The sequence below is a fragment of the Constrictibacter sp. MBR-5 genome (genome assembly GCF_040549485.1).
In the GTDB taxonomy this organism is placed as follows: Bacteria; Pseudomonadota; Alphaproteobacteria; order JAJUGE01; family JAJUGE01; genus Constrictibacter.
The window spans coordinates 1-112,463 of record NZ_JBEPTK010000003.1 but is presented as its reverse complement, the minus strand read 5'-3'; the positions used below and the strand labels follow the sequence as shown (position 1 = coordinate 112,463).

The 112,463-nt window shown below is 69.2% G+C and carries 104 protein-coding genes, 2 tRNA genes and 1 riboswitch (1 of these 107 running past the window's edge); of the genes, 45 read left to right on the top strand and 61 right to left on the bottom strand.

The features are described from left to right. Both ABIE65_RS07525 and ABIE65_RS07520 read right to left on the bottom strand, forming a co-directional pair. Positions 1-1,187, bottom strand: the 5' portion of a protein-coding gene (locus ABIE65_RS07525; protein WP_354076787.1) for a TRAP transporter permease. The gene continues 811 nt to the left of window position 1, outside the view; the window shows 1,187 of its 1,998 coding nt (coding positions 1-1,187); the start codon lies at positions 1,185-1,187; its stop codon lies off the left edge, out of view. A gap of 265 nt (positions 1,188-1,452) precedes the next feature. Next, positions 1,453-2,397, bottom strand: coding sequence for a methyltransferase domain-containing protein (locus ABIE65_RS07520; RefSeq protein ID WP_354076785.1), 945 nt, complete (start codon positions 2,395-2,397; stop codon positions 1,453-1,455). A gap of 178 nt (positions 2,398-2,575) precedes the next feature. Here ABIE65_RS07520 and ABIE65_RS07515 point away from each other — a divergent pair, with 178 nt between their 5' ends. Further along, entirely contained in the window at positions 2,576-3,142 is a 567-nt protein-coding gene (locus ABIE65_RS07515) for a peroxidase-related enzyme (RefSeq protein ID WP_354076783.1), read from the top strand. 7 nt (positions 3,143-3,149) lie between these two features. Here the strand turns inward: ABIE65_RS07515 and ABIE65_RS07510 are convergent, their stop codons facing one another. Next, positions 3,150-3,728: a TadE/TadG family type IV pilus assembly protein gene (locus ABIE65_RS07510; RefSeq protein ID WP_354076781.1), complete on the bottom strand. Its 579-nt coding sequence runs from the start codon at positions 3,726-3,728 to the stop codon at positions 3,150-3,152. A gap of 213 nt (positions 3,729-3,941) precedes the next feature. On the opposite strand from ABIE65_RS07510, the gene ABIE65_RS07505 reads away from it, so the two are divergent. From ABIE65_RS07505 to ABIE65_RS07480, 6 genes are all read left to right on the top strand, one after another. Continuing rightward, entirely contained in the window at positions 3,942-5,081 is a 1,140-nt protein-coding gene (locus ABIE65_RS07505) for a CaiB/BaiF CoA transferase family protein (protein ID WP_354076779.1), read from the top strand. 7 nt (positions 5,082-5,088) lie between these two features. Then, the gene (locus ABIE65_RS07500) at positions 5,089-6,306 is read left to right on the top strand and encodes a CoA transferase (protein WP_354076777.1); all 1,218 of its coding nucleotides are present in this window, start codon (positions 5,089-5,091) and stop codon (positions 6,304-6,306) included. Between the two features lie 123 nt (positions 6,307-6,429). Beyond that, positions 6,430-7,599, top strand: a complete 1,170-nt coding sequence (gene hflK / locus ABIE65_RS07495) for an FtsH protease activity modulator HflK (RefSeq protein WP_354076775.1) — start codon at positions 6,430-6,432, stop codon at positions 7,597-7,599. Beyond that, positions 7,596-8,552, top strand: a complete 957-nt coding sequence (gene hflC / locus ABIE65_RS07490; protein ID WP_354076773.1) for a protease modulator HflC — start codon at positions 7,596-7,598, stop codon at positions 8,550-8,552. The genes hflK and hflC overlap by 4 nt, the downstream gene beginning before the upstream one ends. A 13-nt stretch (positions 8,553-8,565) precedes the next feature. Next, positions 8,566-8,751: a DUF2065 domain-containing protein gene (locus tag ABIE65_RS07485; protein ID WP_354076772.1), complete on the top strand. Its 186-nt coding sequence runs from the start codon at positions 8,566-8,568 to the stop codon at positions 8,749-8,751. 89 nt (positions 8,752-8,840) lie between these two features. After that, positions 8,841-9,563, top strand: a complete 723-nt coding sequence (locus ABIE65_RS07480; RefSeq protein ID WP_354076771.1) for a glutamine amidotransferase-related protein — start codon at positions 8,841-8,843, stop codon at positions 9,561-9,563. Positions 9,564-9,572: 9 nt separating this feature from the next. On the opposite strand, the gene ABIE65_RS07475 is transcribed toward ABIE65_RS07480, so the two are convergent. The 3 genes from ABIE65_RS07475 to ABIE65_RS07465 form a co-directional block, all read right to left on the bottom strand. After that, on the bottom strand, positions 9,573-10,967 hold the full coding sequence (locus tag ABIE65_RS07475) for an acyclic terpene utilization AtuA family protein (protein ID WP_354076769.1): 1,395 nt from the start codon (positions 10,965-10,967) through the stop codon (positions 9,573-9,575). After that, a complete protein-coding gene (locus ABIE65_RS07470) occupies positions 10,964-11,266 on the bottom strand; it encodes a DUF4387 domain-containing protein (protein WP_354076767.1) in 303 nt (100 codons plus the stop codon). The genes ABIE65_RS07475 and ABIE65_RS07470 overlap by 4 nt, the downstream gene beginning before the upstream one ends. A 78-nt stretch (positions 11,267-11,344) precedes the next feature. Then, positions 11,345-12,364: an NAD(P)/FAD-dependent oxidoreductase gene (locus ABIE65_RS07465; RefSeq protein WP_354076765.1), complete on the bottom strand. Its 1,020-nt coding sequence runs from the start codon at positions 12,362-12,364 to the stop codon at positions 11,345-11,347. A gap of 112 nt (positions 12,365-12,476) precedes the next feature. Between ABIE65_RS07465 and tsaE the strand changes: the two genes are divergently transcribed. The 6 genes from tsaE to trxA all read left to right on the top strand — a co-directional run bounded on the left by tsaE (position 12,477) and on the right by trxA (position 21,686). Then, on the top strand, positions 12,477-12,977 hold the full coding sequence (gene tsaE, locus ABIE65_RS07460) for a tRNA (adenosine(37)-N6)-threonylcarbamoyltransferase complex ATPase subunit type 1 TsaE (RefSeq protein WP_354076763.1): 501 nt from the start codon (positions 12,477-12,479) through the stop codon (positions 12,975-12,977). Next, complete coding sequence (locus ABIE65_RS07455; protein ID WP_354076761.1) at positions 12,974-13,984, top strand: aminoglycoside phosphotransferase family protein; 1,011 nt, start codon at positions 12,974-12,976, stop codon at positions 13,982-13,984. The genes tsaE and ABIE65_RS07455 overlap by 4 nt, the downstream gene beginning before the upstream one ends. 48 nt (positions 13,985-14,032) lie before the next feature. Further along, positions 14,033-14,770 carry a nucleotidyltransferase family protein gene (locus ABIE65_RS07450; RefSeq protein WP_354076759.1) on the top strand — a complete coding sequence of 246 codons (738 nt, stop codon included), beginning with the start codon at positions 14,033-14,035 and terminating at the stop codon, positions 14,768-14,770. After that, positions 14,767-17,802, top strand: a complete 3,036-nt coding sequence (addB, locus tag ABIE65_RS07445) for a double-strand break repair protein AddB (protein WP_354077413.1) — start codon at positions 14,767-14,769, stop codon at positions 17,800-17,802. The genes ABIE65_RS07450 and addB overlap by 4 nt, the downstream gene beginning before the upstream one ends. Further along, on the top strand, positions 17,799-21,257 hold the full coding sequence (gene addA, locus ABIE65_RS07440) for a double-strand break repair helicase AddA (protein WP_354076757.1): 3,459 nt from the start codon (positions 17,799-17,801) through the stop codon (positions 21,255-21,257). Before addB ends, addA begins: the two co-directional genes overlap by 4 nt. Positions 21,258-21,368: 111 nt before the next feature. Further along, positions 21,369-21,686 (top strand): thioredoxin, encoded by a 318-nt coding sequence (gene trxA / locus ABIE65_RS07435; protein ID WP_354076755.1) that lies wholly within the window; start codon positions 21,369-21,371, stop codon positions 21,684-21,686. 54 nt (positions 21,687-21,740) lie between these two features. Here the strand turns inward: trxA and ftsH are convergent, their stop codons facing one another. Further along, a complete protein-coding gene (gene ftsH, locus ABIE65_RS07430) occupies positions 21,741-23,576 on the bottom strand; it encodes an ATP-dependent zinc metalloprotease FtsH (RefSeq protein WP_354076754.1) in 1,836 nt (611 codons plus the stop codon). Positions 23,577-23,615: 39 nt separating this feature from the next. After that, positions 23,616-24,566, bottom strand: a complete 951-nt coding sequence (locus tag ABIE65_RS07425; protein WP_354076752.1) for a VOC family protein — start codon at positions 24,564-24,566, stop codon at positions 23,616-23,618. A 113-nt stretch (positions 24,567-24,679) separates the two neighbouring features. On the opposite strand from ABIE65_RS07425, the gene ABIE65_RS07420 reads away from it, so the two are divergent. Then, entirely contained in the window at positions 24,680-25,447 is a 768-nt protein-coding gene (locus ABIE65_RS07420) for an alpha/beta hydrolase (protein WP_354076750.1), read from the top strand. 9 nt (positions 25,448-25,456) lie between these two features. Here the strand turns inward: ABIE65_RS07420 and ABIE65_RS07415 are convergent, their stop codons facing one another. The 3 genes from ABIE65_RS07415 to ABIE65_RS07405 are packed head-to-tail and all read right to left on the bottom strand — an operon-like array spanning position 25,457 to position 27,833. After that, positions 25,457-26,383, bottom strand: coding sequence for an SDR family oxidoreductase (locus ABIE65_RS07415; RefSeq protein WP_354076748.1), 927 nt, complete (start codon positions 26,381-26,383; stop codon positions 25,457-25,459). Continuing rightward, positions 26,331-27,128, bottom strand: a complete 798-nt coding sequence (locus tag ABIE65_RS07410) for an SIMPL domain-containing protein (protein WP_354076746.1) — start codon at positions 27,126-27,128, stop codon at positions 26,331-26,333. Before ABIE65_RS07410 ends, ABIE65_RS07415 begins: the two co-directional genes overlap by 53 nt. A 36-nt stretch (positions 27,129-27,164) precedes the next feature. Beyond that, positions 27,165-27,833 (bottom strand): glutathione S-transferase family protein, encoded by a 669-nt coding sequence (locus tag ABIE65_RS07405; RefSeq protein WP_354076744.1) that lies wholly within the window; start codon positions 27,831-27,833, stop codon positions 27,165-27,167. 139 nt (positions 27,834-27,972) lie between these two features. Here ABIE65_RS07405 and def point away from each other — a divergent pair, with 139 nt between their 5' ends. Genes def through truA form a run of 3 tightly spaced genes read left to right on the top strand, consistent with a single transcriptional unit; the run spans position 27,973 to position 30,198 of the window. Further along, positions 27,973-28,491 (top strand): peptide deformylase, encoded by a 519-nt coding sequence (gene def / locus ABIE65_RS07400; protein WP_354076742.1) that lies wholly within the window; start codon positions 27,973-27,975, stop codon positions 28,489-28,491. Between the two features lie 4 nt (positions 28,492-28,495). Further along, positions 28,496-29,443, top strand: coding sequence for a methionyl-tRNA formyltransferase (gene fmt / locus ABIE65_RS07395; RefSeq protein WP_354076740.1), 948 nt, complete (start codon positions 28,496-28,498; stop codon positions 29,441-29,443). Then, on the top strand, positions 29,440-30,198 hold the full coding sequence (gene truA / locus ABIE65_RS07390; RefSeq protein ID WP_354076738.1) for a tRNA pseudouridine(38-40) synthase TruA: 759 nt from the start codon (positions 29,440-29,442) through the stop codon (positions 30,196-30,198). Before fmt ends, truA begins: the two co-directional genes overlap by 4 nt. Here the strand turns inward: truA and ABIE65_RS07385 are convergent. The 5 genes from ABIE65_RS07385 to hspQ form a co-directional block, all read right to left on the bottom strand. Next, positions 30,182-30,769 (bottom strand): hypothetical protein, encoded by a 588-nt coding sequence (locus ABIE65_RS07385; RefSeq protein WP_354076737.1) that lies wholly within the window; start codon positions 30,767-30,769, stop codon positions 30,182-30,184. The genes truA and ABIE65_RS07385 overlap by 17 nt on opposite strands. A 13-nt stretch (positions 30,770-30,782) precedes the next feature. After that, complete coding sequence (dapE, locus tag ABIE65_RS07380; protein WP_354076735.1) at positions 30,783-31,952, bottom strand: succinyl-diaminopimelate desuccinylase; 1,170 nt, start codon at positions 31,950-31,952, stop codon at positions 30,783-30,785. Beyond that, the gene (dapD, locus tag ABIE65_RS07375) at positions 31,949-32,809 is read right to left on the bottom strand and encodes a 2,3,4,5-tetrahydropyridine-2,6-dicarboxylate N-succinyltransferase (protein WP_354076733.1); all 861 of its coding nucleotides are present in this window, start codon (positions 32,807-32,809) and stop codon (positions 31,949-31,951) included. Before dapD ends, dapE begins: the two co-directional genes overlap by 4 nt. Before the next feature lie 90 nt (positions 32,810-32,899). Beyond that, positions 32,900-33,628, bottom strand: coding sequence for an ATP12 family chaperone protein (locus ABIE65_RS07370; protein ID WP_354076731.1), 729 nt, complete (start codon positions 33,626-33,628; stop codon positions 32,900-32,902). Positions 33,629-33,652: 24 nt separating this feature from the next. Beyond that, positions 33,653-33,994: a heat shock protein HspQ gene (gene hspQ / locus ABIE65_RS07365; protein WP_354076729.1), complete on the bottom strand. Its 342-nt coding sequence runs from the start codon at positions 33,992-33,994 to the stop codon at positions 33,653-33,655. Between the two features lie 179 nt (positions 33,995-34,173). Between hspQ and ABIE65_RS07360 the strand changes: the two genes are divergently transcribed. Beyond that, a complete protein-coding gene (locus tag ABIE65_RS07360) occupies positions 34,174-34,578 on the top strand; it encodes a DUF3775 domain-containing protein (RefSeq protein WP_354076727.1) in 405 nt (134 codons plus the stop codon). Between the two features lie 24 nt (positions 34,579-34,602). Here the strand turns inward: ABIE65_RS07360 and ABIE65_RS07355 are convergent, their stop codons facing one another. From ABIE65_RS07355 to ABIE65_RS07345, 3 genes are all read right to left on the bottom strand, one after another. Then, positions 34,603-34,917 carry an NIPSNAP family protein gene (locus ABIE65_RS07355; RefSeq protein ID WP_354076725.1) on the bottom strand — a complete coding sequence of 105 codons (315 nt, stop codon included), beginning with the start codon at positions 34,915-34,917 and terminating at the stop codon, positions 34,603-34,605. 74 nt (positions 34,918-34,991) lie between these two features. Then, positions 34,992-36,236: a Zn-dependent hydrolase gene (locus tag ABIE65_RS07350; RefSeq protein WP_354076723.1), complete on the bottom strand. Its 1,245-nt coding sequence runs from the start codon at positions 36,234-36,236 to the stop codon at positions 34,992-34,994. Positions 36,237-36,305: 69 nt separating this feature from the next. Then, entirely contained in the window at positions 36,306-37,544 is a 1,239-nt protein-coding gene (locus ABIE65_RS07345; RefSeq protein ID WP_354076722.1) for an MFS transporter, read from the bottom strand. 93 nt (positions 37,545-37,637) lie between these two features. On the opposite strand from ABIE65_RS07345, the gene ABIE65_RS07340 reads away from it, so the two are divergent. The 3 genes from ABIE65_RS07340 (at position 37,638) to ABIE65_RS07330 (ending at position 41,206) form a co-directional block, all read left to right on the top strand. Beyond that, positions 37,638-38,219 (top strand): PRC-barrel domain-containing protein, encoded by a 582-nt coding sequence (locus ABIE65_RS07340; protein ID WP_354076720.1) that lies wholly within the window; start codon positions 37,638-37,640, stop codon positions 38,217-38,219. A 180-nt stretch (positions 38,220-38,399) separates the two neighbouring features. After that, on the top strand, positions 38,400-40,427 hold the full coding sequence (locus ABIE65_RS07335; protein ID WP_354076718.1) for an elongation factor G: 2,028 nt from the start codon (positions 38,400-38,402) through the stop codon (positions 40,425-40,427). Then, positions 40,424-41,206, top strand: a complete 783-nt coding sequence (locus ABIE65_RS07330; protein ID WP_354076717.1) for a 2-keto-4-pentenoate hydratase — start codon at positions 40,424-40,426, stop codon at positions 41,204-41,206. Before ABIE65_RS07335 ends, ABIE65_RS07330 begins: the two co-directional genes overlap by 4 nt. Before the next feature lie 6 nt (positions 41,207-41,212). On the opposite strand, the gene ABIE65_RS07325 is transcribed toward ABIE65_RS07330, so the two are convergent. Together ABIE65_RS07325 and ABIE65_RS07320 are read right to left on the bottom strand one after the other, a co-directional pair. Then, positions 41,213-41,674: an NUDIX hydrolase gene (locus ABIE65_RS07325; RefSeq protein WP_354076715.1), complete on the bottom strand. Its 462-nt coding sequence runs from the start codon at positions 41,672-41,674 to the stop codon at positions 41,213-41,215. Between the two features lie 158 nt (positions 41,675-41,832). Further along, positions 41,833-42,453 carry a class I SAM-dependent methyltransferase gene (locus ABIE65_RS07320; RefSeq protein ID WP_354076713.1) on the bottom strand — a complete coding sequence of 207 codons (621 nt, stop codon included), beginning with the start codon at positions 42,451-42,453 and terminating at the stop codon, positions 41,833-41,835. A 121-nt stretch (positions 42,454-42,574) separates the two neighbouring features. Between ABIE65_RS07320 and ABIE65_RS07315 the strand changes: the two genes are divergently transcribed. Next, positions 42,575-43,210: a peroxiredoxin gene (locus tag ABIE65_RS07315; RefSeq protein ID WP_354076711.1), complete on the top strand. Its 636-nt coding sequence runs from the start codon at positions 42,575-42,577 to the stop codon at positions 43,208-43,210. A 10-nt stretch (positions 43,211-43,220) separates the two neighbouring features. On the opposite strand, the gene ddpX is transcribed toward ABIE65_RS07315, so the two are convergent. Next, positions 43,221-43,778 (bottom strand): D-alanyl-D-alanine dipeptidase, encoded by a 558-nt coding sequence (gene ddpX / locus ABIE65_RS07310; protein ID WP_354077412.1) that lies wholly within the window; start codon positions 43,776-43,778, stop codon positions 43,221-43,223. A 31-nt stretch (positions 43,779-43,809) separates the two neighbouring features. Beyond that, positions 43,810-44,493 carry a rhomboid family intramembrane serine protease gene (locus tag ABIE65_RS07305; RefSeq protein ID WP_354076710.1) on the bottom strand — a complete coding sequence of 228 codons (684 nt, stop codon included), beginning with the start codon at positions 44,491-44,493 and terminating at the stop codon, positions 43,810-43,812. 79 nt (positions 44,494-44,572) lie between these two features. Here ABIE65_RS07305 and glgC point away from each other — a divergent pair, with 79 nt between their 5' ends. Beyond that, positions 44,573-45,844, top strand: a complete 1,272-nt coding sequence (gene glgC, locus ABIE65_RS07300) for a glucose-1-phosphate adenylyltransferase (protein WP_354076708.1) — start codon at positions 44,573-44,575, stop codon at positions 45,842-45,844. Positions 45,845-45,849: 5 nt separating this feature from the next. Beyond that, the gene (gene glgA, locus ABIE65_RS07295; RefSeq protein WP_354076706.1) at positions 45,850-47,286 is read left to right on the top strand and encodes a glycogen synthase GlgA; all 1,437 of its coding nucleotides are present in this window, start codon (positions 45,850-45,852) and stop codon (positions 47,284-47,286) included. A 9-nt stretch (positions 47,287-47,295) separates the two neighbouring features. Here glgA and ABIE65_RS07290 read toward each other — a convergent pair whose 3' ends face one another. The 4 genes from ABIE65_RS07290 to ABIE65_RS07275 form a co-directional block, all read right to left on the bottom strand. Further along, positions 47,296-47,739: a cupin domain-containing protein gene (locus ABIE65_RS07290; protein ID WP_354076704.1), complete on the bottom strand. Its 444-nt coding sequence runs from the start codon at positions 47,737-47,739 to the stop codon at positions 47,296-47,298. Between the two features lie 101 nt (positions 47,740-47,840). After that, complete coding sequence (locus ABIE65_RS07285; RefSeq protein ID WP_354076702.1) at positions 47,841-49,481, bottom strand: flavin-containing monooxygenase; 1,641 nt, start codon at positions 49,479-49,481, stop codon at positions 47,841-47,843. A gap of 72 nt (positions 49,482-49,553) precedes the next feature. Beyond that, a complete protein-coding gene (locus ABIE65_RS07280; protein WP_354076701.1) occupies positions 49,554-50,840 on the bottom strand; it encodes an NCS2 family permease in 1,287 nt (428 codons plus the stop codon). Between the two features lie 99 nt (positions 50,841-50,939). After that, positions 50,940-51,719, bottom strand: a complete 780-nt coding sequence (locus tag ABIE65_RS07275) for an SDR family NAD(P)-dependent oxidoreductase (RefSeq protein ID WP_354076699.1) — start codon at positions 51,717-51,719, stop codon at positions 50,940-50,942. A 76-nt stretch (positions 51,720-51,795) separates the two neighbouring features. On the opposite strand from ABIE65_RS07275, the gene ggt reads away from it, so the two are divergent. After that, positions 51,796-53,490 carry a gamma-glutamyltransferase gene (gene ggt, locus ABIE65_RS07270; protein WP_354076698.1) on the top strand — a complete coding sequence of 565 codons (1,695 nt, stop codon included), beginning with the start codon at positions 51,796-51,798 and terminating at the stop codon, positions 53,488-53,490. A 49-nt stretch (positions 53,491-53,539) separates the two neighbouring features. Further along, positions 53,540-54,862, top strand: a complete 1,323-nt coding sequence (locus ABIE65_RS07265) for an LLM class flavin-dependent oxidoreductase (protein ID WP_354076697.1) — start codon at positions 53,540-53,542, stop codon at positions 54,860-54,862. Between the two features lie 15 nt (positions 54,863-54,877). Here ABIE65_RS07265 and ABIE65_RS07260 read toward each other — a convergent pair whose 3' ends face one another. Together ABIE65_RS07260 and ABIE65_RS07255 are read right to left on the bottom strand one after the other, a co-directional pair. Then, positions 54,878-56,479: a hydantoinase B/oxoprolinase family protein gene (locus tag ABIE65_RS07260; RefSeq protein ID WP_354076695.1), complete on the bottom strand. Its 1,602-nt coding sequence runs from the start codon at positions 56,477-56,479 to the stop codon at positions 54,878-54,880. 23 nt (positions 56,480-56,502) lie between these two features. Further along, the gene (locus tag ABIE65_RS07255; protein ID WP_354076694.1) at positions 56,503-58,596 is read right to left on the bottom strand and encodes a hydantoinase/oxoprolinase family protein; all 2,094 of its coding nucleotides are present in this window, start codon (positions 58,594-58,596) and stop codon (positions 56,503-56,505) included. A gap of 176 nt (positions 58,597-58,772) precedes the next feature. On the opposite strand from ABIE65_RS07255, the gene ABIE65_RS07250 reads away from it, so the two are divergent. After that, positions 58,773-61,070: a penicillin acylase family protein gene (locus ABIE65_RS07250; protein WP_354076693.1), complete on the top strand. Its 2,298-nt coding sequence runs from the start codon at positions 58,773-58,775 to the stop codon at positions 61,068-61,070. Positions 61,071-61,073: 3 nt separating this feature from the next. Here ABIE65_RS07250 and ABIE65_RS07245 read toward each other — a convergent pair whose 3' ends face one another. The 9 genes from ABIE65_RS07245 to ABIE65_RS07205 form a co-directional block, all read right to left on the bottom strand. Then, on the bottom strand, positions 61,074-61,964 hold the full coding sequence (locus ABIE65_RS07245) for a DUF72 domain-containing protein (protein ID WP_354076691.1): 891 nt from the start codon (positions 61,962-61,964) through the stop codon (positions 61,074-61,076). 11 nt (positions 61,965-61,975) lie between these two features. Beyond that, the gene (locus ABIE65_RS07240; protein ID WP_354076690.1) at positions 61,976-62,140 is read right to left on the bottom strand and encodes a hypothetical protein; all 165 of its coding nucleotides are present in this window, start codon (positions 62,138-62,140) and stop codon (positions 61,976-61,978) included. 78 nt (positions 62,141-62,218) lie between these two features. Next, complete coding sequence (locus tag ABIE65_RS07235; protein WP_354076688.1) at positions 62,219-63,511, bottom strand: TRAP transporter large permease; 1,293 nt, start codon at positions 63,509-63,511, stop codon at positions 62,219-62,221. Then, a complete protein-coding gene (locus ABIE65_RS07230; RefSeq protein ID WP_354076686.1) occupies positions 63,508-64,122 on the bottom strand; it encodes a TRAP transporter small permease subunit in 615 nt (204 codons plus the stop codon). The genes ABIE65_RS07235 and ABIE65_RS07230 overlap by 4 nt, the downstream gene beginning before the upstream one ends. Positions 64,123-64,192: 70 nt before the next feature. After that, a complete protein-coding gene (locus ABIE65_RS07225; protein WP_354076685.1) occupies positions 64,193-65,245 on the bottom strand; it encodes a TRAP transporter substrate-binding protein in 1,053 nt (350 codons plus the stop codon). Positions 65,246-65,422: 177 nt separating this feature from the next. Further along, entirely contained in the window at positions 65,423-66,922 is a 1,500-nt protein-coding gene (locus ABIE65_RS07220; RefSeq protein ID WP_354076683.1) for an amidohydrolase family protein, read from the bottom strand. 41 nt (positions 66,923-66,963) lie between these two features. Next, on the bottom strand, positions 66,964-67,758 hold the full coding sequence (locus ABIE65_RS07215) for an ABC transporter permease (protein ID WP_354076681.1): 795 nt from the start codon (positions 67,756-67,758) through the stop codon (positions 66,964-66,966). A 16-nt stretch (positions 67,759-67,774) separates the two neighbouring features. Beyond that, on the bottom strand, positions 67,775-68,554 hold the full coding sequence (locus ABIE65_RS07210) for an ABC transporter ATP-binding protein (RefSeq protein WP_354076679.1): 780 nt from the start codon (positions 68,552-68,554) through the stop codon (positions 67,775-67,777). Positions 68,555-68,585: 31 nt separating this feature from the next. Beyond that, on the bottom strand, positions 68,586-69,581 hold the full coding sequence (locus ABIE65_RS07205; protein ID WP_354076677.1) for an ABC transporter substrate-binding protein: 996 nt from the start codon (positions 69,579-69,581) through the stop codon (positions 68,586-68,588). 170 nt (positions 69,582-69,751) lie between these two features. Next, positions 69,752-69,830: riboswitch (SAM riboswitch) on the top strand. A 109-nt stretch (positions 69,831-69,939) separates the two neighbouring features. On the opposite strand from ABIE65_RS07205, the gene metZ reads away from it, so the two are divergent. The 12 genes from metZ to ABIE65_RS07145 all read left to right on the top strand — a co-directional run bounded on the left by metZ (position 69,940) and on the right by ABIE65_RS07145 (position 81,233). After that, complete coding sequence (gene metZ / locus ABIE65_RS07200) at positions 69,940-71,139, top strand: O-succinylhomoserine sulfhydrylase (RefSeq protein ID WP_354076675.1); 1,200 nt, start codon at positions 69,940-69,942, stop codon at positions 71,137-71,139. Between the two features lie 86 nt (positions 71,140-71,225). Beyond that, the gene (gene apaG, locus ABIE65_RS07195; protein ID WP_354076673.1) at positions 71,226-71,618 is read left to right on the top strand and encodes a Co2+/Mg2+ efflux facilitator ApaG/CorD; all 393 of its coding nucleotides are present in this window, start codon (positions 71,226-71,228) and stop codon (positions 71,616-71,618) included. A 138-nt stretch (positions 71,619-71,756) separates the two neighbouring features. Beyond that, entirely contained in the window at positions 71,757-72,359 is a 603-nt protein-coding gene (gene folE, locus ABIE65_RS07190; protein WP_354077411.1) for a GTP cyclohydrolase I FolE, read from the top strand. Between the two features lie 128 nt (positions 72,360-72,487). Further along, positions 72,488-73,930 (top strand): MmgE/PrpD family protein, encoded by a 1,443-nt coding sequence (locus ABIE65_RS07185; RefSeq protein WP_354076672.1) that lies wholly within the window; start codon positions 72,488-72,490, stop codon positions 73,928-73,930. Positions 73,931-74,053: 123 nt separating this feature from the next. Beyond that, positions 74,054-75,211 carry an acyl-CoA dehydrogenase family protein gene (locus tag ABIE65_RS07180; RefSeq protein ID WP_354076670.1) on the top strand — a complete coding sequence of 386 codons (1,158 nt, stop codon included), beginning with the start codon at positions 74,054-74,056 and terminating at the stop codon, positions 75,209-75,211. After that, positions 75,211-76,404: a CaiB/BaiF CoA transferase family protein gene (locus ABIE65_RS07175; protein ID WP_354076668.1), complete on the top strand. Its 1,194-nt coding sequence runs from the start codon at positions 75,211-75,213 to the stop codon at positions 76,402-76,404. Before ABIE65_RS07180 ends, ABIE65_RS07175 begins: the two co-directional genes overlap by 1 nt. A 109-nt stretch (positions 76,405-76,513) precedes the next feature. After that, the gene (locus tag ABIE65_RS07170) at positions 76,514-76,792 is read left to right on the top strand and encodes a PqqD family peptide modification chaperone (RefSeq protein WP_354076666.1); all 279 of its coding nucleotides are present in this window, start codon (positions 76,514-76,516) and stop codon (positions 76,790-76,792) included. A gap of 3 nt (positions 76,793-76,795) precedes the next feature. Then, on the top strand, positions 76,796-77,254 hold the full coding sequence (locus ABIE65_RS07165; protein ID WP_354076665.1) for a lasso peptide biosynthesis B2 protein: 459 nt from the start codon (positions 76,796-76,798) through the stop codon (positions 77,252-77,254). Next, the gene (locus ABIE65_RS07160; RefSeq protein WP_354076663.1) at positions 77,251-79,182 is read left to right on the top strand and encodes an asparagine synthetase B family protein; all 1,932 of its coding nucleotides are present in this window, start codon (positions 77,251-77,253) and stop codon (positions 79,180-79,182) included. Before ABIE65_RS07165 ends, ABIE65_RS07160 begins: the two co-directional genes overlap by 4 nt. A gap of 131 nt (positions 79,183-79,313) precedes the next feature. Next, positions 79,314-80,132 (top strand): hypothetical protein, encoded by an 819-nt coding sequence (locus ABIE65_RS07155; protein ID WP_354076661.1) that lies wholly within the window; start codon positions 79,314-79,316, stop codon positions 80,130-80,132. Between the two features lie 58 nt (positions 80,133-80,190). Continuing rightward, entirely contained in the window at positions 80,191-80,562 is a 372-nt protein-coding gene (locus ABIE65_RS07150; RefSeq protein WP_354076660.1) for a histidine triad nucleotide-binding protein, read from the top strand. Next, positions 80,559-81,233: an RluA family pseudouridine synthase gene (locus tag ABIE65_RS07145; RefSeq protein ID WP_354076658.1), complete on the top strand. Its 675-nt coding sequence runs from the start codon at positions 80,559-80,561 to the stop codon at positions 81,231-81,233. Before ABIE65_RS07150 ends, ABIE65_RS07145 begins: the two co-directional genes overlap by 4 nt. Before the next feature lie 12 nt (positions 81,234-81,245). On the opposite strand, the gene ABIE65_RS07140 is transcribed toward ABIE65_RS07145, so the two are convergent. From ABIE65_RS07140 to ABIE65_RS07120, 5 genes are all read right to left on the bottom strand, one after another. After that, positions 81,246-82,565 carry a TRAP transporter large permease gene (locus ABIE65_RS07140; protein ID WP_354076656.1) on the bottom strand — a complete coding sequence of 440 codons (1,320 nt, stop codon included), beginning with the start codon at positions 82,563-82,565 and terminating at the stop codon, positions 81,246-81,248. Beyond that, positions 82,562-83,116 (bottom strand): TRAP transporter small permease subunit, encoded by a 555-nt coding sequence (locus ABIE65_RS07135; RefSeq protein ID WP_354076654.1) that lies wholly within the window; start codon positions 83,114-83,116, stop codon positions 82,562-82,564. The genes ABIE65_RS07140 and ABIE65_RS07135 overlap by 4 nt, the downstream gene beginning before the upstream one ends. An 82-nt stretch (positions 83,117-83,198) precedes the next feature. Beyond that, entirely contained in the window at positions 83,199-84,308 is a 1,110-nt protein-coding gene (locus ABIE65_RS07130) for a TRAP transporter substrate-binding protein (RefSeq protein ID WP_354076652.1), read from the bottom strand. A gap of 288 nt (positions 84,309-84,596) precedes the next feature. Further along, entirely contained in the window at positions 84,597-85,271 is a 675-nt protein-coding gene (locus ABIE65_RS07125; RefSeq protein WP_354076651.1) for an HAD family hydrolase, read from the bottom strand. A 24-nt stretch (positions 85,272-85,295) separates the two neighbouring features. Next, complete coding sequence (locus ABIE65_RS07120; protein WP_354076649.1) at positions 85,296-85,772, bottom strand: MaoC/PaaZ C-terminal domain-containing protein; 477 nt, start codon at positions 85,770-85,772, stop codon at positions 85,296-85,298. Positions 85,773-85,893: 121 nt separating this feature from the next. Between ABIE65_RS07120 and ABIE65_RS07115 the strand changes: the two genes are divergently transcribed. Continuing rightward, on the top strand, positions 85,894-86,100 hold the full coding sequence (locus ABIE65_RS07115; RefSeq protein ID WP_354076647.1) for a DUF1289 domain-containing protein: 207 nt from the start codon (positions 85,894-85,896) through the stop codon (positions 86,098-86,100). Positions 86,101-86,110: 10 nt separating this feature from the next. Here ABIE65_RS07115 and ABIE65_RS07110 read toward each other — a convergent pair whose 3' ends face one another. Further along, positions 86,111-87,007, bottom strand: a complete 897-nt coding sequence (locus ABIE65_RS07110) for an MBL fold metallo-hydrolase (RefSeq protein WP_354076646.1) — start codon at positions 87,005-87,007, stop codon at positions 86,111-86,113. A 127-nt stretch (positions 87,008-87,134) separates the two neighbouring features. After that, a complete protein-coding gene (locus ABIE65_RS07105; protein WP_354076644.1) occupies positions 87,135-88,190 on the bottom strand; it encodes an LLM class flavin-dependent oxidoreductase in 1,056 nt (351 codons plus the stop codon). 214 nt (positions 88,191-88,404) lie between these two features. On the opposite strand from ABIE65_RS07105, the gene ABIE65_RS07100 reads away from it, so the two are divergent. Next, entirely contained in the window at positions 88,405-89,586 is a 1,182-nt protein-coding gene (locus ABIE65_RS07100; RefSeq protein WP_354076642.1) for an MFS transporter, read from the top strand. 4 nt (positions 89,587-89,590) lie between these two features. On the opposite strand, the gene ABIE65_RS07095 is transcribed toward ABIE65_RS07100, so the two are convergent. The 11 genes from ABIE65_RS07095 to rapZ form a co-directional block, all read right to left on the bottom strand. Next, positions 89,591-90,487 (bottom strand): DMT family transporter, encoded by an 897-nt coding sequence (locus ABIE65_RS07095; protein ID WP_354076640.1) that lies wholly within the window; start codon positions 90,485-90,487, stop codon positions 89,591-89,593. 31 nt (positions 90,488-90,518) lie between these two features. After that, the gene (locus ABIE65_RS07090; RefSeq protein WP_354076638.1) at positions 90,519-92,489 is read right to left on the bottom strand and encodes a TRAP transporter permease; all 1,971 of its coding nucleotides are present in this window, start codon (positions 92,487-92,489) and stop codon (positions 90,519-90,521) included. Between the two features lie 119 nt (positions 92,490-92,608). Continuing rightward, complete coding sequence (locus tag ABIE65_RS07085; RefSeq protein ID WP_354076636.1) at positions 92,609-93,598, bottom strand: TAXI family TRAP transporter solute-binding subunit; 990 nt, start codon at positions 93,596-93,598, stop codon at positions 92,609-92,611. Positions 93,599-93,688: 90 nt separating this feature from the next. Then, positions 93,689-94,774: a tartrate dehydrogenase gene (locus ABIE65_RS07080; protein WP_354076634.1), complete on the bottom strand. Its 1,086-nt coding sequence runs from the start codon at positions 94,772-94,774 to the stop codon at positions 93,689-93,691. An 86-nt stretch (positions 94,775-94,860) separates the two neighbouring features. Next, positions 94,861-95,532: an isochorismatase family protein gene (locus ABIE65_RS07075; protein ID WP_354076633.1), complete on the bottom strand. Its 672-nt coding sequence runs from the start codon at positions 95,530-95,532 to the stop codon at positions 94,861-94,863. Between the two features lie 13 nt (positions 95,533-95,545). Then, positions 95,546-96,631, bottom strand: a complete 1,086-nt coding sequence (rutA, locus tag ABIE65_RS07070; RefSeq protein ID WP_354076631.1) for a pyrimidine utilization protein A — start codon at positions 96,629-96,631, stop codon at positions 95,546-95,548. Between the two features lie 100 nt (positions 96,632-96,731). Next, a complete protein-coding gene (locus ABIE65_RS07065) occupies positions 96,732-99,152 on the bottom strand; it encodes a sensor histidine kinase (RefSeq protein WP_354076629.1) in 2,421 nt (806 codons plus the stop codon). Between the two features lie 128 nt (positions 99,153-99,280). Next, positions 99,281-100,576 (bottom strand): adenosylhomocysteinase, encoded by a 1,296-nt coding sequence (gene ahcY, locus ABIE65_RS07060; protein ID WP_354076628.1) that lies wholly within the window; start codon positions 100,574-100,576, stop codon positions 99,281-99,283. 99 nt (positions 100,577-100,675) lie between these two features. Beyond that, on the bottom strand, positions 100,676-100,969 hold the full coding sequence (locus ABIE65_RS07055; protein WP_354076627.1) for an HPr family phosphocarrier protein: 294 nt from the start codon (positions 100,967-100,969) through the stop codon (positions 100,676-100,678). A 2-nt stretch (positions 100,970-100,971) separates the two neighbouring features. Continuing rightward, entirely contained in the window at positions 100,972-101,379 is a 408-nt protein-coding gene (locus ABIE65_RS07050) for a PTS sugar transporter subunit IIA (RefSeq protein WP_354076625.1), read from the bottom strand. Continuing rightward, positions 101,376-102,344 carry an RNase adapter RapZ gene (rapZ, locus tag ABIE65_RS07045; RefSeq protein ID WP_354076623.1) on the bottom strand — a complete coding sequence of 323 codons (969 nt, stop codon included), beginning with the start codon at positions 102,342-102,344 and terminating at the stop codon, positions 101,376-101,378. The genes ABIE65_RS07050 and rapZ overlap by 4 nt, the downstream gene beginning before the upstream one ends. 160 nt (positions 102,345-102,504) lie before the next feature. On the opposite strand from rapZ, the gene mnmA reads away from it, so the two are divergent. Together mnmA and ABIE65_RS07035 are read left to right on the top strand one after the other, a co-directional pair. Beyond that, on the top strand, positions 102,505-103,674 hold the full coding sequence (gene mnmA, locus ABIE65_RS07040; protein WP_354076622.1) for a tRNA 2-thiouridine(34) synthase MnmA: 1,170 nt from the start codon (positions 102,505-102,507) through the stop codon (positions 103,672-103,674). A gap of 62 nt (positions 103,675-103,736) precedes the next feature. Continuing rightward, positions 103,737-103,811, top strand: a tRNA-Met gene (locus ABIE65_RS07035). A gap of 510 nt (positions 103,812-104,321) precedes the next feature. Here the strand turns inward: ABIE65_RS07035 and ABIE65_RS07030 are convergent. Further along, positions 104,322-104,396, bottom strand: a tRNA-Thr gene (locus ABIE65_RS07030). 101 nt (positions 104,397-104,497) lie between these two features. Here ABIE65_RS07030 and ABIE65_RS07025 point away from each other — a divergent pair. Both ABIE65_RS07025 and ABIE65_RS07020 read left to right on the top strand, forming a co-directional pair. Then, on the top strand, positions 104,498-105,298 hold the full coding sequence (locus tag ABIE65_RS07025) for an HAD-IIB family hydrolase (protein ID WP_354076620.1): 801 nt from the start codon (positions 104,498-104,500) through the stop codon (positions 105,296-105,298). 134 nt (positions 105,299-105,432) lie between these two features. After that, complete coding sequence (locus tag ABIE65_RS07020) at positions 105,433-106,632, top strand: multidrug effflux MFS transporter (protein ID WP_354076619.1); 1,200 nt, start codon at positions 105,433-105,435, stop codon at positions 106,630-106,632. A gap of 71 nt (positions 106,633-106,703) precedes the next feature. Here ABIE65_RS07020 and ABIE65_RS07015 read toward each other — a convergent pair whose 3' ends face one another. The 4 genes from ABIE65_RS07015 to ABIE65_RS07000 form a co-directional block, all read right to left on the bottom strand. Next, positions 106,704-107,540: a peptidylprolyl isomerase gene (locus ABIE65_RS07015; protein WP_354076618.1), complete on the bottom strand. Its 837-nt coding sequence runs from the start codon at positions 107,538-107,540 to the stop codon at positions 106,704-106,706. Positions 107,541-107,725: 185 nt separating this feature from the next. Beyond that, a complete protein-coding gene (locus tag ABIE65_RS07010) occupies positions 107,726-108,916 on the bottom strand; it encodes a TAXI family TRAP transporter solute-binding subunit (RefSeq protein WP_354076617.1) in 1,191 nt (396 codons plus the stop codon). 191 nt (positions 108,917-109,107) lie between these two features. Next, a complete protein-coding gene (locus ABIE65_RS07005) occupies positions 109,108-110,301 on the bottom strand; it encodes a TAXI family TRAP transporter solute-binding subunit (RefSeq protein WP_354076616.1) in 1,194 nt (397 codons plus the stop codon). Between the two features lie 172 nt (positions 110,302-110,473). After that, the gene (locus tag ABIE65_RS07000) at positions 110,474-111,898 is read right to left on the bottom strand and encodes a peptidoglycan DD-metalloendopeptidase family protein (RefSeq protein ID WP_354076614.1); all 1,425 of its coding nucleotides are present in this window, start codon (positions 111,896-111,898) and stop codon (positions 110,474-110,476) included. Positions 111,899-112,463: the final 565 nt, after the last annotated feature.

Sequence of the window (112,463 nt, the reverse complement as noted above, 5' to 3'; positions counted from 1 at the left end):
TTGATGCCGAGCAGCAGCGCGGTGGCGTAGAACGGCGCCGTCGCCTCCTGCTGCAGGATCAGCAGCATGTAGATCAGGGCGAGGAAGGCGAAGATGTAGTACCAGCCTTCCTTGACGGTCTGCCACAGGCTGGGCAGCTCGGAAGCCGGCAGGCCCTTCATGCCGCGCCGCGCCGCATAGGCGTCGATCTGCATGAACAGGCCGAAATAGTAGAGCAGCGACGGGATCGTCGCGGCGATCACCACCTCGACGTAGGGCACGTTGAGGAAGGAGGCCATGACGAAGGCCGTGGCGCCCATGATCGGCGGCATCAGCACGCCGCCGGTCGAGGCGCAGGCTTCGACGCCGCCGGCATAGGCCGGCTTGAAGCCGATCTTCTTCATCGCGGGAATGGTCATGCAGCCGGTGGTCAGCACGTTGGAGACCACGCTGCCGCTCATCGAGCCGAAGAGACCGGACGAGAAGATGGCGACCTTCGCGGGGCCGCCGCGCACCTTCCCGAGCAGAGCGAAGGCGAAGTTGATGAAGAAGGCGCCCGCGCCGGTGTACTGCATGGCGACGCCGAAGATCAGGAAGCCGAAGACCAGCGTGCCGAAGGCGCGCATCGGGATGCCGAGGAAACTCTCGACGCTCATGATGTGGAAGGCGGCCGTGTCCCAGATCGACTGGTTCACGCCGGAGATCACCTCGGGCACCAGATGGGCGTAGACCGGGAAGAGCGAGAAGACGATCGTCACGACCAGGATCGACGGCCCGCCGGTGCGCCGGCCGATCTCGATGAGCAGCAGCCAGAGCAGGCAGCTGAGGGCGATCGCGATGTTGGGAGCGCTGTATTCCCACGCCTCTTCGAGGATGCGGTTGGCTTCCCAGACGAAGTAGAGGAGCACGACGAAGGTGATCAGCGCGAGGAGCGCGTCGTACCAGGGTACGAACTCCTTGCTGCCGGACTTCGTCGCCGGGAAGGCGACGAAGACGAGCGGCAGCAGCAGCGCCGTCAACAGGTAGAAGTAGCGCGGCTCTATGAGCACCAGGCCGATGCCGAAGCCGAGGTTGAACATCTGGTTGATGCCCAGGACGACGGCGATGCCGGTGAACACGGCGAAGACGGTTCCCCAAAACCCTTTGAGCTTGCGGTAGCGGGCGATCTCCTCCGCCTCTGCCCGCTCGAGCTCTTCCTTGACCAGCATGGCTGCCTCACAATCAGGACGAAACGCGCCCGTCCGACCAATCGCGCCAGGGTCAGTTGGCGCACGTCGACTGCCGCCGGCCCAGTGGCGACCGCCGATAACCCTTCAGAGGGTAGTAACCGTCATGTGGAAAGGGGCCGTCGTCCCTCTGCGCGCTGTTCTTGGTCGGTCCTCGCCGCCGGCAAAGACTTCCGGAACACGGTCTGGGCGACCATCCGGGAATATCCGGCGGCTTCGCTGTTTGCAAGCGGCAGAGTGGCCGGCCTCACGGTTTCGAGGCGATGATGCGATTGTAGCGCAGGGAGCCGCCGTCGAGGGCGGCGACGCACCGGCGCCAGCGCTCTCCTTCCTGCAGGGCGAGCATGATCAGGGGCATGGGCGGTGCCGAGGTGAGGAGGGTCGGCTGGAACGCTTTCCAGCCCTCCAGGACATGGTGGCGCAGGATGGCCGACTCGTCCTCGGTGACTCGCACGTCGAGGCCCAAGGTGCGGAGGGCGGCGAGAAGTTCGTCTTCCGACCAGGGTACAGAGTCCCCCGGCTCGCCGGCGCGCCAGGCCGCGACCAGAGGGTCGGTTTCGGCGCCGGGCCGCGACAGGACGAAATCGGTGATCAGCATCAGGCCGCGGCGGCGCAGGCCCGCGGCGGCGGCGCGCAGCAGATCCGTCTTGTCGGGCGCGACATACCCGACATCGCGCAGAATGACGCGGTCGAAGCCGTTGGCCTTGATCTCCAGCTTGTCGAGCGGCGAATGGATGACCGGAGCCTTCTTGGCGAGCCCTGCCGCCTTCGAGAGCAGGGAGGCGGCGGACGCGAGGTTTTCATCCGCCTCGAATGCCTTCGGCCACACGCCGAAGCGCTTGTGCATCATCCGGGTGGCGGCACCCAGCCCGGCGCCAATCTCGATGACGCTCATCGAGGGGTTGAGGCTGAGCGGCTTCAGCAGCGTCGCGACCTGCTCCTCGCCGCCGGGCGCCACATGCTCCGGGCCCCAAATCCGTTGAGAAAGGTCGATGCGCGCGGGAGACCACAACACCGATTGTTCGGGTGGCAGGGGGGCGTGCGGCGTGCCCTCCTCGTGCGCGGGGGCATCCACCGTGGCCGCATCGCCGCCGACCGCCGGGGCGCGGCCATCCCACCATGCCCGCACGCGTTCACGGATGTGATCCGTGGCGGGCAGAAATCGGCTCAGGCGGGTCTGGGCTTCCAGCACGGCAATGCGGGGTCCGGCTTATGATGGCGGTAGCGAAGCTGGATCGTACCGGCGGCGGGGCTAATGGTGCGTTAACGACATCGGCCACCGGTGTCCGGCATGGGTCGTCTCTTGCGCCCGGGCCGATCGTTCGGCTAGGCCGGTAGCACTGGGACAGTCAGAATGGGCGAGGCAAGAGATGGGCGAGCGCGTGGCGGCGGTCGAACTGCCGGACGAAGCGGGTCTGGACGATGGGACGCGCGGCTTCTTCGCGCGCTGCCGGGAGAAGATCGGCTTCGTGCCGAACGTCTTCCGGGCCTACACGATGCGCACCGAACGATTTCGAAAATATCAGGCGTTCCGCAACGACCTGATGGGGGCGCCCTCGGGCCTGTCGGAGCTGGAGCGCGAGATGGTGGCCGTGACGGTATCGAGCGCCAACCGCTGCCACTACTGCATCGTGGCTCACGGGGCGGTGCTGCGGCAACTGTCGGGCGATGCCCGCTTCGGCGACACGATCGCCGTCAACTACCGCGCGGCCGACCTCACGCCGCGACAGCGAGCGATGCTCGACTTCGCCTGGAAGCTGACGCTCGAGCCGAACGAGGTGGGGGAGGCCGACCGGGCCGCTCTGCGTGCCGAAGGGCTGAGCGATGCCGACATCTTCGACCTCACCGAGGTCGCGGCCTTCTACAATTTCACCAACCGGTTCGCGATCGGACTGGGAATCGCCCCCAACGCCGAGTACCAGGGCATGGGGCGTTGAGAGCGGTTCAGCCCAGGGTGGCGAGGTCGCCGGCGCGGCCGCGCTGCACGGTGGCGCGGTAGACGCTTCGCTGGCCGAGCAGCATGTTCATGGACGAGGCGTCGTTGAAGAAGACCTCGACGACGATCAGCGTCTCGCCGGCGGTGATCGTCATGCCGTCGGGCAGCGTCGCGTACGCGCCGGGCCTGCCGATGCGGCTGCCGGTCTTCAGGCTGCCGGCACCATACTCCTGCCAGGCGACCCGGCCGCGCCCCTGATCGTCGCCCGTGACGGCGGTCACCACCATCACGCCGTCGGCGCCCAGGTCGGTGCCGCCGGTCATCACCGGCGCTGCCGCGAACAGGTCCTGGAGGGTGGCCCTCGTCAGGGTCGCCTCACGGGTGACCAGCCCGCCGAGCTGTGCCGCCGAAGCGCCGATGCGCATCTGCACCAGGATGGCCCGGCCGATCTCCCATGTGCCCAGCAGCAGGACCAGCATGAGCGGCAGCATGATCGCGAACTCGATCGCCGCCACGCCGCGACGGTCGCGCCGGAACCGGGCGAGCACATTGCGGGGGAAAGCTGCGTTCAGGGTGCCGAGCATCATATCGCCTCCAGTGGCCTGCCGGCATTTGAAGCGAAACTTCGGAAAATTTTAACGATTCATCCGACCTAGGCGCATGGGCGTAAGGCCTCTGCGCGCCGTGACGCGGGCAAGGCCGGCAGCTCGTTCGGCGCTGCGCGGGAACGGGGTTTCGGGCGCGGCCGGATGGGATAGACTGCCGGCCAATTGTCCAGATAACCGCGTGAGGAAAGTGACATGGGTCCGCTGACGGGAGTGAAGGTCGTCGAACTGGCCGGGATCGGGCCGGGACCGTTCTGCTGCATGCTCCTGGCGGACATGGGCGCCGAAGTTGTCCGCGTCGACCGGACCGCCAACGTCGGCAAGGACGGCGACACGGCGAAGTGGAACCTGCTCACGCGCGGCCGCCGCAACATCGCCGTTGACCTCAAGACGCCCGAGGGCGTCGAGACGGTGTTGAAGCTGATCGAGCAGGCGGATGCGGTGATCGAGGGCTTCCGGCCCGGCGTCACCGAACGGCTGGGCCTCGGGCCCGACGTCTGCATGAAGCGGAACGAAAAGCTGGTCTACGGCCGGATGACCGGATGGGGCCAGGATGGACCGATCGCCGGGGCCGCCGGGCACGACATCAACTACATCTCGCTCTCCGGTGCCTTGCATGCCATCGGCGAACGGAACGGCCCGCCGACGCCGCCGCTGAACCTGGTCGGCGATTTCGGCGGTGGCGCGCTCTACATGGCGGTCGGCGTCCTGGCCGCGGTGATCGAGGCGCGCACCTCGGGCAAGGGGCAGGTCGTTGACTGCTCGATGGTCGAAGGCTCGGCGTCGCTGATGACCGCGATGTACGGCGCGCTCGCCGCCGGCACCTGGATCGAGGAGCGCGGTAAGAACCGGCTCGACAAGGGCGCCCACTATTACAACGTCTACGAGACGAAGGACGGCAAGCACGTCTCGATCGGCTCGATCGAGCCGCAGTTCTACAAGTTGCTGCTGCAGCTGACCGGGCTGGAGGGCCAGCCGCTGCCGCCGCAGTCCGACCGCGACAAGTGGCCGGAGATGACCGAGCGCTTCGCCGCGATCTTCAAGACGAAGACGCGCGACGAATGGTGCGCGATCATGGAGAACACCGACATCTGCTTCGCGCCGATCCTCAGCATGTCCGAGGCGATGAAGCATCCGCAGAACGTCGCGCGCGGCAGCTTCGTGACCGTCGACGGCGTGCCGCAGCCGGGCCCGGCGCCCCGCTTCAGCCGCACCGCGGGGGAGATTCAGCGGCCGCCGGCGAAGGCGGGCGAGCATACCGACGAGGCGCTCGCGGCATGGGGCTTCTCGCAGGACGAAATCGCGAAGCTGCGCGCCGCCGGCGCGGTGGCGTGAGGGCCGCATGTACGATCTTCTGAAGGGCCTTCGGGTCGTCGAAGGCTCCGCCTTCGTCGCCGCACCGCTGGGCGGGATGACCCTCGCCCAGCTGGGCGCCGACGTGATCCGCTTCGACGCGCTGAAAGGCGGGCTCGATTCCGACCGCTGGCCGGTCACCCGCGACGGCGTCAGCCTCTATTGGCAGGGGCTGAACAAGGGCAAGCGCTCGATCGCGGTCGACCTGCGTTCGCCGCGCGGCCGCGAACTGCTGACGGCGCTGATCACGGCCCCCGGCCCGGACGCGGGCATCTTCATGACGAACCTGCCGGCGCGCGGCTGGCTCGCCTACGAAGAGTTCGCCAAGCGGCGGGCCGACCTGATCATGCTGACGATTCTCGGCACCCGGACCGGCGCGCCGCAGGTGGACTACACCGTCAATGCGGGGGTGGGTTTCCCGCTGATCAGCGGCCCGGAAGGCCATCCGAGGCCGGTGAACCAGGTCATTCCCGCCTGGGACATCGCCACGGGCATGATGGCGGCGACGGGCATCCTCGCCGCCGACCGGCATCGCCGGACCACCGGCGAAGGCCGCCTGATCAAACTGCCGCTCCAGGACGTCGCACTCGCGACCGCGGGCAACCTCGGCTATCTGGCCGAGGCCGAGGTGAACAGTGACGAGCGGGCGCGCTACGGCAACCACATCTTCGGCACGTTCGGACAGGACTTCCCGACGGCGGACGGCCGCCACGTGATGATCTGCATCTTCACCACGCGGCAGTTGCACGCGCTGAAGGATTCGGCCGGCCTGGGCGAGGCCTTCGCCGCGATCGAATCCCGCATGGGCGTGAACCTGGAGGACGAGGGCGACCGTTTCCGGGCGCGCGAGGCCCTGACCGAGGCGATCGCGCCGTGGGTGGCGCGTCACACGCTGGCGGAGATCCGACCGATCTTCGACAAGGCCGGCGTGCTCTGGGGACCGTATCAGACGTTCAAGCAGCTGCTCGCCGAGGATCCGGTGTCGACAACGGACAACCCGATGTTCTCGCGGGTCGCGCATCCCGGCGCCGGGACGTATCTCACGCCGGGGACGCCGCTCGACTTCGTCGGCCTCGACCGGCGGCCGCAGGCGCCGGCGCCGGTGCTCGGCCAGCACACGGACGAGATCCTGGCGAGCGTACTCGGCCTGCCGGAGCGGGAGATCGGCGAACTGCACGACGCCAAGGTCGTCGCCGGCCCACGCTAGGCGTCGGGGCGGCCAGCCGGCGCTTGATTCGCGCGGCTTCCCTTCAAATATGCGGCCAGGACATGACAGGGCTGCGGCCGTAGAATGGCAGCCATCCGGAAGGTAAGGGAGTAGGGTTGCACCATGCCATGGCAGAACCAAGGCGGGGGCGGCGGCCCCTGGGGCGGCGGGGGCGGCGGCGGCCCTTGGGGTGGCGGCCCCTGGGGCGGCGGCGGCCAGCGTGGTCCCGGCGGCGGCGGTGGGGGCGGTCAGCAGCCCAACCTCGAGGAGATGCTGCGGCGCGGCCAGGAGAAGTTGCGCGGCATGATGCCCGGCGGACTTGGTGGAGCGGGGATCTTCATCCTGATCGCGCTGGCGCTCGTCGTCTGGGTCGCCACGGGCATCTACCGCGTCCAGAGTGACGAGCAGGGTGTCGTCCTGCGCTTCGGTGAGTGGAACCGCACGACGCCGCCTGGCCTGCATTTCGCCTGGCCCTATCCGATCGAGACGGTCGACACGCCGAAGGTCACCCGCATCAACCGCATCGAGGTCGGCTTCCGTGCCGTCGGCGACACCACGGTCGGCCGTCCCGAGATCGGCCGTCAGGTGCCGGAAGAGGCCCTGATGCTCACCGGCGACGAGAACATCGTCGACATCAATTTCGCGGTCTTCTGGCGGATCGCGGACGCGGGCCGGTTCCTCTTCAACGTGCGTGCGCCGGAGACGACGATCAAAGGCGTTTCCGAGAGCACGATGCGCGAGATCATCGGTCAGACGCCGATCGCGCTGGCGCTCGCCGAAGGCCGCGCGCGCATTCAGGCGACCGTCCAGGAGCGTATCCAGCGAACGCTGGACGATTACGGCGCGGGCGTTCAGGTCACCGAGGTCCAGCTGCTGAAGGTCGATCCCCCGGCCGAGGTCATCGACGCATTCCGCGACGTCCAGCGGGCGCGTGCCGACCAGGAGCGCCTGCGGAACGAGGCGGAAGCCTATCGCAACGACATCATCCCGCGCGCCCGCGGCGATGCCGAGCGTCTGACCCAGGAGGCCGAGGCCTACAAGCAGGAGGTGGTCGCGAGGGCGCAGGGTGACGCGGAGCGCTTCGACAGCGTCTACGCTGCGTACAGTTCCGCCCAGGACGTCACGAGGCAGCGGATCTATCTGGAGACCCTGGAGGAAGTCCTGCGCAACGCCAACAAGGTGATCATCGACAAGGACGCCGGCGGCGGCCAGGGCGTCGTGCCCTATCTGCCGCTGAACGAACTGCAGCGACGTTCGCCGCCCGCGCCGCAGCAGGGGGAGGCCCGTCGATGAGCCGGATCCTCGCCCTCGTCGCCGGCGTCGTCGTCATCGTCGCCGCCATTCTCGCCTGGAGCGCACTCTACACGGTTCACCAGACCGAGCAGGCGATCGTCTTCCAGTTCGGCGCTCCCATCGAGGAAGTCCGGGAGCCGGGCCTGCACGTGAAGATGCCGTTCATCCAGAACGTCGTCTACTACGACAACCGCGTGCTCGACTTCGCCCCGCCGGCGGAAGAGGTCATCACGTCGGACCAGAAGCGGTTCGTCGTCGACGCCTTCGCCCGGTTCCGTATCACCGAGCCCCTGCGCTTCTATCAGGCGGTACAGACGGAAGCGGCGGCGCGCGGCCAGCTGCGGAGCTATCTCAGTTCGAGCCTTCGGAGCGTCATCGGCAACCGCACGCTCTCGGCGGTGCTCTCGGAAGAGCGCACGGAGATCATGCGGCAGATCCAGGCGGATACCAACAAGGCGGCCCAGGCGCTGGGCGTCGAGATCATCGACGTGCGGATCCGGCGCGCCGACCTGCCGCAGGCGAACGCCGAGGCCATCTTCCAGCGCATGAAGTCCGAACGTGAGCGCGAGGCGCGCGAATTCCGGGCGCAGGGTGCCGAATTGGCCCAGCGCATCCGGTCGCGTGCCGACCGGGAGCGGACGGTGCTGATCGCCGAGGCCGAGCGTACGGCCCAGACGCTGCGCGGTCAGGGCGACGGAGACGCGATCAAGATATACGCCGATGCGTTCGGTCGGGATCCGTCCTTCTTCACCTTCTACCGGTCGATGCAGGCCTATCGCGAGGCGCTCGGCGCCGACGGCACCACGTTCGTGCTGAGCCCGGAGAGCGACTTCTTCCGTTACTTCGGCGATCCCGCCGGCGGGGGCCAGACCGCCCGTGCACCGACGCTGCCGGGCATCGCGTCCCCGCAGAACAGGACCCCGCCGGCGGAGGCGCCGGCGACGCCGCGTTGAGGGACTGTCGCACGTGAGGGATCTCCTCGCCGCACTCGGGCTGGCCCTCGCCGTCGAAGGAGCGCTCTACGCGCTCTTTCCCGCCGGCATGCAGCGGATGATGCTGGAGATGCTGCAGCGGGCGCCCCAGCTCCTGCGCACGGGCGGGGTGGCCGCCTGCGTGCTGGGGGTCGGCATCGTCTGGCTGGCACGCCCATGACGGGGGCGGGCATCGACGACCCGCGCATGGCAGGCATGCGGCCCGGATCTTGCTCGGTGCCGGACCGCGTGCCATATGCCGGTACCGAAATGCGCGGCAAAATCCTCTGCATCGTTCATCAGAAGGGCTCCGATCCTGGTCGGGTCGGCTGCCTGCTCATGGAAATGGGCTACGTCATCGACGTCCGGTGCCCCTGCATGGGGCATCGGCTGCCGGAGTCGATGGACGCCTATGACGCCGTCTTCGTGTTCGGCGGCCCGATGAGCGCCAACGACTGCCACATGGGCGGCATCCGGGCAGAGCTCGATTGGATCCCCAAGGTTCTGGACTCAGGGAAACCCTATGTCGGCATATGCCTCGGAGCGCAGATGCTGGCACGCGTCCTCGGCGGATCCGTGGCCGAGCATCCGGAAGGCATGGTCGAGATCGGCTATGTCGACATCGAGCCGACGGACGCCGGCCGCGCCTATTTCGACGGCCCCATGACCGTCTACCAATGGCATCGCGAGGGCTTCCTGCTGCCCGAATCCTGTACCGTCCTCGCCCGCAGCACGGTCTTCCAGCAGCAGGCCTTCCGCTACGGCGCCAACGCCTACGGGGTCCAGTTCCACCCCGAAGTCACACTGGACATGAAGAAGCGCTGGACGTCGGGCGCCCCGCATCGCTTGGTCCTGCCCGGCGCGCAGCCGGCCGAGGCGCATATCGACAACCACCCCAGATACGACCCGCCGCTGGAATCCTGGACGCGCCGCTTTCTCGGCAGGCTGCTCGGTGTCCCCGGCACGGCGTCTACCCTCAGCCTCGCGGGCTGAACGCGCGCGTCACAGGTTCACGATCTCCACCGGGAACGTGCCCTTCAGGTCGTCGCAGTCGGCGACGTGGTAGATCGAGAAGCGGTACGCCGACCCCAGCGACATCTCCGGCGGCGTGAACGGGAAGGCGACGTTGCCGGCCGTCGACAGGCGCCCGGCGAAGCCGTGGTGCAGCAGGAACTGCTTCGCCACGACGATGACCGAATGCGCCAGGTCCATGGTCGGCGCGACGGCTTCGGCGAGGAAGCAGATCTCCGGCGGCGTCGTGCCCGCCGCGATCGGAAACAGGCTGGTCCCGCCTTTGCCGTACACCTTGAAGTGCAGGTCGTACGCCGTGTCGCCCTCGGGCGGGATGATGCTCGCGAGGTTGGCGCGCACGCCCGCCACGATCGCGTCGCTGTTCTCGATGACGCGGGGATCGCACGAGCCTGCGATCAGCACCGCCCGCTCGCCGACCCAGGTGGCGCCCTCGACCTTGATGGTGATCTGCGCCGCCTCCCGCCAGATGCCGCCGCAGACGCGGGTGCGCCGCGCGTCGACCGCCTCGAACCGCGCGGCGGACACGTCCAGGATGCCGTCCGGCTCGTGCACCAGGATCGGGTCGGCCTGCTCGTACAGGCTGTGGGCGGCAACCGAGAGCGGTGTCGCGGCGCGCTCCGGGTTCATGCTCTCCAGCACGAAGCCGTCGCCGTCCATCGTGCCGAGCATGGCGTCGCGCCCGCCGGGCACGCAGCACAGCGAGGTGCACTCAATGATCTTCGCCATGTGCGTGAACAGGCCCGGATCATAGCCGAGCATCTGCGGAATAGCCGCGAAGATGGCGGTGTCGCAGGCCCGGCCGGCGAGGATGACGTCCGGCCCCTCGGCGAGCGCGCGGATGAAGGGCTCGGTCCCCATCTGCCCGACGATGTGCGCGGCGCCGTCGATCGTCGCGTCGTCGAGCGCCGGGATGCGGCCGAGCGGGCGCGTCCGCCCGGCGGCTGCCATCGCCTTCAGTGCGTCGCGTGGCATGTCGGCATGGATGACGGCCATCCGGAAGCGCAGCCCGTCCGTGCGCGCGATGTCCTCGATCAGGGCGCGCGTCGCGGCCAGATGCGGTGCCGCACCGGCCGTGCCCGCCGTGCCGATCAGCAGCGGGATCTTCGCGTCCAGGGCGGCCCGCAGCACGAGCCGCAGGTCGCGGCGGGTGATCGTCTCCGCCGTCGCCATGCGGCCGGAGCCCAGATAGTAGGGGCCGGGGTCGACCGATCCCATGTCGCAGCCGATGAAGTGCGGGTCGCGCGCGATGCCGGCGCGCAGCGCGGCTTCCGGCACGCCGTAGCCCAGTTGTCCGGAGGCCGAGAGGGCACGCAGCGGCGTGCGTGGGCCCAGCCCGCGGTCGAGCAGCCGCGCCGCGGCGCTCACAGCTCGATCTCCAGCAGCGGGCGGTGCTGCTGTGCGCCGTAGACGTCCGCATCGCCCGGCGTGCCGGCGACGACCGGCCGGTCCATGACGATCTTGATCGCCTGCGCCGCGGCGAAGGGGATCACCGTCACGGCATCGGCGTCGAGGCCGTAGAGGGGCGCCAGTGCCGCCGGCGTCAGGGAAGGCGACTGCACCGCCAGCGCGTAGGCCTGCGGCGTCGGGAACAGGATATCGAGTGTCACCTGCAGCGGGCCGGCATTCTTGCTGCGGATGACTTGGGCCGCGTCCGTCAGCTTCATCGGATGTTCCTCCCGAGAATACCGACAGTCTCGCGCCGGACGGGCGGCGGCGCCAGCCCCCGACTCGGGGAGTGGCGATCAGCTCCCCGGAACGCCCTTCGTGGTCGAATACTCCCAGTGCAGCTCCTCGTCCGGACGCACCAGGGGATGGATGGCGTGGGCCGCGGTCGCCGCCTCGGCGAAGCCCGTCAGGATCAGCTTCAGCTTGTTGCGATAGGTCGCGATGTCGCCGATCGCGAAGATGCCCGGGGCGTTCGTGGCGCAGGTGCCGTGGTCGACGTGGATGTGGTTGCGGTCCAGGTGCAGGCCCCAGTCGGCGATCGGCCCCAAGTTCATGGCGAGGCCGTAGAAGGGCAGCAGCACGTCCGCCTCCAGCCGGCGCTCCTCGCCCTTCAGCGTCTTGACGATGACGGCGTCGAGCCGGCCGTCGGCGCCGTCGAGGCCTTCCAGCTGGTAGGGGATGACCATCTCTATCTTCCCCGCGGCGGCCAGGGCCTCCATCCGCGCGACGCTCTCGGGTGCGGCGCGGAACTTCGGCCGGCGGTGCACGACCATGATCTTCTCGGCGACGTCTGCCAGCGACAGCACCCAGTCGACGGCGGAATCGCCGCCGCCGGCGATCACCACGCGCTTGCCGCGGAAGTCCTCGCGGCGGGTGACCATGTAGAAGACGCTCTTGCCCTCATACGCCTCGATGCCGGCGAGCGGCGGGCGGTTGGGCCCGAAGGCGCCGACGCCGGCGGCGACAATGACGGCGCGGCAGTCGATGCTGGTGCCGGACGACGTCTCGACCAGCCAGCGGCCGCCGTCCTGCGGCGTCAGCTTCTCGACCTGCTGGCCGAGATGGTAGACCGGATGGAACGGCTCCGCCTGCTCGCGCAGACGGTCGATCAGATCGAGGGCATCGATCTGCGGATATCCGGGTATGTCGTAGATCGGCTTCTCCGGATAGAGTGCCGCGCACTGGCCGCCGGCGACGTCGAGGGAATCCACGACGTGACAGCGCATCTTCAGCATGCCGCACTCGAACACCGCGAACAGGCCGACCGGCCCTGCACCGACGATGACGACGTCCGTGCTGATGGCGGTACTTGACATGGCGACTCCCGGACCGGAAAACCGGCATCGTGACGAGGCGCGTAAGATGGCCGCCGGGCCGATCTCTGGCAACTACCCGGTGGGGCAACCACCCTGCTGGCGGCGAGGATCGATGGAAATCCCTGACGATTCGGTGCGGCGCGACGTGGCCCTGGCGGGACCGGAGGCGACCGCTGCACTGGCGGAGACACTGGCGAAGGCGGCGCGTCCGGGCGACGTGATCGCGCTGCGCGGCGACCTGGGCGCCGGCAAGACCGCCTTCGCGCGGGCTTTCATCCGGGCCCGCGAAGTGATGTCCGGCGGCGCCGGCGCCACCGAGGTGCCGAGTCCGACCTTTACCCTGGTGCAGACCTATCAAATGCCGATCGGCGACGTCTGGCACTTCGACCTGTACCGGCTCGACCGGTCGGCCGACGCCTATGAACTCGGACTGGACGAGGCGATGGCCGAGGGCATCGTCCTGATCGAGTGGCCGGAGCGGCTCGGCAGCTTGCTGCCGGCCGACCGGCTCGACCTCGCGCTGCGCTTCGGCGCGGGCGAGGATGCGCGGGTGGCGGCGATGATCGGCTTCGGCGAACGCGGGCGCCGGCTGGTCGAGGCGGTGCCGGCATGAGCCGCGGATTGCTCATCGACCGCTTCCTCGACGACAGTGGCTGGGGCGGCTGCGGCCGCGACCCGCTGCCGGTCGACTGTTCGTTCCGGCGCTACGAGCGGCTGACCTGCGACGACGGCCGCCACGCGATGCTGATGGACGCGCCGCCGCCGATGGAGGATGTGCGGCCCTTCGTGAAGCTGGCCCGGCACCTGCGCCGCATGGGCGTCAGCGTGCCGGAGGTGATGGCCGCCGATGAGGAGGAGGGCTTCCTCGTCATCGAGGATTTCGGCGACGACACCTACACGCGGCTGCTGGCGCGCGGCGCCGACGAGACGGCGCTCTACGCGGTGGCGGTCGACGTGCTGGCCGCGCTCCAGGTGCGGCCGGCGGCCGTCGATGTGGACGTGCCGCGCTACGACACGGACAAACTTCTCGACGAGGCGGTGCTGTTCACCGACTGGTACCTGCCGTCGGTCACGGGGCATGCGGTCGATCCCATCGCGCGGATCGACTTCGTCGATGCCTGGGCGTCCGCGCTGGCCGCGGTGACGGGCGCGCCTGACGCGCCACCCGACACCCTCGTGCTGCGCGACTTCCATGTGGACAACCTGATGCTGCTGCGCGACCGGACGGGCATCGCGTCGTGCGGCCTGCTCGACTTTCAGGACGCGGTGATCGGTCATCCGGCCTACGATCTGATGTCGCTGCTGGAGGATGCGCGGCGCGACATCGCGCCCGACCTGCAGGCGGCAATGCAGCAGCGCTATTTCGCGGCGCGGCGCGACCTCGACCGCGGCGCCTTCATGACCGCCTACAGGGTGCTCGGCGCGCAGCGCCACACCAAGGTCCTGGGCATCTTCGCTCGCAAGGCGGTGCGCGACCTGATGCCTGCCTATCTCTGCCATATCCCGCGGCTATGGCGTCTGCTGGAGCAGAACCTGTCCGAGCCGGCGCTGGCGCCGGTCGCGGCCTGGCTCGCGAAGCATGTGCCGGCGGAACAGCGCCGCATTCCGGAAATCGGGTAGACTGCCGCCATGGACGAAACACCGAGCCCAGCCCCGCGCGAGGGCACGATGCCGCGTTCCGACCGGGTCCGCACCGGCATGGTCCTGGCGGCCGGCCGCGGAACCCGTCTCGCCGCCATCCCGGACCTGCCGCCGAAGCCGCTGGTCGCGGTCGGCGGCAAGCCGCTGATCGACCACGCGATCGATCTCCTGGCGTCGGCCGGCGTCGAGCGGGTGGTGGTGAACACGCATCACCGCGCGGAACTGATCGAGGCGCATCTGGCCCGGCGGTCGGCGCCGGAGATCGCGATCTCGCGCGAGGCGGACCTGCTGGACACGGGCGGCGGCGTGAAGAACGCCCTGCCGCTGCTGGGCGAGGAGCCGTTCTTCGTCACCAATTCCGATCTCATCTGGGAGGTCGGCGCCGAGCGTGCGCTGGAGCGGATGGCGGCGGTGTGGGATCCGGAGCGCATGGACGCGCTGCTCCTGCTCTATCCGACGGTGCGGACCTTCGGCTATGCCGGCCAGGGCGACTTCCTGTGCGACCCCGCCGGCCGGCTGACGCGGCGGCCGGAATGGGCGGTGGCGCCGTTCCTCTATACCGGCGTCCAGCTGATCCATCCCCGGGTTTTCGAGGGCACGCCCGGCGGCGCCTTCTCGTTCAACCGCATCTGGGACGCGGTGCAGGAGGCCGAACGCCTCTACGGTATCGTGCATGACGGCATCTGGCTCGATGCCGGGACGCCGGCGCGGCTGGAGCGCGCCCGCACCGAGATGGGGGAGGCGGGCCAGGGGAGGCTGTTCTGATCGAAGCCGCGCGAGGCGCCACGGTCTACAACATCCCGCCGGGGCGATCCTTCGTCGACTCCCTGGCGGAAGGGCTCCTGCGGCGCGGCGGCGGCGACCCATTGGCGCTGGCGCGGACGACGGTGCTGCTGCCGAACCGCCGCGCCTGCCGGGCGCTCGCCGGCGCCTTCCTGCGCGCCACCGGCGGCCGGCCGCTGGCCCTTCCGGCGATGCGCCCGCTGGGCGACCTCGACGAGGACGAACTCGAACTGCGTGCCGAGGACGAGCCGCCGGGTATCGGCGCGCTCGACCTGCCGCCGGCGATCGGCTCGCTGCGCCGACGCCTGCTGCTGACGCGCGCCATCATGCGGGTGGAGGAGACGAGTCCCGACCAGGCGGCGCGGTTGGCCGAGGAACTGGCGCGGCTGCTCGACTCGGTGCAGATCGAGCGGCTGTCGTTCGACGGGCTCGCCGGGCTGGTACCCGACCGCTATGCGAGCCACTGGCAGCTGACGCTGCGCTTTCTCCAGGTGCTGACGCGGCACTGGCCGGACATCCTCGCCGACGAACAGGCGCTCGACCCGGCCGACCGGCGCAACCGGCTGATCGCGGCACAGGCCGAACTCTGGCGGCACGATCCGCCGGGGGATGCGGTGGTCGCGGCGGGCACCACCGGCACGATGCCGGCGACGGCGGACCTGCTGGGGGTGGTGGCAAGCCTGCCGCAGGGCTGCGTCGTGCTGCCGGGGCTCGACCCGCATCTCGCCGACGACGCGTGGGAGGCGCTGGACGGGGAGCAGCCTGAAGCGGGGCATCCGCAGCACGCGATGAAGCAGCTTCTGGCCAAGCTGGGTGTCGCGCGGCGGGACGTGCTGGCCTGGGACGACGGGCGCGCGGCGGGGGCGCAGGCGCGCGCGCGCCTGCTGTCGCGGACGATGGAGCCGGCGGCGACCACGGCCGGGTGGCGCACCGCACCGATACCGCCGGACGAGGTGAGCGCGGCGCTCGACGGCGTCATGCGGATCGACGCGCCGGGCACCGAGGAGGAGGCGCGGACGATCGCGCTGCTGCTGCGGGCCGAGTTGGAGCGGCCGGAAGGCAATGCGGTGCTGGTGACGCCGGACCGCGGCCTCGCGCGTCGCGTGTCGGCCGAACTGCGGCGCTGGAACATCGAGGTCGACGATTCCGCCGGCGTCGACCTGGGCGGCACGCCGCCGGGCACCTTCCTCCGGCTGCTGGCGCGCATGGCGGCAGAGGATGCGGCACCGGTGCCGCTGCTGGCGCTGCTGAAGCATCCTCTGGCGGCGGGCGGCATGGACCCGGCGCTGTTCCGGCGCCGCACGCGGGAACTGGAGCGCGTGGTCCTGCGCGGGCCGCGGCCGGAGCCGGGCCTGCACGGCCTGCTCGCGACATTGGCGTCCGAGGCGAAGCTGGCGCGCAGCGGGGAGAGGCCCGACGAACGGCAGCGGCGCCGCCTGCTCGCCAGCGCCGGCTTCGTGCGCCGGCTGCGCGACCTGCTGCAACCCTTCATGAGCCTGGCCGGTGCACGCTACGTCCCGGTCGAGGACCTGGTCCGCGCGCATATCGGCTGTGCCGAAGCGCTCGCGCAGGCGGCGGACGCCGAGGACGGACGGGCGCTCTGGGCCGGCGAGGCGGGGGAGACGGCGGCGAACTTCGTCGCCGAACTGATGTCGGCGGCGCGCGGCTTCGACCGGATCGCCGGGCGCGACTATCCCGGCCTTTTCGAGGCGCTGCTCGCGGGCACCGCGGTGCGGCCGCGCTGGGGCCGGCACCCGCGGCTCGCCATCTGGGGCACGCTGGAGGCGCGCATCCAGCACGCCGACCACATGATCCTCGGCGGACTGAACGAAGGCACCTGGCCGCCGGAGGTGCCGGCCGACCCGTGGATGAGCCGGCCGATGCGCGCGGCGTTCGGCCTGCCGCCGGCCGAACGCAAGGCGGGCCTGTCGGCGCACGACTTCGTCCAGGCCTTCGGCGCGCCGCGCGTCACGCTGACCCGGGCGATGCGTGTCGAGGGCACGCCGACGGTGCCGTCGCGCTGGCTGATGCGGCTGGACGCGGTGCTGCGCGCGGCCGGCCGCGAGGGGCCGATCGGCGACGGCCAGCGCTGGCTCGCCTGGGCCGAGGCGCTCGACCGGCCGGTGGGTCGCCCGATGCCGATCGAACCGCCGCGGCCCTGTCCGCCGCTGCGCCTGCGTCCGCGCCGCCTGTCGGTGACCCAGATCGAGACGTGGATCCGCGATCCCTACGCGGTCTATGCGCGCCATGTCCTGGGCCTGCGGGTGCTCGATCCGCTCGATGCCGAGCCGGGGGCGCCGGAGCGCGGCGAGTTCATCCACGAGGCGCTCGACCGTTTCGTGCGCGACTGGCCGGAGCGGCTGCCGCCCGACGCCGTCGACCGGCTGATCGCCATCGGCCGGGCGGTCTTCGAGCCAGCGATGGGACGGCCCGGTATCCAGGCATTCTGGTGGCCGCGCTTCGAGCGCATCGCCGCATGGTTCGTCGAGCAGGAGCGGCTGCGCCGGCAGGTGCCGTTGAAGATCGGCACCGAGCGGCGGGGCAGCATCACCATAGCTGCCCCCGGCGGTCCGTTCGAACTGCACGGCAAGGCCGACCGTATCGACCGTTTGCCCGACGGCAGCCTGGCAATCGTCGACTACAAGACAGGCAGCCTGCCGCGGGCGGCGCTGGTCGCGGTGGGGGCTGCGCCGCAGCTGGCGCTCGAGGCGGTGATCGCCCGGCAGGGCGGCTTCCAGGACATCGCGGCGGGCGCCGTCGCCGAACTCGCCTACTGGCGCCTTAGCGGCGGCGATCCGGCCGGCGAGGTGCAGCCGGCGGGCGGCAGGAAGGCCGTGCCGGCGGAGCTGACCGATGCGGCCGAGACGGGACTGGCCGCCTATGTCGCCGCCTTCGACCGCGAGGAGACGCCCTACCTGTCGCAGCCGCGTCCGGACCTGGTGCCGCGCTTCAGCGACTATGCGCACCTGGCACGGGTCGCCGAGTGGGGCCGCGGCGGCGGGGGCGACGAATGAACACGCCGCCGATCCGGATCGACCCCAACCTGGCACAGCGCACGGCGGCCGCACCGGACCGGTCCGTCTGGGTGACGGCGTCGGCCGGGTCGGGCAAGACCAAGGTGCTGACCGACCGCGTGCTGCGCCTGCTGCTGCAGGGCACGGCCCCGGAGCGCATCCTGTGCCTGACCTTCACCAAGGCGGCAGCCGCGGAAATGGACGTGCGCCTGCGCCGCCGCCTGGGCGAGTGGGCAACCGCGTCGGAACCGGCGCTGAGCGCGGCGCTGGCCGACCTGCTGGGCGCGCCGCCCGACGAGGCCGTGACGACGCGCGCACGCCGCCTGTTCGCGGCCGTGCTGGATGCGCGCGGCGGCCCGACGATCGAAACGGTGCACGCCTTCTGCCAGAGCATGCTGCGGCGCTTCCCGATCGAGGCGGGCGTGGCGCCGCATTTCGACGTGTCGGACGACCGAACTGCGCAGGACGAGCTGCGCGCGGCGCGCGACACGGTGCTGCGCCGGGCGGGAGCCGAGCCGGAGGGGGCGCTCGCCGACCTGCTGCAGCGGGTGACCGGCCGGGTCGGCGAACTCGCTTTCGACGATCTGATGCGCGCGCTGATCGCCGAGCGCGGACGGCTGCTGCGGCTCGCCGAGACCGCGGGCGGTGTCGAGGGAATGGCTGCGGAGATCCGCGCCGCACTCGGCCTGCCGCGCGACGCGACGCTCGCCGAGATGATGGCCGAGGGCTGCTCCGACGATGCTCTGGACGGTGAAGGGCTGCGGAGCGTCTGCGCCGCCCTCGAACGCGGCGGCGAGGCGGACGCGAAGCGCGCGGAGGCGCTGCGCGCCTGGCTGGCGGCGCCCGACGGCCGCGTGGCCGGCTTCGACGCCTACCGGTCGATCTTCTTCACGGGCACGGGCGACATCCGCAAGACGCTCGCCACGAAGCCCGTCCTGAAGCACTTCCCCGACGCCGACGCCATCCTGCGGGCCGAGGCCGAGCGCCTGCAGGCGCTGTGCGGAATGTGCAATGCGGCGGCGGTGGCCGATGCGACGGTGGCGCTGGCGACGCTCGCGATGGCGCAGCTCGACGTCTACGACGAGCGCAAGCGACGACGCGGCATACTCGACTTCGACGATCTGGTGCTGCGCAGCCGCCATCTTCTGGAGAGCGGTGCCGCCGGCTGGGTGCAGTACAAGCTCGACGGCGGCGTCGACCATGTCCTGATCGACGAGGGCCAGGACACCAATCCGGACCAATGGGCCGTGGTCGAAGCGCTGGCCGGCGAGTTCTTCGCCGGTGCCGGGGCGCGCGAGGGCGAGCGCACGATCTTCGCGGTCGGCGACCCGAAACAGTCGATCTTCAGTTTCCAGCGCGCCGACCCGGCCCGGTTCGCGGCCATGCAGGCGATGTTCCGCGACCGCAGCCGGGGAGCGGAGAAGATCTGGGAGGATGTCGGACTCGACGTCTCCTTCCGCTCGGTGCCGGCCGTGCTGCAGGCGGTGGACGCGGTGTTCGCCGACGAGACGGTCGCCGCGGGCGTCGTGCCGCCCGGTGCGCCGCTGCGCCACCATCCGCATCGCGCCGGTCAGGCCGGCCTGGTCGAAGTCTGGCCGCTGGTCGGCGATCTGCCCGGCGAGCCGGCCTCTCCCTGGGAGGCGCCGATCCGCTACGTCTCCTCGCCCGCGCCGGAGTCGCGTCTCGCCGAACTGATCGCCGCCACCATCGCCGGCTGGATCGCGCGTGGCGAGACGCTGGAGGCACGGGGCCGCCCGATCCGTGCGGGCGACGTCATGGTCCTGGTGCGCCGCCGGACCGGCTTCATCGACGCCCTGGTCCGCGAGCTGAAGCGGCGCGACGTGCCGGTCGCCGGCGTCGACCGGATGCGGCTGGCGGAGCAGCTGGCCGTCGCCGACCTGATGGCGCTGGCGCGCTTTCTGCTGATGCCGGAAGACGACCTCACCCTCGCGGTCGTGCTGAAGAGCCCGCTCGGCGGCCTGGACGAGGACCAGCTCTTCGCGCTCGCCGCCGAACGGCAGGGTACGCTGTGGCGGCGGCTGGGCGAGGTCGCGGCGGCGTCGCCCGGCTCGGCTTACGAGGCGGCGCATGCGGTCCTCGCGGCGATGCTGGCGCAGGCAGACGTCCTGCGGCCCTACGAACTGTTCGCCGACCTGCTCGGGCCGCGGCGCGGCCGCGAGCGCCTGCTCGCCCGGCTCGGCGCCGAGGCGAACGACCCCATCGACGTCTTCCTCGCCCAGGCGCTCGCCTACGAGCGGCTGCACCCGCCGTCCCTGCAGGGCTTCGTCCAGTGGATGGAGGTGGGCCAGGACGAGGTGAAGCGCGACATGGAGCAGGGCGAGCGCGACCAGGTCCGCATCATCACGGTGCACGGCGCCAAGGGCCTCCAGGCGCCGATCGTGATCATGCCGGACACCGCCCGGCTGCCGGTGGCGCGCAAGCCGCCCTTCTGGGTGGCGCGCGAGGATGGCGAGGACATCGTCCTCTGGCCGCCGCGCAAGGACATGGACGACCCCGTCAGCCGCGCGGTGCGCGAGGCGGCGGCGATACGCGACCGCGAGGAGTATCGCCGCCTGCTCTACGTCGCCCTCACCCGCGCCGAGGACAGGCTCTATGTCTGCGGCTGGTGCCCAGATCCGGACAAAGTGGCCGCGGACAGCTGGTACGGCCTGGTCGCTGCCGGCCTGAGCGGGATCGCCGAGGCCGTCGACTTCGACTTTTCCGAGACGATCGAGGGCGGCTGGTCCGGCCGGGGGCTGAGGCTGCGGGGTCTCCAGGAGGCCCCGCCGCCGACCGCTGCTGCGGTTCGGGCCACGCCCGCCGCAGAGGAGCCGCTGCCGGCCTGGGCATCCGCCGCCGCCATCGTCGAACCCTCGGCGCGGCCGCTGGCCCCGTCGTACGGCGAGGACGAGGAGAGCGGGCCGCCGGCGCAGTCGCCGCTCGGCACCGACGACGGCATGCGGTTCCGTCGCGGCCTGCTGATCCACCGTCTGCTCCAGACGCTGCCCGATCTCGAACCTGCCGCTCGCCCGGCTGCGGCGGCGCGCTATCTCGCGAGGGCGGGGCGGGAGGTCTCCGACGACGGGCGCGCGGAAATCGTGGCGGAAGCGCTGGCGGTGCTGGATCATCCGGATTTCGCGCCGGTCTTCGCACCCGGTTCGCGCGCCGAGGTGGCCGTCGCCGGCACGGTCGGCACCGTCGCCTTCTCCGGCCAGATCGACCGGCTGGCGGTCGACGCCGGCAATGTGCTGATCGTCGACTACAAGAGCAACCGTCCGCCGCCGGCGACCGCCGAACGGGTATCGCCGGTCTATCTGCGCCAGATGGCCGCCTATCGCGCGCTGCTGCGCAGCATCTATCCCGGAATGCCGGTTCGTTGCGCCCTGCTCTGGACGGAGACGCCGCGGCTGATGCCGCTGCCGGACACACTGCTCGACCGGTACGAGCCGGCTTAGGGCCGGGCGGGGGCGGCTCGGCTTGACGCTGTCATGGGGCGTGCCTAGCTTTGGCTTCAACGGTGGCCTCGGTGCAGAGCGCCGCAGGCGACGACGAAGGAGAGTGCGCAGATGACGAAGCCGGTGAGCGACGCGAGCTTCGAGCAGGACGTGCTGAAGGCGACAAAGCCGGTGCTCGTCGACTTCTGGGCCGAATGGTGCGGCCCCTGCAAGGCGATCGCGCCGCATCTGGAGGAGCTGTCCTCCGAGATGGCCGCCCAGGTCGAAGTGGTGAAGCTGAACATCGACGAGAACCCGCAGACGCCGAATCGCTACGGCGTGCGCGGCATCCCGACGCTGATGCTGTTCAAGGACGGCCAAGTGGCGGCGACGAAGATCGGCAACATGCCGAAGAGCCAGCTGTTCCAGTGGGTCGAATCGGTCGTCTGACCACGGCTCGTCCGGATCGAACGAAGGCCTCGCCGGCTCCCGGCGAGGCCTTTTTCATGCCGCGCCCGGTGTGGCCTGCTCCGCCTGCAGGTCGTGGGTGAGTTCCAGCAGGTCCCGCTCCTCGAGGGTCTCCCGCTCCAGCAGCGCCGCCGCGCAGCGGTCGAGTACCGCGCGGTTGCGTGTCAGGATCGCGGCCGCGCGTTCGAACGACTCGTTCACGATCTGCCGCACCGCCTCGTCGATGCGGCGGGCCGTCTCCTCACTGTAATCATGCTCGGGAAACAGCGGCGATGCCGGCTGCCCGAGGAAGCCGTGCTCCCTGTCGTAGGCGACGGAGCCGAGGGCTTCGTCCATGCCGTAGCGGGTCGCCATGCTGCGGGCGATATCGGTGACCCGGGCCAGATCGTCGGCGGCCCCGGTGGAGAGGTGGCCGAACACCACTTTCTCCGCCGCACGGCCGCCCAGCAGCACCGCGATCTTGTTCCGGAGTTCCGCCTCGGTCATCAGGTAGCGATCCTCCGTGGGCCGCTGGATCGTATAGCCGAGGGCACCGACGCCGCGCGGAATGATCGATACCTTGTGCACGGTGTCGACACCCGGAACCGCGCGGGCGACGAGCGCGTGGCCCATCTCGTGATAGGCCACGATCCGCCGCTCGACCGGGTTCAGCAGGCGGTTCCGCTTCTCCAGCCCGGCCACGATCCGCTCCAGCGCCGCATCGAAGTCCCGCGCGCCCACCGTCTCCGCACTGCGCCGCGTCGCGAGCAGCGCCGCTTCGTTGACCAGGTTGGCGAGGTCCGCCCCGCTGAAGCCGGTGGTCATGGCTGCCACCTTTTCCAGGTCGACATCGGCGTCGAGTTTCACCTTGCCGATATGGACGCGCAGGATCTGAAGACGCCCGCCCCGATCCGGCCTGTCGACCAGGACCTGCCGGTCGAAACGTCCCGCCCGCAGCAGCGCCGGGTCGAGGATCTCCGGCCGGTTGGTCGCCGCGATCAGGACCAGCCCGACGGTCGGATCGAATCCGTCCAGTTCGGTGAGGAGCTGGTTCAGGGTCTGCTCACGCTCGTCATGTCCGCCGACGGCCCCCATCGCGCCGCGTGCCCGGCCCAGCGCGTCGAGTTCGTCGATGAAGATGATGGCCGGCGCCTTCTGCCGCGCCTGTTCGAACAGGTCGCGCACCCGGGCGGCGCCAACGCCGACGAACATCTCGACGAACTCGGAGCCGCTGATCGAGAAGAAGGGCACGCCCGCCTCGCCGGCGACCGCCCGCGCCAGGAGCGTCTTGCCGGTGCCGGGAGGACCGACGAGCAGGACGCCCTTCGGAATGTGCGCGCCCAGCCGGCCGTAGCGTTCGGGGTCCTTCAGGAAGTCGATGATCTCGTGCAGTTCCTCCTTCGCTTCGTCGACCCCGGCGACGTCGTCGAAGCTCACCTTGGTATCCGTCTCGACGTAGATCTTGGCGCGGCTCTTGCCGACCGACATGAAGCCGCCGAGCCCCTGGCGGTCGGACATCTTGCGGATGATGAACATCCAGAGGCCGAAGATCAGCAGGACGGGCATGATCCACGACAGGATGTCGCGCAGCAGGCTGCTCTCGACGGCGCCGGTGACCGTGACGCCCTTCTCCGCCAGTTCGTCGGCGATGCGTGGATCCACCCGGGTCGTGACGAAGCGGGGCTTCCCCTCCTGCGGCTCGCGGAACGCACCCTCGATATAGGTCTCGCCGACCTGCACCTCCTTGATCAGCCCTCGATCGAGATAGCTGCGGAAGGTGCTGTAGGGGATCGTTTCGACCGTCCGGCTCTGATGCAGGAAGGTGTTGACGATCATCACCGCGAACAGCGCGATCACGATGTGCCACGGGTTGAAGCGGAACTTGTCTCCCATGCGATCCCCGGCTCGTTAAGGGAAGCGGTACCGGCGGCCTCAGCGGCGCGGCAGCCTCCGCCAGACCGGCGCCACCTCCGGGCCGTGGAACAGGATATGGGCACCCATGCCGTCCGCCGGAACGACCTGCACCAGGTCGGGCGCCAGCAGGTCGGCGGCGACGCCGCGGTCCCGCAGGAGCGAGAGGGTGCGCACCGGATCGTTCACCTGCAGTGCCACCGCCGCCTCGAAGGGCAGCGCGGCCGCCTTGAAGCCCGGAAGCATGCGCGCCGCCACATCCGTGTCGCAGATCGTGAGACGCCCCCGATCGAGTGCGATCGCATACTGCCCCGGGCCTTCCGCGACAGGGGGCCGTCCGGAGAAGGTGGCGAACCGGCCGGCCGCTTCCGCCGGGTCTGCCTCGACGATCAGGAAGTCGGTGAGCGCCTCGGCGCCGTTGGGATGTTCCGCCCAGCCGGGCAGCCAGACGAGCTCCGGTGTCTCGTGGCCGCAATACTGCGCCCGGCCCTCGGGCATGACGCCAGGTTCGGTGCGCAGCACGTGGAAGCCGACCAGCGGTTTCTCGGGCATCGAATCGAGCGGCCGGCGCAGGCGCACCGCCGGCTGCGTCGGCATGCCCGCGGCGCGCAGGCGCGCTTCCTGCGCCGGTACGTCGGCATGGCCGAGTGCGACGAGGTGCAGGCCCTCGTAGCGGTCGAGGCTCCGGCGCAGCTGGGCGGCGAGCGGCGTATCGAGATTGGCGGCGAGGATCTCCAGATAGCCGATCCGCAGCGTGATCAGCCGGTTGACCGTCCCCGCCGGCACGAGTGCGCCGTCCGGTCCGGCATTGTAGTGGGTGTTCTGCGGCTGCACGGCGAAGCCGAGCCGCTCGAACCGCTGCGTGGCGCGGTCCATGTCGGCGACGAAGAAGCCGACATGGTCGAGGAAGACTTCGTCGTCCCGGGGAAGCTGCCGGTCGGCCGCGCCGGATCTCTCGGCATCTGTGCTCATGTCCGCCCTCCGCTGCCGCGCGTGTCGTTCATCCGCCTTTATTGCAGACGGCGGCCGGAATGGTCAGTCTCGAACGATGCGGCCATGCGCCGCCACCGTTGACCGAGGCCATGATGCCGCAAGACCCCGCCATCCTCGTCCGCCCCGACGGCACGCGCATCGCCCATCACCATACGCCGGCCGCCACCGGAAACGGCATGCCCGGTGTCGTCTTCCTCGGCGGCTTCAAGTCCGACATGGAGGGCGGCAAGGCGCTGCGGCTGGAGGCGTTCTGCCGTGGACGCGGTCAGCAGTTCACGCGCTTCGACTATCGCGGGCACGGCCTCTCGAGCGGCAGGTTCGAGGACGGGACCATCGGGCTGTGGCTGGCCGACGCGGTGGCCGTGCTGGACGAGGTGACGCGCGGCCCGCAGATCCTGGTCGGATCCAGCATGGGCGGCTGGATCGCTCTGCTCGCGGCGCTGCGTCGGACGGACAGGGTCGCCGGCATCGTCGGCGTCGCACCGGCGCCGGATTTCGTCGTGCGCATGGAGGGCGAGCTGTCGGCCGACCAGCGCGCGACGCTGGCGCGCGAGGGGCGCTTCGAGCGGCCATCGGCCTACTCGGACGACCCCTACGTCATCACCCGGGCGCTCATCGAGGACGGCAAGCGCCACCTGCTGATGGACGCCCCGATCCCGCTCGACCTGCCCGTGCGCATCCTGCATGGCATGCGCGACGACGCGGTGCCCTGGCAGCTCTCGCTGAAGCTCTGCGAGACGCTTACCTCGGACGATGTGCGGGTCGTGTATGTCAAGAACGGCGATCACAGGCTGTCGGAGGAGCCGGAGCTCGACCTGCTGTGCGAAACGGTCGACGAAGTCGGCCGCCGCATAGCCTGAGCCGGCTGCTCAGCCGGCGGTCTCGGCGGCCAGGATCGCCCGCAGTCCGGCACGGTAGTCCGGGTGGCGTAGCGTCACGCCGAGTTCGGTCTTGATGCGCTCGTTCCGGACGCGGCGGTTGTCGGCATAGAAGCTGCGCGCCATCGGCGACAGTTCGGCCTGCGCGAAGGGGATGAGCGGCGGCGGTTCGACGCCCAGCAGATCGCAGGCGAAGGCGGTGACTTCGTGCGATGGCGCCGGAAGATCGTCCGCCACGTTGTAGATCGCGCCGGCGCGCGGCCGCTCGATCGAAGCGCGCAACGTCGCGACGATATCGTCGACGTGGATGCGCGAGAAGACCTGCCCCGGCTTGTCGATCCGATGCGCGCGGCCGCTCCGCACGGCGTCGAGCTGGCTGCGGCCGGGGCCGTAGATGCCGGGCAGCCGGAAGATATGGACCGCGATGCCGTGCGCCCGACCGAAATCGGTCCAAGCGCGTTCGGCATCGAGGCGGCGCCGCGAACGGTCGCCGGTCGGCGCAGGCGGCGTGTCCTCGTCGACCCAGGCGCCGCCGTGGTCGCCGTAGACGCCGCTGGTCGACAGATAGCCGATCCAGCCGAGCGTCGAAGCCGCCGCCGCGATGTCGCGGCCATGCACGCCGAGGGCGGTGTCGCCCTCCGCGTCGGGCGGAATGGAGGCGAGCAGGTGCGTCGCGCCGGCCAGCGAGGAGGCCGGATCGTCGAGCGGTGCACCGCGTTCGAATCGATGCACGGTGCGGTCGGCCTCCGCACGCGCGGTCCGCCCGGTGCCGGCGACCGTCCAGCCCTCCGACGCCACCGCGTCGGCGAGCCGGCCGGCCGTGTAGCCGAGTCCGAAGCAGAAGAGACGGGAGATCGTCCTGATCCTACTTCTTGTCGCCCGGCGCCGGCTTGCGGTCGTCGTGCTTCCGGTCGCCATGCTTCCACTCGCCCGGCTCCGGGCGCGGCGCCGGTGCGGCGAGCACGACCGTGGCGTTCAGGACGAGACGCTCGGACACTTCGATGTCGCCGCCGTCGGCCGCCATCGGTGCGGCCGCCATCTGCGCCCGCTCCATCTTCATGCCGCGATCCTGATAGGCCATCGGCCGCGGGATGCCCGCATTCTCAAAGTCGACGCGCTGCACGCGGAAGCCGCGATCCGGCCAAACCTTGGCGACTTCTGCCGCTTCCTTGGCGGCGCGGCCGTAGATGTCGGCCCGCAGCTTCGCCGCCGTGTCCTCGCGCTCGGCGAGGGTTGGGCTGAAGTCGACCTGGTTCACTTCCAACTGCTGCCCCGGCTTGCTGAGCTGGCGGGCCTTGTCGTAGATGCCGCCGAGCGCGCCCTCGGGAACGCGCACCTCGGCAGTGACGCGCCAGCGCTCCAGGCCACTGGCGTCGCGCGACCGGTCGGAACTGGTAACCCGCCAGTCGCCCTTCGCCAGTTCGTCGAACACCGGCGGCACGCGGCCGGACTGCTGTGCGGCCTGCTCGCCGGACAGGACTGTCTCGACGCTGGCGACCAGCTTGGCCGTCTTGGTCTCGACCCAGCCTTCGGATGTCAGCTGGAGCACGATCTGGTCGGGCGGCGGCGCGTACGGACCCATCGGCTGGGCTGCGACGGTCGCGATCGTCGGCGGGGCGAGCATGGCGAGGCCCAGCATTGCCGCCGGGAGTGCGCGAGGCATGATGCGCATAGTCCTAATCCTTCTGACGGACGACCCCTAGAAGTCGAGGTCGGCATAGTGTCGGGGGGGACGCAGACCCGGGACCTGGTCGGCGAGGAGCGGCCGGAAGCTCGGGCGCGACTTGATGCGCTGGTACCATTGCTTCGCCCCTTCGACCGCATCCCATGGGACGTCGCCCAGAAAGTCGATCGACGAGAGATGGGCGGCCGCGACGATGTCGGCCAGCGAGAAGACCTCCCCGCCCAGCCAGTTCCGCCGTTCCGTGAGCCACGCCACATATTCGAGGTGGTAGACGATGTTGAGCTTGCCAGCCCGAATCGCGGCGGAGCTCGGCTCGCCGGTGCGCATCAGGCGTTTCAGCACCTTCTCGCCGTAGAGCTGGTCGGTCACCTCGCGCGCGAACTTGCCGTCGAACCAGGCGACCAGGCGCCGGGTTTCCGCCCGTTCGGCCGGTGTCTGCCCGATCAGGCATGGCTCCGGACGAACCTCCTCCAGATACTCGCAGATTGCGGCGGAATCACAGACGATGGTGCCGTCCTCGTCCTCGAACACCGGCACGGTGCCGGCCGGATTGATCGCGAGGAAGGTGTCGCGCCGATCCCACACCGGCTCCGTTTCGAGGTCCGCCTCGATGCCCTTCTCGCGCAAGGCGATCCTGACCTTGCGGCAATAGGGCGACAGCGGGAAGTGGATCAGTCTGGACATAGCCCGTGAGTCTACCGGATGCGCGACTGGTTAACGAGCGGACACGCGGCAGGTTGCGCCGACGGCACCGGCGGCCTTCGGCTTGACGCCGTCCTCCGCGCCACATACGTAGCGTGCCGACCCCTCAGAGCCCAGAAGCATGACGATACGCCCCATCGTGATCGCGCCGGACCGCCGGCTGAAGAGCAAGAGCGCACCGGTGGCCCAGGTCGACGATGGGGTACGGCGGCTCATGGACGATATGCTCGAGACGATGTACGACGCGCCCGGCATCGGCCTCGCGGCACCCCAAGTCGGCGTGCTCAGCCGCGTGGTGGTGATGGACCTCGGCGAGGAGGGCGAGCGCAAGCCGATCCGCATGGCGAACCCGCGCATCGTGAAGGCCTCCGACGAGGAAGCCGTCGCCAACGAGGGCTGCCTCTCCCTGCCGGAAATCTACGTGGACGTGACCCGGCCCGTCGCGGTCACGGCCCGATATCTGGACGAGAACGGACAGGAGCTGGAGATCGAGGCGGACGGCCTGCTGGCGCGCTGCATCCAGCACGAGATCGACCATCTCGACGGGGTCCTGCACGTGGACTACCTGTCGGCGCTGCGCCGCAAGATGATCCTCCGCAGGCTCGACAAGCAGCGCAAGGTCGAAGCGGAGGCCGGCTGAGCCGATGCAGCGGCTGCGGCTGATCTTCATGGGAACGCCCGACTTCGCCGTGCCCGCGCTGGCGGCGTTGCGCGATGCCGGGCACGAGATCGTCGCGGTCTACTCCCAGCCGCCCCGCCCGGCGGGCCGCGGTCACGCCGAACGGCCATCGCCGGTCCAGACGTTTGCCGAAGCCCACGGTCTCCCGGTGCGGACGCCCAGGACGCTACGCGACCCGGCAGCGCAGGCCGATTTCGCGGCCTTCGGCGCCGATGCCGCGGTCGTCGCCGCCTACGGGCTGATCCTGCCGCAGGCGGTGCTCGACGCGCCGCGCCTCGGCTGTATCAACATCCACGGCTCGCTGCTGCCGCGCTGGCGCGGTGCGGCGCCGATCCAGCGGGCCATCCTCGCCGGGGACGACGAGACCGGCATCACGATCATGCAGATGGACGCGGGCCTCGACACCGGGCCCATGCTCCTGCGCGAGAGCGTGCCGATCGGCCCGCGGACGACCGCTGGCGATCTGCACGACACGCTGGCGGAGATCGGTGCGCGGCTGATCGTCGAGGCCATGCAGGGTGTGGCGGCCGGCTCGCTGAAGGCTGAACCGCAGCCGGCCGAGGGTGCCACCTACGCCGCCAAGCTCGGCCGCGACGAGGGCCGGCTGGACTGGACGCGGCCGGCGCTGGAACTCGATCGCCGGGTGCGTGCGCTCAACCCCTGGCCGGGCACCTGGTTCGTGCACGACGGCGCCAAGATCAAGGTCCTGGACGCCGTCGCCGATCCTGCGGCGGGTGGCGACCCGGGGACCGTGCTGCCTGGGGGCCTGACGATCGCCTGCGGCGAGGGCGGCCTGCGGCTCCTGCGCCTGCAGCGGGCCGGGCGCGCCCCCGTCGATGCGGAGGCCTTCCTGCGCGGCTACGCGCTGGCGCCGGGGACACGGCTTCCGCGCGGGGACGAGCCGGCGCCGTGACGCGCTGGAAGATCACCATCGAGTATGACGGCTCCGGCTTCGTCGGCTGGCAGCGCCAGGCGAACGGACTGTCGGTGCAGCAGGCGATCGAGGAGGCGATCGAAGCCTTCTGCGGTGAGCGGCCGGCCGTCATGGGCGCCGGCCGCACCGATTCCGGCGTCCATGCACTGGCGCAGGTGGCGCATTTCGATCTCGCGCGCCAGACGAACCCGGTCACCGTGCGGGAAGCGCTCAACCATCACCTGAAGCCGGTGCCGGCTGCGATCCTCATGGCCGAGGCGGTGGACGACGCGTTCGACGCGCGGCGCTCTGCGGTCGGGCGGGCCTATCTCTACCGGATCTTCAACCGAAGGGTGCGGCCGGTGATCGATCGCGGCAAGGTCTGGCACGTCCCTGCGCCGCTCGACGTCGACGCGATGCACGCGGCGGCGCAGTGCCTCGTCGGCCGGCACGACTTTTCCAGCTTCCGCGCCGCGGAATGCCAAGCGAAGTCGCCCGTCCGGACGCTCGACAGGCTGACCGTGACGCGCGTCGGCGAGGAGGTCCACCTGCGCGCCGCGGCGCGCTCCTTCCTGCACAACCAGGTGCGGATTCTCACGGGGACGCTGAAGCTGGTCGGTGAGGGCAAATGGCCCGTCGACCGGGTCGCGGCGGTGCTCGCCGCCTGCGATCGCCGTGTCGCCGGCCCCACCGTGCCGCCGCACGGCCTCTACCTGACCGATGTCGTCTACGAAACGGCTACATCGGCTGGGTGACGATCGCGTCCGCGGCTCCCGAAACCATCAGCCCGAGCAGCAGGTCCAGCGCCACGATTCCGGCCGCGCCGATCCCATTGATCTGCAGGGCCGTGCGCGCGACGAACCAGTGGAACATCAGCGTCCAGATCAGCACGCCGAAATAGACGATGCCGAGGACGGCGGTCGGGATCGTGCCGGAGGCCCCGAGCAGGGCCAGCACGCCGAAGACTCCCAGCGGGATGACGCTGCACCAGTTGGCCGCGATGATGTACGACACGTAGAACTGCTCGCGGCCGATGAAGCGCGTGACGTAGATCATCGCCAGCGGGAAGGCGAACCAACCGCAGACATAGGCGATGGCCTGGGTCAGGAAATACGCCGTCGCCGTCACGGTAACCGGCATCTCGCCCGGTTCGGCCTGCCCCGCCGCGAGGATGGCGACGTAGAAGGGCAGCGCGACAACGCCGGCGAAAAAGGAGCGCCAGAAGCCGTCGATGCCGGTGTCGAACGACTGGAGCCCGGACGGGTCGCGGGCGGCGAGGCGGAAGGCGCCCTGCAGGTTGCGTGCGATCTCCGCTCCGCCGATCATCGCGGCGCCGGGATCATCTGCCGGCGAGGTGGTCGCGAAGGACGAGCGCGTAGATCTGGGTCAGCCTGTCGAGATCGTCCAGCCGGACGTTCTCGTCGACCTTGTGCGCCATCTCGTTCACCAGCCCGCATTCGATCACCGGGCAGTGGTCCTTGATGAATCGGGCGTCGGACGTCCCGCCGGAGGTGCTGAGTTCCGGCGGCGCGCCGCAGACCCGCTCGATGGCGGACACCAGGGCGTCGCTGAGCGGCCCGGGCGCCGTCAGAAAGGATTCGCCGCTGACCGATGCGGTGAGTTCGTAGCGGCTCCCGCAGGCGTCGAGGCGGCGGCGCAGCGCCTCGTCGAGCGACCTGCCGCTCCAAAGGTCGTTGAAGCGGACGTTGAATCCCGCGCTGACCGTCGCGGGGATCAGATTGGTCGTCGGATTGCCCACGTCGACCGTCGTCACCTGCAGGCCCGACGGCTGGAAATGTTCGGTGCCCTGGTCCAGCGGCGGCGAGACCAGTGCGTCGAGCAACCGGATCATCCGGTGGACGGGGTTGTCGGCCTGGTCCGGATAGGCGACGTGCCCCTGGACGCCGAAAGCCTTCAGACGGCCGTTGTAGCTGCCGCGGCGGCCGATCTTGATCATCTCGCCCATTTCGGCGGGATTGGTCGGCTCGCCCACGATGCACGCGTCGAGGCGCTCGCCACGTTCCGCCAGCCAGTGCAGCACCTTGATCGTGCCGTTGACCGCCGGGCCTTCCTCGTCGCCCGTGATCAGGAAGCTGACCGAGCCCTTGAATGGTCCGCCCTCGGCGACGACTCGGGCGAAGCCGGCGACGAATGCGGCGATCGCCCCCTTCATGTCGACGGCGCCGCGGCCGTACATACGGTCGTCCGCGATCTCCGCGCCGAACGGGTCGTGCGTCCAGTCGGCCGGATCGCCGACCGGCACCACGTCGGTGTGGCCGGCGAAGCAGAGGTTGGGTCCGTCGGTGCCGAAGCGGGCGTAGAGATTGTCGACCTCGGGCGTCCCGGGCTCCGAGAACGGAAGCCGGTGACAGACGAAGCCGAGTCGGCTGAGAGCGTCCTGCAGGACGTCGAGGGCGCCCGCGTCGGTCGGCGTGACGCTCGGCCGACGGATCAGGTCGGCCAGCAGCGGAACCGGATCGCCGAGTGCCGCGGCGTCCGGCCCGGTCATGTGCGGAGCAGCTCGTTGATCGAGGTGCGCGAGCGCGTCTTCTCGTCCACCCGCTTGACGATGACCGCGCAGTAGAGCGACGGGCCCGGGCTACCGTCGGGCAGGGCCTTGCCGGGCAGGCTGCCCGGCACCACGACGGCGTAGGACGGCACGCGGCCGATGTAGATCTGGCCGGTGTCGCGGTCGATCACCTTGGTCGAGCCGGCGATGAAGGTGCCCATCGCCAGGACGGCGCCTTCCTCGATGATCACGCCCTCGGCCACTTCGCTGCGCGCGCCGATGAAGCAGTTGTCCTCGATGATGACCGGTGCCGCCTGCAGCGGCTCCAGCACGCCGCCGATGCCGACGCCGCCGGAGATGTGGCAGTTCTTGCCGACATAGGCGCAGGAGCCGACCGTCGACCAGGTGTCGATCATCGTGCCGCTGTCGACATAGGCGCCGACGTTCACGAAGGAGGGCATCAGCACGACGTTCGGCGCGATGTAGGCGGAGCGGCGGACGACGCAGTTCGGGACGGCGCGGAAGCCGGCGGCCTTGAAGCTGTTTTCGCCCCAGCCGGCGAACTTGGACGGGACCTTGTCGAACCAGGGCGAGTCGCCGAGCTCGGGATCGCGCGGCCCCCCCGGAACGGCGACGGAATCCCACAGCCGGAAGGACAGGAGCACGGCCTTCTTCAGCCACTCGTTCACGCGCCAGGCGCCGTCGACCTTCTCGGCGACGCGCAGAGCGCCCTCGTCCAGGCCCTCAATGGCGGCCATGACGGCGTCGCGCTTTTCGCCGCGCGTCCCGGAGGACAGCGTGTCCTTGACGTCCCACGCGGCGTTGATAATGGATTCGAGTTGCCGGGTATCGGTCATCGCGCTGCTCCGCTTGAAGGCGGCGAGAAGATGCGGCAGGCCCGTGGGCCTGTCAACGCGGCCAGAACCGCGACGGGCAGGTTCCGAGAATCAGGCCCCGGGGAACCCGCCGCCGCCGGCGACGGGGCGCGACAGCGCGTGATAGCGCGCGGCGGCGACGATGTCGGCGCTGGTGACGGCGCGCCGTTCGACGGCGTGATCCTCGCTGCCCCACTGCTCGGCCTGCCAAAGCTCGTCCAGATGGGCCGCTTCGATCGCCGCTTCCGGGTCGAGCCGGCCCTCGATCAGCGCGAGGGCGAGGACGAGCGAACCGGTCGCGGCGGCCGCGCAGCTGACGGCCGTCAGCGCATCGTCGTCGAGTGCTGCAAGGGCCGCGCGCACCGCCCGGCCGGCCGCTTCGGGCTGGCTGACCGGCATGACGCCGCTGGTCACGGTGAGGCGGGCGTCGAAGCGCTGCTCCAGCCAGTCGACCAGCGGCTGCCAGCAGGCGTCCTGGCGGGCGACGAGTTCGCGCGGGCTGTCGGCGCGGTAGCACACCATGTCCGACTGGACGAAGCCCAGGAGCTGATCGGTGACCGGCCCGCGCAGCGGACCGACGCGGTCCGCCGCCGTCGAGGCGAGGCTGGTCAGCGGCATGCTGTTCGGGTCGATCTTCTCGCTCTGCGCCCGCCACTCCGCGGCGATCGCCTCCGCCAATGCGTCGGTGGCGATGTCGAGATGGACGCGTCCCGGGGTGCGGACCGGCCGGCCATCCAGAAGAATGCGCCAGACGCCGTCCGTCGGCCCCTCGATGTCGACGGTCTTGTAGAATCGCTTCACGGGCAGGCTCTCGGCGCCTCGGGATCAGTGCAGCAGGGAGCGGTGGTCGCGAAGTTCATAGCGGCCGTCCTTCAGCTCGCCGAAGAGCTGGGCCACCGCCGGGTGGTTGACCGGCTTGCCCGTCTCGTCCTCGAGCAGGTTCTGCTCCGACACGTAGGCGACGTAGGTGTTCTGCTCGTTCTCGGCGAGCAGGTGGTAGAACGGCTGGTCCTTGCGCGGCCTGACGTTCTCGGGGATCGATTCCCACCATTCCTCGGTGTTGTTGAACTCCGGATCGACATCGAAAATGACGCCGCGGAACGGGAACAGGCGGTGCTTCACCACCTGTCCGATCGGGAAAAGTGCCTCTCTCCTGACCTTGTTCATCGTCTGCCGTCGTCTCGGATGTGCCGTCGCGGGGGCACAGGATCAGAAGATAGGTGCAATGTCATCCGGGTCCAAGGCGAAGCGGTCCGCCGGCCCCGGGGACGCCGGCCTGCAGAGGATATCGAACCGTCCGCGGCCCGCACCGTTCTGCCTGCACACGCTATGCGCAGGAGCGATCGATGCTGCAGATGGATTCGGACAAGGTCTGCTGGGTGGTGATGAAGGCGCGCGCCTACGACGCGACGGAGCCGCCGGCGGTCGAAGACGAAGGCGGGAACGAGATCGACGACGATTTCCGCGAGGTGCTGGAAGATCAGCCGGACGACCCGACGCGCGAAGAACTGGCGGCGTTCATCGAGGCGATGAACGAGGACGAGCAGGCCGAACTCGTGGCGCTCGCGTGGCTCGGCCGTGGCGACTATACCGCGGACGAGTGGTCGGACGCCGTGGCCGCGGCGCGCGAACGCCACAGCGGCCCGACCAGCGAGTACCTGCTCGGGATCCCCGTGCTGCCCGACTATCTCGAAGAGGGACTGGCGGCGTTCGGTCTGTCCTGCACGGACTTCGAAGCCGATCATCTCTGAATCGGCGCGGCCCCGGCGGAGCCGTCAGCGGATGGGCGAGAAGGAGGCGGGCCGCATGATCTTGTCCTCCTGGGCCGTCACCATGCCCGCGGTCTTCGCGAGATAGTCGCCCCACGCCGGGTCCGCATCGCGGGCGGCGCGCTTGGCCTCGAAGTCGGCGAGGCTGTCATAGGTCCAGATGTGGACGACCTGGTTGAGCGCGCCGATCTGGCTGATGAAGTAGCCGGCGAGCGTCAGCCCGTGCCGCTGCGCCACCGGCAGGGCATGCGCCTCGAACAGGCCGACATACTCGTTCATGCGGCGCGGCACGATGGTGTAGGTGCGGACGTCGGCGATCATCCCGGTCTCCTCGGTTGCAGGCTCCGGGATGATCTGCGCGCCTCACCGCCCGGGCAAGGGGCGGAGCCCCCGTCTCAGGGGCGTTCGGCCATCTCCAGCAGCACGTCGCAGATGACCTGTGTGCCCGCCGCGAGATGCTCCGGCTCGGCATTCTCCGCCTCGTTGTGGCTGAGGCCGCGCTCGCACGGCACGAACACCATGCCCGTCGGACACATGGTGTGCATGTAGCGGGCATCGTGTCCGGCACCCGAGTAGATGCGCATCTTAGGGTAGCCGTGCGCGTCGGCCGAGCGCTCGATGGCATCCAGCATCGTGTCCGGGAAGTCGATCGGCGCCGCGTTCGAGGGCTCGCGCACCGTCACCTCGCATGGGCCGGCATGCTTGCGGCAGACGGCTTCCACCTGGTCGCCCAGGCGCTTCAGGACGTCGGCGGAGGGATTGCGGAAGTCGACGGTGAAGAACACCCTACCCGGCACCACCACCACGGCGCCCGGAGAAACCTCGAACCGTCCGATGGTGAAGCGCAGCACGTCCTCGGGATCGTGGAACAGGTCGCGCAGGGCGCGGGCCATGTCCGTCGCGGCGACAAAGGCGTCCTTGCGCCGGCTGAGCGGGGTCGTGCCGGAATGGGCGTCCTCGCCGACCACGTCGACGAAGAAGCGGCGATTGCCCTGCATGCCGGTGACGACGCCGATGACGTTTCCGGTGGCCTCCAGCAGCGGCCCCTGCTCGATATGGAGTTCGATGAAGCCCGCGACCGGCGTGCCGAGCGCGCGCGGCTGCGCATCGGGCAGGGCGGCCTTGAGCGCCGCGACGCAGGATCCCATCGAGATGCCGTCGGCGTCGGTGCCGGCGAGCATCGTCTGCAGGTCGCTCTTCCCGCAATAGACGGCGGAGCCCATCACGCCGGGCGTGAAGCGCGCACCCTCCTCGTTGTTCCAGATGGCGCACTCGATCGGACGGCGCGTCTCGATCCCCGCATCGTCGATCGCCTCCAGCGCCTCGAAGGCTGCCAGCACGCCGGAGATGCCGTCGAAGCGGCCGCCGGTGGGCTGGGTGTCGCTATGCGACCCGCTCATCGCCGGGGCCAGCGTCGGGTCGGTGCCGTCTCGGCGGACGAACATGTTGCCCATGTCGTCGAGATAGACGCCGAAGCCGCGGGCCTTCGCCCAGTCGGCGATCGTGCGATGCGCGACGATGTCCTCCTCGGTCAGCGCCAAGCGGTTCACGCCCCCCTTCGGCGTGCCGCCGATCTTCGCCATGTCCATGTGCCGCTGCCACAGACGCTCGCCGTCGATCCTGACCGTGCCTGCCTTCATGTCGTCCGTCCCTCGGTTGGCGGGTCCGTGCGGAACCCTTCATCGTGCTGCCTGCCAGAAGCGTGCCGGTCAGCGGCAGTCCTCGGGCGGCTCCGGATCGTCCTCGCATCCGCTGTAGACCAGAAGCCCGGCCAGGGAAACCGCTCCGAGGAAGCCGAAGACCGTGCGGTAGGCCGCTTCCGGCGCCGCTGCGCCGGCGTCCGCGAAGGCTTCGACGATGAGCCCGGTCAGCGACTGCCACAGGAACACGCCGAAGATCGAGGCAGTGTTCTGCAGGGTCAGCCCGCGGCCGAGCAGATGCGCCGGCAGCACGGCGCGGGCATGGGCGTGCAGGAGCATGAAGTAGCTGCCGAAGAAGGCCAGGAGGAAGAGGGTCGGCGCCGCTAGCCACAGCGGCGGCGCCTCGAGGATGGCCATCAGCCAGAAGAGGCCGATGCCGATCGCCGTCCCCGGCACGATCAGGCGTTTCGGGGAGCGCACCCAGGGAGCCAGCCATCCATAGCCGAGGGCGCCGGCGATGATCGCGAGGTTCACGCCGAGCAGGACGTTGCCGCGGCCGACCGCGCCGAGATCATGAACGTCCTCGAGATAGGGGCCGGCCCAGAGGCCGGCGACGGACATCAGGCTGCCATACCCGACGAACTGCAGGGCGGCGATGCGGCGCAGGCGGCCGTTGCGCAGCACGGCCGCCATGCCGCGCAGGATCTCTCCGGCTCCGGCTCCCGTCCCTGCCCCGTGCGTCCCGGGTGCGTTGGTCTCAGGCCGGTCGCGGACGACGAGAAAGATCAGCGCGGCGAGGCAGGCGGTCGCTGCCGCCATGCCGACGAAGGCGCCGCGCCAGCCGACCGCCGCGGTCACCGCGGCGAGTGGCGTGGTCGCGAGCAGGGTTCCCGATCCGCCGATCGCGAAGAGCAGCGCGCTGAGCGGGGCGAAGCGGTGCGGCGGGAACCAGCGTCCAAGGATCACGAGCGCGCCCATCAGGCCGACGGCACAGCCGACGCCCATCAGCGCCCGCGCCACGGTCAGGGCGACGGCGCTGTTCGCTACGGCGAACAGCAGCGATCCCGCGACCGCAACGCTCATGACCGCCGCCATCGTGCGGCGCGGGCCCCACCGGTCGAGCAGGATTCCGCCCGGTATCTGCGCGCAGGCGAAGGTGAGGAAGAAGGCGCCGGTCATGGCGCCCAGCACGGCGGGCGACAGATCGAGTTCGCGCATGAGTTCCGGCGCGATGACGGCGTTCGAGACGCGGAAGAACTGGCTGGAGAGATAGGCCGCCGACAGGACCGCGAAGATGCGCCAAGCCATTCAGAATATTCTTTTTATGGTGGACAGAAGCCGGGAACCGGTCAGCAGGCTTGTTGTTGATGAGCCAGTTACATCAGTGACGAGGGTATTCCAATGACCAAGAATCTGTTGCTCGGCAGCGCGATCGCGATGTTCCTCGCTGCGCCGGTGATGGCCCAGACTACCCCTCCGAAGGCAGGCGATACCACGCCGCCGGCGTCGTCCAGCACCATGTCGAAGCCGGGTGGGGCCGACACGATGGGCAAGCCGAGCGAGACGATGGCGGCGCCGTCGGCGACGACCGCGGCTGCGACGGGGGCGTTTCTCGATAAGCAGGAGGCCGGGCAGATGCGCGCCGACGAGATCATCGGCGCGTCGGTCAAGAATCCGAAGGACGAGGACGTCGGCACGATCGACGACCTGATCTTCGACAAGGACGGCAAGATCGTCGGTGCAGTCGTGTCCGTGGGCGGCTTCCTCGGCATGGGCGCGAAGTCGGTGGGTGTCGACTGGAACGAATTGCAGGTCCGGTCGAGCGACGCGATCGTCGTCCAGTGGACGAAGGAGGAACTGCAGTCGGCTCCCGACTTCCAGACCCAGGAGGATATCAAGGCGGAGCGCGACTCGGCCGCACGCGGTGCTGGCACGCCGCCGGCCGGCGGGATGGGCGCCCCGTCCACCGCCCCGACCCGGTAGGGTGAAAGGCGCGGGGCCTGAGCAAGGGCCCCGACGACCGCTGACGATGGAAGCCGGCCCGGCGGACGCGGGGCCGGCTTTCGCATGAGTGCGGCCGCCGATTCCCGTTGCCACCGTCCCCGTTGCTTGAAAACATGCCGTGGCGACATGCCAGCGAAGCATGCGTCAAGGGAGGGCCGGATGAACGATGGATCAACTGCCCGAAGCCGCTGCGTAGCACTCGTCGGGCCGTATCTCAGCGGCAAGACGACCCTTCTCGAAAGCCTGCTGCACGCGACCGGCGCGATCCCGCGCAAAGGTTCGGTGCGCGACGGAACGTCGGTCGGCGACGGTGCGCCGGAGGCGCGCGCCAAGCAGATGACCGTCGAAATCACCGCGGTCGACACCGCCTATCTCGGCGACTCATGGTCGTTCCTCGACAGTCCGGGCTCGATCGAGTTTCTGCAGGACGCGCAGAACGCCTGCATGGTGGCCGATCTGGCCGTCGTGGTCTGCGATCCCGAGCCGGCGCGCGCACTGACGGTGGCGCCGATCCTCCGCTTCCTCGACGCGAACGCGATTCCCCATCTCCTCTTCATCAACAAGATGGATGCGGCGAGCGATCGCGTGCGCGAAATCCTGGCGGCGCTGCAGGGCGTCTCGCAGCGCCCGCTCGTGCTGCGCCAGGTGCCGATCCGCGAGGGGGAGGCGATCGTCGGCTATGTCGACCTCGTGAGCGAGCGGGCGTATCGCTACCGGGCCGGCCAGCCCTCCGACCTGATCGAGCTGCCGTCGGACATCTTGGAGCGCGAGCAGGAAGCCCGCCAGGCGATGATCGAGGCGCTGGCCGACCATGACGACGACCTGCTGGAGCAGGTCCTCGAGGACAAGGTGCCCGCGCCGCAGGACATCTACGGCTATGTGCGCAAGGAACTGCGCGACGACCTGATCGTGCCGGTCCTCCTGGGATCCGCCCTGAACGACGGCGGCGTGCGCCGCCTGCTGAAGGCGCTGCGCCACGATACGCCGACCCTGGAGGCGAACGTCGCCCGGCGCGGCCTGCAGGAGGCGGGCGAGGTGGTCGTGCAGATCGCGCGCACGACCTATGTGCCGCATACCGGCAAGGTGGCGCTCGCACGAGTCCTGCGTGGGACCCTGAAGGAGGGGGCGACGCTGGGCGGCGAGCGTCTGGGCAACCTGATGCGCCCGTTCGGGACGAGTTTCTCCAAGATTCCGTCGGCCGGCCCCGGTGACGTCGTCGCCATCGGCCGGCTGGAAACGCTCAGGACCGGTGATGTCCTGACTCCGGCCGGCACGTCGCGGGCAGCCGACTGGCCCAAGCCGCTGCCGCCGATCTTCTCGCTCGCGGTCCAGCCGGAGAACCGGCAGGACGAGGTCAAGCTGTCCAGCGCCATCGCCCGGCTGATCGAGGAGGACGCATCCTATTCCGTCGAGCAGGACGCCGAGCTGCACCAACTCCTGCTCTGGGGCCAGGGCGAGCAGCATCTTCAGGTCGCCCTGATGCGCCTGGGCAGCAAGTGGAACGTCAACGTCCGGGCGGCCCGGCCGCTGACGCCCTACCGCGAGACGATCCGCAAGAGCGTCGAGCAGCATGCCCGCCACAAGCGGCAGACGGGCGGGCACGGGCAGTTCGCCGATATCCATGTCGAGATCGCGCCGCTGCCGCGCGGCGAAGGTTTCGCCTATGGCGACCGGGTGGTCGGCGGGGCCGTGCCGAAACAGTACATTCCCGCGGTCGAGGCGGGGGTGAAGGATTATCTCGCGCGCGGGCCGCTCGGCTTTCCGGTGGTCGATGTCGCGGTGACGCTCCTCGACGGCAAGTTCCACGCCGTCGACAGCTCCGAAATGGCGTTCAGGACGGCCGGGCGCCTGGCGATGTCGGAGGGCATGCCGAAATGCGGGCCGGTCCTGCTGGAGCCGATCCTGAGGGTGACGGTACACGTCCCGAACGACTATACATCCAACGTGCAGCGCCTCCTTTCGGGGCGCCGCGGACAGCTTCTCGGCTATGACGGCCGCGAGGGCTGGCCGGGCTGGGATTCCGTCCAGGCGTTTCTGCCTCAGTCGGAGATGCACGACCTGATCGTCGAGCTGCGGTCGCTGACGATGGGTGTCGGGTCCTTCGACTGGAGCTTCGATCATTTGCAGGAGTTGACCGGGCGGCTGGCCGACGAGGTCGTCAAAGCCCGGATGGAGGCGACGCAGTGAACCAGGAAAAGATACAGAAGGCGGCGGCATTCCTCGCGGAATCGACCGCGAAGCGGCAGCGGCGGAATCTGCCGGACGACCTGAAGCCGGCGAACGAGGCGGAAGCGGTCGCGATTTGCGAAGCGGGCTGGGCGCTGACCGGCGGCGATCCGGCGGGCTGGAAGATCGGCGCCGCCGATCCGAAGGCGCGCGCGGCCATGGGCCTCACGGTTCCGTTCCTCGGCCGGATCGAGAAGGCCGGCATTCGCCACGGCGACCAGACCTTCCCGTTCGCCGACATGCGGCGGCCGATCGTGGAATCGGAATACGGCTATCGCATGGGCCGCGACCTGCCGCCGCGCGCCGAGCCCTACACCCGCGCCGAGGTCGAGGACGCGGTCGAGGCGCTGCTGATCGGCATCGAGGTGCCGGAGAGCAGGCTCGAGGACGATCACGGTCTCGCCGGCCTGGGGTCGGCCTGCGACAACGGCGCCTCCAGCCTCTATGTCGAGGGCAAGTCGTTCACCGACTGGCGCGGCATCGATCTGCTCGGCCACGACGTCGTCATGACGATCAACGGCGAGGAGCGCGGCCGCGGCACCGGAGCGGCGGTGATGGGCCATCCGATGGACGCGCTCGTCTGGTTCGTGAACCACATGTCGGCCAACGGGCGCACGCTGAAGGCTGGTCAGTTCGTGACCACCGGCTCGTGCACCGGGGTCATTCCGGTGAAGCCGGGCGAGACCTGCGTGGCCGATTTCGGGCCGCTCGGCAAGATCACGGTCGCCTTCCCCGCCTAAGCTCCGTTACTCGGCGAGCTGCCTCGATGGCGATGGCCCCGCGCCGGTCGCCATTGAGGCGAAGCGCAGCAGCAGGTCGACGAGGCCGCCGTCGCTGACCATCAGGGCCGCCTCGGCCGGAGTCACCCAGGCGCGCTCGCGCCGGCCGCGTTCGGGCCAAGCGTTCAGCTCACGCTCGACCCGCATCAGGAAGACGTCGACCCGGCAGCGCTGCACCTTCTTCGGGCGGATCGTCTTCTCATAGTGGTAGACCCCGAAGGGCTGCTCGTCGATCGGCCCCTTTATCCCGGCCTCCTCGTAGGCTTCACGCGCTGCCAGTTCATGCGGCAGGGCGTCCTTCTCCGGCCAGCCCTTGGGGATGATCCAGCGCCGCGTCTGGAGCGACGTCACCAGGAGAACGCGCGCGCCATGTTGGTCCCAGCGGTAGGGCAGGGCGGCGTACTGGTGACGGAGCTTCGGATTCTTCATCGTGGCAGAAAGATGGGCCTTTCGAGCCGGTTTGACACGGCTTCGCTGCACACCGAGGGGCCGGAACGCCGATTCCTGCATCACTTGTCATAAAACTGTAATGGTCAATACGGATGACCGGCCGAATGGGTCTAGTGCCGCGGCAGCCCTCGTCCCGGCTACGGCTGCCGCGCGACCACATGGCGGATGTGCCAGTGCTTGCGACGCCCGCGTGGCGTCACGCCGTCGGCCTCCTCCTCGTCCAGCATCTCGACCTCCAGGCCCTCCAGCATCGCCGCCGTCTGTTCGGCGGTATGGCAGGTGAGGTGCGGATCGCGGGCGAAATCGTCGCGTTCGCCGTAGAACTGGCCGGCGAACCGCCCGCCGGGGCGGAGCGAGCCGCGGATCGCCGCCCACACGGCCGGGAAGGCCGCCGGCCGGCAGATGGGCAGCGAGAAGCTCGCATTCACGAGGTCGACCTCCGGCCAGCGCGCTTCTTCGAACCGCGCCGTCCGGGTGACCAGGCCGCCGGATCGCGGCAGGTCGGGGCGGCCGCCCAGGCTCTGCGCCGCCTGCGGCTCGGCGTCGATGGCGAGCACCTGCCAGCCGCGGCGCAGCAGCTCGACGGCGTCGCGGCCGCCGCCGCTGCCGAGATCGACGGCGCGACCTTTCGTCCGCCCCTCGTCCTCGAAGAGCGACAGTGCGCGCAGCAGCGTCGGGCGCGGCGGACGTGCCTCCGTCGCGGAATAATAGGCTTTCCAGTCCCGCGGCCCCTTCGCGTCCCGGTCCGATTCCGTCATGTCGCGGCCCCCCTGACCTTTCACCGAGATACCAGTGATATCCTTTGCCGATGTGCGGAGCGGGTCCATATCCTCCGCACCGACCGGCTTTGGCCGGCAACCGGGCGAGGGAGAAAACCACATGACGCTGCAACTCGGTGACATCGCGCCGAACTTCACGGCCGAGACCACGCAGGGCAAGATCGACTTCCACGAGTTCATCGGAAACGGCTGGGCCGTCCTGTTTTCGCATCCCGCGAACTTCACCCCCGTCTGCACGACCGAACTCGCCGAGGTCGCGCGGCTGAAGCCGGAGTTCGACAGGCGGAACGTCAAGGTCATCGGCCTGTCCGTCGACGAGCTGCCCTCCCACGCGAAGTGGGAGAAGGACATCGAGGAGACCCAGGGCCAGTCCGTAAACTTCCCGATCATCGCCGACGCGGACCGCAACGTGTCGACCCTCTACGGGATGATCCACCCGAACGCCGACGCCAAGGTTACGGTGCGCTCGGTCTTCGTCGTCGGGCCGGACAAGAAGGTGAAGCTGATCATCACCTACCCGCCATCCACCGGCCGGAACTTCGACGAGATCCTGCGGGTCATCGATTCGCTGCAGCTGACGGCCGATTTCAAGGTCGCCACGCCGGTGAACTGGAACCACGGCCAGGACGTGATCATCGTGCCCTCGGTGAACAACGAGGACGCGAAGACGCTCTTCCCGGGCGGCTGGAAGGAACTGAAGCCCTACCTGCGCATGGTCCCGCAGCCGAAGCGCTGACCTGCGGCGCTCAGGCCGGCGTCATGATGTTGGTGCCGGCCTCGACGTCGGTGAGCGAAGCGAACCGGCGGCTGTCGAACAGCTGGTAGTGCCACCATTCGTTCCGGTAGAAGTCCCAGCCCGCCGCCGTCATGATCCCCAGCAGGATCAGGCGGTTGCGCTGGGCCTCCGCCGGGATGTCGGTCACGCCGTGGTGCGACTGGGGCCGCAGGTCGTCGAAGCCGGTGCCCATGTCGAGCACGCTGCCGTCCGGCCGTAGGAGGGTCAGGTCGACCGCGGCGCCGCGCGTATGCGGGCCGCCCTTGCGCGGATCGGCGACATAGTTCGGATCGGGCGTGTGGTTCCACAGCGCCCACTGCGCCTCCACCGGCCGGAAGGCATCGTAGACGCGCAGCCGCAGGTCGAGACCGGCGGCAATGGCGACCGCGCGCCGCAGCGCCGCCTCGGCTTCGGGCAGCAGGAAACAGGCAGCCCGGACGTAGATAGGCTTGCCGGTGAAGTTCTCGGGCGTCGCATAGGCGAGGTCGATCTCGACCCCGTGCGACTCTGGCGTGATCTCGACGAGCATCATCCTGCTATGGCCGGCCGCGGCGCGGCCGTCAACGGCGACGCGCAGGGGGATGGCGCGCCAGCAGGTGGATCAGCAGAAAGCCCACGACGAAGCCGCCCACATGCGCCTCCCATGCGATTCCCGGCCCCGGCAGGAACTGCATGCCGGCCAGCCCGACCAGCAGGTTGAGGCCCATGATCACCGCGACGAACGTCAGCGCGCCGCGACGGCTTGCGGCGACGTCCCCCCGGAAGAGGTACGGCACCGCGGCGCCCAGCAGGCCGTAGACGCCGCCCGACGCCCCGATCACCGCGATCGGCGCCGCACCCACCGAGAGCGCCTGCGCCAGCGCCGCCGCGATGCAGCAGGCGAAGAAGAGCAGCAGCATGCGCGCCGTTCCGATCGTCCACTCCACCATGCTGCCGAAGGCGAGCAGGAAGCCGACGTTGAGGAACAGGTGCATGCCGTCGCCGTGCAGAAAGGCATAGCTGAGGAGGGAGAAAAGCTCCCCCGCCAGCAACCCTTCGCCCTGCGGCCCAAACTGCGCCAGGAACGCCGCCGGCACGAAGGCGAAGCGCTCGATCAGCGCATCCTGTACACTGTATGGCAGCATCACCCGGACGAAATGTGCCGCCGCGATGGCGATGCACAGGATCACCGTTCCGGGTGGCGCGTTGAATATGGGCTGGCGGTCGGCGGGCCGCGGGCGATAGACCGGCTGGGGCGAGTGCATGCGCCGCAAGGTGGGGCTGGAGCGGCCAGCGGGTCAACAGCGGTGACGGCCGCCGGCGTCGAAACGGGATGAAACGGCCATGGCCGAGACGATTTTGGAAGAACATTCGCGGCTGCAGCTGCCGCGTCGCGCCTACACGCTGGTCCTCGCCGGCGGCCGCGGCAGCCGCCTCCATGAACTGACAGACAATCGGGCGAAGCCCGCCGTCTATTTCGGCGGCAAGTTCCGCATCATCGATTTCGTGCTGTCGAACTGCATCAACTCGGGACTGCGGCGGATCGGCGTGCTGACCCAGTACAAGTCGCACAGCCTGCTGCGCCACCTGCAGCGCGGCTGGTCCTTCCTGCGCCCGGAAGCCAACGAGTTCATGGACCTTCTGCCGGCGCAGCAGCGCATCGACGAGGTGTCCTGGTACAGCGGCACCGCCGACGCGGTCTATCAGAACCTCGACATCATCCGTGCGAACGGACCGGAGTTCGTCGTGGTCCTCGCGGGCGACCATATCTACAAGATGGACTATTCGCGCATGCTCGCCTCGCACGTGGAGACGGGGGCGGAATGCACCGTCGGCTGCATTGAGGTGCCGCTCGAGGAAGCCCGCGGCTTCGGCGTGATGCATGTCGACGAGAACCTGCGCATCGTCGACTTCATCGAGAAGTCGCCAACGCCGCCGTCCATGCCGGGCAAGCCCGACAGGGCGCTGGCGAGCATGGGCATCTACGTCTTCAACGCGGCCTATCTGTACGACCGGCTGGCGCAGGATGCGGCGAAGCCCGGTTCGACACACGATTTCGGCAAGGACCTCATCCCCGACATCGTGGCCAAGGGGGAGGCGGTGGCCCATCCCTTCGCGCTGAGCTGCGTGTCGGAGGGCGACGCCGAATCCTACTGGCGCGACGCCGGCACCCTCGACGCCTACTGGGCCGCGAACATCGACCTCTGCGCGGTCACGCCCGAACTCGACATGTATACGGCGAACTGGCCGATCATCACGCACCAGGAACAGCTGCCGCCGGCCAAGTTCGTCTTCGACGACGACACCCGCCGCGGCATGGCGCTCGATTCGCTGGTGTCCGGCGGCTGCATCATCTCCGGCTCCGCGGTGCGGCGCTCGCTGCTCTTCTCGCGCTGCCGCGTCGATTCATGGGCGGAACTGAACGGTGCCGTGCTGCTGCCCGAGGTCCGGGTGAACCGCTATGCGCGGCTGAAGAACGTCATCGTCGACCGCGGCTGCAACATTCCCCGCGGGCTCGTCGTGGGCGAGGATCCCGAGGAGGACGCCTGCCGGTTCCGCAGGTCGGACAAGGGCATCACCCTGATCACACGGGCCATGCTCGAACGGCTCGGCTGACGCCGATGCGCATCCTGCACGTCGCGGCGGAACTCTATCCCTCCGTGAAGACCGGGGGGCTGGGCGACGTGGTCGCCGCCCTGCCCGCCGCGCTCGCCGCCCGGGGCGAGGACGTCCGCCTTCTCCTGCCCGGATTCCCCGGCTTCCTCGCCGGAATCGAGGGCCTGGAGACGGTGTGCGCCGTTCCCGCCCCCGCCTGGGCGGGCGAGCCGGTACTGCAGCGGGGCCGCGTGCCGGGCAGCGGGCTCGTCGCGTACGTGCTGCATGCGCCCGCACTTTACGACCGGCCCGGCCATGTCTACGTGTCCCCCGACGGCCGCGACTGGCCGGACAATCACCGGCGCTTCGCGCTGCTCGGCATGGCCGCGGCGCAGGTCGCCGCCGGCCTCGATCCGTCCTGGCGGCCGGAGACGGTGCATGCGCACGACTGGCACGCGGCACTCGCGCCGGTCTACATGGCGACGACGGACGGTGCGGGCGTGCCGTCGGTCCTGACCATCCACAACCTCGCCTTCCAGGGGCTCTTCCCGGCGCACGCCTTCGCCGACCTCGGACTGCCGATCGCGCTGTTCGGCATGGACGGGCTGGAGTTCTGGGGACGCGTCTCCTTCATGAAGGGCGGCCTGCTCTTCGCCGATCGCATCACCACGGTCAGCCCGACCTATGCGGCGGAGATCGTGACGCCGGAGCACGGCATGGGGCTGGACGGGGTGCTGCGTGCGCGTGGGAGCGCGGTCTCCGGCATCCTGAACGGCGTCGACTACGCGGTCTGGGATCCGGCGGTGGACGCGCTGCTGCCGGCGCCCTACGGGCCGGCGGATCTGGCCGGAAAGGCGCGGTGCAAGGCGGCGCTGCAGGTGGAGATGGGGCTGGCCGCCGATCCGGACGCGTTCCTGCTGGGCGCCGTGACGCGGCTGACCGGGCAGAAGGGGTTCGACCTGGTGCTGGACGCGGCGCCCTCCCTCGGCGGGCTGGGCTGCCAGCTGGCGATGCTCGGTTCCGGCGAACCGGCGCTGGAAAGCGGCTTCGCCCGTCTCGCACGGGCCGACGGCCGCCGTGTGGCGGTGCGCATCGGCTACGACGAGGCGCTGGCGCACCGGATCATCGCCGGTGCCGACGCCATGCTGGTGCCGTCGCGCTTCGAGCCCTGCGGCCTGACCCAACTCTACGCCATGCGCTACGGCACGCCGCCGATCGTCCGCCGGACGGGAGGACTCGCCGATACCGTCGCCGACGCCCGCGACGCGGTCGGCACGGGCTTCCTGTTCGACGCGATCGACCCTGACGCGTTCCTGGGCGCCGCAACCCGCGCGGCACTGCTGCGGCGCGATCCGGCGCGGTGGGAGGCGGTGGTCCGGGCGGGGATGTCCGCCGACTTCAGCTGGTCGCGCGCCGCGGAACGCTACGCCGACCTCTATCGCGATATCGCGCGGCCGGCGTGACGCCGGCGGCTATTGCGGGGCGGGTGCCGGCTTCGCGTCGGCCTTGCCGCCGCCGCCCATGTAGACGGCGATCATGCTGACCGGCACCGTCCCCTTGTTGGTGCCGTTGTGCGGCCAGTTCATCGCCTCCATGAGCGAATCGCCGGCGGCATAGACCTTGGTGCCCTTCTCGCCGTAGTCGACGGTGATCGCTCCCTCCAGGATATGGACGAAGAGCGGGACCTCGTGCACATGCCAGCCGGTCTCCCGCCCGGGCGGGAGCGTCACGATGGCCGCCGTGATCACCGGCGCACCCTCGGGATAGGCGAGCGGCTGTCCGACGATGTCCGTCCCCGCCTTGAGCAGCGGCGTCAGGAGGGTCTGGTAGGAAACGGGCTGGTCCGCGACGGCGGGGAGGGCCGTCGCGAAGGGAAGAGCCGCCGCGAAGAGCGGGCCGAGCCAGGAGGCTTTCATGCGGGGTATGTCCAGCCGTCATCGTTGCAGGATTCACCCCATTAGACCGCGGACACCCTAAGCAAACGATAATCCCCCCGGCGACGGCGACCGTTCCCGCCTCAACCCGTCAGCTCGAAGCCTTCGTAGCCGTTGGCGGCGACCTTCTCGCAGATGCCGGCGTAGCGGTTCATGCCGCCGGCGTACGGCATGAAGACGCGTGGCTTGCCGGGGACGTTGGCGCCCAGGTACCAGGAACTCGACGCCATCGGCAGCAGGGTGGCGTCCGCCGCCTCGTTGACGTGCGCGACCCATTTCTCCGCGGCGTCCGGCTGCGCCTCGATGCGCTCGATGCCGTTGGCGCGCATGTGGGCGATGCAGTCGGTGATCCAGTCGGCGTGCTGCTCGATGGCGACCGGCATGTTGCACAGCACCGACGGGCTGCCGGGGCCGGTGATCGTGAACATGTTGGGGAAGCCGGGCACCTGCAGGCCGAGATAGGTCTTGGGCCCCGCATGCCACGCGTCGCGCAGCGAGAGCGCGTCCCGGCCGCGGATGTCCATGCGCATCAGGGGGCCCGTCATCGCGTCGAAGCCGGTCGCGAAGACGATGATGTCGAGCGGGTATTCGTCATCCGCCGTCTGGATGCCGCTCGGCGTGATGCGCTCGATCGGCGCTGCACGCACGTCGACCAGGGCGACGTTGTCGCGGTTGAAGGTCTCGAAATAGTCGGTGTCGATCGGCGGCCGCTTGGCCGCGTAGGGGTGATCGAAGTTGGTCAGCTTGTCCGCGGTCTCCGGATCCTTGACGATCGCGCGGATCTTGTCGCGGATGAACTGGGCCGCCGTGTCGTTCGCCGTCCGGTCGGTCAGCAGGTCGCTGAAGGTCGCGCGGAAGCGCAGGCTGCCGACCTCCCAGGCCTTCTCGTAGAGTTCTCGCCGCTTTTCCGGCGAGACGGACAGCGCCGAGACGTCGGAGATGTCGAAGGGATGGCCGTTGACCGTGCGGCGCGCATGGTCGCGGATCGACGCGTAGTTCGCCTTCACCTGCCGGTCGAATTCGGGGTCGAGCGGCGCGTTGCGCGCCGGCACGCTGTAGTTCGGCGTGCGCTGGAAGACGGTGAGGTGCGCCGCCTGCTCGGCGATGACGGGAGCCGCCTGAATGCCGGTCGACCCGGTGCCGACGAGGCCGACGCGCTTGCCGGTGAAGTCGACGCCTTCGTGCGGCCATTCGCCGGTGTGGTACCAGCGGCCCTCGAAGCTATCGAGCCCCGGGATGTTGGGCACGTTGGCGGAGGACAGGCAGCCGACGGCGGTGATCAGGAACCGGGCCGCATACTCGTCGCCGCCCTCGGTCGTCACGCGCCACAGGTTGGCGGCGGCGTCGTAGCGCGCGCCCGCGACGCGCGTGCTCAGCACGATGTCGCGGCGCAGGTCGAAGCGGTCGGCGACATGGTTGAGATAGCCCATGATCTCGGCCTGACCGGGATAGCGCTCCGACCAGGTCCATTCCTGCTGCAGCTCGTCCGAGAAGGAGAAGGAATAGTAGTAGCTCTCGGAATCGCAGCGCGCCCCGGGATAGCGGTTCCAGAACCAGGTGCCGCCGACGCCGTCCGCGGCCTCCAGCACCTTCGCCGAGAGGCCGAGGCGGTCGCGCAGGCAGTGGAGCTGGTACAGTCCGGAGAAGCCGGCGCCGATGATCACCGCATCGAGCGGGCCGCTGCGACCGGCCGCGTCCGCCGGCTGGCTCGTCGTGTCGGGCATGGCCTAGCGTCCTCAATTGTCCTGTACTTTGCCCCGAAGCTAGCGCCGACAGGGCATCGCATCAACGCCCGCTCACAGGAGGGCGAACTTCACGAGGAACAGGGCGGCGATCGCCAGGACTGTCGGCGAGCAGTCGGCCAAGCGTCCGGCGGCGAGCTTTATGCCCGCATAGGTGATGAAGCCGATCCCGATGCCGTGGGCGATCGAGAAGGTGAAGGGCATGGCCAGTGCCGTGACCACGGCCGGGGCATAGACGGTGGCGTCGTCCCAGTCGATCTCGGTCAGCCCGCGCGCCATCAGGCAGGCGACGAAAAGCAGGGCCGGTGCGGTCGCATAGGCCGGTACGGTCTGGGCCAGCGGCGAGAAGAACAGGCAGAGCAGGAAGAGGCACGCCACGACGACGGCCGTCAGCCCCGTTCGTCCGCCCGCCTTTATCCCCGCGGCACTCTCGATATAGCTCGTCGTGGTCGAGGTGCCGAAGACCGCGCCGGCGGTCGTCGCGGCCGAATCGGCCAGCAGAGCCTGGCGCAGGCGCGGCAGCCGGCCCTGCGCGTCGAGAAGCCCGGCGCGATGCGAGACGCCCACCAGCGTCCCGGCCGTGTCGAACAGGTCGACGAACAGGAAGGTGAAGACGATGGCGATCAGGCCGACGTGGAAGGCGCCGGCGATGTCGAGCTGCAGGAAGGTCGGCGAGGGATCCGGCGGCAGCGAGACCACACCGCGGAACTCCGAGACGCCGAGTGCGAGGCCGAGTGCCGTGGTGGCGAGGATGCCGATGATCACCGCACCCGGTACCCGCCGCACGTCCAGCGCCACCATCAGCACGAAGCCCGCCCCGGCGAGGATCACCGGCCAGGACGTGACGTCGCCGACGGTGACCAGCGTTGCCGGATGGTCGACGATCAGGCCGGCGTTCTTCATCGCGATGATCGCCAGGAAGAAGCCGATCCCCGCCGACACGGCCGTCTTGAGCTCGCGCGGGATGGCGTTCACCAGCCATTCGCGCACCGGCAGCAGCGACAGGGCGATGAACAGGATGCCCGACAGGAACACCGCGCCGAGCGCCACCTGCCAGGAATAGCCCATGCCCCCGACCACGCCGTAGGCGAAATAGGCGTTGAGGCCCATCCCCGGCGCCAGGGCGATCGGGTAGTTGGCGTAGAGTCCCATGATCAGGGTGCCGACCGCCGCGGCGAGGCAGGTCGCGACGAAGACAGCGCCGAAATCCATGCCCGCGTCCGACAGGATCGCCGGATTGACGAAGGTGATGTAGGCCATCGTCAGGAAGGTCGTGACCCCGGCGACGACCTCCGTCCGCACGGTCGTGCCGTGTTCCTCGAGCTTGAAGCGCGTCAGCATCCATTCCCCCCTCGGCCGGCGCCCTTGCCGGTCCCCCGCGACCGCACCGTCAGTGCGGCACGGATCATGCCACGGCGCGGCCGGTGGAAGGCAGGTGTCTCAGGCCGTCGAACCGCCGTCGACGGGCAGGGCGGCACCGGTCACGAAGGACGCCTCGTCCGAGAGCAGGAACAGGGCGGCGTTGGCGATCTCCTCTGGCCGGCCGGGGCGGCCCATCGGGTTGCGGCCGCTGTGCTGGCGGATCAGTTCCTCGGGATCCCGACCGCCGGTGTCCTGCTGGTCGGGCCGGGCGACGAAGACGCGCAGCATCGGCGTATCGACCGGCCCGGGGCAGACCGCGTTGACGCGGATGCCGTCGCGCGCCAGCCGCTTGGCCAGCGACTTCGTCAGGCCGATCACCCCGAACTTCATCGCCGAGTATACCGGGCTGTAGGGCGACCCCTGCAGGCCCGAGGTCGAGGCGGTGAAGAGCAGCGCCCCGCCGCCGCGCGCCCGCAGCTCCGGGATCGCCGCCTCGGTGGTGACCAGCACGGAGCGCAGGTTGAGGTCGACGGCCAGTTCGAAGTCCGCCATGTCGAGCCCCTCGACCGCGGCGGGGCCGGGGTGGCCGAGATGGTTCCAGACGAAGTCGAGCCCGCCGAACGCGTTCGCGGTCTCCTTCACGATGCGCGCCGCCTCCTTGTCGGCGCGCAGGTCGGCGGCGATGCCCGTCGCCTTGCCGCCGGCCGCCTCGATCTCGGCGACGACGGCCGCGACGCCCGCCGCGTCGCGATCGACCACGGCGACCGACGCGCCTTCGCGCGCGAAACGCAGGGCGCCGGCACGGCCCATGCCGGACGCCGCCGCTGTGACGATTCCGATCTTGTCGCGAAGGCGCATCGCTTCACCCTGTTCGTTGTTCCCGTCCGTCCTCCGGGGCTATGCTGGCCGCGTTGACCGGACAAAGGAAGAGCGGGTGACGCAGGGCGACTGGCGCGAGCGCGCCGCCACGGTGTTCGAATGCGAGAAGCGGCCGGCGAACGGCGGGCGCGGCATGGTCGTCACCAACCATCCGCTGGCCTCGGCGGCGGGCGCGGAGATGCTGGCGGCGGGCGGCAACGCCGTCGACGCCGCCATATCGGCGCTGTTCACGCTGACCGTGGTGGAGCCGATGATGGTCGGCATCCTTGGCGGCGGCCTCGCCCACATCCGCCTCGCCGACGGCAGCCATCGCATCGTCGACGGCCTGCCGCGCGCACCTGCCGCCGCGCGGCCGGACTGCTATCGGCCGATCTCCGACACGCTGCCGGACTATCTCGACGTCGAGGGGCGCGAGAACACGCTGGGCGCCAAGGCGGTGGCGGCACCCGGCGCGCTGCTCGGCTGGTGCGAGGCGCTGGAACGGTTCGGCACCCTGCCGCTCGCCGACGTCATCGAGCCGGCGATCCGCCACGCGTCGCGCGGCTTCCGCGCGACGCCCTTCCTGGTGGAGTGCATCACCGACACGGCCGCCGACCTCGCCCTCGACCCGGAGATGGCGAAGCTCTACCTGCCGGGCGGGACGCCGCTGAAGGCGGGGGACCGGCTGGTCCAGGGCGACTATGCCGAGACGCTGCGCGCCGTCGCGCAGGAGGGACCGGGGCTGCTGCATGGAGGGGCGCTCGGCCGGGCGACCGCGGACTATTTCGCCCGGGCTGGCGGCTTCCTCGGCTTCGAAGACCTGACCGACTACCGGACGATCGAGCGCGCGGTCGTCCGCGGCACCTATCGCGGCTTCGAGATCGTCGGCCCGCCGCCGCCCTCGTCCGGCGGCGTGCACGTCATCCAGATGCTCAACATCCTGGAGGGCTACGACATCGCGCAGCTGGGCTTCGGCTCGCCGGCGACGCTCCACCTCATCGCCGAGGCGCTGAAGATCGCCTTCGCCGACCGCAAGGCCGTGACCGGCGATCCCGACTTCGTGCGCGCGCCGGTCGACCGGCTGATCGACAAGGCCTATGCCGCCGAACGCCGGGCCGAGATCGACCCGCACCGGGCGAAGATTTGGGGGGCCGGCGTGGCGCCAGTCGAATCGGCGAACACCACGCACATCACGGTGGCCGACGCAGCCGGCAACATCGTCGCCAGCACCCAGACGATCAACAGCGTCTTCGGCGCGCGCATCATCGTGCCCGGCACCGGGATGGTGGCGAACAACCACATGCACCTGTTCGACCCGCATCCCGGGCATGCCGCCTCGATCGCGCCTAAGAAGCGGGTGACGACGTCGATGTCGCCGGTCATGGCGCTGAAGGACGGCGAGCCGGCCTATGCCCTCGGCCTGCCCGGCGGCCTACGCATCTTCGGTTCCGCCATGCAGGCGCTGCTCAACCTAATCGACCACGGCATGGCCCTGCAGGAGGCGGTCGAGGCCCCGCGCCTGTGGACCCAGGGCCACACGGTGGAAGTGGAGAGCGGCTTTCCCGAATCTGTCCGTGCCGGTCTGCGCGACTGTGGCCACGACTGTGTCGTGCTGCCCCATGTCGCGAGCGGCATGAACGCGATCCGGTTCGAGGCCGACGGTTCCATGACCGGTGCCGCCTGCTGGCGCGCCGACGGCACCCCGGTCGGCGTCGGCGGCGGGCTGGCGCGCGCCGGCGTGCGCTTCTGGCCTGACAGGGCGAAGGTCTGAGACAAAGGGCCGCGAACAACCGACGAAGGCTCGAGGAGCGAGAGACGCCATGAACCGGCAGCTGCATCTCAACCTGTTCATTCACAGCCGCGGCCACCACGAGGCGTCGTGGCGGCATCCGGCCGCGTCGCCGTTGCCGCTGACCGACATCCGCTACTATCAGGATCTGGCGCAGCGGGCCGAGGCGGCGCATTTCGACTCGATCTTCCTCGCCGACCAGCTGGCGCTCGGCGACGACGTGGCCCAGGCGGCGCGCACCTGGCTGGAGCCGATCACCGTGCTCGCCGCGGTGGCGGCGGCGACCAGCCGGATCGGCCTGATCGCCACGGCGTCGACCACCTATACCGAGCCGTTCAACCTCGCCCGGCAATTCGCCTCGCTCGACCACATCAGCAACGGCCGGGTCGGCTGGAACATCGTCACGTCCTGGCTCGCGGCCGCGGCCCGCAACTATGGCGGCGACGGCCCGCTCAGCCATGCCGAGCGCTACGTCCGCGGCGAGGAGTTCATGAGCGTCGTCAAGGCGCTGTGGGACAGTTGGGGCGACGACGCCGTGGTCGACGACCGCGCGGGCGGGGTCTACGCCCGGGAGGACCGGATCAGGCCGATCGACCATCGCGGCGACTACTACCAGATCGCCGGGCCGCTCAACCTGCCGCGCTGCCCGCAGGGACGGCCGGTACTGGTGCAGGCGGGCTCGTCGGACACGGGGCGGCGCTTCGCCGCGCGCCATGCCGAGGCCGTGTTCACGGCGCATATGGAGAAGGCGACGGCCCAGGCCTTCTATGCCGATCTGAAGCAGCTCGTGGAGGCGGAGGGACGCCCGCGCGATCAGGCGCTGATCCTGCCCGGCCTCAGCCCGATGATCGGCTCGACCGAGGCCGAGGCGCAGCGCCTGTCGCGCGAACTGAACGAACTGGCCGATCCGGAGGTGGGGCGGCGGCGCCTGTCGGGCCGTTTCGGCGGCTACGACTTCTCGCACCTGCCGCTCGACCGGCCGCTGTCGCCGTCGGACTTCCCCGACCCGGAGAAGGTCGAGGCGGCACGCAGCCGTACCGAGGTCATCATCGGCCTCGTCCGGCGCGAGAAGCTCACGCTCCGTCAGCTCCTCGCCAGCCTCGCCGGCGCGCGCGGCCACTTCACCATGGCGGGCACCCCGGAACAGGTGGCCGATCTGATGGAGGACTGGTTCACCGGCGGTGCGGCCGACGGCTTCAACATCATGCCGCCGATCCTGCCGCAGATGCTCGACGTCTTCATCGCCGAAGTCGTCCCGCTTCTCCAGCGGCGCGGCCTCTTCCGCACGGAGTATACGGGCGAGACCCTGCGCGACCATTACGGCCTGGCGCGCCCGCCGGGGATGCGGGCCTAGCCCGCGGCCGCCGGGTCAGCCGTACCCGCCACGACGGTCCGCGTCGCCCCGTTCCGTCTCGCGCTCCGCCGGATCGCCGAAGCCGCCGCCGCCGGGGGTGCGGAGGGTGATAGTCTGGCCCTTGGTCAGGACGTGGTCGGCGCGGACGTCGGTGGGCACGCCGTCGACCAGCACTTCGCCCAGCGTCCCCGGCGCGCCGCCGTTCAGGCCCTCCGCCGGGTGGGCGAGGCGCTCGGCCATGAAGATGATGCCGACCGGGGTGTCGCTCTCCACGGTGATCTCGATTTCCTGCCCGAGGCCGCCGCGCCGCCGGCCCGGGCCACCGGAGCCGTCGCGCAGGGACTTCCGGCCGACGAACAGCGGCGTGTTGCGCTCGACCAGTTCGACCGGGACGTTGGAGATGTTGGACGGCCAGGAGAAGCAGTTCTGCCCGTCGACCTTCGCCGTCGCCCCGGTGCCGCCGTTGAAGAACAGCGTGTTGGCGTAGGTCCGGCCGGCGGCGTCGACGCCGGTCTGGATGATGCTCCACAGCGGCGAGCCGGCCGCCGCCATCACCTGGTCCGGCAGGACCTTCGCCAGCGCACCGAAGATCAGCGGCGGCAGATAGTGTCCCGTCGCCATCCGCCCGCCGACGGCGACCGGCCGCCTCGGGTTTACGATCGTCCCCTCGGGCGCTGTCACCTCGATGGTGCGGAAGATGCCCTCGTTGTTCGGCAGGTCGGGCAGCAGGGCCGCCTTCATCGCATAGGCCGACATGGCGAAGGTGTAGGTCATGCAGCAGTTGATCGCGCGGCCGACCTGGGCCTCGGTGCCGGCATAGTCGATAACGCAGCGGTCGCCGTCGATCGTCACCGCCACCTTGAATGTGAACGGATGGCCGACGCCGTCCGTGGTGAAGCCGTGCTCGTAGCGGCCGTCAGGCACCCCGGCGATCGCCTTGCGCATCGCCGTCTCGCAGCGGCCGTGGATTTCCGCCGCGAACGCCTCCAGGTCGGCGAGGCCGTACTCGTCCATCAGTTCCTGGAGGCGCTTCTCCATCAGGTTCAGGCCCGTCACCTGGGCCCAGATGTCGCCCTCCGTCTGGTCCGGCGTGCGCACCGCGGCGCGCAGCAGCTTGAACAGGGTCTTATCCGGCTCGCCCCGGCGCATCAGGTGCATCGCCGGGATGTGGAAGCCCTCCTCGAACACCTCGCGCGCCACGACCGACCGGACCTTGCCGCCGATGTCGGGCGCGTGCGCGGTCGACGCCGCGAAACCGATCAGCCGCCCCGCGCGGAAGATCGGCTTGGCGATGGTGATGTCGTTCAGGTGGCCGGTCGCGACCCAGGGATCGTTGCAGACGAGGAAGTCGCCCGGCGCCATGTCGTCGACGCCGATCGCCTCCAGGAAGTGCTTCACCGTGATCGGCAACGAGCCGATGAACGATGGAATGCTGTCGGTGTTCTGCACCAGGCTCTGGCCGTGCGCGTCGGTCAGGACGCAGGCGAAGTCGTTGGACTCGTTGACCAGGGTCGAGAAGGACGTGCGCTGCAGCGTCTTGCCCGCCTCGTCCGCGGCCGAGATCATGCGCCGCCAGATGACCTCCAGGGTGACTGCGTCGAAGGCGGGGCTGCTCATCGTCTGCTGATCCTCGGCTGCGTTCACGGCAGGTCGACCACGAGGTTGCCGGTCTCCGACACGCGGAAGCTGGCGCCCGGGCCAATCACCAGCGTGGACTCGCGTTCCTCGACGACGCCCGGTCCCTCGAACCGGTCTCCGGCCGCCATGGCGTAGCGGTCGAAGACGGGCGCCTCGCGATGCTCGCCCCATTCGGGGAAGTACATCCGCCGGTATCCCTTGATCGGCTCGGCCGCCGTCTTCGCGTCGGCCCGGATGCCGAGTTCGCCGCCCGGCACCGGTGCCGCGACCGAGACGCGCACGTTGATGATCTCGACGGAGACCGCCGGCGGCGTGCGGGTGAATTTCTCGACATAGGCCGCCTCGAACGCCGCCATCAGCGCCGGCAGCGACCCGGCGTCGTAGGGTCCCGGCGGCAGGTCGACGACCACCTCGAAGGCTTGGCCGACATAGCGCACGTCGGCGATCCGTTCGATGCGCGCCGTCGCCGGATCGAGCCCGGTCTCGCCGACGATGCGCCGCGCGTCCGCCTCCAGCCTGCCGAACGTCGACTCGAACGCCGCCCAGTCGAGCGCGTCGAGCCGCTGCGCCACGGTCGCCACCCGGTCCACCTTGGCCGGCGCGATCAGCAGGCCCATGGCCGAGGCGACGCCGGCCGAGCTCGGGCAGACGATGCGCTTCAGGTTCAGCTTCCTGGCGACGTAATAGGCATGCAGCGGGCCGCCGCCGCCGGTGCAGAGCAGGGCGTAGCGGCGCGGATCCTTGCCGCGCTCGGCGATGTGGACGCGCGCGGCACTCGCCATGTTCTCGTTGACGACGTCGTGGATGCCCCAGGCGAGCTGCTCCACGGTAAGGTTCGCCGCGTCGGCCACCCGCGCCATGGCGCCGCGCGCCGCCGCCATGTCGATCGCCATCGACCCGCCGGCGAAGAAGTCCGGGTTGAGATAGCCCAACAGGAAGTCGGCGTCGGTCACCGTCGGCTTCACACCGCCCAGGCCGTAGGCGGCCGGCCCCGGTTCCGACCCGGCGCTCTCCGGCCCGACCTTCAGCAGCCCGATCGCGTCCAGATGCGCGATCGACCCGCCGCCGGCGCCGATCTCGATCAGTTCGATGGTGGAGATGCGGATCGGCAGGCCGGATCCCTCGGCGAAGCGCTTCTGCCGCGCCGCCTCGAAATGGTAGGCGACCAGGGGCTTGCCGCCGTCGACGACCGACAGCTTCGCCGTCGTCCCGCCCATGTCGAAGGCCAGCACGTCGCCGCCGGCATCCTCGGCGCCGAACCAGGCCGCCGCCAGCGCGCCCGCCGCCGGCCCGGATTCGAGCAGCTGCACCGGCACGCGCTTGGCCTCCTCGACATGGGTCAGGCCGCCGTTGGAGATCATCAGCAGCAGCGGTGCGGCGATGTCGCGCCGTGCGAGCTGTGCGGCGATCGCGTCGAGATAGCCGCGCGCCAGCGGCTTGATGTAGGCGTTGGCGACCGCCGTGGAGGTGCGTTCGTACTCGCGGATCTCCGGCGCCACGTCCGACGAAGTGCTGACCGCGAGTTCGGGAAACCGCCGCGCGACGACCGCCGCCGCGGCGCGCTCGTGTGCCGGGTTCGCGTAGGCGTGGAGGAAGGCGACCGCAACCGAGGTCACGCCCTCGCGCACCAGCCCGTCCACCACCGTCTCCAGCGCTGCTTCGTCGAGCGGGATGCGCACCGCGCCGCGCGCGTCCATCCGCTCCGGCACCTCGGCGCGCAGGTGGCGCGGCACCAGCGGCTGGGGTTTCTCGATATGCACGTCGTAGAGTTCGTATTTCCGCTCGCGGCCGATCTCCAGCGCGTCGCGGAAGCCGGCGGTGGTCACCAGTCCGGTTACCGCGCCCTTCCGCTCGATCATCGCGTTGGTGAATAGCGTCGTCGCATGCACGACCCGGCCGATCTCGGCGGCGGGCACGCCGTCTTCCGCCAGGACCCTGTCGACGCCGTCGATCACGCCGCGCGACGGGTCGTCGTGCGTGGTCAGCACCTTCCGGCTGAACCGGCGCCCCTCGGCGTGGTCGTAGACGACGATGTCGGTGAAGGTCCCGCCGATGTCGATCCCGAGCGAGAAGCGGCGATGCGATGGTTCGGACACGGATGCGGATCCTGGTCTGGCGGGGTAGGGCGCGACGACGGTGCCGAGCATTGCAACAACGGTACCGGGAGGTGGCGGACCCCGCCACCCCTGCGCGTCGCGCGCAGATACCCGGTTGGCGGCGGCGCCGGCTGCGGCCACACTGCGGCTGATCCCGTGAACGACGCGAGCACCCGATGAGCATCGACACCGAGACGCTGGCCGCCGCCGGACTGGACGCCGAGGCGGAGATCCTGATCGACCGGTGGGGTATCCCGCACATGTATGCGCAGAGCCCGCGCGACGCCTTCTTCGTGCAGGGCTTCAACGCGGCGCGCGACCGGCTGTGGCAGATCGACCTGTGGCGCAAGCGCGGGCTGGGCCTGCTGGCGCGCGACTTCGGGCCGGGCTACGCCGACCGCGACCGGGCGGCGCGGCTGCTGATCTATCGCGGCGACATGTCGGCCGAGTGGGGCAGCTACGGCATCGCGGCCAAGGCCTGGACCGAGGCCTTCGTCGAGGGGATCAACGCCTGGATCGACCTGACCGAGCGCGAGCCCGAGCGGCTGCCGCCGGAGTTCGCGCTGACCGGCACGAAGCCGGAGCGCTGGAACGCCGAGGACGTGGTCCGCTGCCGGGCGCATGCGCGCGTGCGCAACCTGGAGTACGAGGCGCTGCGCACCAACATCGCCGACCGCTTCGGCATCGAGGCGGACGGGCTGCATCGCAAGCTGGAGCCCATCTGGGCGGCGCAGCCGCCGGAAGGCCTGCCGCCGGGACCGGTGCCCGCCGAGGTGGTGAAGACCTACCTGTCGGCGACCGAGCCGGTGGCGTTCGGTCCTAACCGGCTGGACCGGCCGCTGGAGACCGTCGACGTCGACACCCAGGGCAGCAACAACTGGGCGCTGGCGCCCGACCGCACGACCACCGGCCGCGCCATCCTGGCGAGCGATCCGCACCGGCAGCACGAGCATCCGTCGCTGCGCTACATCGCGCACCTCTGCGCGCCCGGCCTCAACGTCATCGGCGCCGGCGAGCCGGCCGTCCCCGGCGTGTCCTTCGGCCACAACGAGCGCATCGCCTTCGGCCTGACCATCTGGCCGTCGGACCAGGAAGATCTCTACGTCTACGAACTGCACCCGGACGATCCCGACCTCTACCGCTACGGGGACGGCTGGGAGCGGATGCGGGTGATCGACGAGACGATCGACGTGCGCGACGGGCCGGCGCGGCACGAACAGCTGCGCTTCACCCGGCACGGGCCGGTGCTGCACAGGGACGAGGCCGCCGGCCGCGCCTGGGCGGTGCGGACGGTGTGGACCGCGCCGGGAACGGCCGCCTATCTGGCGAGCCTGAACTACATCATCGCGACCAGTTGGGACGAGTTCGTGGCGGCGATGGACGGCTGGGGCGCACCCTCGGCCAACCAGGTCTATGCCGACGTCGACGGCAACATCGGCTGGATCGGCGCCGGACACGTGCCGGTGCGGCCGAACTGGGACGGGCTGATGCCGGTGCCCGGCGACGGCCGGTACGAATGGAACGGCTTCCTGGCGAAATCTGAGCACCCGCGCCTCTACAACCCGTCGCGCGGCTGGGTCGCCTCGGCGAACCAGATGAACCATCCCGAGGGCTATCCGCACCAGACCTGCTTCGAATGGTCGGACGGCGCGCGCTATGTGCGGGTGAGCGAGGGCCTGGAGGAGAAGCGCAAATTCTCCATCGAAGACACGAAGGCGCTGCAGACCGACTTCGCCAACGTGTCGGCGCGGCGGCTGACCGCGCTGCTGACGAACCTGTCGTCGGACGACGCCGACACGGCGCGCGGGCTCGACCTACTGCGCGGCTGGGACTGCCGGCTGGGGCCGGAGTCCGGCCCGGCGGCCCTGTTCGAGATCTGGTTCATGCAGCACCTGACGCCGGCGACACTGCGCCGGCTCGGCCCGCCGGGGCTGGCGGAGATGATCGCGACCCCGGACACGGCGCTGATCGTCGACCTGGTCGAGAAGGTCGATGCGCGCTTCGGCACGGACGGTGCCGCGGCGCGCGACGCGCTGCTGCTGGAGACGCTGGGCGCGGCGGTGCGCGCCACGGCGGAACGGCTCGGCGCCGACCCGGCCGGCTGGGCCTGGGGCAAGCTGCACCACGGCTATTTCGAGCACGCCCTGTCGGCCTCGGCCTCGCCGGAATGGAAGGCGAGGCTCGACGTCGGGCCGGCGCCGAAGGGCGGCAGCGGCCTGACCGTCAACAACAATGGCTATCGCGCCAGCGACTTCCGCGTCATGCACGGCGTCTCCTGGCGGATGGTGGTGGATGTCGGCAACTGGGACGGCTGCTGGACGGTGAACGCGCCGGGCCAGTCGGGCGACCCGCGCAGCCCGCACTATCGCGACCTGTTCGACATCTGGGCGCGCGAGGAATACGTGCCGATGCTGTTCAGCCGGAAGGCGGTCGAGGAGGCCGCCGAGAAGCGCATCGTCGTCCGCCCCGCCTGATCCTTACGCCCGCGGCGCCAGATCGAGGCGCCGCATCAGGGCCATCGCGTCGTGCGGCGCGCGCACCTTGGCGTCGTTGTCGAAGAAGACGAACACGTCGCGGTTGCGCCGTGGCGCCCGTTGCTTCGCCAGTCGCGGCGGATCCTCGGGTTCGCCGCCGCCGGCGAAGATGCGGACCCGCTCCGCCCAACTGTCGAGTGCTGCGTTCTCATAGCCGCTGGCGTAGAGTTCTTCGGCACCGTGCAGGCGGATGTAGGCGAAGTCCGCTGTCGCGTCGCCATACGCCGCCCAGCCGGGGGCATCCGAAAGGACCAGCGCCACACCGTGCTCGCGCAGCAAATCCGGGAATGCCGGATCCGCGAAACTCGGATGGCGGACCTCCAGGGCGTGGCGGATGGGACGGTGTGCGACCGCACCCGACCAGCCGGGCTCCTTCGGCTTGCCGTCGTGCCGGCGCGCGAGCGTCACCGCCTCGCCCTGGGTGCGCGGAAGCGCGTCGAAGAAGCCCGCGAGCCGGTCCGCATCGAAGCGGAAGCTCGCCGGCAGCTGCCACAGGATCGGGCCGAGCTTATCGCCCAGTTCCAGCACGCCCGACGCGAAGAAATTAGCCAGTGCCGGCCCGGTATCCTTCAGCCGGCGCATGTGCGTGACGAAGCGTCCGCCCTTGAGCGCGAACCGGAAGCCGTCCGGCGTGTCGTCGCGCCACGACCGGAACGACGACGCGCGCTGCAGGGCATAGAAGGTGCCGTTGATCTCGATGGCGCCGAACCGGCGGCTGGCATAGTGCAGCTCGCAGCGCTGCTTCAGGCCGTCGGGGTAGAAGGTGCCCCTGCGCCACGGTGCGTAGCGCCACCCGGAGATCCCGACGCGGACGGTGCCTCCGCGATGCGCCATGTGATCTCCGGCTACTTATCGACCGTGCCCGTGACGCCCAGTTCCTTTCCGCCGGGAAGCTCAATCTTCATCTCGACCTGATCCTCGGTCTGCTGGTCGTAAATCACGTAGCCCATGACCGCGACCGCGACGACCAAGCCGCCGACGAGGAAGTAGAGCATGCCATTGCGCTGCATCGTCGCCTCCGTTGTCCGCCCGCCCTCCTGGCGGTTCGGAACAGACAACGCCGCGCGGTACGAAAGGTGCGCGGTCGCCTACTCGAACATCAGGTTCGGCAGCCAAAGGGCGATGCCGGGAAAATAGATCAGCAGGGTCAGGAACAGCAGCATCGCCAACGAGAAGGGCAGCGTGCCGATGAAGACGTCGTTCATGCTGCCCCGGGTCGTCCGGATGCTCTGGACGACGTAGAGGTTGAGGCCGACCGGCGGCGTGATCAGCGCGAGTTCGCACAGCACCGTGATGAAGATGCCGAACCAGACGGGATCGAAGCCCATGCTCACGATCAGCGGCACGACGATCCCGAGCGTCGTCACCATCATCGAGATCGCCTCGAGGAAGCATCCCAGGATCAGGTAGAAGACGAGCAGCAGCCAGATCGTCTGATAGGGCGACAGGCCCTGGTCCTGGATCCAGTTGGCGATCGACTGCGGCAGGCCGAGGAAGCTGAGCACGAAGTTCAGGATGAAGGCGGCGACGATCACCAGCACGACCATCGCCGTGGTGCGCACCGTCGACAGGAACGCCTCGTGCAGCATGGCGATGCTGAGACGGCGCATCGCGGCGGCGATGCCGAGCGCGCCGACGACGCCCAGGGCGGCGGCCTCGGTCGGCGTCGCGATGCCCAGATAGATGCTGCCCATGATCACGAAGAAGATGCCGAACACCGGCAGCAGGTGGAGCAGCAGCTTGAGCCGTGCCGCCAGCGGCAGCATCGCCTCGGGCGTGCGGTCGCTGCGCATGGCGAGCGAGACGACGATGATGATGCCCGACATCATCAGGGTCAGGATGATTCCCGGAATGATGCCGGCGACGAAGAGGCGACCGACCGAGGCGCCGGTCATGGCGCCGTAGACGATCATGTTCAGGCTGGGCGGGATGAGGATGCCGAGCGTGCCGCCGGCGGCGATCGATCCCAGGATCAGCCGCTCGTTGTAACCGCGGTCGCGAAAGGCGGGCATGCCGACCGTGCCGATGGTGGCGGCGGTCGCGACGCTGGAGCCGGAGGTGGCGGCGAACAGGGCGCAGGCGGCGATGTTGGTGTGCAGCAGGCCGCCGGGCAGCCAGCGCAGCCACTCCGCCAGCGCGCCGTACATGCGGTCGGCGACGCCGCTGCGCAGCAGGATCTCGCCGAGCAGGATAAAGAGCGGGACGGCGACGAGCAGGAACTCGTTCATCGTCGTCCAGGCGAGGTTGCCCATCATCGCCGACAGGATGCCGCCGCCGGTCGCGTCGCCGATCCAGCCGACCATGTAGATCGCCGAGCCGATGTGCAGGCCGGCGAACATGAAGCCGATCAGGCCCGCGGCGAAGACGAGGAGCAGGTTCATGCCGCGCCCTCCCCGTAGGCGAGGCGGCGCTTGGCCGATTCGACCTCCCCGGCGACCTCCTCCTCGATGTCCGCGAGCCCCGCCTCGCGCTCGACGGTGGCCCAGTCGCGCTGTGCGACGGCGACGGCGGTGCGCAGGAAGACGACGATCACCGAAAGCGCGAAGAATGCCAGGGCCGCGGCCCACAGGCCCTGGGGTATCGCGAGCGGGGTGCGCAGCGGGCTGACCGCCTGTGCCTGCATGGCGTGCGACTGCGTCGCGACGCCGACGGCGGTCATCGTCAGTTCCACCGCGACGAAGGCGAGCACGGCAAGTGCCACCAGGTCCGCGACGGCGCGGACCGGGACCGGCAGGTAACGGATCACGATGTCGATCCGGATGTGCGCCTTGTGGAACAGCGCCAGGGAGAAGCCCACGGCCGAGCCGATGGCCAGGATGTAGCCGCCATACTCGTCGACGCCCTGCAGCGACATGGCGAAGAGCTTGCGGCCCACGACCTCGACGACGATCGTCGCCGACAGCAGGATCAGCACCCAGCCCACGGCGAGCGCCAGCACGTGACCGACCCCGCGCAGCGCGCCGCCAACGCCATCCAACGCCCGCACGACCATCGCGCGCTCCAGTCCTGGAAAAGATCGGGTCCGTGGAGAACGGGGCGGCTCGCCCGCCGCCCCGGAACGCTCACATCTTCAGGTCGACGACCTCGCCGATCGTCGCGTTGTACTTGGCCTTGCACTCCGGATAGACGCGCTCGCAGTCCTTGATCCAGGCCGGCATGGCGACCTCCTCGACGGTCTTCTTGAAGAAGGCCTTATCCTCGTCCGAGGGGTAGAGGATGCTCATCTTGCCGACCTTGCCGCTCTTGCACGGCTCCTTGCCGGTGTTGCAGCTGACGCCGTCATTGTGGGTGGACTCGCCCATCGCCCACATCGCCTCGTTCATCTCGCTCATCTGGCCGGAGAGGAAGGTCTTCTGCTCGGCGCTGAGCTTGTTCCAGAAGTCGTAGCGGGCGACGTGCGCGACGAGGGCGTAGCCGCCGACCGGCAGGACGTAGAGCTGGTTGGAGACCTCGTACCAGCCGTACTGGTTGCCGTAGGCGCTGCCGGTGGCGGCGCATTCGACGAGGCCGCGCTGCAGCGCCTGGTAGACCTCGGTGCCCGACAGGGTGACGGCCGTGGCGCCCCAGCTCTTGACCATTTCGGAGATCACGGCCCCGGTGACGCGGACCTTGCGGCCCTTCAGGTCGGCAAGCGTCTTGATCGGCTCCTTGCAGAACAGGATCTGCGGTGGGAACGGCCACAGCGCCATCAGCTTGCCGACCTTGCGGTCCTGCAGGCGCTGGTCGATGACCGGCGCGTAGGCGTCGACCATCTTGCGCACGGTCTCGAAGTCGTAGGCGAGGCCGGGAATGTCGACGCCGACCAGGACCGGGTCGTCGCCGCCGACGTACGACAGCTGCATCGCGACGATGTCGAAGGCGCCGCTCTGCAACGTGCGCATCGCCTCGAAGCCCTTCAGGCCGACCTCGTTGATGGTGCGGAAGGTCGCCTTCATGTCGCCGCCGCTCTTCTCGGGCAGCGCCTTCCAGAACGGGATCTCGACCTCGTCGATCTGCGGCTGGTTGCCGAACCAGCCCATGACCTTGATGTTGGTCTCCGCTCCGGCCGCGAAGGGCGTGCCCGCCATCATGGCGCAGGCGGCCAGTGCGGCGATGGCCTTTGATTTCAAGCGCATTTGGACCTCTCGGACAGGGGCGTCCTCTCCCGGATCGGAGAAGCGTCGGCTACGCGGATGCAAGCCCTGTTCCATGAATCCGTGCCGGGGTGGCGAAGGCCCGCCGACGGCCGGATCGGAGGCGGCGGGCCGCCGCAGAGACGTGATCGCACCCGCACACGCAACGGATCGTGCGCCTCAGTCCGGATGGTGGCAAGCGCCGTAGCGGTGGATGTGGTGCGGCTGGTGCGCCATGCCGGGACAGAAGGTGCCGACGATGCCCTCGAGCTGGTCGTAGAGCGCCTTCATCGGCGCGCTGGAGGCCTCCAGCCGCGCCCGCGCCGCCTCGGCGTCGATCGCGATTCGCCCGAGGTCGACCGCCACGAGCCGGCCGTTCTCGACCACCATCCTGCCGTCGACCATCACCTTGTCGACGCCGGTGCCGTCCTCGGTGTGGACGATCTGGTTGGTCGGGTCGTTGAACGGTATCCAGTTGATCGAGCCGAGGTCGAGGAAGACGATGTCCGCCTTGTAGCCCTCGGCGATGCGGCCGATCTTCTCGAAGCCCAGCGCCCGGGCGCTGCCCTCGGTCGCGGCGGAGAGCACCTCGTCGGTCTTCAGCCAGCGCTGCCAGTCGGGCCCGCGCACCTTCGACACGAAGGACGCGAGCCGCATCGCCTCGTACATGTTCTGATTGTCGGAGCAGCTGGACGAGTCCGTCCCGATGCCCAGGTTGACGCCGATCTCCAGCGCGCGCCGCGCCGCCAGGATGCCGCTGCCGAGGCGCATGTTGCTGCCCGGATTGTGCGCGATGCTGCCGCCCTGGTCGGCGAGCCGGCGCATGTCGTCGTCGTCGAGCCAAACGCCGTGCGCCACGGTGAAGTCGGGCCCCAGCAGGCCGAGCGCGTCGAGATGCGCGGTCGGGCTGTGGCCCCAGACCTTCAGCGCCGCGACCGCCTGGACCTTCGATTCCGACACGTGGCTGTGGATCGGCACGCCGTATTCGCGCGCGAGGTCGCGGCAGCCGGTCAGGAAGGCGTCGGTGCAGTGCATCGGGATGGTCGGCGCCACCGCCGGCCGGATCCGGTCGCGGTCGAACGGCCAGTGGTGCAGCATGTCGCGCATGTTGGCGAGGCTGGTCTCGAAGGGCGCCAGCCGGAGCTTGGCGACCTCCTTCCGGAGCGAGTCCGGCAGTGCCTCCATCAGCCCCGGAATCGCGTCGTAGAAGCTGCGGTCCGCGACCATCGGCGCCACGACGGCGCGCATGCCGACGTCGGCATAGGCGCGGCCGACCGCCTCCATCCCCTCGCGCGTCGGCGCCGGGAACTCGTAGGACAGGTCGTAGCAGGCGGTGACGCCCTTCAGCACCATCTCGGCCGCACCGATGGCCGTCGCCAGATACTTGTCCTCCAGCGTCCGGGCGCCGTTGGTCCAGGGGCCCGCGGCGAGCAGCAGTTCCAGCGTCCAGCGGTCGCCCATGCCCTTGGCCAGCCCGCCGTGGCCGTGGGTGTGCGCATTGATCAGGCCGGGGTGCATCAGCCGCGCGGTGGCGTCGATCGCGGTCGCACCTTCCGGGGCGTCCATCCCCGGCGCGCCGACCGCCACGATCGTGCCGTCCTCGATCAGGATGTCGGTCGGGTCGGCGCGATGCGCCGCCGCATCGACGAGGCGGCCGTTGCGAATGATGGTGTAGGTCATTGTCCTGTCCCTCGTTCCGGCGGGTTCTCTGGCGGACGCGTTCAGCCGACGACGGTGTCCTGGCCCGACGACCAGGGGAAGAAGACGCGTTCGATGACGACCACCGCCTGGAACAGCACGATGCCCATCAGCGACAGCAGGATCATCGCGCCGAACGCGAGCGGCGTCTTGAAGAAGGCCGTGGAGGTGGTGATCAGGTAGCCGAGGCCGCGGTCCGCCGCGACGAACTCGCCGACCACGGCGCCGACGACGGCGAGCGCCACCGCCACCTTCAGGCCGCTGAAGATGAAGGGCACGGCATAGGGCAGCCGGATGCGCCACAGCTCCTGCAGGCGCGACGCCCGGTAGGAGCGGCCCAGCTCGATCAGTTCCGCGGGGACGGACAGCAGGCCCGTCGCGATGGCGATCACCAGCGGGAAGAAGGCGACCAGGAAGGTGATGACGATGCGCGGCGCCTCGTTGGCACCCAGCGCGATCACCAGGATCGGCGCCAGCGCCACCTTCGGGATCGACTGGGTCAGCACCAGCAGCGGATAGACCGCGGTCGATATCCAGGGCGAGGCGGTGATGAAGACCGCCAGCGGCAGGCTGATCGCGATCGACACCAGGAATCCCACGACGACGGTGGTCAGCGTCGCGATCGTATGGTCCATCACCGTGCCCCAGATCGCCGTCGTCGCCGTCCAGATGGCGCTCGGCGCCGGCAGGATGAATTCCCGGATGCCGAAGAAATCGACGGCCGCCTCCCAGACGACGATCAGCCCGATGAGCACGAGCGTCGGCAGCAGGACGTCGCGGGCCGAAGCGAGGGAGCGGCGCAGGGATGGGTTCTGCATCTGGCGTTCCGCCGGGTCAGGCTGCGGTGTCGGCGCGCGGACGGCGCGCACCGAAGATCAGGCTGCGGATCCGGCCGGCGCAGGCCTGGAAGTCGGGGCTCGCCTCGGACGCGAAGTCGCGCGGGCGCGGCAGCGGCACGTCGATCACCTCGGCGATGCGGCCGGGGCGCGGCGACATCACGATCACGCGGTCCGCCAGCAGCACCGCCTCGGGGATCGAGTGGGTGACGAAGACGATTGTCTTCGGCTGTTCGGTCCAGATGCGGAGCAGTTCCAGCGTCATCTCCTCGCGCGTCAGCGCGTCGAGCGCGCCGAACGGCTCGTCCATCAGCAGGATGTCGGGGTCCTGGATCAGCGCGCGGCAGATGGCGGCGCGCTGCTGCATGCCGCCCGACAGTTCGCGCGGATACTTGCCGTCGAAGCCGTGCAGCCCGGCGAGGTCGATCAGGGCGTGCGCCCGGTCCATCGCCCCGGAATCGACCTGGCGCATGATCTTCAGCGGGAACAGCACGTTGTCGAGGACGGTCGCCCAGGGCAGCAGCGTCGGGCTCTGGAAGACGATACCGGTGTCGCGCCGCGGCCCGGCGACCGGTGTGCCGGCCACCTCGATCCCGCCCTGGGATGGCGACAGCAGGCCGCCGATCATCCGCAGCAGGGTGGACTTGCCGCAGCCCGAGGCGCCGACGAGTGCCACGAACTCGTTCCGGCCGATCTCCATCGAGACGTCGGACAGCGCCGTGACGTCGGCGCCGTCGCGCGACCGGAAGACCTTGGTGACGCGGTCGACCCGGATCATGACGCCGCCGGGCTCTGCGGATGCCGCACGTTCACGGCAACAGGCTGGTGTCGACGGCCTGCGCGTAGTCCCAGTCCTTCGGCATGTCCTGCGAGGCGGCCACGACCTCCCAGGTGTATTTCAGCCGCTCGGGGTCGAAGCGGCCGAAGCCGGTCTTCTCGGAATGGTCGTTGAAGACGAAGCCCATGGTCGCCTTCAGGCTGCCCATGCAGTCGTCGACGTCGACCTCGGGGTTCTTCTTCACGTGCAGCTCGCACGCCTCCTTCTGGTTGTCCTTGGCCCACTTGAAGGAATCCCAGGCCCCTGCGAGGAAGCGCTTCGTCAGGTCCGGCTTGTTCGCGATCATCTCGTCGGTGGCCACGAGGGAGGCGGCGTAGATCGTGAAGCCGGTCTTCTCGAACGGCAGCACGGCGATCTCCTCGCCGGCACGGACGGCGGCCTTGTTCTGGTAGTAGTGGTGGATCGAGTAGAAGGGCGCGGCGTCGATGCGGCCGGTGATCAGCATCGCCGCCATGGCCGACGCGTCCGTGTTCACCCAGACGATCTTCTCGGGATCGGTACCGGCGCGCGCGGCGACGTTCGGGAAGTAGAGCTTGTGGCTGTTGCCCGGCGTGATGCCGATCTTCTTGCCTTCCAGGCCCTTGAATTCGGCGATGCCGCTCTTTTTCAGGACGAAGAGCGAGTGCGGCGAATGGGTGTAGACGGCGCTGATCGCCTTGACCGGCGTCTGCGTCCGCTGACGGCCGGTGAACACGGCGGCGATGTCGGCGACGCCGAAGTCGGCCGCGCCGCCGGCGAGCTTGGCGATCGTGTCGCCGGAGCCGTAGCCGCGCGCCATGGTGATCTCGATGCCGTGCTTCTCCCACATGCCCTTCTGCCAGCCGGCGAAATAGGCGGCATGCTCGCCGGTCGGGATCCAGTCGAGCTGGAGATGCGCCTTGTCGGCGGCCGCAGCCCCCGTTGCCGCGCCGGAAGCGGCGAAGAGGGCAGCGATGGCGAGGCCGATGCGGTAGGCGTTCTGGAGCATGCGTCGGGGTTCCCTTCGGCTGGCGTCTGCACCGCAGAGGCAATCGCCATGCCACCAAGCGCGCCCGGTCCGGGCCGCGGCATCGGGCTACCCGCTGGGCATCCGGCGACGTTCTGGCTGTTTTGCGGGCACGACGATCCGCTTGACGCCGTTCGGAGCCGGTTCTAAATGTCGGTGATCGTGGCGATTTGATCGACCGGATTGCGGCCACGTTAAACAAGCGCGCTAAAAGGTCGGCCTGTCATGGGCCCCGGCCGTTGCGTCGGGGCTTTTTTGTTCCCGTTGCGGCAGGAACATGGCTGGGCCTTCGGCCTCCGGTCTTCAGACCGCTCCCGACCGGGAGCCGACGAGGGACGATATGAGCGAAAACAATCCCGATACCGACGGCTGGCGCGAGGCGACCCTGCTCGTTCGCGGCGGCACCATCCGTTCCGAGCATCGCGAGACCAGCGAGGGCCTCTACCTCACCTCCGGCTACGTCTACGGCAGCGCCGAGGAGGCCGAGGCCTCCTTCTCCAACAAGCTCGAGCGCTATGTCTATTCGCGCTACGCCAATCCGACGCTGACGATGCTGGAGGATCGGCTGCGCCTGATCGAGGGTGCGGAAGCCTGCCGGACCACGGCGAGCGGCATGGCGGCCGTCTACGCGGCGCTGGTCTGCCAGCTGAAGGCGGGCGGGCGCGTCGTCGCGGCGCGTGCCCTCTTCGGGTCGTGTCTCTACATCCTCCAGGAGATCCTGCCGCGCTTCGGGGTCGAGGTGGAACTGGTCGACGGCATCGACCTGGACCAGTGGGCCGCGGCCCTGTCGCGTCCGACCGATGTCGTCTTGGTGGAATCGCCGTCGAACCCGACCCTGGAGATCGTCGACCTGCCGGCGATCGCCGAACTGGCGCACGCCGCCGGTGCCCGGGTGATCGTCGACAACGTCTTCGCCACGCCGCTGCTCCAGAAGCCGCTGAAGCTCGGTGCGGACATCGTCGTCTATTCCGCGACCAAGCACATCGACGGCCAGGGGCGCTGCCTCGGCGGCGCGGTGCTCGGCGACACGGCCTTCATCAAGGACGTGCTGACGCCGTTCCTGCGCCACACCGGCCCGGCTCTGAGCCCGTTCAACGCCTGGGTGATGCTCAAGGCGCTGGAGACGCTGCCGCTGCGCGTCGAGAAGCACTGCCGCAACGCCCTGGAGGTCGCCCGCTTCCTCGACGGCCGGAAGGGCCTCGGCCGCGTGCTCTACCCGGGACTCGAATCCCACCCGCAGCACGCGCTCGCCATGCGCCAGATGACGGCGGGCGGCACCGTCATCGCCTTCGAACTGGCGGGCGGCAAGGACGCGGCGTTCCGTTTCCTCAACGCGTTGAAATTAATCGACATTTCCAACAATCTCGGCGATTCCAAGAGCTTGATCTGCCACCCGGCGACGACGACGCACCAGCGCCTGTCCGACGCCGACAAGGCGCATCTCGGCATCACGCCGGGCCTGCTGCGGCTGTCCGTCGGCCTCGAAGACGCGGCCGACCTTCGGGACGACCTGGAACAGGCACTGGCCGCGGCGTCGTGACGGCGCCGGGTTGAGGCACGGGATCGCCCGCCTTAGTATCGGGCCGCGGCCCTCAAGGCCGCGAGCCCACCTGAGGACTCCAGGCGATGTACACCAAGACGACCCGTTCGGTGACGATCACCGTGCGGCCGGAATATCTGGAGGACCAGTCGAGGCCGGACGAGAGCCACTATGTCTGGGCCTACCACATCCGTATCGAGAACCAGGGCCAGGAGACCGTGCAACTGCTCACCCGCTACTGGCGGATCGTGGACAGTTCCGGGCGCGCCCACGAGGTGCGCGGCGCGGGCGTGATCGGCGAACAGCCGGTGCTCAAGCCGGGCGACAGTTTCGACTACAGCAGCGGCACCCCGCTCTCGACGCCGTCCGGCTTCATGGTGGGGACATATCAGATGACGACGGAAGACGGGCAGACGTTCGACGTGGCGATTCCGGCATTTTCGCTCGACAGTCCCCATATCCGGCAATCCGTACACTGATCGTCGGCGTATGCCGGCATTGTTGACCGTGGCGACTTTGCGCCCACATCCTCCCGGCGGGCAAAGCCGCCGGCGGCGCCAGACGAAAGGAATTTTGCCTTGAGTTCGACCACCCCACTCGATCTCGAGCGTGCTCATCTGGACACGCCACGGAAGATCGAACGTCCGAGCCGCGAGGAGGCCGAGGCCGCCGTCCGGGTGCTGCTGCGCTGGACGGGCGACGACCCGGACCGCGACGGCCTGCTCGACACGCCCGGCCGGGTCGTGCGCGCGTGGGAAGACTGGTTCAACGGGTACAACGAGGACCCGGCGGACATGCTCGCCCGCACCTTCGAGGAGGTCGAGGGCTACGACGAGATGATCGTCCTGCGCGATATCCGCTTCGAATCCCACTGCGAGCACCACGTCGCGCCGATCATCGGCAAGGCGCACGTCGCCTACATCCCGACCAACCGCGTCGTCGGCATCAGCAAGCTGGCGCGCGTCGTCGAGGTCTACGGCAAGCGCCTGCAGATCCAGGAAAAGATGACGGCGCAGATCGCCAACACCCTGGCCGAGGTGCTGAAGCCGCGCGGCGTGGCGGTCATGCTGGAGGCCGTGCACGAGTGCATGTCGACGCGCGGCGTCTACAAGCCGGACGTCCAGACGGTGACCAGCCGCATGCTCGGCGAGTTCCGCGACAACGAGGCGACGCGCCGGGAGTTCCTGGCGATCATCGGCAAGCGCCGCGTCGATCTCTGAGCGGCTTCGCTCCGCGCGGTCCCGCGGCGTCGGGGCGGTGCGGAGCGGCCGCGGCGTACCGTCGTGCAGAGCGGGCGGCGGGCGCCTATAGAATGCCCGGAATGGGCCCGCTGCAGGAGGATGCCGCGATGAGCACCGCTATCCCGTTTCCGACGAAGCGTAGCGAAACCACCGTCCCCGCCATCCAGCCCGGCGCCAACATCGCCGAGACGCTGGCGCGGTTCGCCAACGCCATCACCTACGACAACATTCCCGCGGCCGTGCGGCAGCGCGCCAAGGAACTGATGCTCGATTCCGTCGGCATCGCGCTGGCGTCGACGCGCTACGACTTCGCGCATCGCACGCTGAATGCGTCGCGTGCGCTCGGCGGTCCCGGCGAGCATGCGGTGATCGGCATGGCGACGCGGTTGCCGCTGCGCGACGCGGCCCTGGTCAACGGCGTGCTGATCCACGGCCTCGACTACGACGACACCCACATCCAGGCGGCGACGCACATCACCTGCTCGCTGCTGCCGACGGCGCTCGGCGTCGCGGCGCAGGAGGGGCAGACCGGCAAGGACCTGCTGGCGGCCTATGTGGCGGGCCACGAGGTGATCGGGCGGATCGGCTCGGTGACCGAGGGCCAGTGGCATCTGGTGGGTTTCCACCCGACCGGCATCCTCGGCGCGTTCGGCTGCGCGATCACCGCCGGCAAGCTGTTCGGCGCGAGCGACGAGCAGCTCGCCATGGCGCAGGGCATCGCGCTCTCGATGGGATCGGGCAGCCTGGAGTTCCTCGAGGACGGCGCCTGGACGAAGCGGATGCATCCGGGCTGGGCCGCCGTTTCCGGCATCACCGCGGCGGCGATGGCGAAGCACGGCTTCGTCGGGCCGAAACGCGCCTATGAGGGTCGCTTCGGCCTGTGGAACGCGCATCTCGGCCCGCTCGCCGCCGACGTGCACATGGAGCGCGCCACCGAGGCGATGTTCGACCGCTGGGAGGTGATGCGCAGCGCCGTGAAGCCATTCCCGGCCTGCCACTTCAACCATGCGACCGCCGACGCCACCCTGGCCCTCGTCGCCGAGCACGGCCTGAAGGCGGAGCAGATCAAGCGCGTGCTGGCGCGGATGCCGGCCCCGACCGTCAAGGTGGTCTGCGAGCCGCTCGCGGCGAAGCGGGTGCCGCAGGGCGCCTACGAAGCGCAGTTCAGCATCCCCTACATCATCGCTGCCTGTGTGCTGCGCGGCAAGTTCGGGCTCGCCGAGCTGGAGCCCGAGGTTACCGGCGACCGTGCCATCCTCGAACTCGCCGCCAAGGTCGACTACGAGGTCGACCCGGACTCGCCCTTCCCGAACTATTATTCCGGCGAGGTCGTGATCGAGACCGTCGACGGCCGCACGCTGCGCCACCGCGAGGCGAAGAATCGCGGCGCGGGCGACCGGCCGCTGTCCACCGACGACATCGTCGCGAAATACATGGACAACGCCATGATGGCGGTCAGCCGCGAGCGGGCGGAACGTATCCGCGACCTCGTCCTGTCGCTCGACGGCCTCGGCGAGGCGCTCGACCTCGAGGAAGGCCTCGGCGGCTGATTCCGATGATTTCGTAGGGGTGGGCTTGCCCCGCCCCTCCATCGGTCATTCGGAATGCCGGATGTTACATGCGGGCGGGCGGGGCAAGCCCCGCCCCTACAGATCAGAGGTACACGCGCAGAGATGACCGCCGCCCATACCGCCGAGACCGAGACGCAGATCCTCGACGCGGTCCACAAGTTCCTCGATCGCGACGTGCGGCCGTACGTCCTGGAGTTCGAGCACGCCGACCGCTATCCCGAGGAGATGGTCGAGCGGATGAAGGAGCTCGGCCTGTTCGGCGCCGTCATCCCCGAGGCATATGGCGGCCTCGGCCTGCCGGTGACGACCTATGCGAAGATCGTCGAGGCCGTGTCGGCGGTCTGGATGTCGCTTTCGGGCATCTTCAACTCGCACCTGATCATGTCCGCGGCGGTCGCCCGCTTCGGAACCGAGGAGCAGAAGCGGACCTGGCTGCCGAAATTCGCCACCGGCGAGATCCGCGGCGGGCTGGCACTGACCGAGCCGAACTGCGGCACCGATCTGCAGGCGATCCGCATGACGGCGCGGCGCGATGGCGACGATTACGTCATCAACGGCACCAAGACCTGGATCTCGAACGGCATCTACGGCTCCTGCTTCGCCCTGCTGGTGAAGACCGACCCGGGCGCCGAGCCCCGCCACAAGGGCACCAGCCTGTTCATCGCGCCGAAGGGACCCGGCTTCACGGTCAGCCGAAAGCTGGAGAAGCTGGGCTACAAGGGCATCGATTCCGCCGAGCTGATCTTCGACGACTACCGCATCCCTGCCGCCAACCTGATCGGCGGCGAGGAGGGCTACGGCCTGCGCCATGCGCTGGGCGGCCTGGAGCTGGGCCGGATCAACGTCGCGGCGCGCGGCATCGGGGTCGCCCGGGCGGCGATGGAGGATTCGGTCCGCTACGCCCAGCAGCGCCAGACCTTCGGCAAGCCGATCGCCGAGCACCAGGCGATCGCGATCAAGCTGGCCGACATGGCGACCCGGCTGGAGGCCGCGCGTCTCCTGACGATGCAGGCGGCTGCCGCCTACGACCGCGGCGAGCGCTGCGACATGGAGGCCGGCATGGCGAAGCTGTTCGCCACCGAGGCCGCGCTGGAGAACGCCACCGAGGCGATGCGCATCCACGGCGCCTACGGCTATTCCAAGGAATTCCACATCGAGCGCTACTATCGCGACGCGCCGCTGCTGTGCATCGGCGAGGGCACCAACGAGCTGCAGCGGATCATCATCGCCCGCCAGCTCGTGCAGCGGAATCCGGCCTGATGCTGCCGCTCGCAGGGGTGCGGATCGTCGCCGTCGAGCAGTACGGCGCGGGTCCGTTCGGCACGCTGCAGCTGGCCGACCTGGGCGCGGAGATCATCAAGGTCGAGAACGTGGCGGAGGCCGGCGATGTCGGCCGGCATGTCCGTCATGCGCAGGATCCGCTGCCCAAGGGCGACAGCCTGTTCTTCCAGGCGTTCAACCGCAACAAGCGAAGCATCACGCTGAACCTGAAGCATCCCGAGGGGCAGTCCGTGCTGCACGACCTCGTGCGCGGGGCCGACGGGGTGCTGAACAATCTGCGCGGCGACCAGCCGGCGAAGCTGCGCCTGACCTATGACGACCTGAAGGCGGTCAACCCGCGCATCGTCTGCGTGCACCTGTCCGCCTACGGCCGCGACGGCGAACGCGCCGCCTGGCCCGGCTACGACTATCTGATGCAGGCTGAGGCGGGCTATCTCTCGGTGACGGGCGAGCCCGGCGGGCCACCGGCGCGCATGGGCCTGTCGCTGGTCGACCTGTCGACCGGCCTGCAGGCGGCGATCGCCATGCTGTCGGGCATTGTCGAGGCGCGCGCGACCGGCATCGGCCGTGACCTCGACGTCAGCCTGTTCGACACGGCGCTCTCGAACCTCTGCTATGTCGGCGCCTGGTACCTGACCGCCGGCGTCAACCAGGGTCGCGAGCCGCGCTCGGCACATCCGAACCTGACGCCGTCGCAGCTCTACCGCACGGCCGACGGCTGGATCTTCATCATGTGCAACAAGGAGAAGTTCTGGCCGGTCCTCGTCCATGCCGTGGGGCACCCGGAATGGGCGGACGATCCGGACTTCGCCACCTTCGCCGATCGGCTGCGCAATCGGGACCGCGTGACGGAGATGCTGGACGAGGCCCTGTCGCACCGGACGACCGAGGAATGGCTGGCGCTGTTCGGCGGCAAGGTGCCGGCGGCGCCGGTCAACGATATGAAGGCCGCACTCGACAATCCGTTCGTGCGTGATACCGGCCGGATCGTCCCGCTGGCACATCCGAGCGGCACGGACGTCGGCACGGTCGGTCCGGCGATCCGTACCCCCGGCGAGCCGCCGCTCGCGAACGCTGCCCCGGCGATGGGCGCGGACACCGACGACATCCTGCGCGGCCTCGGCTACGACGACGCGCGGATCGCGGCACTGCGGGCCCAGGGCGCCGTCTGATCGTGCCGCCCGCGACGATGCTGCGGGGGGAGACACACGCGCGCGTTCGATCCGTGTTGCGTCGCGTCCGGCGCGGCTGTACCCCATAGCCTCTGCAAAGGGGACGGCGATGGAATTCACTGAAAGCAGCATGGTGGCCAGGACGGCCGAGCCTGTCGCGGTCGAAGTGGATGGCGAGCTGGTCATGCTGGACATCGAATCCGGCAACTACATGGGCCTGAGCCCCGTGGGCACGCGCATCTGGGAACTCCTGGAAGAGCCGCGCTCGCTTGCGGCGCTGACCGAGGCTCTGGGCTCGGAATACGACGTTTCCCCCGACGTCTGTCGGCGCGAGACGGTGGCCTTTCTGCAGCAGCTCGCCGAGAACGGCCTCGTCCGTGTGGACTGAAGCATGCGACTGAGGCGCTTCTGGCGACCGCTCGGCGACTATGGACTGCTGCTCGAAGCGACGTTCAGCATGGCGACGGGCTGGATCAGGCTGCACACCCGTCCCTTCAAGTCGCTGACGGCCTGGATGGCGCGCCCGTTCGACGCTTCGGATCTCGACGAGGCGAAGCGGCGCGAAGAGGTTCGGCGCGTGTCCTGGGCCATCCGCGCCCTCGCCGAGCGGGGCCCCCTGCCCTTCGTCTGCTTTCCCCAGGCGATCGCCGCGCATTCGATGCTGCGGCGCCGCGGCATCCCGGTCGTCCTCTACTACGGCGTCGCGCGGAACGACGAGAAGGGACTGCACGCCCACGTCTGGGTGAAGGACGGCGAGGTGCCGGTGGTGGGCTGCCGCGCGGCAACTGGGTTTACGGTATTGCACGTCTTCGCTCCCGATGGGGCGCGGCGGGCGGAGGCGGGACGATGAGCGCGGTTTCGGCGATCTGGCGTTTCGACGGACGTCCCGTCGGCGACGACATTCAGCGGATGACCTCCGCGCTGCGCATGTACGGGCCCGACGGCAGCGACGTCTGGTCGGAGGGCGGCGTCGGCCTCGGCCATTGCCGCATGAATCTCTTGCCGGAGGACCGCGGCGACCGCCAGCCGCGGACCGGCGGCGACGGGACGTTGGTCCTGTCCGCGGCGGTGCGGCTCGACAATCGTGAGGAACTGGCCCACGCGCTCGGGCTGGAGGCGGCACGGCTGCGGGGCATGGCCGATTCCGACCTCCTCCTGCGCGCCCTCGAAGCCTGGGGCGAGGATGGCATTCCCCGGCTGATGGGCGCCTTCGCCTTCGCGCTCTGGGATCGACGGCTGAACCGGCTGATCTGCGCGCGCGACGCGCTCGGCGAGTACGGCCTGTTCCTGCACCAGAGCGGCGGAATGCTGGCCGTCGCATCCATGCCGAAGGGCCTGCACGCGCTGGAGGACGTCCCGCGTCGGCTGAGCGAGCGACAGATCGCGCGTGGCCTGCTGCTGCTGCCCGGGCAGGGCGAGACGCTTTTCGAGGACATCACGACGCTTCCGCCGGGACATGTTCTGGTGGCGGCGGACGGCCGTGTTGACATCCGTTCCTTCTGGTCGCCGCCCGCGGCGGACTCGCTTCAGCCGGCCAGCGAAGCCGAGGCGGTCGAGGCGTTCCAGGAACTGCTCGACGAATCGGTGCGGTGCAGGCTTCGAAGCGTCGGCGATATCGGCAGTCATCTCAGTTCCGGGATGGACAGCGGCGTGGTCACCGCGGTGGCGGCGCGCCTGCTCGGGGCCGCGAACCGCCGGTTGACGGCATTCACCTCCGTGCCGCGCGAGGGGTACGAGGGTCGCGGGCCGTTCGGCCGGCACGGCGACGAGGGACCGGGCGCGCGCGCGGTGGCGGCGATGTATCCGAACATCGACCATCGCTTCATCCGCCTCGGCGACCGCACGCCGCTCGACGGACTCGATCGGGGGATCCAGACGTTCGACCGGCCGCCGACCAACCCGTGCAACATGATCTGGGCGGACGAGATCTCCCGGCAGGCGCGGGACAGCGGCATCCGGGTGATGCTGACCGGCCAGATGGGCAACATGACCATCAGCTACAGCGGCCGCCCGTACATATCGGAACTCCTCCGCGGCGGGCACTTCCTGACCTGGGCGCGCGAGTGCTGGCACTTGGTCCGGCGCAAGCGCGGCTACCGGCCGGCGATCAGCGCCAGCGTGTTCCCGCTGCTGCCCGCACCGCTCTGGCGGCTCTACGACAGGAGCTTCCGGCGCCTCCAGGACCCGTTCGGCTACACCGCGATATCGCCCGCCTTCGCCGAGGATATGAACTATCGAGAACTGGCGGCGGAGTCGGGCTGGAATCTCGACTACCAGCCCTGGGCCGACGGGCATGCCATGCGTCTGGCGGTCATCAACCGAATAGATCTGGCATCGCACCATCTGGGCATGCTGGCGGGATTCGGCGTGGAGCATCGCGACCCGACCCAGGACCGTCGCATCGTCGAATTCTGCCTGGCATTGCCGGGCCGCTTCTTCCTGCATCGCGGCATCGAGGCGCGCCTGCTGAAGCTCGCGATGCGGGGACGGTTGCCCGAAGGTCATCTCCGGTCGGGCGGCTACAAGGGCTACCAGGCCATCGACTGGCACGAAGCCCTCACGCGCTCCCGGACCGAGATCGCCGAGGAGATCGAGCGACTGGAGGCCAGTCCGATGGCGCGCCGTTGTCTCGATCTGCCGAGGCTGCGCCGGCTCGTCGACGACTGGCCGACCGGGGACTGGCATTCGCCGCGGGTGACGCAGTCCTACCGGCTCGCACTCTCGCGCGGCCTCGCCATGGGCCGCTTCATCCGTCGCATGGAGGGCGGCAACCAGTGAACCGCAGCCTGCGGCAGCGCGGCGCGCTCGCCAGTCTGACGGTCGAGACGGAAATCCCGATCCCTGGCCTTCCGCCGGCACCCGATTCGATGTCGCCGGCCGACGTCCAGATCGTCACCGGGACCGTCGGATTGGCCGCCGACGGGACTCGCTCGGCGATCGATGCCGACGGAACACTGTTCCTCGACGTGCCCGACGTGGCACGGTTTCGTATCGAGGGCGGACGCCGGATCACCGTGGAAACGCACTGTGCCCCCGAGTGCGCCTCGTATGTGCGGACGTTCCTGCTCGGCACCGCCATCGGGACGATCTTCCACCAGAGGGGCATCCTGCCCCTGCACGCATCGACGGTGCGGGTGGGCGACGTCGCGGTGGCGATCGCCGGGCCGTCGGGCGCCGGCAAGTCGACGCTGGCGCATGCGCTGACGCGGGCGGGGCATGCGCTTATCGCCGACGATATCACCCCTGTCACGCTGGCCGACGACGGCTCTGCCTGGGCGTGGCCGCTGCTGCCTCAGGTCAAGCTCTGGCGTGATGCGCTGGACCGCGCCGACATCTCCGCCGCCGGCCTGGAAACCATCGCTGCGCGTCTCGACAAGTTCCGGCTTCCCGAAACCGCTGCCTTCGCGACGTCGCCCGTCCCGCTGGGCGCCGTCGTCGTCCTCTGCGACGCCGATGACGAAGAAGCGACCATCGTTCCGCTGTCGGGCTTGCGTGGCATTACGGCCTTGCGGGCACAGGTCTATCGGCCGCATATCGGGGCTGCGGTACGCGGGATGGATCCGCTGTTCAGGGATCTCGGCCGTCTCGCCGCCCGCGTGCTGGTGGCCCGGCTCGACCGTCGGCGGGACGCACGGCGCCTGTGCAGCCTCGTGCAGAGCGCCGTGAATGCGGTCCGGTCGCACCGGCCGACGCCCATGTCGGAACACGTGTCGGCGCAAGCCGGCTGACCCACGGGTCGCTCCGTACTACAGTCCGCCGCATCGCGTGGAAGGAGAAGCCCGTACGATGCCCGCAGCCTATGATCCGAACAACATCTTCGCGAAGATCCTGCGCGGCGAGATCCCGTGCAAGAAGGTCTACGAGGACGACCACGTTCTCGCCTTCGACGACATCGCACCCCAGGCGCCGGTGCACGTCCTGGTGATCCCGAAGGGCCCTTACGTCCACTGGGACGATTTCTCGGAGAAGGCGTCGGACGCCGAACTCGCGGCCTTCAGCCGCGCGATCGGCGCGGTCGCGCGGGCGCGTGGCCTGGGCCCCGACGGCTTCCGGGTGATCGCCAACAATGGCGGGAACGCCCATCAGGAAGTGCCGCACCTGCACATGCACGTGCTGGGTGGCCGCCCCCTCGGCCGCATGCTGCCGGGCAAGGGGTGAACCTTCCCGACCTGGAGCCGCGCCTCCTCTACCGGGACGGGCTGATGCTCGTCCTGGACAAACCGGCGGGCATCCCCGTGCATGCGGGGCCCGGCGGCGGCCCGAACATCGAGCAGGGTTTCGACGCGCTCCGGTTCGGCCTGCCGCGCCTGCCGGCGCTGGCGCACCGCCTCGACCGCGACACCAGCGGCTGCCTGATCATCGGGCGGCATCGCAAGGCGCTGCGCAAGCTGGGGGAGCTGTTCCGCAACGGCCGCATCGGCAAGGTGTACTGGGCGATCGTCGAGGGGGCGCCGGGCGAGCCCGAAGGCACCATCGACGCACCGCTGCTGAAGCGCATCGGCAAGGCGAACTGGCGCATGGACGTCGACCCCGCCGGCCAGACGGCGGTCACCGACTGGCGGACCCTGGGCAGTGCTGTCGGCCGCACGTGGCTGGAATTGCGGCCGCGGACGGGGCGGACGCACCAGATCCGCGTGCACTGCAAGGCGCTCGGCTGTCCCATCGTCGGCGATCCGGTCTACGGCACGCCGGCCGAGGGCGAGCGGCTGCTGCTGCACGCCCGCGCGGTCACCGTGCCACTCTACCCGTCCCGCGACCCGATAACGGTCGAGGCGCCGCCGCCGCCGCACATGCTCGCGGCGCTGCGCGCCTGCGGCTATGCGACCTAGGCCTGTTGCGCGCTAAGGCCCGAAGAGCTTCGTTGGTAGCCAAGTAGCGATGGGCGGAAAGAAGAACACCACCGCCAGACCCAGCATCTGAAGCAGCATGAAGTCAAGCATGCCCCGGTAGATCGAACTCAGTTCCCACTTTGGTGCGACCGCCTTCAGGTAGTAGGCGGCCATCGCGACCGGCGGCGACAGGAAGGCTGTCTGGAGATTGACCGCGACCAGCGTGCTGAACCAGAGCAGGTCGATCTCCATGGCCTCGACCACCGGCAGGAAGATCGGGAGGAAGATGAAGATGATGGCGGGCCATTCCAGCGGCCAGCCGAGCAGGAAGATCACCGCCATCAGAACCAGCAGCATCGCGGTGGAGGGCAGATCGAAGCCGAGAAGTGTCTCCGCGATCATCGTGCTCGTGCCGAGCCGGGTGAACACCGCGCCGTAGATGTTCGACGCCACCGCGAGGAACAGGACGAGGCTGGATGTTTCGAGCGTGCGTAGACAGGCGGTGCGAAGTGCGGCAAAGCGAAACCGGCCGTAGAGGACCATCAGCAGCAATGCGCCGCTCGCGCCCATCGCCGCCGCCTCTGTCGGCGTTGCGAGACCGAATATGATGCTGCCCAGTGCCGCAAACATGATCGTCGCGAGGGGGACGATTCCGCGAAGGAATTCCGACACCATCTGCCAGACCGACGTTGCCCATTGGTCACGTGGCAGGGGAGGGCCGAGGCTCGGGTTGATGTGGCTGCGGATCAGGGCATAGCCGATGTAGAGGAAGGCGAGCAGCAGCCCCGGCATCAGGGCGGCGGCGAACAGCTTGACAATCGAGACGCCGATGATCGGACCCATGACGACCAGCATCACGCTCGGCGGGATGAGGATGCCCAGCGTCCCGCCCGCCGCGATCGTGCCGGCAGACATCTTGGAATCATAGCCGGCGCGGATCATCGCCGGCGCCGCCATCATGCCCATCACGGTCACCGAGGCGCCGATGATCCCGGTGGCCGTCGCGAACAGCGTCGCGGTGAGCAGCACGCCCAGATAGAGGGAGCCGCGCAACGGCGCGAGGATCAGCTGGAACGACCTGAACAGCCGCTCCATCAGCCCCGCCTGCTCCAGCACGTAGCCCATGAAGACGAACAGCGGCACGGCCGCCAGCGTCTCCTCCTTCATCAGGCCGATGGTCTGGAAAACCATCAGATAGAAGACGACGTCGCCGAACCCGATATAGCCGAACACGATGGACAGCACGATCAGCGTGAAGGCGATCGGAAATCCCGCGAAGATGCCGATCAGCAGAGCGGCGAGCAGGATGAGGCCGAGATATTCGCCGCTCATAACGGCCGACCCTCGATCGCCGCATACGCGCTCTTCAGGAACTCCGACACGCCCTGGAGGATGAGCAGGAAGGCGGATACGGGGATCACGGTCTTAAAGGGATAAAGCGGCGGCCTCCAGGGGCTGGCGTCCGACACTTCGCGAATGTCCCAGGCCTGAATCGCCTCCTGCAACCCCATCCAGAAGAAGAGCGCCATCCCGGGAAAGAACAAGCAGAGGTACAGAAAGGCGTCGACCCTGCCGCGGGTCCGTACCGACCATGACTGATAGAAGATGTCGGTGCGGATATGGCCGCCGCGATAGAGCGTATAGGCCGCGCCCAGCATGAACATGCTGCCGTACAGCATGTAGGTCACGTCGTAGGCCCAGATCGTGGGCGCGTGAAACGCGTAGCGCGCTAGCACCTCCCAGGTCAGCGCCAGCACCAGTGGCACGGCGAGCCAGCAGAAGATGTGTCCACTCGTCTCGGCCACGCCGTCGATCGCGCGTACGGTGCTTACGAGCGCCGTGGGCGGTGCGCGTCGCTCGTGCCATTCGGATCGGTCGACCACCCCTTACCCCCCTCGAACTTATGACGACGCGGGATCCGCTGGGCGGCGGCGGCGAGGCCGCCGACCAGCGCGAGAGGCGGGGCTATTTGCGGTAAACTTTTTCTTTCCAGTAGTAGTTGCCGGCGAACTCGTAGGGCGGCCAGAAGGACAAGCGGAAGGGCACGACCACCTCGGCGTACTTCTTCTGGCTGTCGATCACCTTCCTGTAGAAGGGATCCTTCGCCGCATACTCCTCCTGTATCTTCTCCCAAGTCTCCAGGAAGTTGGCCAGGACGTCGTCAGGGGTCCGCGTGACCTCGATACCGGAATCGACCAGTTCCTTGCAGGCGAGCGCGGTCTCGCGGTTGAAGGCGGCGTTGCGCATCATGGTGGCGTGCACGCTTGCGACCCGCATGATCTCCTGCAGGTCGGGCGTCAGCTTGTCCCATACGGCCTTATTGATCATCAGCTGACCGCCGGTCACGGGCTCGTGCATGCCAGGCGTGTAGTAGAACTTGGCGACGTTGTTGAGGCCGAGTTTCTTGTCCTCCAGGCAGTTGATCCACTCGGCACCCTCGATCACCCCGCGCTCCATGGCCGGCACGATCTCGCCGCCCGGCAGCGTGACGACAGAGACGCCCAATCTGCCGTAGGTCTCTGCACCGATGCCGTAGATGCGCAGCTTCATCCCCTTCAAATCATCGAGGTTCTTGATCGGCCTCTTGAACCAGCCGAGAGCCTGCGGGTAGTCGGTCGGGATTGGGAAGGCGACGAGGTTCAACTTGATGACGTCGCGATAGAACTCTTCCAGCAGAGCCATGCCGCCACCGTCGTAGTACCAGCCGAAATAGTCGATGCCGTCCATGCCGAACAGCGGGCCGTGCGAAAGGGGAATGCCGGCAAGGCTCTTGCCGAGGATGTAGCCGAAGGGCGCCATCCCGACATCGAGAACGCCGCGGGAGGTGGCGTCGAACACCTCAAAGGGCGGGACGATCGCACCGCCGGGCAGCACTTCGATCTTGAGACGACCACCGGACATCCGCTCTGCCGTTTCGCCCCAGACCTTGAAGATCAGGTGAAGGTTTGCCGTCACGGGGTGGGAGGATTGCCCCTTCAGGACGATCGGCTTCGGCGTCTGGGATGACACCTGTCCCGGAAAAGCGGTCCCGATTCCAGCCAGGATAGCTGCAAGGACCAGAAAGCGTCTGAACATCTTTCTTTTCCTCCCTTTTTTATATTTCTTAAGTTGTCCCGCACAACTCCTCAATTGCGGATGCAACGCCGAACGTTGCCGGCGAGTGCTTGCATGTCGCCGATCCGGCCGCTGACCAATGAGTCGCGGGTGAGCGACGACCTGTCGGATGCTGCAGTTCGATCGCCGGATTTTGTGTCTCTGGCGGAAACTGGACAAGTATACTGCGCCTCCACTTTGTGAAGGTCAATATTTATGCTGGGGATCGGTATTCGATCAGGAGGGCCGAGCGGTCGAGCGGTTTCCGGTTCAGCTCGGCCAGATCGTCTCGACCAGCCGCGTCATGTCCGGCATCTCGGCATAGGGACCGAAGGCGGGGTCGCCGGTCTCGCCGCGCCGGTTGATCCAGATGCGCCGCAGTCCCAGGGCGTGCGCCGGCTCGATGTCGTGGAAGAAGCCGGCGGCGGCGTGGGTGATGCGCTCGATCGGCACGCCCGCCCGGCCGTAGGCGAAGCGGAACATGCCGTGGTCGGGCTTGTAGAGCCGCGACTGCTCGGCGGTCACCAGATAGTCCGGCTCCACGCCGATCAGCGCGACGTTGCGGGCGATCATCGCGTCGTCGGTGTTGGAGATGAACATCAGCTTCGCCCGCCGCTTGATCGCGGTGAGGACGGCGGGCACCTCGTCGAACGGTCCGGCGTCGCTGACCGCCGCCACCAGCCGTTCGCCGTCGCGCGGCGCATAGGCGAAGCCGAAGTCCTGGAGCGCCGTCTCCAGCCCGGCGCTCAGGATCTCCGCGTAGGGGCGCCAGCCGCCCTTCTGCAGCGGCGCCTGGGTCGCGCGGAAATGCGGATGCAGGCGCTCCAGCATCTCCGGCGGCGCGCCCCGCTCCTCCAGCGATTCGGCCAGCGCGCCGCGTACGCCCTCGTGAAAGCGCACGAGCGTGCCGTAGACGTCGAAGCTGACGAGATCGACAGTGGTCACGCGCCCTGCCTCATGTACGGGGGCTCACGCGCTCTCGGGACGGCCCTTCATCATGCGCAGCGGCGTATAGACCAGCACGGTCTCGCCGCGCTGGTTGACGACGCTGTTCTTCGTGCGGACGAAGCCGCGGTTGCCCTTGCTGGCCGCGCGGCTCTCGACGACCTCCAGCTCGACGTGGATCGTGTCGCCGATGACGACCGGCCCCTTCATGTCCAGTTCCATGCCGAGGAACGCCATGCCGGTGTGCTGCAGCGTGCCCTGCATGACCAGGCCCTCGGCCAGCGCCAGCACCAGCACGGCCGGCGCGATGCGCTTGCCGGTCGGCGACTCGTGCTCGATATATTCGAGATTGTTGAACAGCAGCTCGTTCATGCCGGTGACGCCGGTGAAGGAGAGCACGTCGGTCTCGAAGACGCTGCGGCCGATCGTCTTGAACTTTCGACCGACTTCCATCTCCTGCCAGTAGAAACCGTGGCCGAGTTCCTGCATGTTTCCGCCCATGAACTGAGGTCCGGCCCGCCCTCGCGGCGGGCACTGCGATCCGCCGGTTCTACATGGCCTCGGCGCCCGACCGCAACGGCCCCACCCCTTACCGGCCCCAACCGGCCAGGAGACAGTCGGCGTGCAGCCTGCCCCGATCCGCCAGACCCCGATCCACTCGCCGTGTATCCGCGTCTGCTCGATCAACCCGAAGACCAGCTGGTGCGAGGGCTGCTACCGCACGCTCAAGGAGATCGCCGGCTGGAGCCGCCTGACGCCCGAAGAGCGCGAGCGCGTCATGCGCGAACTGCCGGCGCGCGGCGCCGACATGGCCGCCCGCAAGGCCTGAAGCCGCCGCGTCAGTCCCAGGCGGCGCCCGGCAGCGCGTCCAGGGGAATCTTCAGGTAGCGCCGGCCGTTGGCCTCCGGCTCCGGCAGGCGCCCGCCGCGGATGTTCACCTGCAGCGCGTGTAGGATCAGCTTCGGCATCGGCAGCTTGGCATCGCGCTCGTTGCGTAAGGCGACGAACGCGGCTTCGGTGGTGGCCTTGGTCAGGTGGACGTTCTTCGCCTTCTGTTCGGCGACGCTGCTCTGCCATGCCGGGTCGCGGCCGCCCGGCATGTAGTCGTGTCCGGTGAACAGGCGGGTGTCGTCCGGCAGCGCCAGGATGGCCTGGATCGAGCGCCACAGCGCTGCGGCGCTGCCGCCCGGGAAGTCGGCGCGCGCCGTGCCGAAGTCGGGCATGAACAGCGTGTCGTGGACGAAGGCCGCGTCGCCGGCCACGTAGGTGATGGAGGCCAGCGTGTGTCCGGGCGAGTGCATCACCTCCACCGGGACGTCGCCGATGGCGAAGTGCTCGCCCGCCGCGAACAGCCGGTCCCACTGCGAGCCGTCCACGGGCAGGTCGGGCCAGCCGTAGATGTCGCGCCACAGCTTCTGCACCTCGACGACCGGCGCTCCGATTGCGGTCGGTGCCCCGGTCCTGCCCTTGAGGTACTGAGCCGCGGAGAAATGGTCGGCGTGCGGATGGGTGTCGAGAATCCACTCGACGCGATAGCCGCGCTGCGCCACGCGATCCAGAATGGCGTCGGCGCAGTGCGTGGCCGTGGCACCCGACTTCTCGTCATAGTCCAGGACCGGATCGACGATCGCGCAGCGGCCGGTGTGCGGGCAGGCGACCACATACTGGACGCTGAAGGTCCGCGGGTCGAAGAACGCCTCGACGGTGGGGCGGATGGGGCGGTCGGCGGCGCTCATGGCTACCTCTGCTGGATCGTGGTCGCCGGCCCCTTGCGGGGCCGGGCAGCTTGGAAAGCCAGTCTACGGTCCGGCCGCCGCGGAGGAAATCCCGCCCCGGATTCGCTCGACGGGAGGCGAATCCGCTTCAGCGCAGCTGCGGCGCCACCTCGCGGGCGAACAGTTCGAGCGAGGCGAGGATGTTGTCCTGCCCGTAGTAGGGCGGGTAGTGCAGCATCAGCGAGGTGAGCCCGGTCATGTCGCGCAGCCGCCGGATCTTCGCCACGACCGTCTCCGGCGAGCCGTGGATGATCGTACTCTCCGACAGCGCCCCGTAGTCGAGGCCCGACGAGACCGAGGCGTCGCCGGTCGACACCTGGCCGAGATAGCCGGAGGTCTGGGCGCCGAAGAAGTGGCCCAGATGGCGCAGGAGGCCGGCCTCGCTGTCGCGCCGCGCCTTCTCGTCGGTCTCCGCCACATAGACCCACCGGGCGATGTCGACGTCGCCGCGCGCCGGGTTGCCGCGCAGTTCCTCCGGCGTCTCCTCCAGGTTGCGGCGGTAGACGCCGACCTGCCGCGCCAGTTCCTCGAAGGTGGTGAGGGTCGACAGCATCAGGCCGAAGCCCATCCGGCCCGCCACGCCGATCGACCGATCGGTGCCGCCGGCGAGATAGAGCGGCGGGTGCGGCGACTGGATCGGGTGCGGCAGGATCTCGTAGTCGCCGTCGACCTTGACCCGGAAGTGCCGTCCCGAAAAATCCGCGCGCCTGGTCCTGAACAGGTCGAGCAGGAGCGGCAGCGCCTCCTCCTGCACGTCGCGCCGTCCCTCGAAATCCTGACCGAAACCGTCGAACTCGTACTCCCGGTAGCCGGACCCCAGGCCGACGGCCATCCGCCCGCCGCTGAGCACGTCGACGAAGGCGGCGTTCTCCACCACGCGCACAGGATTGGCGAGCGGCAGGGTGACGACGCCGGTGCCGATCCTGATCCGCTTCGTCAGCGCGGCGAGGTGCCCCGCATAGACGAACACGTCGGGCATGATGCCGTACTGGTTGCTGAAGTGGTGCTCGGCGATCCAGGCGAAGTCGAAGCCCAGCGCGTCCGCCCGCATCACCTCGCGGGTCACGCGGGCATGCACAGCGTGGTGCGGGTACGGCTCCACCTCGGGGTCGGGATGGGACGTGAATAGGATACCGAATTCCATACGGGTGCGTTCCTCGACACTGTTGCCCCCGCTTTCGGGGGGCTGAGCCGGTCATGTTAACCGTCCCGTCCGTGACCGGAAGGGGCGCCCCGGCTCGGCGGTGGGGTGCCACCGCAGGCGCTAGACAAGTCGCCGGCTCGTCCATCTTGACCGTTACGGTTTTGTGACAGCGGATAGAGGCCCTGGCCGACCCCGGCGCCGCATGGACCGTTCGATGGCATCGCACCCTCCAGTCACGCCGAACGCTGCCCAGAGTGCCGCGCCGACGGATGGCGGCTCGTCCGCCGTGGTCGTATCGGCGGCCATCATGGCGCTCGCCCTGCTCGGCGACTCGCTGCTCTATGTCGTGCTGCCGCTCTACGCCCACGAGTTCGGCATCGGCCTCGCCTGGGTCGGCGTGCTGCTGTCGGCCAACCGGCTGATCCGGGTCGTCGCCTATGGCGGCGTCGCCGCCCTCGGCGAACGCATCGGGCCACGGCGGCTGACGCTGATCGCCGGGGTCCTGGCGGCCGTCTCGACGCTCCTCTATGCGGTCGGCGACGGCGGTCCCGTTCTGCTCGCGGCCCGCATCGTCTGGGGCTTGGCCTTCGCGGCGCTGAACCTCACGACGCTGGTCTACGCCGTCAGCAGGACAGGCCGGCAGGGCCGCAGCGTCGGGACGAGCAAGGCGGTGGCGAGCGTCGGTCCCGTACTGTCGCTCAGCATCGGCGCCTGGCTCGTCACCGTCATCGGCCCGCGCGACATCTTCGCCATCCTGGCGGGCCTCACGGTGCTGGCCATTCCGCTGTCGCTGATGCTGCCGGCGGCGCACCCGGTCGCCGGGCGCAGCGACCGGTCCATCCTGCCCAGGCCGACCAGGAACGACCTGCTGGGCTTCATCATCGGCTTCGGCATCGACGGCATCTTCGTCATGACGCTCGCGCTGATCCTGAAGGACGTCGTGTCGATGGAGTCCGCCGTGATCGCCAGCGGCCTGATGATAGCCCTGCGCCGGCTGATGGAGATCGTCACCGCGCCGATCGGCGGCGTGCTCGGCGACCGGTTCGGCGCCGCCCGGATGGTGCTGCTGTTCGGCGGCCTGCTTTGTGCCGGACTGGCCGGGATAGCGGCGGGCTTACCTTTCATGGGCGCCTGTGCCGTCGTCCTCGGCCACGGCGCCCTGGTCACCCTGCAGCCGGTGCTGGTCGCCCAGCGCAATCCCGGTGCCGTGATGAACAGGCTCGCGGTCCTGGCGACCTGGCGGGACATCGGCGCCGCCGTCGGCCCGCTGACGGCAGGCCTGCTGGCGGCCCGCTTCGACCTCGAGGCGATCTACGCACCGCTCGCGGTGGCGACGCTGGTGATGCTCGTCTGGGCCTGCCGTCCGCCTGGGCCGAAGGTCGTAGCCGCCGGATAGCGGTTCAGCGGCGCGCCTTGCCCTCCCGGTGGGCGATGTAAAGGCCGGCCGAGACAATGACCGCGGCGCCGGCCCAGGTCCAGGCGTCGGGCAGGTGGCGGTAGAGGACGAAGCCGATGATCGTCGCGCCGATCAGCTGGAGATAGTTGAACGGCGACAGAAGCGACGCCGGGCCGCGCTCGAAGGCCTTCGTCAGCAGATAGTGCGCGATGCCGCCGACCAGGCCCATGCCGACGAACAGCACCCAGGCATGAGGCTCGGCGGGCGTCGTCCACGAGAAGACCACCAGCGCCCCCGCCGCGACGGCGCCGACCATGCCGGACCAGATGTTCGTCGTTTCGGCATGGTCCTGCCCGGCGAGCTTGCGCGTCATGATCTGGTAGAGCGCGCCGAACGAGGCGCTCCCGACGATGAAGAGTGCCGCCCAGTCGCCGGATCCGAAGCCGCCGGGCCGGATGACGATCATCGCCCCGGCGAAACCGATCACCACCGCCGCCCACCGGCGCGGGCCGACCGCCTCGCCCAGCAGCGGCACCGACAGGGCGGTGACCAATAGCGGACTGGTGAAGCTGATCGCGGCGGCCGTGGCCAGCGGCAGGTGCGCGAGGCCGGTGAAGTACAGCACCGACGACGTGATTCCGCACAGGCCGCGGACGATCTGCAATTCCGGCCGGCGGGCGACCAGGATGCGCGGCCCGTGCCGCGGCGCGAACAGCGCCAGCATCAGCAGGAAAGCCACGCCGTGGCGGAAGAACGCCACCTGGTGCGGGTGGTAGTCCTCGGTCGTGAGGATCTTGCCCGAGGCGTTGACCGTGACGATCAGCGCCACGTAGAGGCACATCAGGCCGATGCCCTGGAGGATGCGCTCCTCGGCGACGGCGACGGGGGTCGCGGGCCTCACCGGCCTGCCGCCCCCATCCGTCCCGCGCCGGTCATCCGCCGGTGGCGGCCTGTCGGGGCTCGTGCCCCGGCTTCGGCGTGTCGCGATGACGGATGCGCTGATAGAGCAGCACCGCGACGCCGAGGCCGATGCCGGCAAGGTCGGTCGTCCAGCCGCCCTCGATCAGCAGCAGCGAGGCGGCCAGCAGGACCCCGCGCAGCAGCCACGGCATCGGGCCGAAGAACCAGCCCTGCACGGCACCCGCCAGGAACCAGACGCCGATCAGGGCCGTCGCCACCACCCGCAGGATGACGATCGTCTCGCCCTGCATCAGGAGTGCGGGACTGTAGAAGAACATGAACGGCACGAGGAATGCCGCCAGCCCGTACTTGAAGGCGACGACGGACGTCTTCATCGCGTCGCCCCCGGCGATCGCGGCACCCGCATAGGCGGACAGCGCCACCGGCGGCGTGATCGTCGAGATGACGGCGTAGTAGAACACGAACATGTGCGCCGTCAGCGGCGGGATGCCTAGCCGGACGAGGCCGGGCGCCACGACCGAGGCTGCGACGGCGTAGGCCGCGGTGGTCGGCATGCCCATGCCGAGCAGCAGCGAGATCAGCATGGCGAAGATCAGCGCCAGCAGCGTGTTGTCCTGGGCCAGCGCGAAGATCATCGCCGAGAAGCGGCCGCCCAAGCCGGTCAGGCCGATGACGCCGACGATGATGCCGGCACAGGCGCAGACCGCGATCAGCTGCAGCGAGTTGCGTGTCGCAAGGCCGAGCGCGTCGGCGACGGCTCGCGGGCCCATGCGGCCCTCGCGGTGCAGCCAACTGGTCACGAAGGCGGCGACGAGGCCGAGCGTGCCGGCGCGGACGATCGAATAGCCCGAGACGAGCGAGCCGACCAGGATGATCAGCGGCAGGAACAGGTAGATCCGCCGCACCATCTCCCACAGGTCCGGCAGTTCCGAGCGCGGCAGGCCGCGCAGGCCGCGCTGGATCGCCTCGTTGTCGACCATGAAGAAGACGGCGATGAAATAGAGCAGTGCCGGTATGACCGCGGCCACGACGATGTCGACATAGGGGATGCCTGTCACCTCGGCCATGATGAAGGCGCCCGCGCCCATCACCGGCGGCAGGATCTGGCCGCCCGTGGACGCGGCAGCCTCGATCGCGCCGGAACTGGTGCGCGAGTAGCCGACCTTCTTCATCAGCGGAATGGTGAAGGTGCCCGTCGCGACGACGTTGCCGGCGGCGGTGCCGTTGATCGTGCCCATCAGCGCGCTGGAGAAGACCGCGACTTTCGCGGGGCCGCCGCGCAGGCCGCCGGCGATCGAGAAGGCGAAATTGATGAAGTAGCCGCCGACCTTCGACACGTCGAGGAAGGCGGAGAAGGCGATGAACAGCACGATGTAGGTCGACGACACGGCCGTGGTCGGGCCGAAGACGCCTTCCATGCTGTAGATGTAGCTGAAGAAGAAGTCGGCATCGTAGCCGCGGTGCGCCAGCACGCCGGGCAGCCACGGGCCGACGAAGCAGTAGAGGATGAAGATCACTGCGATGATCGGCAGCGCCAGGCCGGCGGTGCGCCGCGTGATCTCCAGGACCAGCAGCGTGCCGATCAGGCCGACGATGAAGTCCCCGGTCGTCGGCAGGGCGCCGACGCGGAACAGCAGTTCGTCCAGATTGACCGCGATATAGGCGGCACAGCCCAGGCTCGCCGCCATCAGCAGCCAGTCGTACCAGGCGATGCCGTCGCGCCGGCTGCCGTCGCTCGCCGCGAAGATCGCCAGCCCCAGGGCGGTGCCCCAGGAGACGTGAACGCTCCGGAAGACCCAGGGGTCGATCGGATAGACGTTCAGCACGTAGAGGTGGAAGACGGTGTAGGCGATGCAGTTCCAGTAGATCAGGTGCTTCTGCCAGCCCGAGAGCTGGCGCTGCCAGCCGCCGAAACCGCCCTCGGTGTCGGCAGCCGGTTCCGCCGCGACGCTGCCGCCCGTCTTCACTTCATCCGCACGCATAGAGCTGCCCTCTGAGAGAGATCATGCACAGGCAGCCGATCGCTGCTCTTCTGTCCGTCGTTTGACGCGAAACCGCCCGGCGTCGGTGACACCGGGCGGCCAGTCGGGAACAGGGCCGATCAGGACTTCGGCATCGCCTTGTCGGCGAGCTTGATGCCCTTCTCCTGGAAGTAGCGCACCGCGCCCGGATGCCAGGTCAGGAAGCTGTTCTTCGTGGCGTTGGCCGGGACGGTCTCGGCGGAGGACGCGTGGATCTGAACCATACGCTCGTGGTTGTCCATGACCGCCTTGACGATCTCGTAGACCAGGTCGTCCGGCAGGTCCTTGTGGGCGATGGCGAAGTTGAAGACGCCGACCGTCTTCTGGTCTTCCTTCAGCTGGCGGTACGTGTTCGCCGGGATCGTCGTCGGTGCGAGCGACGGGTGGTTGTCGAGCAGCTTCTGGCGCTCTTCGTCGGTGAAGCCGATGTAGCGCACCTCATGCTGGGCTTCCAGCTCGCTGAACGCCGAGATCGGCAGGCCGGCACCGAAGCCGAAGGCGTCGATCAGGCCGTCGGCCAGCTGCGAGGCCATATCGCTGCCGGCACCGTTGCGGACCGTGACCTTCAGGCCGAAGTCCTTGAAGTAGCGCGGCCAGTAGGTGCCCGATGTGCCCGCCCGCGGACCGACGCCGACGCGCTTGCCGTCGAGGTCCTTGAACGTCTTGATGCCGCTGTTCGCCATCGTGATGATGTGGAACGGCGTGTCGTACATCGGGAAGATGGCGCGGACGTTGTTGAACTTCTTGCCCTGCGTCCAGTCGCCTTCGCCGGTCCAACCCTCGTAGGCGACGCCCATCGTCACCATGCCAAGCTGGACGTCGTTGCGGTCCGCCAGAATCATGTTCTGGTTGGGGCCCTGCGTCTGCTGGGTGCTGATCTTCGTCCCGACAGTCTCGTTGACGAGATTGGCCCAGCCCTGGCCGTAGATGAAGTAGGTGCCGCCGACGGCTGCGGTGCCGAGCACCATGCTGTCGGGCCAGCCGGCCTTCTGGGCCGAGGCGGGGGCGGCGAGGGACACCGCCGCCACTGCCGTGCCTGCGAGCACGGCGAGCGTCCTCAGGATCTTCATTGAGTCCTCCGGATTCAGGATTGATTGAGCTGAGAGGTCGTGCCGGTTCAGCCGCGCGATCGGTCTCTTGCCCGCGCGGTCACTCCGGCTTCAGGCGCCACCGTCTTCGAGCGCTTGGCAGACGGCCTCGGTGACCGCCCGCGTATCGGCATTGCCGCCGAGATCGCGCGGCAGCACGTCTCCGGCACCGGTCACCCGTTCGATCGCCCGCATCAGGCGCCGGCCGGCGTCGGCCTCGCCCAGATGGTCGAGCATCATCGCGGCCGACCAGAAGGTGCCGATCGGGTTGGCGATGCCCTTGCCCATGATGTCGAACGCCGAGCCGTGGATCGGCTCGAACATCGACGGATAGGTGCGCTCGGGGTTGATGTTCCCCGTGGCGGCGATGCCCAGGCTGCCGGTCAGGGCGGCGGCCAGATCGCTGAGGATGTCCGCGTGCAGATTGGAGGCGACGACGGTGTCGATGGACTGCGGTTTCAGCACCATGCGCTGGGTCATGGCGTCGACCAGCATCTTGTCGGTGGCGACGTCCGGGAAATCGCGTCCGACCTCGGCCGCGATCTCGTCCCACATCACCATCGCGTGGCGCTGCGCGTTCGACTTCGTCACGATCGTCAGCAGCTTGCGCGGGCGCGACCGGGCCAGTTCGTAGGCGAAGCGCATGACTCGCTCGACGCCGGCTCTCGTCATCACGGACACGTCGAGGCCGACCTCGAGCGGCAGGCCGGTATGGACCCGCCCGCCGACGCCGGCATACTCGCCCTCGCTGTTCTCGCGGACGATGACCCAGTCGAGGTCTTCGGGCGCACAGTCGCGAAGCGGGCCCCGGATGCCCGGCAGCAGGCGCGACGGCCGCACGTTGGCGTACTGGTCGAAGCGCTGGCAGATGGCGAGGCGCAGGCCCCAGAGGGTGATGTGGTCGGGGACGCGCGGATCGCCGGCGGAGCCGAACAGGATCGCGTCCATGCCGCGGATCTGGTCGCGACCGTCCTCCGGCATCATCACGCCGTGGCGCAGATAATATTCGGAGCCCCAGTCGAACCGGGTCACCTCAAAGCCGAACGGCTCCTGCCGCTCCAGCGCGGCCAGCACCGTCAGGCCCGCCTCGACCACCTCGGTCCCGATTCCGTCGCCCGGAATCGAGGCGATCTTGTAGATCCGATTCTTTCTGTCCATCGCCCGCTGGCGTTTCGTTTGCTTCGTGCACTCTTAGCGCGAGCGGGTCGCGACGTACAGATGGCGATTTCGCAGAACGGAATGTGTCAGGACATTCCGGGCCCTTTCTGCAACCGCGCGAGCACGTCGCCGACGGGCAGGACGTCGGCATACTTCACGGCCATGTCGTAAAGGGCGGCGAAGTGCGGGCTCTCGTGACGGTCGGCGACGCATTCCTCGGGCACGATCATGCGGTAGCCGTGCGACAGGCCGTCGACGACGGTCGCCCGGACGCAGCCGGAGGTCGAGCCGCCGGTGACGATCACGGTATCGATGCGGTGCCAGACCAGCAGCGAGGCCAGGTGCGTCTCGAAAAAGGCCGACGGCATGCGCTTGCGCATCACGGTGTCCGCGGGATCGATCGTCAGTCGCGGGTCCAGTGCGGCACGCGGCGAACCCTCGCGGATGTTCTGCAACGAGTCCGGGGCGTCGTTCCGCGTCCCCCACACGCCGCAGTCGCCGCCGCCGGGCGCGTAGGCGACGTAGGTCCAGACGACCGGGAGGCCGATGGCGCGGACCGCTGCGGCGAGCGCCGCGACGTGCTCCAGTTGCCGAGGGTCGGTCTCGTAAGCGGTGGCGAACGTATCGACCGCCGTATAGGCGCATTGAAGATCGACGTTCACCAGGGCGATCCGGTCGCCGAAGCCGAAGCGGCGCCGGGGTGGCGCCGCTTTCAGCGCCTCGTACATCTGACGCGCGGTGAGATCGGACAGGTCCATGGCCGGCTCCGCCTCAGGCGGCGACGGCGTGGCTGCGGCTCTTCATCAGCGGTTGGATGCGCTGGCCGAACTGATCCATGCCGATCAGGAAGTCGTCGAAGGTCAGCATCACGCCCTGGACGCCCGGCACCTCGGCGACTTTGTCGAGCATCGCGGCGACGTTGGCGTAGGAGCCGATCAGGACGCCCTGGCGGGTCGGCGGCGGCCGGTCCTTCTCGGCGAGGTTCAGCAGCGCGTTCTTGGTGGCGTTGGGGTCCTGGTTCGGATCGGCGTTCGCCTGGACGTCGCGCCAGCCGAGAGCTTCGAGATCGGAACCCGCCTTGTAGTGCTCCCATTTCGCCCAGGCGGCCTCGTCCGTCTCGTCCGCGATGACCATGAGCAGGACGAGGGCGCCGACCTTGCGTCCGGTCCGCTTCGTCTCCTCGACCAGTCGTCCGGCGACGGGGGCGAAGCGCGTCGGTTCGTTGATCCCGGAGGCCGCACAGAAGTTATAGTCGCAATACTCCGCTGCGAAGGCCATGCCGCGGCCGCTCTGTGCGGCGGCGATGATCTCGATGGGCGCCGTCGGCTGCGGCAGCAGGCGGCAGTCGTCCATCTTGAAGAACTCGCCCTTAAAGTCCGAGCGGCCGGTCGCCCAGAGCTCGCGCATGATCGCGACATACTCGGCGCAGAACTTGTAGCGGCGCTCGAAATAGGTTTCGCCGGGCCAGATGCCCATCTGCTCGTACTCGGCCTTCTGCCAACCCGAGACCATGTTGAGCCCGAAGCGGCCGTGCGAGATGGAGTCGATGGTGACGGCCATGCGCGCCGCGAACGGCGGCGGCATGGTGAGGACGGCGACCGACGCGAAGAGCTTTATCCGGGACGTGACGGCGGCCAGGCCGGCCATCAGCGTGAAGGATTCCAGATTGTAGTCCCAGAACTGGGACGGCCCGCCGAAGCCGCGCAGTTTGATCATCGAGAGCGCGAAGTCAAAGCCGTAGCCCTCGGCCTCCTGGACGACCGCCTTGTTGAGGTCGAACGACGGCTTGTACTGGGGCGAGGTGGTCGAGATGAGCCACCCGTTGTTGCCGATCGGGATGAAGACGCCGACGTCCATGCGCACCTGACTCCGCTGTAGTCTCGCCCGCCGAGGCAAGCAAGAGCAGTGCCATCGCCGGCCTCCACGACCGGATGCCGTCTCCCCGGGGCGTGGCCTCTCAGGGCAGCAGGCGGCGAATCGGGGGCGCCTGCTGCAGCGCCGGTTCGCGCGGCGCCTCGATCAGGTCGGTGCGGTCGGCGGGGAGCCAGCAGGTGACGGTCGTACCCTCGCCCAGCGTGGACCGCAGTTCGATGCGGCCGCCATGCATTTCGATGAACTTCTTGACCAGGGTCAGGCCGAGACCGGCGCCCGCGGTGCGCTGCTCGCCCAGTGGCGGTTCCGCGCCGGCGCGGCCGCGCTCGAAGGCGTCGAAGACGCGGTTCAGGTCTTCCTTCACGATGCCTATGCCGTCGTCCGACACCTCGATCGCCAGTTGCCCGTCCACCCGGCGGGCGCGCAGCGTCACGTGGCCGCCGGGCGGGGTGAACTTGACGGCGTTGCTGACCAGGTTGAAGAGGACCTGCCGCAGGCGCCGCCCGTCGGCGACGATCGAGCCCGCATCGGGTGCGGTCTCCGCGGCGATCTCCAGGTTCTGGTTCCGGGCGCGTTCCCGGGCGAGGCCGAGAACGCTCTCCAGCAGGGCCGGAACGTCGATCTGCTCGGGCTCCAGCGTGAGCTGGCCGGCCTCGACCATCGCGAGGTCGAGAATGTCGTTGATCAGGGCCAGCAGCCGCTGCGAAGCCTCGAGGATGCCCTTCGTGTACTCGGTCTGGCGCAGGTTGAGGTCGCCGAAATAGGCGTTCGACAGGATCTCGGTGAAGCCGATGATCGTGTTGAGCGGCGTGCGCAGTTCGTAGGACACGTTGGCCAGGAACTCGGTCTTGAGGCGGTCGGCCTCCTGCAGCGCCTCATTCCGTTCCACCAGCGCACGTTCGATGTTGTAGCTGTCGGTGACGTCGGTCTCGCTGTACAGGACGCTGCCGTCCGGCAGCGGCACCGTGTTGAAGTCGACGACCCGCCCGTCCGTGAGCGGCAGACGGCCGGCCCCGGTGACGCGCTGCATCACGCGATCCACCATCGACTGCTTGAACGTGTTCCACGACCCTTCGTGGCGCAGCAGCGGCTTGTTCCGCTCGACGACGTCGGCGATGTGCGGCTCGCTGCCGACGAAGCTCTCCGCCAGGTTCCAGTGCCGCAGGAAGGCCGGGTTGCACAGCTTGATGCGCCCGTCGGTGCCGTAGACGGCAACCCCTTCGCGCAGTTCGTTCAGGGTCTCGCGCTGTACGGCCGTCAGCGTGTTGTAAGAGGTTTCGAGTGCCAGCCTGTCGGTCACGTCCTCGTAGAGGAACATGAGTCCGCCGAGCGGATGCGGCGCCACGATCTCGCGCACGGTCGTGTCGTCGGGGAGATAGAGATACTCCTCGTGCGGCTCGATCACCTCCTGGAACATCGCGAGTCGCGCCTGCTTATAGGCGCGGAAGTCGACGACCTCGGGCAGGCGGCGACGCTCGCGCAAGGCTTCCAGGATCTCGCCGAGCGGCGGGCCTTCGGCCAGCCATTCCGTGTCGAGGCGCCAAAGTGCGGCATAGCCGCGGTTGAAGAACTTCAGATGGCCGTCGGGGCCGAACATCGCGATGCCGGAGCGGAGCTGTTCCAGCACCTCCGCATGGGCGTCGATGTGCAGGTTCAAGTCGGCCTGCACGCTCTCCATCGCGGTGAAATCCTGGGCGTAGCCGCCGACGAATCCGCCGCCGCCGAGCGGGAACTCGCAGAACTCGAAGAAACGGCGCGATCCGGCGACGACCAGATGGTGGCTCTCCGACTGGGCGGTGCCCGTGCGCACGGCACGTTCGGCCAGGGCGCGGCCGGACGGGTCCACGAGCCCTGCCGCGATCTCCCTGCCGTCGATCAGCGCGGCGGCGGGCGCCGGCGCGTCGACCGCGAGCGCGTAGGCGCGATTGCAGAAGGCCAGCGACATGTCGCGTGCACGCTGCCAGATCGGCATCGGCAGCGCATCGAACAATGCGAGGAACCTGTCGCGCTCGGCGCGGAGCGCCGCGGCGTCACCGGCCAGCTGCGCCATGGGGGCCGCGGCGACGGTCGCGTCGGCCAGCCAGAGGACGTCCATCCGGCGCGCCGCGTCCACGCGCATGCCAGACACGGCGATCGCCCGACTGGCGTCGCTGGTCCGCACGACGGTGGAGAAGCTCTCGCCGGACTGAAGCAGTACGGCGACCGCATCCTCGAGCATCACGCCGTCGGTCGGCATGAGCCTGTCGCGCAGCATCTCCCAGGAGACGGCGGCGGTCGGGTGGAGGCCGAGGAGGAGCGGCAGGCCGGTGCTGTGATACTCGTCGTCGCCGCTGCGATCCCAGGACACGTAGGCCAGCGGGGCCTGGGCGAGGGCGGCCTCGTGCCGGTCGAGCCGGCCGACCAGAGCGTCGTAGCTTCGTTCGGCGCGGCGGCAGCGGATCCGGTGGTGCGCCGCCAGGGCGAGCGACAGCACGGCCACCGTCAGGGCGAGGATCGTTACCGCCATGACGCGAACCCGCTGCGCTTCGGCAGGTGCCGCAAGACCCCCCAGGACATCATCTGCCGAACTTTAGGCGCGCCCCGTCCGGCGCACAACGGTTTCGCGCCGCTGCGGCGCGCCGGACGGGGAGGTCGTCAGTAGCGGTAGGGCTCGGGCTTGTAGGGGCCCGTGTCAGCCACGCCGATATATTCTGCCTGCTTCGGCGACAGCTTCGTCAGCTTGGCACCGAGCCTGCCGAGATGCAGCGCCGCGACCTTCTCGTCGAGATGCTTGGGCAGCACGTACACCTTCTTCTCGTACTTGCCGGCGTTGTGCCACAGCTCGATCTGGGCCAGCACCTGGTTGGTGAAGCTGGCGCTCATCACGAAGCTCGGGTGGCCGGTGCCGCAGCCCAGGTTCACCAGGCGGCCCTCGGCGAGCAGCAGGATACGCTTGCCGTCCGGGAACTCGATCTCGTCGACCTGCGGCTTGACGTTGTGCCACTTCATGTTGCGCAGGCCTTCGACCTGGATCTCGTTGTCGAAGTGGCCGATGTTGCAGACGATGGCGCGGTCCTTCATGGCCCGCATGTGGTCCATCGTGATGATGTCGACGTTGCCGGTCGCGGTGACGAAGATGTCGGCGCGCGGTGCGGCCTCTTCCATCGTCACGACCTCGAAGCCTTCCATCGCCGCCTGTAGCGCGCAGATCGGGTCGACTTCGGTCACCATGACGCGGGCGCCCTGGCTGCGCAGGCTCTGTGCGGAACCCTTGCCGACGTCGCCGTAGCCAGCCACGACGGCCTGCTTGCCGGCCATCATCACGTCGGTCGCGCGCTTGATCCCGTCGACCAGGCTCTCACGGCAGCCGTAGAGATTGTCGAACTTCGACTTGGTGACCGAGTCGTTCACGTTGATGGCGGGGACGAGCAGCTTGCCCTTCTTGGCCATCTCGTAAAGGCGGTGGACGCCCGTCGTCGTCTCCTCGGAGACGCCGCGCACGTCCTTCATGATCTCGGAATACTTCTCGTGCATCAGCTGCGTCAGGTCGCCGCCGTCGTCGAGGAGCATGTTCGGGGTCCAGCCGTCCGGGCCCTTGATCGTCTGCTCGACGCACCACCAGTATTCTTCCTCGGTCTCGCCCTTCCAGGCGAACACCGGGACGCCCGTCTCGGCGATCGCCGCGGCCGCCTGATCCTGGGTCGAGAAGATGTTGCACGAGCTCCAACGGACCTCCGCCCCGAGCGCCGTCAGCGTCTCGATCAGAACCGCGGTCTGGATGGTCATGTGCAGGCAGCCGGTGATCCGGGCACCCTTCAGCGGCTTGGATGCGCCGTATTCCTCACGCAAGGCCACGAGGCCGGGCATCTCGGTCTCGGCGATGTTGATCTCGCTGCGCCCCCACTTGGCGAGCGAAATGTCCTTGACCTTGTAATCGTGGGCAGTGCTCATCGAATGCTCCTGACGGCGCAGAAAATAGGTGCCGAATTGCTTGTATGATCTCGTGCCCCGAACGGGCGCGGGGACATATACCAGCAGAGACCGGATTTCTCAAGGCCGGGGGGGCGGAGGGCCGACGTCCTCGCCGAAGCCCGTCTCTACAAGGCCGGCCAGCGCATCGACTGCGGCGGCCGCCTCCGGGCCGTCCGCCGCGATCTCGATCCGCGCGCCGCGCGCCGCGCCGAGCATGAGCAATCCCATGATGGACAGGCCCGAAACGGTCTCCCCCTGGCTGCTCACCGTGACGTTCGCCTCGTAGCCTCCGGCCAGCTTCACGAACCTCCCGGCGGCGCGCGCGTGCAGGCCGCGCTGGTTGACGATCGTCACGATCCGCGTTTCCGGCATCGTCACTTCTTCGGGTCGACCAGATGCCGCGACGCCACCTTAATGTACTTCCGCCCCGCCTCCTCCGCACAGTCCACCGCCTGTTCCAGCGACGACTGACGGCGGACGCTGGCCAGCTTGACGAGCATCGGCAGGTTGACGCCGGCGATGACCTCGACGCGCCCCTTGTCGAGGACGGAGATGGCGAGGTTCGACGGCGTGCCGCCGAACATGTCCGTCAGCAGGACGACACCGTCGCCGTCGTCGACCGCGGCGATCGCCTCGACGATCTGGCGACGGCAGGCCTCGTTGTCGTCGTCCGGCCCGATGCAGACGGTGCGCGCCTGCTCCTGAGGACCCGTCACGTGCACGGCGGCCGCCAGCATCTCGTCGGCCAGCCGGCCATGGGTGACGAGAACCATTCCGATCATACGGAGTCCCTCGGTTCGTTCTGTGGGCTCGGGGGCTGCGGGCCCGGGGGCTGCGGGTCCTGGCGCGCGATGTCGCGATGCGCCACGCGGGCGCTGATGCCGCGCGCGCGGATCCACGCGCCGACCCGCTCGGCGAGATAGACCGAGCGGTGCTTCCCGCCGGTACAGCCGAAGGCGATCGTCAGATACGTCTTTCCCTCGCTCTCGTAGCGCGGCAGCAGCACGTCGAGCAGGCCGAGCAGATTGTCCAGGAAGGGCGCGAATCCCGCGTCTGCGGCGACGAAGGCGGCGACGTCGGCGTCCTGTCCGGTCCGGTCGTGGAGTTCCGCCTCGTAATGCGGATTCCGGAGGAACCGGACGTCGAAGACAAGGTCCGCCTCGCGCGGCAGACCGCGGCGGTAAGAGAAAGATGTCACGAAAACGTGCATGCCGGCGCCGCGATCCAGGCGGAAATTCCCCTGAAGCACGCGTCGCAGGTCGTGCACGTTGAGGTCGGTGGTGTCGAGGAGCAGGTCGGCGCGCTCGCGCAGCGGCGCCAGCAGGCGGCGCTCGTGGCGGATGCCGTCAATCGGTGCCCGATCCTCTGCGAGCGGGTGGCGCCGGCGGGTTTCCGTATAGCGGCGCTCGATGACGGCGTCGTCGCTGTCGAGGAAGACGATGAAGACCGGCAGCCCGAGCTCGTCCATGATGCGGTCGATCTCGGCCAGCATCTGCTCGGTGCCGAAATCGCGGGTGCGTACGTCGACGCCGATCGCCAGCGCGCGGGAGACTTCGTCCCCCGCGGTCATCAGGCTGCGCAGGAGCCGCAGCGGCAGGTTGTCGATCGCCTCAAATCCGGCATCCTCCAGCGCCTTCAGCGCTGTCGTCTTGCCCGCGCCGGACATGCCGGTCACGAGCACCACCCGTCGCGGCGCGGTGGCTGCGGCGTCGGCCGATTCCGGAGCTGTCGCGTCCGTCGGGATCAAGGCGGCCCTCGACCAGGAGAGAGGGAGCGGCGCCAATATCGGGGGACCGCGTCGTCGCCGCAAGGCCGCAGTCTCCGCCGTCCGCATCCTTCCCGCAGGAGGCGGTGCGGACCGTGGTGCCGCGATTGCGGCCCGTCGGCGCCCTTCTATATTCGGGGGCATGATCGTATCCGCCGCCACGAACTCTCTCGGGATCGCCCTCCCGCCCGCAGTGACGCGGGTCGTCGTCGCCATGTCGGGCGGCGTCGACAGTTCCGTCGCGGCCGCCATGCTGGCGCGCGAGGGCTACGATGTCGTCGGCGTGACGCTGCAGCTCTACGATCACGGCGCCGCGACGGCGGCCCGGCCGGGGTCGTGCTGCGCCGGCCAGGACATCCACGACGCGCGCCGCGTGGCGGAGCGTATCGGCTTTCCGCACTACGTGCTGGACTATGAGGATCGGTTCCGCGCCGACGTGATGGACGACTTCGCCGACACCTACCTTGCCGGCGCGACGCCGATCCCGTGCGTGCGCTGCAACCAGCGCGTCAAGTTCCGCGACCTGCTGGCCACCGCGCGCGACCTCGGCGCGGCGGCGCTCGTCACCGGGCATTACGTCCGGCGGATGCCGGGGCCGACGGGGGCGCAACTGTTGCGCGCCGTCGATCCCGACCGCGACCAGAGCTACTTCCTGTTCGCCACCACCCGCGAGCAGCTCGACTTCCTGCGCTTCCCGCTGGGCGGCATGGAGAAGCCGGAGGTGCGCCGGCTGGCCCAGGCGTTCGACCTGCCCGTAGCCGAGAAGCCGGACAGCCAGGACATCTGTTTCGTGCCGCAGGGCCGCTATGCGGCGGTCGTGGAGAAGCTGCGCCCCGGTGCGGCCGAGCCCGGCGACATCGTCGCGCTGGACGGGACCGTGCTGGGGCGCCATCGCGGCGTGATCCACTATACCGTGGGGCAGCGCCGTGGCCTCGACCTGGGTGCGCGCGGGGACGAGCAGGCGCCGCTCTATGTGGTGCGGCTGGAGGCCGAGGCGCGGCGCGTCGTGGTCGGCCCCCGGGCGGCGCTCGCCTGCGGCGACTTCACGGTATCCGAGGTGAACTGGCTGGGTGATGCGCCACTGGGCGACGGGCCGCGGCGGGTCGAGATCAAGACGCGGTCGGCCGCCGCCCCGGCCGCCGCCGACATCGCCACCGACGGCCCCGCGCGTGCCCGCATCCGGCCGGTCGAGCCGCTTTTCGGCGTGGCGCCCGGCCAAGCCTGCGTCTTCTACGACGGCGACCGGGTACTTGGCGGCGGCTGGATCGACCGTCCCGCCGCAGCGAGACGGGCAGGCTCCTCCGCCGCTTGACAGCCGGCGGCCCAACCCGCATATACGCCCGCGCTCCGGCGGCTCGCCGGACCCATCGCGTCGGCGGGATAGCTCAGCGGTAGAGCAGGGGAATCATAATCCCTTGGTCGGGGGTTCAAATCCCTCTCCCGCTACCACGCGATTTCAATGGGTCAGCTGCCCTTTCCGCCCCGGCGTCTTTTCGATGTTCGCTGGGGCCCAACTTGGCGCACCCCAGTTACACCCGCTGCGAGCGGCGATCTGCCGACGCGACGAGCGAGCGGGCAGGGGCTTCCGCTTTACGCTGTATCAACAGATGTAGGCGAGCCTGGGGGAACCAACCGTCAAACTAGGTGCCGATTTGCGCACCCGCTGGGTGATTCGATTCGGGGCGCTGTTCCTGGCCGATCTCATCGGGATCGGTTGCGCCATCCTGCTCTTCGGGCGCGGTTCCGACGGCATTGTGGCGACCGGACTGGCGCTCTCCGGCAGTCTCTATGGTCGTGGTATGGGCAGCCGTCATCGGGCTTATCGCTACGACGTGCAGCGCGCTGCAAATACATCGCGAACGTGCGATGTGCGCCGACGGTCAACGCCGCCCGCTTCACTCCCGGCGCTTGGCGAAACGCGGCGCTGGCAGCGAGGACGATCTGAACATCTGCTTTGAATGGTGCCGATGCCCGGATTTGAACCGGGGACCTACTGATTACGAATCAGTTGCTCTACCGCTGAGCTACATCGGCGCGGGGCGCAAAATAGGGGGGGCGGGGGCGGGGTGCAAGCGTGTTGGCCTGGTATGATGCATCCGGACCGGCCGGGGCGCCGGATTTGTGGAGACGTGGGGATGCGCATGCGGCCATTGGCCGAGTTTCCGGCGGCGGCGCGGCGGGGCGTGGTGGGGGTGCTCACCGACATCGACGATACGCTGACGACCGACGGCCGCCTGACCGCGGACGCCTACGCCGCGCTGGCGGCGCTGCAGGAGGCCGGCCTGTTCGTGGCGGCGATCACCGGCCGGCCGGCCGGGTGGTGCGATCACATCGCGCGGATGTGGCCGGTCGACGGCGTGGTCGGCGAGAATGGCGCCTTCTGGTTCCGCTACGACCATGCCGCGCGACGGATGGAGCGCTGGTTCGCCCGTGACGCCGGCGTTCGCGCCGCCGACCGGGCACGCCTGGCCGCGCTCGGCGAACGGATCCTGGCGGCGGTGCCCGGGTCGGCTATCGCCTCCGACCAGCTCTACCGCGAGGCGGACCTCGCCATCGACTTCCGCGAAGACGTGGCGCCGCTGCCGGAGACTGCGGTCGCCGAGATCGTCGCCATGTTCGAGGCCGCCGGCGCCGTCGCCAAGGTGAGCTCGATCCACGTCAACGGCTGGTTCGGCGACTGGGACAAGCTGAGCACCAGCCGGCTTTTCCTCGCCCAGACCCGCGGCATCGACATCGACGCCGCACGCGCGACGCTGGTCTTCGCCGGCGACTCGCCCAACGACGCGCCGATGTTCGGCTTCTTCGACAATGCCGTCGGCGTCGCCAACGTGCGCGCTTTCGCGGGCCGGCTGGCGGCGGAACCGCAATGGGTGACGGCGGCGGCCGGCGGCGCCGGCTTCGCCGAACTGGCGGCGGCCCTGCTCGCGGTGCGCTGAGAGGCACAACCCGGCAGCGCCCGTTCCGGCGTGCGCCGCCGCGCGGGGCAGGGTCGCGTCCGGCGCATGGTCCGCGCCTTGCTTCGGTCATCGACCGGCAGCTACAAGGCCGCTCCCGCCGTATCGGACCCAGCATGCGCCCCCGCTCACCCGTCGTCGTGACGGCGCTCCTCGCCGCCCTCACGGCGGTGCCGCCCGTGACGATCAACCTGTACCTGCCCTCGCTGCCCTCGATGGTGGCCGACCTCGGCACCACGGTGGCGATGGTCCAGCTGACGGTGACCAGCTTCTTCTTCGCCTTCGCCGCCGGCCAGCTGCTCTACGGTCCCCTCTCGGACCGCTTCGGCCGCCGGCCGCTGCTGGTCGGTGCGCTCGTCGTCTACCTGGTCGGCGGGATCGGCTGTTCCCTGGCCCCGACGGTCGAGCTCCTGGTCGCCGCCCGGCTCGTGCAGGCGATCGGCGCCTGCGGTGCGCCGGTCCTGGCGCGCGCCGTGGTGGTGGACCTCTACGGCCGCGAGCAGGCGGCGCGCGTGCTGGCCTATATCGGCGCGGCGATGGGCATCGTGCCCGCCTTCGGGCCCTGGCTCGGCGGCATCATCGAGACGCATCTCGGCTGGCGCGCCTCCTTCTGGCTGATGGTCGTGCTGAGCGTGCTGCTGCTGGTCGGAACGCTGCTCCTGCTGCACGAATCCAACCGGCGCAGCGATCGCTACGCGCTCGGCCCGGCGCGCATGCTGCGCAACTACGGCGACCTGCTGCGCCAGCGCGTCTTCGTCGGCTACGCCGCGACGCTGGGCTGCATGTTCGCCGGCGTCTACTCCTACATGACGGCGTCGCCGCACGTCTTCCTGGGCGTCCTGCACCTGTCGCCGGAGACGTTCGGCTCGTTCTTCCTGGCGACCGCGGCGGCCTGGACGGTCAGTTCCTACGTCACCGGCCGCATCACCCAGCGCGTCGGCATCGACCGGATGCTGGCCTACGGCACCGCGCTGGGCGCTGCCGCCGGGCTCACCCTGGCGGGGTTTATCTTCTGCGGGATCGTGACCGTGCCGACCATCCTGGGGCCGATGATGGTCTACGCCTATGCCATGGGCATCATCATCCACAATTCCATGGCGGGGGCGGTCGGGCCGTACCGCGAGATGGCCGGTGCGGCCTCGGCGCTGCTCGGATTCGTGCAGATGACGACGGCGGCGTGCGCCACCTTCGTCGTCGGCCTCTTCTACGACGGTACGGCGATTCCGATGGCGATCGGCGTCGGCGGGCTCAGCCTCGCCGGCGCGGTGATCTTCCGCCTGACGATCTGGCGGCACCGCGACTGGGCGGCTGCCTGAGCCTCAGCGCTTCCAGCCTCAGCGCCTCAGCCTGGGCGCTTCAGCCTCCGGGGGGCGGGTACCCGCCGGGATCAGTGGACCTTTTCGATCTTCGCCTTGCGGCGCAGGTCGGTGATCATGCCGACGACCGCCTCCTGGGCCAGCCGCTGTTCCAACTCGTCCTTGACCTTCTCGAAGGGCGGTGCCGGTTGCGTGCGGATGTCGTCCACGACGATGACGTGCCAGCCGAACTGGCTCTCGACCGGCACCTTGGTGTACTTGCCCTTCTCGAGGTCGAAAGCGGCCTTGCCGAAGGCCGGCACCATGTCGCTGCGCGAGAACCAGCCGAGCTCGCCGCCCTTGCTGCTGTTGTCGACCGAGCGCTCGTCGGCGAGCTTGCTGAAGTCGGCGCCGCCCTCCAGTGCCTTGATCGCCGCTTCGGCTTCGCCCTGGGTGTAGGTCAGGATGTGGCGGGCCTTCACCTGCTTCATTCCCTTGCCCTTGGCGAAGTCCTGGGCATACCGCTCCTTGACGGCCTTCTCCGTGGTGGCCGCGGCGATGACCTTGCCGAGCAGCGCCTGCTGCAGGATGCGGCGCTGCGCCTCTTCCAGCTGACGCTTGACTACGGGATCCTCGTCGAGCTTGCGGTCTTTCGCCTCGTTCATGACCAGCTTGGCATCGATCAGCCGGTCCAGGGCGACCGTCGCCTGTTCGCCGGGCGACAGCTTGGACAGTTCGGCGCCGTACAGCTTGATGGTGGCGTCCACCTCGGAGCGGTGGATCTCCTCCTTGCCGACGGTCGCGACCACGGGATCGTTCGACCGCTTCTCCTGGGCCGTCGCGGGGCCGGTCAGGGGCAGCACGAGAGAGACGAGGGCGGCGAGGCCGATGGCGGCCGGCCGGCAGGATATCGAGGGGAATCGAGACAAGGGGCGCTCCGTACTGCATCGGCAAGGGCGCACAGTAACCGGTCCGCCCTCCAGACCAAACGTCGGGTGGCGCATGTGGTGCGTACGGCGCGGCGGGAAAAGCGTCGCGGCTCCCGCCGTGCCGCCGCCGATCCGGACTGCCGGAAGCGGCTGCCCGGATCGGCAGGCCCGATCAGGATGCCCGATCAGGATGCGGGGCCCAGGCCCTTCTCCATGCGGTAGTCGTTCCAGAACTTCAGCCAGGACTCCTCGGGGTTCACCTTGTTGCCCTTCTTCTCCTCGTCCGCACGCCACGTCGTGTATTTGTCCGTGGCCTCGTCCCAGGCCGCCATGACCGTTGCCAGCCGCTCCAGGCGCTTCTCCTGCCAGGCCTGCGCCTCGGCATCCCACACGCCCTTCTCCTTCAGGTAGCGGATGGCGCCGTCGTGCCAGGGGGCGTCCGCCGGCGGCTTGCCGGCGATGTTCAGGGCCCAGTTCTGGGCGCTGCCGGTGGTGCCGGCGAAGTCTTCGAAGACTTCGTCGATGCCCTTGATCAGGGCGTAGACCTCGTCGTCGGACTGGCGGGCGTAGGTGACGATCATCGGGTAGCGGTAGCCGACGATATCCTTCGGCTTCTCCTTGGAGATGCCGGCGCCGGCCGTCTCCCGGTAGGGCTGGAAGAAATCGGCCACCTTGGAGATCTTGGCCCACCCCTCCTTGTTCTCGGGCGCGAACTCCGGCCAGGCGAGGCCGCGCGGGCTCGCCTCTATCTCGCGCGCGTTCGCCGAGGTGGTGACGCTGCCGAAGCAGTCGAGCTGGTTGGAGATGACGGCCGTCTTCAGGGCGTTGTAGCTGCCGAACCAGACCGGCACGACATCGGCCTGCGTGAGCCCGCCGAAGGCCAGATAAGCGTCGGTCTTCACGTTGACCGACGGGTTGCCCTTCACATAGCCGATGCGCTTTCCCTTCATGTCGGCAGGCGTCTTGATGCCCAGGTCTCCGGCGCAGGACATGCCGCCGCCGGCGAGCCGGCCGAGCACGATGCGCAGATCCTGCGGGCCCCATTGCGGGACCGCGAAATCGTAGGTGCCCTCGGTCGCGAAAAAGGCTTCGTTGGCGAGGTAGCCGTAGCTCGCCTTGCTGGTCGTCACCGGCAGCAGCCGTCCGATCGAGGTGCCCGAGGGCACGATCCGGACCCGCGTGTCGTGTTTCTTCATCAGGGCGTTGGCGATGCCGGAGGCTTCGGCATAGCCGCTGGAGCCCAGGTCGTAGGCGGTCCACACCATGGTGCCCGGCAGCTTCGCGTCTGCGGCTGCGGCTGCGGCGGCGGTTGCCGCCATGACGGCGCCCGCCGCCACGCCGGCGAGAAGCCGGCCGGCTCCCTTTGTCGTTCTCATCTCGTCCATCCTCCCGTTGATGTCGTCCTGCGAACCGGTACAGCCGGTTTCTCCAGTGGCGAGAGGATAGCCTGCACACGCGTGCCGGAGTAGCGCGATCACGCGGTCGACGCCGCCTTGCGCGCAAACGAAAAGGGCCGGCATCGGCCGGCCCTTCCGCAGTTTCGTCCGATGCCCCGGAGGGGCGCCGGTCAGAGTGCCGGGCCGAGGCCCTGCTCGATGCGGTAGTCGTTCCAGAACTTGGGCCAGGCGTCGTCGGGATCGACCTTGTTGCCCTTCTTCTGCTCCTCGCCGCGCCAGGTGTTGAACTTCTCGGTCGCGGCGTCCCAGGCGGACATGACCTTCTTCAGCCGCTCCAGGCGCTGCTCCTGCCAGGCCTGCGCCTCGGCATCCCACACGCCCTTCTCCTTCAGGTAGCGGATGGCGCCGTCGTGCCAGGGGGCGTCCGCCGGCGGCTTGCCGGCGATGTTCAGGGCCCAGTTCTGGGCGCTACCGGTGGTGCCGGCGAAGTCTTCGAAGACTTCGTCGATGCCCTTGATCAGGGCGTAGACCTCGTCGTCGGACTGGCGGGCGTAGGTGACGATCATCGGGTAGCGATAACCGATCAGGTTCTTCGGCTTCTCCTTGGAGATGCCCGCACCCGCCGTCTCCTTGAGCGGCTGGAAGAAGTCGGCGACGGCGCTGATGCGCTCCCAGCCGGCCTTGTCCTCCGGCGGGAACTCCGGCCATGCGATGCCGCGCGGGCTGGCTTCCATCTCGCGCGTGTTGGCCGAGGTCGTGACGCTGCTGAAGCAGTCCAGCTGGTTGGCGATGATCGCCGTCTTCAGCGCGCCGTAGCTGCCGAACCACACGGGCTGCACGTCGTTCTGCGTCAGTCCCGCGAAGGCCAGCGACGCGTCGGTCTTCACGTTGACCGACGGGTTGCCCTTCACATAGCCGATGCGCTTGCCCTTCAGGTCGGCCAGCGTGTCGATCCCGGCATCCCCGGCGCAGGCGAGGCCGTTGCCCGCGAGGCGGCCGAGCACGATGCGCAGGTCCTGCGGTCCCCACTGCTGGGTGGCGAAATCGTAGCTGCCTTCGGCGGCGAAATAGGTCTCGTTGGCGAGGTAGCCGTAGCCGGCCTTGCCGGTCGTCACCGGCAGCAGGCGGCCGATCGACGTTCCGGAGGGCACGATGCGCACCCGCATGTCGTACTTCTTCATCAGGGCGTTGGCGATGCCCGAGGCTTCGGCATAGCCGCTGGAGCCCAGGTCGTAGGCGGTCCACACCATGGTCCTGGGCAGTTTGGCTTCGGCCGCTGCCGCGGCGCCGGCACCCAGGGCGAGGGCGCCCGCGACGAGGCTTGCGACGGCGACGGGCCGCGCGAGGCCGGTACGGGTTGTCATCTGTTCCTCCGGATCGTGTGCGTTGATGCTTGTGGACGCAGTTCGCCGGGCCGCGCCATCACCTGGCGCCGCCGAGCGTCGGGGCGGATCATATCAAGGGCGAGGCGGGTTTCCAGCGCTGTCCGGACTCTGTCCGGACAGCCGTGTCGCTCCGGGTCAGTGTTGCTCCGGGTCAGTCGGCAGGGGCCTGGGCGATCAGCGTGCTGGAGGGCATCCGGTCCAGCCGCTCCTCGATGGCGCGGCGTACCGCCCGGAAGCGCGCGAGGTCCTTGCCGGCGAGCTTCGTGCCGCTCGGCAGCTTGATGCTCATCGGGTTGATCTGCTGGTTGTTGACCATCACCTCGTAGTGCAGGTGCGGGCCGGTCGACCGGCCGGTAGTCCCGACATAGCCGATGATGTCGCCCTGCTTCACCCGCTTGCCGGGTGTGACGTCCGGGGCGATCCGGCTCATGTGGGCATAGGCCGTGTCGTATTCCGCGTTGTGGCGGATGCTCACATACTTGCCGTAGCCGCCGCGGCGGCCGGCGAAGCGTACGGTGCCGTTGCCGGCGGCCATGATCGGCGTGCCCGTCGGCGCGGCGAAGTCGATGCCGCGGTGCATCTTGGAATAGCCCAGGATCGGGTGGCGGCGCATGCCGAAGCCCGAGGACAGGCGGGCTCCGTCGATCGGCGTGCGGAGCAGCGCCTTCCTGACGCTCTCGCCGTTCTCGGAGTAATAGTCGACCTCGCCGTCCTGAGTCTCGAAGCGGTAGAAGCGATAGGTCTTGCCGGCGACGGTCAGCGCGGCATAGCGCACTTGGCCGTCGTGGGCGATCGCCCCCTCGCTGTCCTGATAGCGCTCGAACAGCAGGTCGAAGCGGTCGCCCGCATGGATGTCGCGCTGGAAGTCCACGTCGTAGCTGAACAGGCGTATGTAATCGACCATGACCCGCGCCGGCACGCCCTCGGACGCGCCGTCCTCGAACAGGCTGTTGCGGATGCTGCCGCTGGCCCGCGCCACCTGCAGATCGAGCTGCTTCTCGCTTTCGAACGCCTCGAAGCCACCCTCGACCACCCGGCCGACGACCGCCTCGCGGTCGTAGCTCTTGGAGAGCCGCAGGCCGACGAGGCTGCGCTGCGCGGCTTCGCCCGGCTGATCCACGGCTGGCTGCGGCACATAGGTGAGGGTGATGGCCTGACCGATGCGCAGGCGGCGGGGATCGTAGACCGGCCGCAGGGCGTCGATCGCCTCATGCGCGTCGTTGCGGTCGAAGCCCTGGTCCATCAGCAGCTTGAGCAGCGTGTCGCCGCGGCCGACATGCACGGTCCGCTCGGCCGGCTGCAGCGCGCCGGGTTCGAGGGGGGGCCGCGACGGGCGGTCGGGGATGTCGACGATCATCGCCGACGTCGGCGGGAGCGGTGCCGCGGCCAGCAGGACATCGTCGACGTTCTGCGCGTGCGCGCGCTCCGGCCCGTTTGTCCCGCTCAGCGGGGCCAGCGCGGCAAGCGCGCCGACGAAGCCGATCGTGACGGCCGCCGTTCCGACCGCGCCGACCGCCACCGGCCGGAGACGGAGGAACCCGCCGATGCACCCGGCGGCGAACGCCAGCGGGATCATCGTGGCGGCGATCGGAATCCGCGCCGAGAGAGGAAGATTTCGATATCGCCTACGCCAGCCGCTTCTGCGCCCCATGAACCCGCCCGATCGTCCCGGATGTTTCTTGTCCTCGCCTCGATGCCGATCCGTCAGCGCCCGCTCCTGCCGCTATCGAGACGCCGCCGCAAGGCACGTCCGACTGGGAGGCTGCGGCCGCTCCCCATTCCCATGACGATCAGCCCCGGTCGGTTTTAGCCGAATAGCTGCAGCCTTTTCCACCCGTAAATCGGCGCGTTAGCGGGTTTTCCTGTCTCTGCATAAGAAGCTTCGCGCGCGATGGCGGCCGCTCCGCCGCCGCGTCGGCCCTATGAGGGGCATGGGTTTTGAAAAAAATGACGTGCCGGTGAAGATCGTGTTTGACAGCCGTCATGCATCCGCCATATAAGCCGCTTCCTCGCAGCCCGGTGGGTTGCCTGGCCGGCACAGACCGCCGGCTTTGCTGTTGAAAAAGTTGATAGAATGGAAGGGATGCGCGGGCGGCGCTGCGTCGAGCGATCGGCGTAACGGTTCGTCATGCGTATCCTGG

What these genes read in the sequence shown, in the direction of transcription:
- ABIE65_RS07405 (WP_354076744.1), bottom strand. Translation starts at nt 27,833, where the DNA reads ATGTCCAGACTGATCCACTTCCCGCTGTCGCCCTATTGCCGCAAGGTC.
- ABIE65_RS07355 (WP_354076725.1), bottom strand. Translation starts at nt 34,917, where the DNA reads ATGATCGCCGACGTCCGCACCTACACCATCGTGCCGCGCCGCATGAAC.
- ABIE65_RS07215 (WP_354076681.1), bottom strand. Translation starts at nt 67,758, where the DNA reads ATGCAGAACCCATCCCTGCGCCGCTCCCTCGCTTCGGCCCGCGACGTC.
- ABIE65_RS07000 (WP_354076614.1), bottom strand. Translation starts at nt 111,898, where the DNA reads ATGATCCCGCTGGCGTTCGCCGCCGGGTGCATCGGCGGGTTCCTCCGT.
- ABIE65_RS07280 (WP_354076701.1), bottom strand. Translation starts at nt 50,840, where the DNA reads ATGCTGACGCGCTTCAAGCTCGAGGAACACGGCACGACCGTGCGGACG.
- ABIE65_RS07360 (WP_354076727.1), top strand. Translation starts at nt 34,174, where the DNA reads ATGCTGCAGATGGATTCGGACAAGGTCTGCTGGGTGGTGATGAAGGCG.
- ABIE65_RS07185 (WP_354076672.1), top strand. Translation starts at nt 72,488, where the DNA reads ATGAGCACCGCTATCCCGTTTCCGACGAAGCGTAGCGAAACCACCGTC.
- ABIE65_RS07085 (WP_354076636.1), bottom strand. Translation starts at nt 93,598, where the DNA reads ATGAAGATCCTGAGGACGCTCGCCGTGCTCGCAGGCACGGCAGTGGCG.
- ABIE65_RS07505 (WP_354076779.1), top strand. Translation starts at nt 3,942, where the DNA reads ATGGGTCCGCTGACGGGAGTGAAGGTCGTCGAACTGGCCGGGATCGGG.
- ABIE65_RS07180 (WP_354076670.1), top strand. Translation starts at nt 74,054, where the DNA reads ATGACCGCCGCCCATACCGCCGAGACCGAGACGCAGATCCTCGACGCG.
- ABIE65_RS07020 (WP_354076619.1), top strand. Translation starts at nt 105,433, where the DNA reads ATGCGCCCCCGCTCACCCGTCGTCGTGACGGCGCTCCTCGCCGCCCTC.
- ABIE65_RS07305 (WP_354076710.1), bottom strand. Translation starts at nt 44,493, where the DNA reads ATGCACTCGCCCCAGCCGGTCTATCGCCCGCGGCCCGCCGACCGCCAG.
- ABIE65_RS07260 (WP_354076695.1), bottom strand. Translation starts at nt 56,479, where the DNA reads ATGAGCAGCCCCGCCTTCGACGCAGTCACCCTGGAGGTCATCTGGCGG.
- ABIE65_RS07175 (WP_354076668.1), top strand. Translation starts at nt 75,211, where the DNA reads ATGCTGCCGCTCGCAGGGGTGCGGATCGTCGCCGTCGAGCAGTACGGC.
- ABIE65_RS07240 (WP_354076690.1), bottom strand. Translation starts at nt 62,140, where the DNA reads ATGCAGCGCAATGGCATGCTCTACTTCCTCGTCGGCGGCTTGGTCGTC.
- dapE (WP_354076735.1), bottom strand. Translation starts at nt 31,952, where the DNA reads ATGACCGGGCCGGACGCCGCGGCACTCGGCGATCCGGTTCCGCTGCTG.
- ABIE65_RS07345 (WP_354076722.1), bottom strand. Translation starts at nt 37,544, where the DNA reads ATGGCTTGGCGCATCTTCGCGGTCCTGTCGGCGGCCTATCTCTCCAGC.
- dapD (WP_354076733.1), bottom strand. Translation starts at nt 32,809, where the DNA reads ATGACCGATACCCGGCAACTCGAATCCATTATCAACGCCGCGTGGGAC.
- ABIE65_RS07235 (WP_354076688.1), bottom strand. Translation starts at nt 63,511, where the DNA reads ATGAACCTGCTCCTCGTCTTCGCCGCGGGCCTGATCGGCTTCATGTTC.
- ABIE65_RS07455 (WP_354076761.1), top strand. Translation starts at nt 12,974, where the DNA reads ATGAGCCGCGGATTGCTCATCGACCGCTTCCTCGACGACAGTGGCTGG.
- ABIE65_RS07120 (WP_354076649.1), bottom strand. Translation starts at nt 85,772, where the DNA reads ATGGGCGGAAACATGCAGGAACTCGGCCACGGTTTCTACTGGCAGGAG.
- ABIE65_RS07250 (WP_354076693.1), top strand. Translation starts at nt 58,773, where the DNA reads ATGAGCATCGACACCGAGACGCTGGCCGCCGCCGGACTGGACGCCGAG.
- glgC (WP_354076708.1), top strand. Translation starts at nt 44,573, where the DNA reads ATGGCCGAGACGATTTTGGAAGAACATTCGCGGCTGCAGCTGCCGCGT.
- ABIE65_RS07335 (WP_354076718.1), top strand. Translation starts at nt 38,400, where the DNA reads ATGAACGATGGATCAACTGCCCGAAGCCGCTGCGTAGCACTCGTCGGG.
- trxA (WP_354076755.1), top strand. Translation starts at nt 21,369, where the DNA reads ATGACGAAGCCGGTGAGCGACGCGAGCTTCGAGCAGGACGTGCTGAAG.
- ABIE65_RS07055 (WP_354076627.1), bottom strand. Translation starts at nt 100,969, where the DNA reads ATGCCGGAAACGCGGATCGTGACGATCGTCAACCAGCGCGGCCTGCAC.
- ABIE65_RS07105 (WP_354076644.1), bottom strand. Translation starts at nt 88,190, where the DNA reads ATGGAATTCGGTATCCTATTCACGTCCCATCCCGACCCCGAGGTGGAG.
- ABIE65_RS07275 (WP_354076699.1), bottom strand. Translation starts at nt 51,719, where the DNA reads ATGCGCCTTCGCGACAAGATCGGAATCGTCACAGCGGCGGCGTCCGGC.
- ddpX (WP_354077412.1), bottom strand. Translation starts at nt 43,778, where the DNA reads ATGCTCGTCGAGATCACGCCAGAGTCGCACGGGGTCGAGATCGACCTC.
- ABIE65_RS07290 (WP_354076704.1), bottom strand. Translation starts at nt 47,739, where the DNA reads ATGAAAGCCTCCTGGCTCGGCCCGCTCTTCGCGGCGGCTCTTCCCTTC.
- ABIE65_RS07500 (WP_354076777.1), top strand. Translation starts at nt 5,089, where the DNA reads ATGTACGATCTTCTGAAGGGCCTTCGGGTCGTCGAAGGCTCCGCCTTC.
- hflK (WP_354076775.1), top strand. Translation starts at nt 6,430, where the DNA reads ATGCCATGGCAGAACCAAGGCGGGGGCGGCGGCCCCTGGGGCGGCGGG.
- ABIE65_RS07510 (WP_354076781.1), bottom strand. Translation starts at nt 3,728, where the DNA reads ATGATGCTCGGCACCCTGAACGCAGCTTTCCCCCGCAATGTGCTCGCC.
- ABIE65_RS07140 (WP_354076656.1), bottom strand. Translation starts at nt 82,565, where the DNA reads ATGAGCGGCGAATATCTCGGCCTCATCCTGCTCGCCGCTCTGCTGATC.
- ABIE65_RS07210 (WP_354076679.1), bottom strand. Translation starts at nt 68,554, where the DNA reads ATGATCCGGGTCGACCGCGTCACCAAGGTCTTCCGGTCGCGCGACGGC.
- ABIE65_RS07225 (WP_354076685.1), bottom strand. Translation starts at nt 65,245, where the DNA reads ATGCGCTTGAAATCAAAGGCCATCGCCGCACTGGCCGCCTGCGCCATG.
- metZ (WP_354076675.1), top strand. Translation starts at nt 69,940, where the DNA reads ATGAGCGAAAACAATCCCGATACCGACGGCTGGCGCGAGGCGACCCTG.
- ABIE65_RS07265 (WP_354076697.1), top strand. Translation starts at nt 53,540, where the DNA reads ATGAACCGGCAGCTGCATCTCAACCTGTTCATTCACAGCCGCGGCCAC.
- ABIE65_RS07130 (WP_354076652.1), bottom strand. Translation starts at nt 84,308, where the DNA reads ATGTTCAGACGCTTTCTGGTCCTTGCAGCTATCCTGGCTGGAATCGGG.
- glgA (WP_354076706.1), top strand. Translation starts at nt 45,850, where the DNA reads ATGCGCATCCTGCACGTCGCGGCGGAACTCTATCCCTCCGTGAAGACC.
- ABIE65_RS07025 (WP_354076620.1), top strand. Translation starts at nt 104,498, where the DNA reads ATGCGCATGCGGCCATTGGCCGAGTTTCCGGCGGCGGCGCGGCGGGGC.
- ftsH (WP_354076754.1), bottom strand. Translation starts at nt 23,576, where the DNA reads ATGGGAGACAAGTTCCGCTTCAACCCGTGGCACATCGTGATCGCGCTG.
- ABIE65_RS07100 (WP_354076642.1), top strand. Translation starts at nt 88,405, where the DNA reads ATGGCATCGCACCCTCCAGTCACGCCGAACGCTGCCCAGAGTGCCGCG.
- ABIE65_RS07480 (WP_354076771.1), top strand. Translation starts at nt 8,841, where the DNA reads ATGCGCGGCAAAATCCTCTGCATCGTTCATCAGAAGGGCTCCGATCCT.
- ABIE65_RS07450 (WP_354076759.1), top strand. Translation starts at nt 14,033, where the DNA reads ATGCCGCGTTCCGACCGGGTCCGCACCGGCATGGTCCTGGCGGCCGGC.
- ABIE65_RS07340 (WP_354076720.1), top strand. Translation starts at nt 37,638, where the DNA reads ATGACCAAGAATCTGTTGCTCGGCAGCGCGATCGCGATGTTCCTCGCT.
- hspQ (WP_354076729.1), bottom strand. Translation starts at nt 33,994, where the DNA reads ATGAACAAGGTCAGGAGAGAGGCACTTTTCCCGATCGGACAGGTGGTG.
- ABIE65_RS07325 (WP_354076715.1), bottom strand. Translation starts at nt 41,674, where the DNA reads ATGAAGAATCCGAAGCTCCGTCACCAGTACGCCGCCCTGCCCTACCGC.
- fmt (WP_354076740.1), top strand. Translation starts at nt 28,496, where the DNA reads ATGCAGCGGCTGCGGCTGATCTTCATGGGAACGCCCGACTTCGCCGTG.
- addA (WP_354076757.1), top strand. Translation starts at nt 17,799, where the DNA reads ATGAACACGCCGCCGATCCGGATCGACCCCAACCTGGCACAGCGCACG.
- ABIE65_RS07010 (WP_354076617.1), bottom strand. Translation starts at nt 108,916, where the DNA reads ATGAGAACGACAAAGGGAGCCGGCCGGCTTCTCGCCGGCGTGGCGGCG.
- ABIE65_RS07465 (WP_354076765.1), bottom strand. Translation starts at nt 12,364, where the DNA reads ATGTCAAGTACCGCCATCAGCACGGACGTCGTCATCGTCGGTGCAGGG.
- tsaE (WP_354076763.1), top strand. Translation starts at nt 12,477, where the DNA reads ATGGAAATCCCTGACGATTCGGTGCGGCGCGACGTGGCCCTGGCGGGA.
- ABIE65_RS07415 (WP_354076748.1), bottom strand. Translation starts at nt 26,383, where the DNA reads ATGGCGACCGGAAGCACGACGACCGCAAGCCGGCGCCGGGCGACAAGA.
- ABIE65_RS07285 (WP_354076702.1), bottom strand. Translation starts at nt 49,481, where the DNA reads ATGCCCGACACGACGAGCCAGCCGGCGGACGCGGCCGGTCGCAGCGGC.
- ABIE65_RS07245 (WP_354076691.1), bottom strand. Translation starts at nt 61,964, where the DNA reads ATGGCGCATCGCGGAGGCACCGTCCGCGTCGGGATCTCCGGGTGGCGC.
- mnmA (WP_354076622.1), top strand. Translation starts at nt 102,505, where the DNA reads ATGATCGTATCCGCCGCCACGAACTCTCTCGGGATCGCCCTCCCGCCC.
- ABIE65_RS07420 (WP_354076750.1), top strand. Translation starts at nt 24,680, where the DNA reads ATGCCGCAAGACCCCGCCATCCTCGTCCGCCCCGACGGCACGCGCATC.
- ABIE65_RS07425 (WP_354076752.1), bottom strand. Translation starts at nt 24,566, where the DNA reads ATGAGCACAGATGCCGAGAGATCCGGCGCGGCCGACCGGCAGCTTCCC.
- ABIE65_RS07205 (WP_354076677.1), bottom strand. Translation starts at nt 69,581, where the DNA reads ATGCTCCAGAACGCCTACCGCATCGGCCTCGCCATCGCTGCCCTCTTC.
- hflC (WP_354076773.1), top strand. Translation starts at nt 7,596, where the DNA reads ATGAGCCGGATCCTCGCCCTCGTCGCCGGCGTCGTCGTCATCGTCGCC.
- apaG (WP_354076673.1), top strand. Translation starts at nt 71,226, where the DNA reads ATGTACACCAAGACGACCCGTTCGGTGACGATCACCGTGCGGCCGGAA.
- ABIE65_RS07150 (WP_354076660.1), top strand. Translation starts at nt 80,191, where the DNA reads ATGCCCGCAGCCTATGATCCGAACAACATCTTCGCGAAGATCCTGCGC.
- ABIE65_RS07315 (WP_354076711.1), top strand. Translation starts at nt 42,575, where the DNA reads ATGACGCTGCAACTCGGTGACATCGCGCCGAACTTCACGGCCGAGACC.
- ABIE65_RS07065 (WP_354076629.1), bottom strand. Translation starts at nt 99,152, where the DNA reads ATGGCGGTAACGATCCTCGCCCTGACGGTGGCCGTGCTGTCGCTCGCC.
- ABIE65_RS07410 (WP_354076746.1), bottom strand. Translation starts at nt 27,128, where the DNA reads ATGCCTCGCGCACTCCCGGCGGCAATGCTGGGCCTCGCCATGCTCGCC.
- ABIE65_RS07075 (WP_354076633.1), bottom strand. Translation starts at nt 95,532, where the DNA reads ATGGACCTGTCCGATCTCACCGCGCGTCAGATGTACGAGGCGCTGAAA.
- ABIE65_RS07080 (WP_354076634.1), bottom strand. Translation starts at nt 94,774, where the DNA reads ATGGACAGAAAGAATCGGATCTACAAGATCGCCTCGATTCCGGGCGAC.
- ABIE65_RS07230 (WP_354076686.1), bottom strand. Translation starts at nt 64,122, where the DNA reads ATGGTCGTGCGGGCGTTGGATGGCGTTGGCGGCGCGCTGCGCGGGGTC.
- ABIE65_RS07385 (WP_354076737.1), bottom strand. Translation starts at nt 30,769, where the DNA reads ATGATCGGCGGAGCGGAGATCGCACGCAACCTGCAGGGCGCCTTCCGC.
- ABIE65_RS07050 (WP_354076625.1), bottom strand. Translation starts at nt 101,379, where the DNA reads ATGATCGGAATGGTTCTCGTCACCCATGGCCGGCTGGCCGACGAGATG.
- rutA (WP_354076631.1), bottom strand. Translation starts at nt 96,631, where the DNA reads ATGGACGTCGGCGTCTTCATCCCGATCGGCAACAACGGGTGGCTCATC.
- ABIE65_RS07160 (WP_354076663.1), top strand. Translation starts at nt 77,251, where the DNA reads ATGAGCGCGGTTTCGGCGATCTGGCGTTTCGACGGACGTCCCGTCGGC.
- ahcY (WP_354076628.1), bottom strand. Translation starts at nt 100,576, where the DNA reads ATGAGCACTGCCCACGATTACAAGGTCAAGGACATTTCGCTCGCCAAG.
- ABIE65_RS07170 (WP_354076666.1), top strand. Translation starts at nt 76,514, where the DNA reads ATGGAATTCACTGAAAGCAGCATGGTGGCCAGGACGGCCGAGCCTGTC.
- ABIE65_RS07350 (WP_354076723.1), bottom strand. Translation starts at nt 36,236, where the DNA reads ATGAAGGCAGGCACGGTCAGGATCGACGGCGAGCGTCTGTGGCAGCGG.
- def (WP_354076742.1), top strand. Translation starts at nt 27,973, where the DNA reads ATGACGATACGCCCCATCGTGATCGCGCCGGACCGCCGGCTGAAGAGC.
- ABIE65_RS07220 (WP_354076683.1), bottom strand. Translation starts at nt 66,922, where the DNA reads ATGACCTACACCATCATTCGCAACGGCCGCCTCGTCGATGCGGCGGCG.
- ABIE65_RS07110 (WP_354076646.1), bottom strand. Translation starts at nt 87,007, where the DNA reads ATGAGCGCCGCCGACCGCCCCATCCGCCCCACCGTCGAGGCGTTCTTC.
- ABIE65_RS07090 (WP_354076638.1), bottom strand. Translation starts at nt 92,489, where the DNA reads ATGCGTGCGGATGAAGTGAAGACGGGCGGCAGCGTCGCGGCGGAACCG.
- ABIE65_RS07165 (WP_354076665.1), top strand. Translation starts at nt 76,796, where the DNA reads ATGCGACTGAGGCGCTTCTGGCGACCGCTCGGCGACTATGGACTGCTG.
- ABIE65_RS07320 (WP_354076713.1), bottom strand. Translation starts at nt 42,453, where the DNA reads ATGACGGAATCGGACCGGGACGCGAAGGGGCCGCGGGACTGGAAAGCC.
- ABIE65_RS07515 (WP_354076783.1), top strand. Translation starts at nt 2,576, where the DNA reads ATGGGCGAGCGCGTGGCGGCGGTCGAACTGCCGGACGAAGCGGGTCTG.
- ABIE65_RS07005 (WP_354076616.1), bottom strand. Translation starts at nt 110,301, where the DNA reads ATGACAACCCGTACCGGCCTCGCGCGGCCCGTCGCCGTCGCAAGCCTC.
- ABIE65_RS07470 (WP_354076767.1), bottom strand. Translation starts at nt 11,266, where the DNA reads ATGAAGCTGACGGACGCGGCCCAAGTCATCCGCAGCAAGAATGCCGGC.